We start from the raw sequence: 84,271 nt of genomic DNA, 5'->3' as shown, positions 1-84,271 counted from the left end.
CAGCGGGGAGAAGGTGCCGGCAGGCGGATGAGGGGGCTTGTAACAACCGAAACCCTATCGCCACTGGCACTACCCTATCGGCGCCGTCGCTGCCTCCAGCCATTTCAGCACATCGCCGCCGACCATCGGGCCTGTCTCCGACAGGACGTGAGCGTGATAGGCGTTGAGCCAGGCGAGTTCTTCCAGCGACAAGAGGCCAGGCACCACGAGGCGGCGGTCGAACGGCGCGAGGGTTAGCGTCTCGAATCCGTGCATGGCGATATCGCCGCCGGCGATGTCAGTGGCCGGCGTGACCAGGATCAGATTCTCCATGCGAATTCCGTACCCGCCGGGCCGGTAATAGCCGGGTTCGTTGGACAGGATCATGCCTTCCAGCAGCTTTTCGGTGCCGGTCTTGGCAATGCGCTGCGGCCCTTCATGGACGGAGAGGAAGGAACCGACGCCGTGGCCTGTGCCATGGGCGTAGTCGATCCCGGCTTTCCAATGGGCCATCCGGGCGATCGCGTCGATGTCGCAGCCGCGCGTGCCGGGGGGAAACCGCAGCATCGAAATGCCGATCATGCCCTTGAGCACGATCGTCGCGCGCTCGCGCATCTCCTCGCTCGGCGTGCCGATGGCTATCGTGCGCGTGATGTCGGTGGTCCCGTCCTGATACTGCGCGCCGGAATCGAGCAGGAAAAGCTCATCGGCGCCCAGCTTGCGGTTCGTCGCTTTCGAGACGCGGTAGTGGATGATGGCGCCGTTCGGGCCGGCCCCCGAGATCGTGTCGAAGGAGATGTCGCGCAGCGGCATCTGCGTTGCCTCGCCGGTGAGGCGGCGGCATTCCTCGAGCTTTGTCACGGCGGCGATCTCGTCGACGGAACCGACGGGTTGCGCGTCGAGCCATGCAAGGAACTTCACGACCGCCGCGCCGTCCCGGCGATGGGCAGCGCGAGTACCGGCGATCTCGGCGGCATTCTTGGTGGCGCGGGGGAGGCGGGCCGGGTCGGCAAGGGAGATCACCGTGCCGCCATTGTCTTCCACGATCGTCCGCAGCTTTTCGGCCGCGAGCCCCGAGTCGAGCGCGATCCTTGCTCCTCTGCGCGCCAGCGCGGCAAGTTCGGTTTCGAGCGCGCTGGGAGCCCGCAGGTCGGCGAGCTGGGTGAGATAGGCTTCCGGCTCGATCGGCAGCTTGCGCTTGTCCATGAAGAGAATATGCGGGTCTTCCGCGGCGATGACCGCGAAGCCGAGCGCGAGCGGCGTGTGCGGCACGTCGCTGCCGCGGATGTTGAAGGCCCAGGCGATGGAGGACGGATCGGTCAGTACCGTGTGGGTGGCGCCCTCGTCGGCAAGGGCTCCCGCCAGCCTGATGAGCTTCTCCCTGGCCAGTTCGCCGGCGAATTCGATGGGTTGAATCTCGACCGGCTGCAGCGGCGGTTTCGGCCGGTCGGTCCAGATGGCGTCGACCGGATTGCCGTCGACCGCGATCACCTCGGCTCCGCTCCTCTCCGCCGCCTCGCGCAAGGCCCGAGCATCGGAAATGGTGTGCAGCCATGGATCGAAACCGACCCGAGCCCCTTTGCCCAAATTATTCCTGATCCAGACATGCGGCGGCGTGTCGACGAGATTCTCCGGCGTGAAGACCGTCATATCGGCCTGGTGGCGGACCTGCAGCGTGTAGCGGCCGTCGACGAAGATCAGCGCGCGATCGATCAGCACCAGCGCCACGCCCGCCGAACCGGCGAAGCCGGTGAGCCAGCGCAGACGTTCCGAGCAAGGAGCGACATATTCCCCCTGATGTTCGTCGGCGCGTGGGACGATGAAACCGGTAAGGCCGAGATCGCCCAACTTCCCCCGCAGGAGGGCAACGCGCTCGGCGCCTTTTGTGGGATCGCCTTCGGATTCGAAGCTCTGGAACATGCTGCCGACTTTCAAGGATTCTCCGGATCGTGGACGGTAGCCCCCGCTTGCTAGGCTGGCAACGCTGCAATGTGGACAAGCCTGACGGCGCGGGTTTATGCTGCAGTGCGAAAATGCAATTTTGCAGTGCAAAATCAGATGGGTGCCATGCAATATCCGCTCTTCTGAAAAGGGTCAGCATTGCTTACCTAATGCAGCGTAAGCTTCAACCAGGAGAAGAGCAATGGCTGGTTTCGTACGCAATGCTGTGAACGCCTTCATCAGGGCCCGCGAGCGCCAGGCCGAACGCTATGTCAACGGCGCCCTGCTGATGCTCGATGACGAGACGCTCAAAGCCAACGGTTACAATCGCACCGAGCTGCGCAAGCGTCCGCATGCCACTTACGTGGTCTGATAGGTTCTTCCAGCAATGGCGCTTCATCGCTTGAGATGGAGCGTCACCCATCCCTCGCGGCCCAACGTGCGCACATGCCGGAACGCTTGCCCGACATAGGCGGCGATAACGGCATCGCGCTGGCGCTCGAGGATGCCCGACAGGATCAGTGAGCCGCCGGGCATGACATATCTGGCCATTTCCGGCGCCAGCCGCATCAGCGGCCGCGCCAATATGTTGGCGACGATCAGATCGAAGGGCGCGCGCCGCGCAAAGATCGGGTGGTGAAACCCCGGCGCTGTCGCCGCCTCGACATAGGCCGAAACGCTGTTCAGCCGCACATTCTCCAGGGCAACCCTCGTGGCGATCGGGTCGATATCGGTCGCAAGCACCGGTATATGGGCCAGCTTTGCCAGAGCGATGGCCAGCACCGCGCTGCCCGTCCCGAGATCCAGCGCGTTCCGCGGCCTTTCGCGCCGCACCACCTGATCGATCATATCGAGACAGCCGGACGTCGTGCCGTGATGGCCGGTGCCGAAAGCGAGCCCGGCCTCTATTTCGATGGCGAGGTCGCCGATACGGCGTTTGTCCCTGTCATGCGAGCCGTGGACAAAAAAACGGCCCGCCCGCACCGGCTTCAAGCCTTCCAGTGAACGCGCCACCCAATCGACGTCGGGTAAAACCTCCCGTTCGATCGCGATGCCGCCCGCTGCCTCGCGCATGCGCTGAGCGACGAGATCGGCGTCGTCCTCGGTATAGAGGGAGACCTCGTGGATGTCCCTGTCTTCGTCCAACTCGACGACTGCGAGCGGATAACCCTCCTCTTCGAAGGCAAATTCGAGCGCCGCATAGATGCGGTTCGCTTCATCGCGGCTTGCGGTGACGTAGAGACGGGTCTGGGGCATCGAGGAGGGGTTTCCCGGGCGGAAGCGAGCAGGGGGCATCAACACCGTTCCGAACGCCGGTGCAAGGGGGCAACGAAGTGTCGGGGCGTCAGCCTTCCCTGGCGAGGCGCTTCAGCTTGGCGAGCGCAGTATCGGAGTTTTCTTCATAGGCAATCGTGCCGAAGAAATCTCCCGATCGATTGAGCATAAGCACGGAAGCCGAATGGTCCATGGTGTAATCGCCGTCGCCCGTATCGACCTTACGGGAATATATGCCGAAGGATTTGGTCATCGCCGCCACCTTGTCGGCGGCGCCGGTGATGCCGACGATCCTGTCGGAGACGTTGCCGACATATGTCTTCATCACTTCCGGCGTGTCGCGTTCGGGATCGACGGAAACGAAATAGGCGCGGATATCCTTGCCTTCGTCGCCGAGCTTCTTCAGCCATCCGTCCATCTCGACGAGCGTGGTCGGGCAGACTTCCGGGCAGTGGGTGAAGCCGAAGAAGACGACGGAGGGCTGGCCGCGGAAGGCCGCTTCGGTGATTTCCGCGCCGTTCTGGTCGACCAGGGTGAAGGGCGCGCCAAAGGGCCGGCCGACATTCGGCGTGCGATACCACTGGTACGTCATGAAGCCGACCACGGCTGTCATCAAGACGAGTATTCCGGCGAGAATGAATCGCATCATCGAGCGGGTTCCAGGGCAGTAGGGATTGGCACGAGCGTCGGAAACACGGGCGTCAGAAACACCATGCCAGGCCGGTCTCGGCCATGGCCATAAAGATCGCGGCGCCTTTGTCGACCCAGGAGGCAAAGGCAATGCCGCTTGCCGCCGCGAGCACGGCGAGGCCCAGCGCAAGCTTTGCCAGCGCCGAAGCAGGGATATGGGATGCAATCTTCATGGGCGATAAGATAGCGCCCCGGAGGGCCTCGCAAAAGATGCCAACTTGCCGCTGAAACGTTCCCTGCTTGCAACGGCGGCTGCTTCGTCCCAAGTGATTGCCTGAGAAGTTCCCGAACGCAGGAGAACACGATGCGCCGTCTCTTCCTTGGTATCGCCTCGGCATGCGCCTTCGGCGCGGCTGCGCCGGCCCTGGCCCAGCAGGTGGGCGAGATCGGCGTCGACTGGCTGGGCAACGACATTATCGTGGAAGCCATCAAGGATCCCGGCATCGAGGGAGTGACCTGCCACGTATCCTATTTCGAGCGCGGCATGGTCGACCGCCTGCAAAAGGGCAATTGGTTCGAAGATCCCTCCGACACCGCGATCTCCTGCCGGCAGACCGGACCCATCACCATTCACGAGATCAATCTGAGCCGGGAGGGGGAAGAAGTGTTCAAGCAGGGCATCAGCCTGATCTGGAAGAAGCAGGTGGTGAACCGCATCTACGACAAAGCCAATGATACGCTGATCTATCTCGCCCATTCGCGGCAGGTTCAGGACGGTTCGGCCAAGATGTCGATGTCGACCATCCCGCTCTATGGTCAGGAAGTGGTCTGGGCGAAGGGCAAGCCGCAATAAGCCAGCAACCGCGGAGCTTGTATGGCGGCACTGAGCGGCGTAAAGCGCGGCCATGACAGCCGACCTGCGCTTCACAGATCCCGAACCGCGAATTCACCCGACGGCGGAACTCAAGTCGTGCCGTCTCGGCCGCTATGCCGCGGTCGGCGAGCGCGTCATCCTGCGCGAAGTCACCGTCGGCGATTATTCCTACTTCGAACGGCACGCCGAGGCGATCTATACGTCTATCGGCAAGTTCTGCTCGATCGCCGCCAATACGCGCATCAACGCGCTCGAACATCCGCTGGAGCGGCCGACCACCCACAAGCTCAGCTACAGGCCTAACGAGTATTTCCGCTATCTCGGCGTCGACCAGGAATTTCGCGAGCGACGCAGGCAAAAAAGGGTCGTCATCGGCCACGATGTCTGGATCGGGCATGGCGCCGTGATCCTGCCGGGGATCACCATCGGCAATGGCGCGGTGATCGGCGCAAATGCGGTGGTGAGCCGCGACGTCGGTGCCTACGAGATCGTCGCCGGCGTACCGGCGAAGCGGCTGCGGCGACGGTTTTCGCGGGAAATCGCCGAACGTCTCGAAGAGCTCGCCTGGTGGGATTGGCCGGGCGAACGCCTGTTCGAGGCGGTTCCCGACATGCAGACGCTTTCGATCGAGGACTTCCTGGACCGGTGGGAAAGCTGACCGAGAGAGCGCGATTGCCCGAATGGCGTTGAACGGCCCAGGGGGAACCGATGCATTGCGAACACGTTTCCGGTCGGGTTCAACTTGGAAGGCCAGCTCGCTGTTTTCAGGCGAGGGCGGCCGCGTTTTCGAGGTCCTCATGTCGCTTGAAGCGCTTTTTACCAAAGTCGCCAATCGGGTTGCTCATGCCGCGGGCATGCCGACCACCTTCATTCTCTGCTGCGCAGTCATTGTCGTGTGGGCCGTTTCCGGCCCGCTCTTCGGCTTTTCCGACACATGGCAACTGATCATCAATACGGGCACGACCATTGTCACCTTCCTCATGGTGTTCCTGATTCAGAATACGCAGAATCGAGACGGAGCCGCGATCCAGGCCAAGCTCGACGAACTGATCCGCGTCTCGCGAGGCCACAATTACTTCATCGGGATCGAGCACCTCACGGAAAGCGAGGTCGAGGAATTCCGCAAGAAATGCGAGGCGGCTGCACGGCAGCACGATGAACGCGAAACGAACAAGAGGCGGGCTCGTCCGAAAATGGCCGCCAAGGCATGACGCCACCCCCTCGTCCGGCCCTTCGGGCCACCTTCTCCCACAAGGGGAGAAGGGAAGACCGGCCGCAACACCGATGCCAATCGCCAGCGTTGTGATTTGGCAGAGCGCTTATGCAAAGCTCCCCCTTCTCCCCTTGTGGGAGAAGGTGGCCTCGCGAAGCGAGGTCGGATGAGGGGGAGGCTACGCGCCTATCGTTTCAAGAACTCGGCGAAGGCGTCCTTGTAATCCGGATGCCAGCGCGAAAGCGCCGGGCGGTTTTCGATGATGTCGCCGATCGCCCAGGCCATGCGCCGCTCGTCCGTGGCCCTGTCGGTCTCGTTGTCGGGGCAGAGGATGTAGAAGTCGCCTCGTGCCAAGCTCTCCAGCATGAAGCCCGCCACCTGGTCCGGCGTCCACGCGCCCGCCGGTTTCTCCGTCGCACCCTCGGTCATTCCGGTGAAGGTGAAGCCGGGAATAAGCAGATGTGCGGAGAGCTTCCCGCCCGCCTCGTTGCGCAAGGCGTGTGCCAGGCCTTCCGTATAGGTCTTCACCGCAGCCTTGGACACGTTGTAGGCGAGATTTCCGGGTGGCGTGGTGATGCCCTGCTTGGACCCGGTGTTGACGATCATGCCCGGCTTTCCTCCGGCGAGCATGCGCGGGGCGAAGGCCTGGACACCGTTGAACACTCCCCAGAAGTTGTCCGAAAGGAGCGCGTGCCAGCCGTCGGGATTCTCCCAAGGCTTGCCCGGATTATTCCCGACACCGGCATTGTTCATGACAAAGGACGGATCGCCGAACTGGGCGTGGGCTTGGTCAGCCAGCCTGGCGACGTCTTCCGGGTCGGAGACATCGCAAGCAACGGCGATCACGTCCTCGGGGCCGCCGAGCGCGACGTCGACCAGTTCCTTGAGGGCGTGTTGAAGAGCAGGGCCTTCACGGTCGGCGATGACGACCCTGAGCCCCATGCCGGCCAGCTTCCTGGCCACTGCATAACCGATGCCGCTCGCCGCACCGGTGATCACGGCCACGTTGCCGTAGGCGAGGGCTGGAATTGAGGTGTCGGTCACGCGGCGCTCCTGTGTCCCAATCCATGGAGTGCTGCCGCCTGTCGAACGGAGCGGACCTCCCGGCCGAGGATCACACGCTTTTCACGAACCCGTCCAGCACCTTCTTCTGTCCAGCCTTGTCGAAATCGATGGTGAGCTTGTTACCGTCGATCGCCGCGACGTTGCCGTTGCCGAATTTCAGGTGGAAGACCCGGTCGCCCACCTTGAACGGGGAAGGACTGTCAGCCACGGATTTCGCCACCAGTTCGCCTTCGATGGTGCGGCCCTTCACCGAGCCGCGCCCCGCGCCGTAACCGGAATCGACCTCGCCGTAACCGATACGCTCGGCCTGATGGCCGGAGCGCGTGCCCCAGTTGCGATCGGTCGCCTCGGTGCGGTTTTGCTGCGCACGCTGCCAGCCGGGCGTTGCGTAGGTGTTGGAGAAGGCGCCTCCACCGACATTGTCGAAGCGCGACGCGCCGTAGGGGGTCTGCCGGCCGGCATTGTGGCGGCCGGCATTGCTGTAGCCGATGCCATAGCCGCCATAGGAATTGCCGGATTCGGCCACCTCGACATGCGCCTCCGGCAATTCGTCTAGGAAGCGCGACGGGATAGTCGATTGCCAGAGCCCATGGATGCGACGGTTGGAGACGAACCAGATGTGCAGGTTTTTCTTGGCTCGGGTGAGGCCGACATAGGCGAGACGCCGTTCCTCCTCCAGCCCGGAGCGCCCGCCCTCGTCCAGCGCGCGCTGGTGCGGGAACAGTCCTTCTTCCCAGCCCGGCAGAAATACGGTCTCGAACTCCAGGCCCTTCGCCGAATGCAGCGTCATGATGGAGACGGCATCGAGCTCCTCGTTTTGCTCGGCATCCATGACGAGCGCCACATGCTCGAGGAAGGAGCGCAACGATTCATACTCGTCCATGGAGCGGATGAGCTCCTTGAGGTTCTCGAGCCTGCCCGGGGCCTCGGCCGAGCGGTCGTTCTTCCACATCTCCGTATAGCCGGACTCCTCGAGGATCATCTCGGCCAGCTCGGTATGCGGCGTGGTGTCCAGCCGGTCCTGCCAGCGGGCGAAATTGGCGGCGACCTCGCGCAGGGCAGTGCGCGGCTTGGGCTTCAGTTCGTCGCTCTCGGCCAGCCGCGCGGCTGCCTCCAGCATCGGCACGCCCAGCATGCGGCCGGTATCGTGGAGCTGGCGGATGGCGGCCTCGCCGAGGCCGCGCTTCGGCACGTTGACGATCCGCTCGAAAGCGAGGTCGTCGGCTGGCTGGGCAACGACCCGGAAATAGGCGAGCGCATCACGGATCTCCTGGCGCTCGTAGAAGCGCGGGCCGCCGATGACGCGGTAGTTCAGGCCGAGCGTGACGAAACGATCTTCGAATTCGCGCATCTGGAAGGATGCCCGCACGAGGATCGCCATGTCGTTCAGCGGGTGCTTGTCGCGCTGGAGCCGTTCGATCTCGTCACCGATCGCGCGCGCTTCCTCTTCGGAATCCCAGGCGGCATGCACGATCACCTTGGCGTCTTCCGGATCGACGCGGTCCGTGAACAAGGTCTTGCCCAGTCGTCCCTCATTGTGGGTGATCAGGTGCGAGGCGGCTCCGAGGATGTGGGCCGTGGAACGGTAGTTGCGCTCCAGCCTGATCACGGTGGCGCCCGGAAAATCCTTCTCGAAGCGCAGGATGTTGTCGACCTCTGCCCCGCGCCAGCCATAGATGGACTGGTCGTCGTCACCGACGCAGCAGATGTTTATTCTATTCTCGCTCACGCCTCGCATGTGCTCGGGCTGCCGGTCGACCGCTTGGTTGGAGGCAGTCGGATTTCGGCCCGCCTGCGGGCGCTGGGCGAGCAGCCGCAGCCACATATATTGCGCCGTATTCGTGTCCTGGTACTCGTCTACCAGGATGTAGCGGAATTTCCTGTGATATTCCTTCAGCACGTCGGGGTGCTGGCGGAAGATGCGGATTGGGTGGCACAGGAGATCGCCGAAATCGCAGGCGTTCAGCGTCTGTAACCGGTCCTGGTAAGCCTTGAAGAGCTGGCGGCCCTTGCCGTTGGCGAAGGCGCGAGCGTCGCCCTCGGGGATATCCGCCGGCCCGTAACCCTTGTTCTTCCATCCGTCGATCATCTGCGCGAAGGTGCGGGCCGGCCAGCGCTTGTCGTCCAGCCCCTCGGCCTGGATCAGCTGCTTGATCAGGCGGATCTGGTCGTCCGTGTCGAGAATTGTGAAGTCGGATCTCAGCCCGGCAAGCTCGGCATGGCGGCGCAGGAGTTTCACGCCGATCGAGTGGAACGTGCCGAGCCACGGCATGCCTTCGATTGCTTCGCCCACCAGCATGCCGATCCGCTGCTTCATCTCGCGGGCGGCCTTGTTGGTGAAGGTGACCGCCAGGATCTGCGAAGGGAAGGCTTTCCCCGTCGCGAGGATATGGGCGATGCGGGTCGTCAGCACGCGCGTCTTGCCGGTGCCAGCCCCGGCCAGGACGAGAACCGGGCCTTCGGTCGTCTCCACGGCCAGCCGCTGCTCGGGATTGAGCCCTTTGAGATAGTCCGGCATGCCCCCCTGCCGCGCCGCCATGGCGCGCGCGGCGATGTTGCCGCCCTCGGGGCGCGGCGGAGCGGGAGCGCGGGACGGAACGCCGTGACTGGGCGTATCCTCCTCGTCGAAGAAGGGGAGATCGTCTGGAAAACTAGGCATCCTGCCGAATGTAGTGATTCGGAGCGGAAAGGCCAGAAGGCTGATGCCGGTACCGCCTTTTTGGGCATTTCGACGCTGCGGAACCATCGTTTGTCACCGTCGTTTTGTGACTGCCCCGATTTGGACGGCAACCGCGGGTTGATTGAATTCCAGGATGCGGACACGCGGTGCGATCCGCGAGCTGCAAAGATATCGGCGGCGACATCTTCTGGGGAGCGCTGCCGTGGTCATCACAGTCCTGGTCTTCACTGCAATCGGTTTCGCGCTCGGCGCCGGCGGCATCTGGCTCGCCGTGCTCGGCGGCAGCTGGTACTACGTTCTGGCGGGGGTCGGCTTCCTGATCACCGCCCTTCTTCTGTGGCGCCGGCAAGGTGAAGCCCTTTGGGTCTATGCGCTTGTCCTGCTGGGGACATTAGCCTGGGCGGTTTGGGAAGTCGGATTCGACTGGTGGCAGCTCGGCCCCCGGGGCGGCGTCATAGTGCTCCTGGCCCTGTGGCTGCTGACACCCTGGGTGAGGCGGAAACTCCGGGGTTCGGGCGGCGCTTTGGGATTGGCAGCCGCCGTCGTCATTTCCATCGGAGTCGCCATCTATTCGATGGTCAACGATCCGCAAGGGCTCGCCGGCGAACTCAGCACGGAGCAGGTGACTGCCAATCCCGATCTCGGCGGCAACATGCCGCCCGGTGAATGGCACTTCTACGGCCGCACGCCTTTCGGCCAGCGCTATTCCCCGCTCAGCCAGATCACGCCGGAAAATGTCGGCCGGCTGGAACTCGCCTGGAGCTATCGCACGGGGGACGTGAGAGGGCCGGAGGATGTGCCGGAGACTACCTATCAAGTGACCCCGCTCAAGATCGATGACACACTCTACATCTGCACTGCCCACAGTCTCGCCATCGCGCTCGAGGCCGAGACAGGGAAGGAAAAATGGCGCTTCGATCCAAAGGTCGGGCTCGACAGGGACCGTCAACACCAGACCTGCCGTGGCGTCGCCTACTTCGCCGATCCCGACATCGCCGAAGGACAGCCTTGCGCCGAGCGTATCTATCTCCCGACTTCCGACGCGCGCCTCATCGCACTCGATGCGAAGACCGGGAGCATCTGCTCCAGCTTTGCCGATGGCGGCACGCTGAATCTGCTCGCGAACATGCCTTTCCCGAAATCGGGATACTACTACTCCACCTCGGCGCCGCTGATCGCGCGCGGGCTGATCATCGTAGGTGGGGCGGTCAACGACAATTTCTCGATCGAGGCGCCCTCCGGCGTCATTCGAGCCTATGACGTCCGCACGGGCGCGCTGGTCTGGAACTGGGATTCCGGCAACCCCGAGCGCACGACGCCGCTCGGTCCCGGCGAGACCTATACGCACAACTCACCGAACATGTGGTCGACGGCGAGCGCCGACGAGAATCTCGGACTGGTCTACGTCCCCCTCGGCAACCAGACGCCCGATCAGCTCGGCGCCGGTCGCAGCGAGAATGTCGAAAAATATTCCTCATCGATTACGGCGCTCGACCTCGGGACGGGACAGGTGCGCTGGGTGCGCCAGACCGTCCATCACGACCTTTGGGACATGGACGTGCCGGCCCAGCCATCCCTTGTCGATATCACCACGGCCAATGGTGTCGTTCCGGCTTTGGTCGCCCCTACGAAGCAGGGTGATATCTATGTGCTCGACCGGCGCACCGGCGAGCCGATCATCCCGGTGAAGGAGGTGCCGGCCCCCGCGGGCGCCATCGAGGGCGAAACGACGGCTCCCACGCAGCCCGTCTCCCAGCTCTCCTTCGAACCGACGCCGCTGACCGGAGCGGACATGTGGGGCATCACCATGTTCGACCAGCTGGCTTGCCGCATCGAGCTGCTGTCTCTGCGCTATGAAGGCCGCTATACGCCGCCCTCGCTCGAAGGCACGCTCGTCTATCCCGGCAATTTCGGGGTCTTCAACTGGGGCGGCGTGGCTGTCGATCCGGTCCGGCAGGTCATGTTCGGTATGCCGACCTATCTTGCGTTTACGTCGCAACTCATCCCGCGAGACCAGGTGCCGCCGCCGGGCGACGAAGCCGCCAGCGAACAGGGGCTGAACCGCAATGAGGGCGCCCCCTATGCCGTTGTGATGGGGCCGTTCCTCTCCCCGCTCGGCATACCGTGCCAGGCTCCTCCATGGGGCTACGTCGCGGGAGCGGATCTCAGGACGAGCGAGATCGCCTACAAGCACCGGAACGGTACGGTGCGCGACATGACGCCCTTGCCGCTGCTGTTCAAGGTCGGGGTACCGGGAATCGGCGGCCCCGTGATCACCGCAGGCGGCGTCGTTTTCCTCGGAGCGACGGTCGACGATTATCTGCGCGCCTACGATCTTACGACGGGCAGGGAGATCTGGCGGGCGAGGCTACCTGCCGGAGGGCAGTCGACACCGATGTCCTTCGAAGGTTCGGACGGTCGCCAATATGTGGTGATCGTCGCGGGCGGTCACGGCTCGATCGGCACCAGGGCCGGCGATTACGTGATGGCCTTCGCCCTGCCGCGATAGTGCCCGCCGCTCTGTCCTGCTGTAGTTGAGATGGGGCGTACGACAGGTCCCCCTCTCCGTCTCGGCTTCGCCGAGCCACCTCTCCCCCGCGCTCAGCGCAGGGGAGAGGAAGGGCGCCACCCTTGCGGCCGGCAATTCCTCTTCCCCACGAATTGGGGGAGAGGTGGCTCGGCGAAGCCGAGACGGAGAGGGGGAAAATGTCGGGCAGGACAAAACCGATCAGCGAACCACCGATGCGAGTGCTGCTTGCGAGCGGGACGTTCCGTCGATGATCACCTGGCCGATGCCGCGCGAGCAGGGTTCGATCCGGGCCTCGACGTGATAGATTTCCCGCAGAAGTGACGGGGTGATGATCTCAGCCGATCTGCCGCAGGCGACCATGCGTCCGCCGGCAATGACCATCGTCTGATCGCAGAAGCGCAAGGCATGGTTGAGGTCGTGCAAGGCGATCATGACGACGATGCGGCGCCGCTGGGCGATGTGCCTGACATAGGCGAGCACCTCCATTTGCCGGGACAGGTCGAGCGCCGAGGTCGGTTCGTCCATCAACAGGACGTCAGGTTCGCGGACGAGCGTCTGGGCCAAGCTCACGAGCTGCATCTGACCGCCGGAAAGCTCGCCGATATTCCTGAAGGAGAGATCGGATATGTTCAGCGCGACCAAGGTCTCGTCGACGATTTCGAGGTCTGCGTCGCCGACCGACCATCCCGAACCCTGCTTGCGCGCAAGCAGCACCGACTCGTAGACGGTGAGCACGGCGTTGGCGGAGCTGTGCTGAGGCATGTAGCACACGCCGTTCTTTCCCTGCCGCAAGCCCTCGACATTCACCGTTCCCGGCCCCGGGACGAGATCGGCGATGCGCTTGAACAAGGTCGATTTTCCCGCTGCGTTCGGGCCGATCACGGCGACAACGTCGCCGCCCGTGAAGGCTGGAGTCGTCACGCCCTCGAGCCGCAGTTTCCCGCCATAGCGCGCGCCGAGATCTTCAAGCCGGATGGTTGTCATGCGCGCCGCGCGCTCGACAGGATCAGGGAGAAGAAGAAGGGAATGCCGACCAGCGAGGTGACGATGCCGATCGGGAAGATCGTGCCTGGAATGAGAGCCTTGCTGACCACGGAACTGGCGGACAGGATCAGAGCGCCGCAAAGGGCGGAGGCGGGCAGGAAGAAGCGCTGGTCCTCGCCGATCACCATACGCGCGATATGCGGTCCGACCAGCCCGATAAAACCGATGGTGCCGACGAAGGCGACCGGTATGGCGGCGAGAAGACTGACCAGCAGGAGCGTCTCCAGGCGTAGTCGGGCGACCTTCACGCCGAAGCTCGCCGCTCTGTCCTCGCCGAGCCTCAGTGCCGTCAGTGCCCAGCTACGCCGGGCAAAGATCGGCAGGACCGCTGCCAGCACCAGCGTGGTGGCCGCGAGCTTCGACCATGTCGCCTTTGTGAGGCTCCCCATCGTCCAGAAGACAACCGCCGAAAGGGCTTCGGTCGAAGCAAGGAATTGGACGAGCGCGAGCAGCGCATTGAAGGTGAAGACGAGAGCGATGCCCAAGAGTACGATCGTCTCCACGGTGATCCCGCGCCTGGCGCTCAGCATGTGGATGAGCAGCGCCGCAAGCATGGCCATCACGAAGGCGTTGATCGGGACGATATATTCGGTAGCCGCGGGAATCAGCGTTATGCCGAATGCAAGCGCCAGCGCCGCGCCGAAGCTCGCGGCAGCGGAGATGCCGAGTGTGAAAGGACTGGCGAGAGGGTTCGACAGGACGGTCTGCATCTGCGCCCCCGCAACGCTCAGAGCCGCTCCGACGACAACGGCCATCAAGGCCACCGGCATACGAAGCTCCCATAAGACCACGCGGACCTGCTGCGGCACGGCATCGGGTGCGATCAGGGCTCGAACGACCTGGTCGAGCGGATAGCCGGCCGGCCCCGCGGCCAGGTCGAGACAAAGGCAAGCGAGAAGAGCCACCGTCAAGCCGGCGAGAATGACCTGCCGCCGCCGGACCAGCCTCCGGTACTGCTCCCGCCCTTGTCCGGTCCCGATCGCGCCCGTCGAGAATGCCCGGAGATTCATTACAGCCTCGTGCCTCGCCATGGATAATGCGGGCGGTATACGAAACAAGACAACTATGCTCAAGATATTCAGAAGCGTCCGGTCCCATCAGGGGAGTTCCTGCCCAATCGGGCAGCTTCGCCTCCGGATGGACCGCGCCGGCAACAAGGCACAAGCCCTTAGGGCTTTGGTTCGGCCTTGGCGATGCGCCGGTCGGAGAAATTGAGCCGGCCGGCGGCGATCGCATGGGCGATCCTGTCGAGTGCCTCGTCTCCCGCCACCAGCGCGTCGAGCTCGGTCATCTGGTTCATGGCGATGAGCTGCAATATGTCGTGGCGCACCGTACCGTCGCTGTCGCGCGGCAGCGAAGCGACAGGCTGCAGGTGATCCGGCCGAACCGGCAACGTCAGGCTCTCCAGCTTTGAAAGCGGCGTGCCGGACTTCGCCTCGACGAACGCGTAGATGCCGACGCCCTTTTTGGGCAGGGGGAAGGTCGCGAGCGCTACGTTCTGGACGTTCGGATGGGCGAGCAGTGCCTCGAGGATGGCGGGCCCTTCGTTGTCGATGCGGTCGTGCGTGCCTTCTCCGTCCGACCAGCGGAAGATGCCGCGCGTCACCAGATTGTAGAGCTTCTTTCCCGTCGCCATCCAGATCCGGGAGGGCAGCGAGCGACGCGCCAGGAGACGCGCCTGGGCCGGCGTCAGCAGGGATGGTGCGAAGGCCCGCTTCTGCTTCAAGAGATGGCGCAGGTCTTCATAGGCCATGAGCCGGTAGAGCCTGCCGCGGCGGCGATGGAGCGAGGCGAGCTGGAAGTCGATGACCGCGGCCCGCCCATCCGGAGTCATCAACCAGTTCTGGGGTTTAGCGAGGTCGTTATGCGTGATGCCACGCCGACGCATGGCATGCAGAAGGCGGTGGGCGTCGCTGTACCAGATGGGATCCTTGGGGCGCGCGAGATGGAGCGGCGTGCCCTCGCTCCAATGACGGTAGAGCCCGTCCTTGTCGATCGAAATGAGCTGCGGCGTTCCCTCGATGCCTTTGACCTGCCGGAGCGCGGCGATCTCGCGACGAGCCAGCACCCAGCCCAGGGGGCGGGACCAGAAGGGCGCGGCGGTCACGACGCGCCGGATGACCTTTTCCTGCGGTGCGTCGGCAAAGTGGCCCTTACGCGTCTCGGAAAAGAGGTCGCGTTTCAGCACGGTTTCGGTCACGAATTCCGGCATATGTTTCCCTGGACAATCCTTCGGTGGCGAGCAGCCGACCGCCGGCTTCCTCGTCGTCGCCCGCGCTATTGCACGGGTGGGCGCCGTTGTCACCCTCCGCGATGACCGGCTATAAAGGCCCATCCCCGCGAGGAGGACAGGGGGATGGCCAAGGCGATCGACGGGATTTTGCTGTCCGTCATCGCGGCGTTGGCCCTGGCCCTTGTTCAGCGTGAGGTCGCTGACCGATCGCCGACCGCGATAGCATTCGCCGGTGGATAAGGGCCTGTACGCAGACAAGCCCCCTCTGTCCTGCGGAGCTTTCTGGAGCGCCCCTCATCCGACCGCGCTTGGCGCGGCCACCTTCTCCCACAAGGGGAGAAGGTGGAGTTTTGCACAAGCGCTCCCGCTGTCACGACAGTCAGGCGATGAGCTTCCTGCGGATTCTGAAGCGGGGCCGATCATCCTCCGTTGCGGCGATGTCGACGGCCCAGCTTTTCGCGGGGATTGGAGTGCCTGCCGCCGTCGTGTATGGCCCGACATTGAGGCGCCATGCGCCGTTGCCCAGGGAAACGGCGGTCGCCAGGACGGCTACTCCGTCGGAAAACAGGATCGAGCAATCCCGGCTTTCGTTTTCGACTGCCGAGAACGGCGCCTCGCGCACGACACCTTCATGGCCCGGATAGAGATGCGTGTGGCTGGCTTCGAAAACGAGCTCCATCAGAAGCCGTCCAACGCTTGGCTGACGATCGTGTAGGTGGTTTCGATATGTTCGCGGGCGAGACGCTCGGCCCTATCGGCGTCGCTCGCTTCGAGAGCTGAGAGAATGGCTTTGTGTTGCTCGTTCGCCCGCAGCGTCTGCTCCTTGTTGAAGAAGACCGGCAGCCGCAGGTTCCAATAGTGGAATTGGGTTCGCTCGTGCATCTCGACGAATATCGGATTGCCTGCCATCGCCACGATGGTTTCGTGGAAGTTCCGATCGAGCCGGTTCAATTCTGCCCGGCTGATGGTGTCCAGATCATCCATTCTCGCAACGAGGTCGTGCAGCCGCTTGATCATCTTGGCGTTGCCACGCTCGGCCGCGACCCGGGTCGCGTAGCTTTCGACGGAGATGCGCGCCTCGAATATGAAGCGGGCATTGGCCGGGTCCGTCGCCTCGATGATCCAGCCCCTGCGCTGGCGGCTCACCAAACCCTCGCCTTCGAGCCTCAGCAGGGCCTCGCGGACCGGTGTTCTGCCGACGCCGATCTCGCGCGAGATATCGTCTTCGACAAGCCGCGTGCCCGGCTTGATTTCCAGCGTAATGATCTTGGCACGCAGCAGGCGATGGACGTCGGCGGCCAGCAGTGCCGTCCCCGTCCGCTTGCTGGTGCTACCCAACTGACGCTCCATCTGTCTTCCCTTCGTTAGGCATGTAGCGCCAGAAACTGGCGGCTGCGTTCGTGGCGGGGGCTGGCAAAGAACTCTCCCGCCGGAGCGTCCTCCACCAGTTCCCCGCCGACCATGAAAAACACGCGATCGGCACAGCCTTTCGCGATGGCCATTTCATGGGTGGCGATGAGCATGGTCTGACCTTCTTCCGCCAGCGTCTTGATCGTTGCCACTACCTCTTGCGACAGTTCCGGGTCCAGTGCGCTGGTCGGCTCGTCGAAAAGAATCACCTTGGGGTCCATGGCCAGTGCCCTGGCTATGGCGATGCGCTGCTGCTGCCCCCCGGAGAGCTGGGCGGGGTAGGAATGGGCCTTATCGCCGAGCCCGACCTTCTCCAGCAGCCGTCGCGCCTTTTTGTCTGCCTCGGCCCGCGACGTCTTCAGGACGTAGATCGGGCCCGACATGATGTTCTGGAGCGCCGTCATGTGCCGGAAGAGATTGAAGCTCTGGAACACCATGCCGATCGAACGACGCTGCGCGCTCACCGCCGCGTCGCTCATCTGGCGCAGGACCGGTCCCGTTTCTTCGTAGCCAATGAGCTGGCCGTTGACGTAGATGCGGCCGCCATCGATTTCCTCAAGATGATTGATGCATCGAAGCAACGTCGATTTTCCCGATCCGGAGGGACCGAGCAGGGCGATGACCTCGCCGCTCCGAACGTGGAACGACACGTTCTTCAAGGCCTGGAAACTGCTGAAGGATTTTCGAAGCCCCGCGACCCGGATCGCGTCTTCCCTGTGGTTGCTCTGCATGATCGTCACCTTACCGGGAAGAGTTTTTCCAGCGTCGTCTGGATGGCTGTGACGACTGCAGTCATTGCGAGATACCAGAAGGCCGCTACGGCAAGCAGTTCCACGACTTGGAAATTCGCCGAATAGATGCCCTGCGTGATCCGCAGCAGCTCCAGGAAGCCGATCACCGAGGCAAGCGAAGTGGACTTGAGCAGCATGATGTACTGATTGCCGGTGGCGGGAATGATGATGCGCGCCGCCTGAGGGATGACGACGCGGCCGAGCATCTGAGGTTGTGTCATGCCGAGCGCGCGGGCGGCAGCCTGCTGTCCCTTGTCGACGGCAAGGATGCCGCCGCGGATGATTTCGCTCATGTAAGCGCCCTCGGCCAGGCCGAGCCCGACGACAGCCGCGATGAAGGGCGTGATGACGACGGGCATTGGGAGGTCGATCAGAACGGCGCCGGTGAACGGAACCGCCAGATAGAGCCTGGGGAACATGGTTGGGAACGCATTATACCAGAACAGGATCTGGATCAGCATCGGCGTCCCCCGGAAGAAATAGACGTAAGTGGCGGAGACCGAGGAAAGAATTGGATTGCCGGAGAGCCGCATCAACGCCGCGGTCAGTCCCACGACGAGGGCAAGCACCATGGATACGGTGCCGACGAGAATAGCGTTGCGAGCGCCTATGAGAATCTCGCCGCTCGTCAGGTATTGCAAGAATACATCGAGATCGATGATGCGCGCCCTGGCGCCGGCGATCGCGACAATGATCAGGATCAGCAGCACGGCCACGCCGAGGAGCCAGGCTCCCCAGCGTTTGCGGCGAATGATGCGAACTTCCGAAGGCTCGGCGATCAGTTCGGCTGACAAGACCCTTATTTCCTCTTGCTTGCGGGCAGGTTGACGCTGATCTCGGGCAACGCGCCGCCTTCCAGTCCCCATGTCGTGAGCAGCTTCTTGTAAGTGCCGTCGTCGAGCATTTCCTGAGCGGTTTTCTGTACGGCGTCGCGAAGGCCGGCATTGTCCTTGGAGAAGGCCCAGGACGTGATGTACGGCGTGAGGATGTAGTTTCCTCCGACGACCGCATAGCTGCCCGGCGCGTTCGTCACGAAATAGACGAGGGCAGGGAAGTCGCCGAGATACCCATCGACCCGGCCGAGATCGAGCTGGGCCTTGGCATCGGGAGCCGAGGGCAACTGGTCGACGGTGAACCTCGCCTTGCCCGCTGCTTCGCAATCGGCATTGGCTGCTTCCAGCGCCTTCATGATGGTGTTGCTGCCCAGCAGCATGGCGACCGTTCCGCCACAGAAATCGGTGATGGTCTTGTATTTCTCTTTGTCGGCGGCACGGACGAGAATGCTGCCGCCCGACATCATATAGTTGACAAAGTCGACCTTTTGCTCGCGCTCTTCAGTATCGCTGATGCCGCCGGAGGCCATGTCGAAGCGCTTGGATTCCAGCCCCGGGATGAGCGAGGAATACTCGCCGTGGATATATTCAAGCCTGAGGTCGAGACGCCTAGCGATTTCCGCGAGCAGGTCGGCGCTCACGCCCGTTACGGCGGTCTCGTTCGGCTTCTTGAATTCGACGGGCGGGAAGGTCTGTTGCGAGCCCACCGTCAGCGTGCCGCGATCGCGGATCTCCTGCGGCACCAGCTTCGCTGCCTCGGATGATTGTGCGATCGCCCCGGTTGCGCCGCATGCGAGCATGCCGGCAAGAAGGGCGGTCGCCACATGTTTCATTGTTCCCCTGCAAGTCCTCATTTGATCTCTCCCATTGTGGACCGTTTGCCTGGTTATTTTATTATCGGGTCGCCGCCGACTTCCCGGGGATCTTGGAGGGATTCGGGCGGTCGGCGTTCGGGCATTCGGCCGCGGCTTCATAGGTGTCGAGGACGGAGCGGATGTAGTCCTCGGGAAAACCGTGATCCTTCATGCCTTTCGGAATGTGGTCCCAGTAGTACAGCGGCGGACGCATCGGGGTGCCGGGATTGCTCATACGATAAGTCCAGCAATCATAGGCCTTGCCATCGTCGCCGATCACGGTGACCGTGCAGCGCTCGAAATCGTCGTACTCGTCCTTGAAGTGCGTATTTTCGTGCTCGAAGACGATGCCGCGGCAGGCCGTTCCCCAGGCGTCGGAGCATTTATTGTTGAAGTGGCACCAGCCGCGATCGGTGCGGTCGCTCGCGGCATGGAAAGTCAGCTTGTGGTTCGGCGCGACCGCATGGACCACCTTCCGTGCATTTGGCATGAAGCGGCGCAGCTCGGCATCGTCGAGCCAAGTGCAATATCCAAAATAGTACATCGGTATCCTCTTTCGTTCATGCCGGCTCGGAGACGAGACCGGCTTGCGAAACCGTCGCTTCATTAGAAGCTCAATTTCGTATACGAAGTCATATACGAAATTGCCTGGCGCGCAAGGGTAGGCTGCCCCTTTTCGGAAATTCAGCCGGTCCCGTCATGGCCGGGATCGTCACTTGGCTGCACATGCGGCATCCGCCGCTTTCGGGGAGTTCCGGACCTCGAGCACGACGCCGGCTCCATCTTGCGTATCGAAATAGCAAAATCCCGACCGGTCTTCCCGTCGTCCCCGGGCGACGACATCGAGCCCCAATGCGCGTCCCTCTGCCTCGGCGGCATCGCGATCAGGCACTTCGAAGCCGAGGTGGTAAACACCTTCGCCGCGCTGCTCGAGAAACCGGCGCTGCGGGGAATCCTGCGGCCCCGGCTGGCACAGTTGGATCTGGAGATTGTCGAGATCGACGCATTTGTAGCGCATCGCGTCCGACGCTTCTTTGTTCGGGACGTCGAATTCGAGATATCGGCCGCCCTTTGGGTAGTCGAACCACGGTCCGACGCCGAGGGATTGGTAATAGGCGACGGATCTCTCGAGATCATGGACGACGATGCAGATGTGATGAATTCGATTGAACAAGTTCAAGGCTGTTCGCTCCTGTGCGTTGGGGCAACGGAGGCATCTGCGGAGGCTGCCTTCCGCCACTTGCTGCCGCCTCTGCAGGCGCCGATCTGGCGTATATGATTTCATATACGAAGAAATGTACGGAAACAATCCGAGCGTTTGTCAGGATGATTGCCTCGTACAGGGCCCGGACATTGACCTCACCGAAGACTGGCACAATTTCCTGCTTCGAAACGAGGCGTAGGAGAGGAGGCCGAGATGACGGATCAAGTGACCAAGCCGACGATCGCGCGCATATGGCGAGGCAGAACCCGGCGCGACGTCGCCGATGCCTATGAGCCATATCTCTACGAAGTCGGCATCAAGCCGCTGATCGAGAAGGCGCTCGGCGTCCAGAATTTTCGCGAAGACCGCGAAGGCGAAACCGAATTCGTGACTATTTCCTATTGGGAAAGCGTCGAGGCGATGGCGCGTTTTACCGGCGGCGATCCCACGCAAATCCATCACCTGCCGAGAGATCACGAGTTCCTCATCGCGCTGCCGGAAGCGGTGCAGGTTCTCCACATCCTGGCGAGCCACGGGCAAACAGGGTGATGGCCTGGTTGCAATCGCGCCGTGCTTGCCAGGCGATGGGGTAATTCGTACTCTTTCGAGAGTGGTGGGGCTTTAGAGCCGGTACCACGCCGGACCCGGCTTATGCGGCTTGGGATCACACATCCGCTCTTGGCGCTGTTCCGCGGCGACAGGGCGTTCCGATAGGCCAGGCCGGTTCCTTGGTCAGACGCTTGCTCGATGCCGGGCAGGCGAGCGAGGATCGGATGGATACGTTACCCAATCGCGACAACAAGGAAGCCTTCGCCGCACATGGGAGGACGACAGGCCGGCTTACCGGCCTCTCGCCCATGACGGGCGCGGAATACATCGAGCAACTGCGCGACGGCCGGGAAGTCTACATCTACGGCGAGCAGGTCAAGGATGTGACCACCCATCCTGCTTTTCGCAACACGGCGCGCATGGTGGCGCGCCTCTATGATGCGCTTCACGACGAAAAGCTCAGGGATAAGATCCTCCTGCCCACCGACACCGGCAATGGCGGCGCGACCCACGCCTATTTCAAGGCCCCGAAGAGCATGGAGGATCTCCTCCAGGGTCGCAGCGCGATAGCGGAATTGGCGAAGCTGACCTATGGCTGGCTCGGTCGGGCTCCCGACTACAAGGCTTCCTTCCTCGCCACCTTGGGGGCCAACGCCGATTTTTACGATCCGTATCAGGAAAACGCCCGCGCCTGGTATCGTTTCAGCCAGGAGCGTGTTCCCTTCATAAACCATGCGATCATTCATCCGCCGGTCGACCGCGACCGGCCGCCGAACGAGGTGGCCGATGTCTGCGCGCATGTCGAGAAAGAGACCGACGCCGGCATCATCGTCTCCGGCGCGAAGGTGGTGGCGACCGGTTCGGTGCTGACCAACTACACTTTCGTGGCCCATCACGGGCTGATACCGCTGCAGGACAAGGATTTTGCCGTCGTCTTCATGGTGCCGACCAACGCTCCGGGCGTGAAGTTCCTATGCCGGACATCCTACGAAATGACCTCGACTGTGATGGGCAGCCCGTTCGACTATCCGCTGTCGAGCCGGCTGGACGAAAACGACGCCGTCTTCATCATGGACAAGGTGCTGGTCCCCTGGGAAAACGTGTTCGTCTATGCCGATGTCGAGAAGGCCAACAACTTCTTCCCGCGGACCGGCTTCCTGCCTCGCTTCGTGGTGCATGGCTGCACGCGCCTTGCGGTCAAGCTCGATTTCATCGCCGGGCTCCTGCTCAAGGCCGTCGAGGCGGCAGGCACCAAGGACTATCGCGGCGTTCAGGCCAATGTCGGGGAGGTGATCGCCTGGCGCAACCTGTTCTGGGCACTGTCCGACGCGATGGTGCGCGATCCCAAGCCGTGGATCGGCGACTATATCCTGCCCAACATGGATGCGGGTAACGCCTATCAGATCATCGCCACGATCGCCTATTCGAAGATCAAGTACATCATCGAGCAGACCGTCGCCTCGGGGCTCATCTATCTCAACAGCCACGCGCTGGACTTCAAAAACCCCGAGATACGTCCCTATCTCGACCGCTACCTGCGCGGGTCGAACGGCTACAAGGCGGAAGACAGGGTGAAGCTGATGAAGCTTCTCTGGGACACGCTTTCGACCGAATTCGGCGGCCGCCACGAGCTCTACGAGATCAACTATGGCGGCTCGACGGAGGAGATCCGCCGCTATTGCCTGTTCGGGGCGCAGGCCTCCGGCAACGCTGACAAGTTCAAGGGCTTCGCGGAGCAGTGCATGGCGGAATACGATCTCGACGGCTGGCGCGTTCCCGACCTGACGGATCCCGGCGCATTGAGCTATCATGCCGGTCGGGATGGATAGGGCGCCTCACCATGGCGATGGCCGACGATTGCAGGAGCCTCCTCGTATAGACCCTCGTGAATTCCGGCGCGTGATGGGCCAATTCGTCACCGGGGTGACGGTCATCACGACGACCCATGGCGGCGAGATCCGCGGAATGACGGCGAACGCCTTCATGTCGGGCTCGCTCGATCCGCCGTTATGCGTCGTTTCGATTGCAAAACGGGCGCATATGCACGAACTGGCGAGCCAGGCCGGGCGCTTCGTCGTCAACATCCTGGCTCATGATCAGGGCGACCTGGCGATCCATTTCGCGGGCCGGCCTCGGGCCGGTGCCGCCATCGAACTGAGCTGGATCGACGGCCTGCCGGCGCTTCGTGACGCACTGGCTCATATCGGCGCTCGCATCGTGGCCGAACATGAGTGCGGGGACCACACGCTATTCGTTGGGCACCTTTTCCACATGGATGCGATCGGTCACGGGCGGCCGCTGATCTATCACCGGAGCCGTTTTGGCGACCTGCTCCATACCAAGCAGGACCAGGTGATTCCGGTGCCCGAGTTCTGGTGACCTAGCGGCCGGTGCCTCACTTCGGCGTCATCCGATGCCGGCCCATCGGAAGCATGATCGGCCTGCTCGAGGTCGGGTCGGTGATGACGCGGCTTTCAAGCCCGAAGACCTGCCGCACGTTCTCCTCCGTCAATACATCTTCCGGCTTGCCGGCGACGTGCAACCGTCCTCCCGCCATGGCGACAAGGAAGTCTGCGTAGCGCGCAGCAAGGTTGAGGTCGTGAAGCACCATGACGATGGTGGTTCCGCGCGTGTGGTTGAGATCGGTCAGGAGATCCAGCACTTCGACCTGATGGCTGATGTCGAGAAACGTCGTGGGCTCGTCCAGCAGCAGGATCTCGGTCTCCTGCGCCAGCGCCATCGCGATCCACACTCGTTGGCGTTGCCCGCCCGAGAGCTCTTCCACGAGCCTGTCTGCGAGCTCGGCGGTCTTGGTGGCCGCGAGCGCGGCGGCAACGGCTTCGTCGTCCTTACGTGTCCAGCGTGAGAACATGCCGTGATGAGGATGTCTTCCACGGCCGACAAGATCGGCAACCGTGATGCCTTCCGGCGCAATCGGCGATTGAGGGAGCAGCCCCAATCTCCGCGCCAGTTCCCGAGGTGGTGTCCGGTGGATGGACTTGCCGTCGAGAAGCACATGTCCGTGGCGAGGCCAGATAAGGCGCGACATGGTGCGCAAAAGCGTGGACTTGCCGGAGGCATTGGCGCCGACGATCGCGGTGATCCTTCCAGGCGGCACTGCAAGATCGAGCCCGTCGAGAATGACGGTGTCGCCATAGCCGGCCGAAAGCCGGCTCGCGACAAGGGTATGAGCGGTCAAAGCGAGGCTCCGGTCCGGTTGGCGCGCACGATCAGGAAAATCAGATAGGGGGCACCCAGAGCGCCGGTGACCACGCCCACGGGATAGCGGGTCGGCAACAGAAATTGCCCGCAATAATCGCTCACCAGCACAAGAAGCGCCCCGATCAGTGCAGAGGGGATCAGCAGAGATCCGTTGTTCCCCACGATACGCGCCGCAATGGGCCCCGAGAGGAACGCGACAAAGGCGATCGGCCCCGTTACAGCTGTCGCAAAAGCGATCAGACCGACCGCCGCGACAATCACCATGATGCGGGTCCGGGCGATCCCGACGCCCAAGGCTGCGGCAGTGTCGTCTCCCAGCCTCAGCGTCTCGAGGTTTCGCGCGTGGCTCACCAACAGGCTGCCGAACACCGCAAGTCCCAGCACGAGCGGCAGCGCCTGATGAAGTTGCGCGCCGTTGACGCTGCCCGACAGCCAGCGCATCGCCTCGTGGAGATTCCACGCAGGAGCGTTGGAAAGAATGTAGGCGATGGTACTCTGCATCATGGCCGAAATGCCGATGCCGACGAGGATAAGCCGTGTTCCGGCAACGCCGTTCCTGAAGGACAGGACATAGATGAGCAGCGCCACGCCCAGACCGGCAACCACGGCAAAAACCGAAACGGCTGGTCCGTTCATCCGGAGCACGACGATGGCAAATACGGCCGCCGCGCTTGCGCCCAGGTTGATGCCGATAATATCCGGGCTGGCAAGGGGGTTGCGCAGCATGATCTGGAAGGCCGCGCCGCCCAACCCGAAGCTCAGCCCGGCGAGAACGGAGAGTACGGCTCGTGGCAGCCGTAGCTGGCCCACGATAAAGCTTGCGCCCGAAACCTGCTCGCCGCGCAGCACGCTGACAACCTCTTCCAGCGGCGTGAAGGATTGGCCCAGCGACAGGCTCAGGACGAAGGTCGCCGCCAGGAGCGCCAGCAATATGGCTATCACGACACCACGCCAGCGCGCGCGGCGGCGTCGGCTGTCAACGATGAAATCGACGGTGGCAGCAAGCGTCGTCACAATTCACGGACCCGATGGCGTCTGACGACCCAGATGAAGAACGGCGCACCCACAAGGGCTGTTACGATGCCGACGTCAATTTCGGCCGGCCGGGCGACGATCCGCCCGACGATATCGGCCGCGACCAGGAGGCATGCGCCGCCCAATGCGGAAAACGGCAGCAGCCACCGATGGTCGACCCCGACCAGCAATCGGCACAGATGCGGAACGACCAATCCCAGAAAATTGATCGGCCCGCAAATTGCGGTGGTTGCCCCGCACAGCAAAATCGCCCCGAGCGAGGTGATGGCGCGGGCCACGGCTGCGTTCTCGCCGAGTCCGGCCGCCAGTTCGTCGCCCAGAGCCAGCGAGTTCAACTTCCGCGCGGATAGCAGGCTGATGACAAAGCCCGCTGCAAGGAATGGCAGCACGTGGGAAATGCCGGCGAAGGTGGCTCCGCCCACGCCGCCTATCTGCCAGGAATGGAAGCCGCCGGCGATATCGTTTCGAGGGAGAACCACTGCGATCACTAGCGAGGAAAACGCGACCGAGGTGGCTGTTCCGGCAAGCGCCAATTTGAGGGGGGGTGCTCCGCCCCGGCCCATTGAACCGACAACATAGACGAAGACCGCCGAACATCCGGCTCCCAGAATGGCAGTCCAGACATAGGCATAAATGGACGCGATGTTGAACCAGGCGACACCGATGACGACGGCAAGCGACGCACCCATGTTCACCCCCAGAATGCCCGGGTCGGCAAGCGGATTGCGTGTCACGCCCTGCATGATCGCACCGGCAAGTCCGAGGGCCGCCCCGGCGGCAAGGGCGAGCAATGTTCGTGGAATCCGTACGGAAACAGCGGCCTGACCGGCACTGTCGACCTGTCCGCCGAGCGTAGCGACGACATCGGCCCAGATGACGCCGCGCGTCCCGATGCCCACTGACAGGAGGCACAGCAGTCCAAGCGCGGCGATCACCAGAGCCAGCCACAGTCCCCGCATATGACCCGACCTGCCGGAACGGGACAGTCGATCGGATGGTTCGACCTGCTCGGCTGTCATTCGGCGTTTTTGGCGGCCTTGGCGAGCAAGGCCACGTAATCCTTCAACACCCACGGGATCGAAAGGGGTGTCGGGTTTGCGGCCGTGCCCAGAGGATCCCTGCCCAAGGTGACAACCGCATCATTCGCGACGGCAGGCATTCTGGACGTGAGCGGGTTGGCCGCCAGCGCGTCGAGCAGTTCCTGCGTGCCGTAGGTCACGACGATGTCCACATCATCGAACGCGTCGATCAGCTCTGCGCTGATGGAGCCGGAGAACCGGCCAGGAGTGGAAGCCTCAACGACGCTTTTCGGTGATTTCAGGCCGAGTTCCGCGAAGAACTTCACGCGGGAGTCGTGAGTGGTGTAGAAGTTGACCGTACTCAGATCGGTGGCATCGAGATGGGTGATGAACATCGCAGATTTTCCCCGAAGCTCGGGATACCCGGCAACCGCCCCGGCAATTTTCGCCTCGATGTCCGCAATCAGCGCCTCGCCCTCGGTGGCCATGCCCAGCCCCGCGCTGTTGAGGCGTATCATTTCGCGCCAGTCGGTGGCCCAGGCGGCTTCGGGGTAAGCTACGACCGGAGCGATCTGGCTCAGCGTGTCATAGTCCGCCTGGCTCAGGCCGGAATAGGAAGCCAGGATCACGTCGGGATCGGTGGCGGCGACCGCCTCGAAATCAATGCCGTCGCCCTCGTCGAACAGTATCGGCCTGCCGGCATCGAGTTCGGTCAGCTTTTCGGCCACCCAGGGCAACAGCCCGTCGCCATCGTCATCCCCGAAATTGGCTGCCGCAAAGCCGACAGGCACGACCCCCAGGGCGAGTGGCACTTCGTGGTTCGCCCAGGCAACCGTCGCAACCCGTAACGGCTTTTCGGTGATGGTCGTCGTGCCAAGCGCATGCTTGATGACGACGGGATAAGACGTGCTTTCCCCGGCCCATGCGCTGCCGAATGCAATGATCGACAGGCATGTCGCGGCCAGCGGCAAGGACGAACGGAAAAACCGCAACAAGGATGGGACTCCATATTTAAGTTGAGTTCCATTCTCAGCTTCAACGGACTACGTCAACGCCGGTCAAGCCCTCTCCGCGGAAGAGAGGTGAAGTTTCCGTAGGTTTCTACAAGACCGTAGGAATGTACAATACTGGATAAGATTGCTCAAGTTATGGCGCCGCCAGGTGACGTCAGGCATCGCCGCGGTCGTTCCGGCAGCCCGCGAGAGACGGACTTTTGCTGGCATGGCTGCTTCTCATGAGGGGCTGGGGCAGGTGTCCACAGCCGACCCCTCCGGCGGCAGAAATCAACTACTGGGACTTGAACATGGATATCGAAATGAGGGGCGGCAGCAAGAGAGGGTTCGTCACTCGCTACCGGAATGCAGCACTTCTGGGTACGGCGATTGTCGCTTTCACGCCGACTTGCTTGCTGGCCCAGCAGGCTGGAAACTCCGGTTCCGTCACCGTTCTCGATGAGATCACCGTCGAGGGAGAAAGCGGCGATGACGATGCGAAGTCGATCGTTGCGACCCGGACGACAAGCGGCAGCAGGATGCCGACCGACATCATGGATACGCCCTCGTCGGTATCCGTGATCACGGCAAGGGAAATCCAGGAGCGCGGCGCGCGGGATGTCGAGCAGGTGCTGCAATACACCGCGGGCGTGACCACGGACTTTTACGGTTCGGACGACCGGTTCGACTATTTCAAGATCCGCGGTTTCGACGCCCTCATGTATCGCGACGGCCTGACTTTGGGCCGGCCTTTCGGTGGGGTTCGGGAAGAAGTCTTTGCCTATGAGCGCGTCGAGGTGCTGAAGGGCGGCAATTCCACCATCTTCGGCGTTTCCGATCCGGGCGGCGCCGTCAACTTTGTTACCAAGCGGCCGAGAAGCGAACGGTTCGGCGAAGCCTATGTCACCGGAGGCTCGTTCAGGACGAAGGAAGTCGGCATCGATTTCGGTGACAATATCACCAGCGACGATACGCTGTCCTATCGTCTGACAGGCAAGCTCAGGGATGCCGACGATGAGTATGACTTCTCGCGAGACGACGAGCAGTTTCTCATGGGTGGCCTGACATGGCGTCCGAGCGACGCCACCAGCCTGACTGTCGTCTACGACTATCTCAACCGCGACGGCGTGCCCGGCAGCGGCGGGCATCCGGTGGGCTCGGATTTCGACAGAAGCCGCTTCTTCGGGGAGCCGGACTTCAACTATCGCGGCACGAACCGGAACACCGTCAGCGCCATGTTCGACCATGACTTCGGCTCCGGCCTGAGCTTCAGTTCGAACGCGCGCTACAGCGACACCAATACCGATTTCGGCTATGCCTACATCGCCGGGACGCCGACGGATGGCTCGACCATCGCCAAGCGGGATTTCTTCGCCAACGACTACGCGAACGAGAATTTCATCGTCGATGCGCGCCTGCAATACGACGCGAATTTCGAGAATGTCGACAGCCGCACGCTTGTCGGCGTGGAATACAACGATTTATCGTCCAGTACCGACACCTATTGGGGGCCTGCACCAAGTATCGACTGGATGAATCCGGTCTTTACCGGCGCGCCCGGCTCGCTTCCGCTCATCACCAGCACGCGAACCGACCAGAAGACCAGGGCGGTCTACCTCCAGCAGGAACTGACCTTCGCGGAAAAACTGATTGCGACGGTTGGGTTGCGCAATGACTGGCTCGACACCAGGCAGACAAACGAGCTGATGGGGAAGGCTGCCAAAGGCGACGACAGCGAATTCACGAGCCGCGTTGGACTGACGTACAGGCTGACCGACGAGTTCGCGACCTATGCGAGCTATGCCCAGTCCGTCGCTCCACCGACGGTGGGGCTCGAGCCGGAGCGAGGCGAACAGTACGAGATCGGCATAAAATATAGTCCTGCCGATTTCCCCGCCTTGTTCAGCGCCGCCGTCTATGACCTGACCAAGAAAAACGTAACAGTCAATGTGCTGGACCCATTCCCGCGCCAGGTTGCGATCGGCGAGGTTCGGGTCCGCGGTCTGGATATCGAGGCGAAAGCGGAACTGACGAACAATTTCAACCTGATCGCCGCATATTCATATCTCGACGCAGAGATCGTCGAGGACGGAACGACCGGCAACGAGGGCAATCGGCCGGCTATGGTTCCCGAGCATATGGCTTCGCTCTGGGTCAACTACGAGCTCGAAGGCGATGGACGCCGTGGGGACATGACATTCGGCCTCGGCGGCCGATACATGGGCTCCTACTATTTCACCGACGCGAATATGGTGAGTGCGGGCAGCAGCGTCGTCTTCGATGCCGCCTTGAGCTATGAGGTCGTGGAAAATACCACGCTCGAGGTCAACGCCACCAACATCTTCGACACGAAATACGTGGCCAATGGCGGCTTCGGGGCGGATTTCTACAATCCCGGTCGCGCAATTTACGCAACGCTGCGCCGCACCTGGTGACGAAGCTGCATCACGTCAGGCATTTCGGGTGGAGCCTCTCTGTGCTGCCGGGCGTTTCGGCTAACGGCTATGACATTCACACATATCGAGAGACGCCTCGGATGGTGAAGTATGTCGCGCTTGAAGAGCGGGCGATTGTGGGTACCGGGTTGGGCGCTTCGTTCTGTATCGCCGGGCGGCCGGCCGCAATCAAACGGAATGGATCCTCGGGTCACCTCGCCTCGCTTCGCTCGGCTCCGGCCCGAGGATGACGACTGCAATGAGGGCCGCGCCAATCGCCAACGTTGCCGGTTGGCGGATAACGTCCCCGCCTCGTCATCCTTGGGCCCGAGCCGAGTGAAGCGAGGCGAGGAGACCCGAGGATCCATTCCGTTACGTGTGGGCAACCCACCCAACGGTGCAGAAGATGCCCGGCAGGACAGGGGTGCCGCGCCGCTCTGGCCTGTTGTTTCTACGCAATTCCGGCCGCAAACCACTACGCAGCTTTTCTGCAATTGTCCTAGCGCATCCGGCGCATGCGACGCCATGTGGCTGGCGTTTCCCCGGCGACATGACGAAAGGCCTTCGTCAGATGTGCCTGGTCCGAAAAACCGAGCTGGGCAGCAACGCTTGCCACAGACAAGTCGCTGTCCAGCAACAGGTTTTGTGCAAGAGTGATACGTTTTTCGAGTTGCCACTGCAGTGGCGTCTTGCCCGTCGTCTGCTTGAATACGTGGGAGAACCAGCTTTCAGACAAGTCGACTGTCGCCGCCATCTCGGCAACGCTCAGGCGGCAATCGCTGCGGGCGCTGACGCGCGAGATCAGCTTGTTCATCTGCGCTTGAGTAAGCCTGCCATCGGCGTGTTCGCCGTCGTGCTCGGGAATATCGAGAAGGGCCGTCACGATCCCACCTGCAAGACTTTCCGCGTAGACGGCGTGTTTCGTGGGATTTGACACTTCGTCGACCAGCAAGCCGGCCAGCGTCTCGATCGCCGCGACGTCCTGGACTTCCACCGGGCGGCGCAGAGCCGTTCGTGCTACCGATGTTCCGACGGACGGTGACAGGATTCTCAGCAGCCTGTCCTTGTGCAGATGCAGGTCCAGATGCGAAAAGCTGTGGGAAGACGTGAAATTCGTCCACAAAGGCACTCCGGCGGGCACATAGATCGCGCGCGTCATCGGGCGATCTTGCCGTGATCCTCCGTCTCGGTTGGTCATCCGTATATGGGACGATACGTCGTTGAAAAAAATCACGATACGTGGATCCGGAGACAGGTAGTAAGCCTTGGCCCCGGCTAGGCCTTCCGCTTCCCAGAAGACGCTCATCATGCCGTCGAGACCGCGCCATTTGACCGGTGCGACCGCCCGAATGCCTTCCGTATGGCAGGTCATTGAATGCAAATAGCTCAAGGCCGGAAGCCGTCGGTGTTCGATGGGAAGGACAACGTATCCTTCTGAAGATGCACTGGGAGCAAGCATCTCATCGCGGCCTGTTTCTCCTTCATGATGTCAAAGGTGGACATACGATCACGATCACGCCTTGGGATTCTAAACATGACTATAATGATCATGTTTGTGCGTCGGAGCAACCCTGGCCCTCCAATTCTGCCAACCTGCGTTCCAGGAAACGTCGTTCCGGCTCCTGTTTCGCGAGCGAAAGTGCCTTCCTGTAGTCCGCCCGCGCATCTTCGGCTCGACCGAGGCGGCGGGCGAGGTCGGCGCGCGCCGAGTAGGCGAGGTGATAATCGGCGAGATCGCCGCGGCCGAGGATCTCGTCTATGAGGGCGAGACCTGCTTCCGGCCCGTCGCGCATGGCCACCGCCACGGCGTGGTTGAGCTCGACCACCGGAGAGGGCGCCGCCTGCACAAGCAGATCGTAGAGCGACACGATGCGGGACCAATCCGTCGCCTCCTCGCGGGGAGCGCGCATATGCGTCGCGGCGATCGCTGCCTGGATCGCGTAGGGACCGAAGCTCGTCGACGAAAGCGCGCGCTCGGCGAGGGCGAGCCCTTCGGCTATCTGATCGCGATCCCAGAGCGAGCGATCCTGGTCGGCGAAGAGAACCAACTCGCCGGAAGGCGAGCTGCGCGCGGCGCGGCGCGATTCATGAAGCAGCATCATAGCGAGCAGGCCGATGGCTTCGCCGTCCGGCAGCAGTTCGACCAGCAGACGCCCGAGGCGGAGCGCTTCTCCCGACAGATCGTGCCGCGTGAGGTTCTCCCCCGACGAAGCGGAATAGCCTTCGTTGAAGACGAGATAGATCACGTGCAGCACCGGCTCCAGCCGTGCCGGCAGTTCATCCCGTCCCGGCACTTCGTAAGGAATGCGGGCGTCCCGGATTTTCGCCTTGGCGCGGACGATGCGCTGGGCGAGCGTCGGCGGCGCGGTCAGGAAGGCGTGGGCGATTTCCTCCGTCGTCAGCCCGCACACCTCACGCAGCGTGAGCGCCACCTGACCGTCGAGCGGCAGCGCGGGATGGCAGCAGGTGAAGATGAGGCGCAGACGATCGTCTTCGATGTCCTGAGCCTCCGGCGTTTCCTGGTCCATATCCTGTTCGATGCGCCTGGCCATCTCGTCCCGCGACGCGTCGAAGCGGGCTCGCCGGCGGAGCCGGTCGATCGCCTTGAAGCGGCCGGCCGAAATCAGCCAACTCCGCGGATTGGCCGGCAGCCCGTCTGTCGGCCACTGGCGGGCAGCGGCCACGAAGGCGTCGTGCAGGGCCTCTTCCGCCATATCGAAATCGCCGAGGAGGCGGATCAAGGTGGCGAGCACCCGGCGCGACTCCACTCGATAGACGGTTTCGACGGCCGCGCGCATTGACCCATCGTCGCGTTCCATGCCGCTCAGCTCACAGGTCCATGATCGGACGTATCTCGATGCTGCCAAGCTTGGCCAGGGGAATGCCCGAGGCGGCCTGGATCGCTTCGTTGAGATCGCGGGCTTCGATCAGGATGAAGCCGCCGAGGATCTCCTTCGTTTCGGCGAAGGGCCCGTCGGTGGTGGACAGCTTGCCATTCCTGACACGCACGGTCGTCGCGGAGGAGACGGGCTGCAGGGCATGCGCCAGGATCAGCTGGCCGCGGCTGTCCAGTTCCTGGTCATAGGCCAGGGATTCGCGGGTGAGCGCTGCATCTTCGCTCGGCGAGAGAGCCGACAGAGCCTGCGGCTCGAAATAGACAAGGCAGAGATACTTCATTTCGTCCTCCTGTGGTCGACACGCATTGGTCGCTTTCGAGGGCATCATCTCGACACCTCGCCGAAAATTATTGGCGGATAGCGGCCCGGCTGTCGATCCGGGAGCGGTCCTTCGACCATTCCGCGGACCATCGACGGAGGCACCAATGGACCTGCTGATATTGGCGAGCAGGCTACTCGCGCGGAAATACACTCTTCCCGGCACGCGCCGCAGCGTGCTCTCGCTGGGGGCTGCGTTCGTAGTCATCCTGGTGCTTGTCGCGGGGCTCGACATCGCGGCCAGAAATTGAAAGTCGGAATCCCCGGCCGGGAATCACGACACGCTTTCGCGAGTTTCGGCAAAATCCCCTTGATCGTGTCCTGAAGCAGCGCAAGAACACGCCGTCTGGCGATTCCGGAGATGGGTGATCCGGTGGGCGGGAAAGGCGGCATGAACAGCGTTTTTGCGGAAACCAAACGCGTATCATGGTTTTCGCGCCTCAAGAATTCGGCGCTCGGTCTCCTGGTCGGGCTTATGCTGATTGCGGGCATGGTCTGGCTGCTGTCCTGGAATGAAGGCCGCACCATTCGCGAAGCGCGCTCGCTGGCCGAAGGTGCCGGTCTCGTCGTGTCCGTCGATTCCGCTTCGATCGATCCGCGCAACGAAGGTAGGCTCGTTCATGTCACGGGACCCGTGACAACGGAGGCTCCGCTCTTCGATCCGATTTTCGGCGTGAGGGCGGATGGCGTTCGGCTCGTGCGCCAGGTGGAGATGTACCAGTGGCAGGAGGAGGCTCTCTCCCAAACCGTGACCAAGGCAGGTGGCGGCGAGGAGACGACCACAACCTACAGCTACTCCAAGGGCTGGTCGGATACTCCGCAAGATTCCAGTCGCTTCCAAGTGGTGGCCGGCCATGAAAACCCGGCCATGGAAATTCGCGGCCAGCGTTTTCGGCAGAGCGAAGCCAAGCTCGGGGCCTTCGACCTGGATGACACGATCCTTGACCGGATCGGAGGCGAGCAGCCCGTGGCTCTGACAAGGGAGCAGCTTACAGCGATCGGCGTGGCTTCCGGCGGTAAGCTCGCCAGCCTCGCCGAAAACGGCGCATATATTGGCCTGAACCCGACGGCTCCGGAGATTGGCGACTATCGAATCTCCTACGCGGTTGTGCCACTCGGCGCGGTGAGCGTGGTGGCAGGACAGGCAGGCAGCAGGCTCGGGCCGTATCGGACGACGATCGGCAACGAGATCCTGCTGGTGGAAAATGGTGCCGTGACCGCTGATCAGATGTTCGCGGCAGCGGAGGCCGGGAACACCGTGCTGCAATGGGGCTTGCGCGCTGCCGCACTGCTTTTCCTGTTTGTCGGCTTTACCTTTGTCGTGGCGCCGCTGGGCGTCCTGGCTGACGTGTTGCCACCGCTCGGGGCCGCGGTCAGGCTGGGATCCGGCCTGGTTGCTTTCGTGCTGACGACCGTAGCCGGGGCGTTGACCATTGCGATCGTCTGGTTCTGGTATCGGCCATTGCTGGCGCTCGGCGTGCTGGCATCGGCGGCTGCGATCGCTGCGATCTTGATCCAGATCGGGCGGCTGCGTGCGAGGAAGTCCAGGCGAGTGCCTGGCAAGCCCTAGGGACGCTGTCTCCCATTCACCGAGGCGTGATTGGATCGCTGAAGAGCAGGCGCTAGCTTTTCCCGGAAGCCAAACAGGGAGGTACGCCATGATCCCGGTCACCCAGGCGATGATCGACGCCTATGACGAATACACCCATCTGACGCTCGACCGGCGCGGCTTTATGGAGAAGCTGACGAAGCTCGCCGGGTCCGGCGCCGCGGCCGCGGCCATCGTGCCGCTGCTGGCTGCAAATTCTGCGCGGGCCGCTGTTGTCGCGGAGGACGATGAGCGGGTGAAAGGGGAGGAGGTCTCCTATCCCGGTGGCGCGGGTGAGATGAAAGGCTATCTTGTCCGTCCGGCCGACGCGACCGGCAAGCTCCCCGGCGTCATCGTCATCCACGAGAATCGCGGGCTCAATCCGCATATCCGGGACGTCACGCGGCGCATTGCGCTGGAAGGATTCCTGGCCCTCGCGCCCGACTTCCTGGCGCCCTATGGAGGGACGCCGACGGACGAGGACAAGGCGCGCGACATGTTCTCGACGCTCGATCCGGCGCGCACCATCGCCGATGCCGTCGCTTCCGTTGCGTTCCTCAAATCGAACGAGGGCGGCAACGGGAAAGTGGGAGCAGTCGGCTTCTGCTGGGGCGGCGGCATGGTCAACATGCTTGCCGTCAATGATCCGGATCTCGACGCGGCTGTCGCCTATTACGGTGCGCAGCCGAAGGACGCGGCAGCCATCGCGAAGATCAAGGCGCCGCTCCTCCTTCACTATGCCGGCCGCGACGAGCGCATCAATGCCGGCATCGAGGCCTACAAGAAGGAACTGGACGTCGCAGGCAAGGAATATCAGGTCTTTGTCTATGAGGATGTCCAGCACGCCTTCAACAACGATACGTCCGAAGCGCGCTACAACAAGGAAGCCGCCGACCTGGCCTGGGGCCGCACCGTCGCTTTCCTGAAAGAGAAACTCGCCTGACGGGGCGCCGGACAGAACATGAGCCCTCCCATAACTCGGATATTCGAGCCGCAGGGCGGAATCCCGAACAGCGATCTGCCGCTTTTGCTTTGGAAAGGCCGGTTTCCCGTTGAGTGCCGTGAAGGGGAGGCGGCGTGCGCTCTCTACCGGAAGAACGGCTGGGCCGGCACATGGGTCTATACGGTCTATCCGTTCTGGCACTTCCACACGCGCGGCCATGAGGTGCTGGGTTGTATCGCCGGGCAAGCCCGGATCGGCTTCGGCGGCGATGGGGGCATGGTCGCGGATATCGGGATCGGGGATGTGGCGATCATCCCCGCCGGCGTCGGCCACCGCAAGCTGGAGGCTTCGACAGATTTCCTGATGGCCGGCGGCTATCCGCCGGGTCAGGAAGGCAACATCGTGAGACCCGGAGACGTCGACCATGGCACCGCCGTGGCAGAGATCCGCAGGGTTCCGTTGCCCGAGACGGATCCGATAACCGGTCGGGCCGACGGCGTCGTCGCGCTCTGGGGTGGTTAATACCACGGGCGTTGATTCTTGGCCGGTGGCGAGGTGCCCCTCACTGTCCTGCCGGACATCTCTCCCCGCGAATCAGCGGGGAGAGAGACGCCGGCCGCTTGGGTTTCGCCAGTCGCCAACGGTGGCGATTGGCAAAAACGGAGATGACAAGCGGTCTTCTCCCAGTCCAAACACCTTCACGGGGAGAAGTGGCCGGCAGGCCGAGGCTTGGCCCGCCGCCTGATCGACTTGGGTTATTCGCCGAGCCAGCTCTTCACCCGATCAGGGTGGTCGGCGATATATTTGTCGACGGCCTGTTCATAGGAGGTCTCCTGGGCGTCGAACATGGCCGCCTCCAGCTCGGGGATCGGCAGCTGGATACGCGACAGAAGCTCGGCAACCCGAGGATTGTCTTCCTTGAATCCCTTGCGGGCGAGAACATCGATATGCTCTGCTTCGCCGAGCGAACCCTTGGGGTCATCGATGTAGCGAAGCTTGTACTTGCCGAACATCCAGTGCGGGCTCCAAGCCGTGGCGACGAACCACTTCTCCGCCCGCATGTCGCGATCGACCGTGGTCAGCATGCCGGCCTCGCTTGAAATCTGAAGTTTGTAGTCCAAGCCGTAATCCTTGATCGCCTGCTCGGAGAGGCGGGTAAGGCCGGCACCGGGGTCGATACCCTGGACGGCACCGCCGAGCTTTTGCTTGACCTCGTCCTTCTTCAGATCCTCGATCGAACTGATCTCGCTTTCCGGAATGTATTGCGGCACGACCCAACCCAGTTTGGCGCCCTCATAGACGGTACCGAGCGTTTCCACCTTGGATTCGACGCGCTTGAAATAATCGGCATGGGTCTCCGGCAGCCACGCCATCATCATGGCGTCGAGGTCGCCCCGGCTTACGCCCTGGTAGAGCGGGGCGACGTCGGTCTGCACGAGCTCGACCTTTTGCCCGAGCTTATCCTGGATGAGCTTGGCGGCGAGCTTGGTGACGAACTCGGCATCGGACCAAGCGGCCCAGCCCAATTTCACGGGCTTGCCTTCCTGAGCGAGTGCCGCGGTGACCATGCCGCCGGCCACAAGTGCCGCGAGGCCAATGCGTGTCAGTTTTCTGAACATATCTTCTCCTTCTTGCTGAGCTTTTGCTGCCAAGTGGAGGCACTCGGCGGCGCACAACGGGGATTGAGCGCACCCTTGGGCGTCCGAACGGACGTCGGCGCTAAGCTGCGGCGGAACGACTGCCGTTGTCAGTCGCAACGTCTGCGGAGGCAGATGCCTGCGAACGTCCGCCGGCTTTGCGGTGGGCAAGGAAGTTCAGGAATCCCGAACTGCCCTTGCCGAAACTCTGCGTGATCCTGTCGAGCACGACGGCCAGAATGACGACGGCCAAACCGCCCTCGAAACCGGCGCCCACGTCGAGGCGCTGGATGCCGGTCAACACATGATTTCCAAGCCCGCCGGCGCCGATCATCGAGGCGACGACGACCATCGACAGCGACAGCATGATGGTCTGGTTCACGCCGGCCATGATGGAGGCCATGGCATTCGGCAGTTGTACCTTGAATAGAAGCTGTGAAGGCGTGCAGCCGAAGGCGAGGCCCGCCTCGACGAACTCGGAATGCACCTGGCGAATGCCGAGATTGGTCAGGCGCACCACCGGTGGCATCGCGAATATGACCGTGGCAATGGTGCCCGGTACCGCACCGAGGCCAAAGAACATCGCCGCGGGGATCAGATAGACAAAGGCCGGCATCGTCTGCATGAGGTCGAGCACCGGCCGAAACAGGCTTGCGGTTCTTTCGGAGCGCGCCATTGCGATACCCGCGGGGATGCCGAAGGCAACCGCGATGATCGTCGCCGACAGGACCAGGGAGAGCGTTTCCATGGTGCCTTGCCACAGGCCCATATGGTTGACTAGGGCAAGGGAGATCAGGGCGAAGACGCCGAACCTCCAGCCTACTCTCCATAGCGACAAAAGCGTCAGCAGGGCGATGCCGGCAACCGGCGGTATGCCCACCAGCAACCCCTGGATGCTGCCCGTTACAAGGCCGATCGCCGCAGCGATTGCATCCAGCGCCGGCGTGAAGTTGTCGAGGATGTAATTGACGGTGATCTCGGCGCCGTGGCCGAGACTGAAATCGAAATCCATGATTCTTCCCTTCGGTTCGGCTCAACCGGCGCGATCGAGCGTTTCCAGAAGTGACGACTTGCTTATGGAGCCCACATAGCGGCCCGTCTCATCCACGACGGGAACGGGCCAGCGGCTCTCAGCCACGCGACCCAGCACATTCGACACGGATTCGCCGGCAGGGATCGGGTCCACCTCCCGTAGGAAGGCGTTGCGATAAGGCTCCGAATCCTTGCTCTTGACCTTCTCGATCAGCGCATCCTGGCTGACCATGCCATGATATTTCCTGTCGCGACCGACAATGATGGCGACATTGCGCCCCGATTGCTCCATCTGCTCCAGCGCGGCGGCCACTGAAACGCCCTGCCGGTCGACGATCGTGAGCTGCGACTTGCGCGCTATGTCCCCGGCCTTGAAGACTTGCGAAACGTCGACGTTGCGGAAGAAGGAGCGCACATAGTCGTTTGCCGGCCTGGAGACGATCTCGTCGGGCGAGCCGACCTGCACGACCTTGCCATGCTGCATGATGCAGATACGGTCGCCGATGCGCATGGCCTCGTCGAGATCGTGGCTGACGAAAATGACCGTGCGGCTATGCTCGGCCTGGAGACGCATCAGTTCGTCCTGCATTTCGGTGCGGATGAGCGGATCGAGCGCGGAAAAGGCTTCGTCCATGAGCAGGATAGTCGGCTCGCTGGCAAGCGCCCGCGCCAGGCCGACGCGCTGTTTCATGCCGCCGGAAAGCTCGTCGGGTCTGCTCTGTGCATAGGATTTCAAGCCAACGGCATCGAGCGCGGCAAGCGCCTTCTCGGTGCGCTCGCCTTCGCCCACGCCGGCAACCTCCAATCCGAAGGCGGCGTTGTTGAGCACATTGCGGTTGGGCAGCAGCGCAAACGACTGAAACACCATGCTCATGTCGCGCCGGCGCAGCTCGATCAACTCGCGTTTGGACATTCTGGTGATGTCTCGGCCATTGATCTCGATGACACCCGAGGTGGGCTCGATCAGGCGATTGAGAAGGCGCAGGAGCGTCGACTTGCCGGAACCCGACAGCCCCATGATGACGAAGATCTCGCCATCCATGATCTCGAAGCTTGCATCGTCGACACCGATGGCACAACCGGTGGACGCATGGATTTCGGATTTGCTCTTGCCCATGCGCGCCATTTCCAGCGCGCGGCCGGGATCGTCTCCAAAAATCTTGTAGACGTTCTTCAGTCTAACCTTGGCGCCGGTCGAATCGGTTAAGGTTGTCTGGTTTGCTTTTTCTGGCATACAAAATAACGTGACCCGCCTCTACAGGCGGATAGTCTCTCCTTGATCTCATACGGATGACATTGCACCCTTGGCTCGATACGAGCCGGATTATCTGATTGCGGGGCCGCAATCGGAATGATAATCCGCAACTTGACTCGTTATATAAGGAAGTGGGGAGCGTGTGTCTACCCGTCTATCACGAGTGTACAACGCAAGGTTATATTCATCGACCTTCAAACGGCGGGCGTCCCTGGGCGGGTGCGTATCCGGGCGCCTTTGGCGGCGCGCCTTAAAAATCCTTCAAGAAAGCGGAACTAGAACGGTTTCGGTGCGGGCTTGTGGACCGCAACGCCAGCGGCCACGAGCGCGATGCCGATCACGTCGGTGAAGCCGGGTATCTGTCGAAGCACCACGATGCCTATCAACGTTGCGCTGAGCGGCAGGAGCGACAGCATCAGTGCGAAGCTCGCGCGCGGCAAGCGAGCCATGGCGATCTGGTCGCAGACATAGGGGATCACCGAGGAGCATATGCCGACGCCGATCGCCGCTCCGAGCAACTGCGGCGACGAAAAAGCGGCCATGGCCTCGGTGAAGCCGATAGGCAGAACGAAGATCAAGGCAATCGCCATGGCCGCCCCGAGATTGGCGATGCCGGTCGCAGCGCCCCGCCTGGCGAGGCGATGGCCGATAACCACGTAGCAGACGAAGAGCAGACCATTGAGCAGAGCCCAGAACAGGCCAATGGGGTCGCTCGACCAACGGATGTCGATGAGCAGGAACGTGCCCGCCATCGCCACGACGAGGGCCAGAAGATTGCGTCGGCTGCGCAGCCCGACAAGCGCCAGACCGATCGTGCCGACGAATTCGATCGCGGCAACCAGCGACAGCGGCAAACGCTCCAAGGCCAGGTAGAAGGAGCAGTTCATCAAGGCCAGGCACGCCCCGAAAGCGATCAGCAGCCAGCGTGTTCGGCCGTCGCTCTTCGCCATGATCTGCCAAGGCCGGGTGATCGGTGCGAAGGCCACGGCGGCGGTGGCAATGCGCAGCCATGCCACGCCGAGCACGCCGACAGAGGGAAAGAGCAGGACGGCGAAGGCGGGGCCGAGATAGTGAAAGACCGCGCTCACCGCAAACCATAGATGCGGTGGGGCCGATTGCGCGATCCGCGCAAATCCTGTGGCTGTAGCCTGCATGTGTCCTCCTGCGATTTTCAGTATCGCAGGCGGGATGGCCGGATGATATGATCGAAGGATAAGATGATGGCGCAATTTTGCAACCAACAGGGAGGCCAAAGGCATGAATCGCCTTCGAAACGAAGGTTCGGATCTCGACGCCGTCGACCTGAGAATCCTGCGTCTCCTCGCACAGGATGCTCGCACAAGCGTCGCCGAAATCGCGCGAGCCGTGCGGATGTCGGCTCCGAGCGTGTCCGAGCGGATCAGGCGTCTTCAGGAGAGCGGCACCATCGAGGGCTACACGATCTGCATCAATCCGGCCGCTCTTGGTCTGCCCCTGTCGGCCTGGCTGAGGATCAGGCCCGTGCCGGGGGAGCTGGCGCGCGTGACGGAAATCGTAAAGACAATTCCCGAGATCGTGAGCTGCGATCGGGTGACGGGCGAGGATTGCTTCATCGCCAAGGTCAATGTGCGGTCGGTCGCCGATCTCGAAAGGGTGATCGACCGCATCATCCCCTATGCGATGACAAACACGGCCATCGTCCAGTCTTCACCCGTCGCGCCGCGATTGCCGGATGTCGAGGCGTGACAGGTCCCCCTCTCCGTCTCGGCTTCGCCGAGCCACCTCTCCCCCGCTTCATGGGGAAGAGGAAAGGCGCCGAGCGTGCGGCCGGCGGTTCCTCTCCCTCACGATAGTGGGGGAGAGGTGGCTCGGCGAAGCCGAGACGGAGAGGGGGCCTACCAAGCAACGAGGAAGGACATTCCCGATGTGTGAGTGTTCTAGCCGAGGGCAGGGGTCTCGTGCGGATTCGCGACGGGCCGCGACCCGCCGCGTGCTTCCAGAGGCTCTATTCGATGACGCGTCCTTCGCCCACCTCGGCCGCCGAAGGATCCAGCCCGTAGGACTCCAGCACCTTGGCGATGGCACCCTCGGCGCGATAAGCCTCGATCGAGCTGTTCATCGCCGAGACCAGTGCCTCATTGCTCTTCGACAAAAGGAAGGAGGTCTGTGAGGGGTTGACGGTCGCCGTGATGCGCTCGTCCGGCTGCAGGAGCTTCACCTTCACATCGGTGCCGGCATTCAGCACAACCGCGGCTCCGAACCCTTCCAGCGCGGCATCGAGCCGACCGGCCTGCAGGTCCTGGGCGAGGTTCAGCGAGGACGGATAGGTGGTCGAGCCCTCATAAAGGTCTTCCATCTGCATCACCCAGTCGTAACCCTCGACCGTGCCGATTTTCTTCCCGACCAGGGCGTCGACGGTGTCGTAGCCCTCGACGGACGCGACGGAAAGCTGGTCGAGATAAACCGGCACCGACAGCGAAGTGACCTTGTCGCGGGCGGCGGTGCGATAGAAGCCGCCCAATGCTATGTCGGCGCGCCCGCTCTGCACGGCCGAGACAGCGGCGGGATAGTTGAGAATGTCATAGGTGATTTCGAGACAGTTCTCCGTGGCGAAACGGGTGACGAGTTCGCCGTCGATGCCGCTGATCTTGCCGTCCTTCTCGAGCGAATAGGGCGGCGTGTTGGTGAGAGCCACGGTGAGTTTGCCGGCCTTCAGCGGCTGGAACTCGTGAGCGGGCTTGCAGTCCTGGGCATTGGCGGCGCTGAGGCCGAGCGCCGTGCTGAGTGCTGCGCTGAAAAGGAAGGTCTTGATAGCCGACATTTATTCCTCCGATAGGATTGTTGTGAGGTGGTGGATCATTTGAGGTGAAGGCTCAGGCGGCGCTCGGCGAAGGCCACGAGCCAGCCGAAGGGAATGGTGACAGCGAGATACATGAGCCCCGCCAGCGTCAGCACGTCCAGATAGAGGTAGGTGGCCGCGCCCACGCGGTAGCTGCGAGCCAGAAGCTCGGGAATGGCGATCGTGAATGTCAGCGACGTGAGCTGGAAGATCAGGATGGCGAAGCCCATGAGCGCGGGCACGGCGTAGAGCACCCCTTGCGGGATGACGACATAGCGCAGGATGTCGGCATGGGTCATGCCCAGTGCCTGTCCTGCCTCGACCTCGCGGTGCGGTACGGCATTGAGTCCGGCCCGCAGGATTTCGCTGGTATAGGCGCCGGTGGTCAGCGCCAATGCGACGACGCCCGAAGTGAAGGCCCCGGCGCTGATCCCCGCGGAGGGCAGCCCGTAATACACCATCTGCAGCACGACCAATGCCGGCGCGCCGCGCCCGATCTCGACCATGGCGATGGCCAGATAGCGCAGGAGGCGCTGCTTGGCCGACGAGGCAAGCGCCAGAACCAGGCCGAGCGGAAGGCCGAAGAGGAGAGCCAGACCGGTGAGTTGGAGCGAGACCTTGAGGCCTTTCCAGAGCTGTGGGGTCCAGTCGATCCAGTTGGAGAGCATTTCCATCACTTCGAGACCCTCCGACGCATCTGGGCATCCATGCGGCGCGAGAAATAGGCGACGGGAATGGAAAGCAGGATGTAGAGGAGGGCAGCCATGATGAAAGGCATGAACCCGCCGCCCGCGGCCTGGGCCTCCTGAGAGGCGAACAGCATGACGTCGCGCACGCCGATGGCGGAGGCGACCGTGGTGTCTTTCAGAAGCGAAACCAGATAGGTGGCCATGCCGGGGATGGAGACGCGGAAGACCTGCGGCGCCAAGACGAAGCGCAGGGTATCGAGGCGTGTGAAGCCCAGCGCCACCGAGGCCTCCTCCTGGGACTTCGATAGCGCCAGGAAGCCGCCGCGATAGATTTCGCACAGATAAGCGGCCGAGACGAGGCCGAGCCCGAGCGTCGCGGCCTGGAAGGCGGTCAGCGTGACGAAGCCGTTGCCGATCCCGAAGAAGATGATGAAAAGCCAGACGATCGGCGGGATGCCTCTCAGAATGTCGACATAGACGCGGGCGACGAGGCGCAGAAGCATGGAGCGCGAGCGGCGCATGAGCACCAGCGGGACGGCGAGGATCGCGCCGATCAGGAAGGCGCTTATCGTCACGCCGAAAGTGGCTGGCAGCCCTCTCAGGATGGATAGGAGCAGATCGATCATTGGCGGTCGAGAATGGCGCGGAAGAACTGCCGGGTGCGCTCGGAAGAGGGGTTGCGGATGACTTCGTCCGGCGTGCCTTGCTCGATGATCGCGCCGTTGGCCATGACGATGACGCGGTCGGCCACCTCCGCGGCGAAGGCGATCTCATGCGTGACGACGATCATGGTCATCCCGTCGCGAGCCAACTCGCGCATGACGGCCAAGACTTCCAGGCCAAGTTCCGGATCCAGCGCGGATGTGGGCTCGTCGAAGAGCATGACCTGCGGATCGAGAGCAAGGGCCCGGGCGATCGCGATGCGCTGCTGTTGGCCGCCGGAGAGGCGCGACGGATAGGAATGTGCCTTGTCGGCGAGCTTCACGCGGTCGAGCAACTGAGCCGTACGAGCGTTTGCCTCTGCCTTGGAACGTCCGAGCACACGCATCTGCGGCAGCGAAATATTGCGCTCCACCGTCATATGCGGAAACAGATTGAAGGATTGAAACACCATGCCGGTGGCGCGACGCAGCTTCAGCAGGTCTGCCGCTGTCAGCGTTTTAGAAACGTCGAACCTGAAATCGCCAACCGACAATTCTCCGGAGTGGGGCGTCTCGAGCATGTTGATCGTGCGCAACAACGTGCTCTTGCCCGCGCCGCTCGGCCCGACGATCGCGATCACTTCGCCGCGCTTGATGTCGAGATCGACGTCCTTCACGGCGTGGAAGCCGGTGTATCGGACATTGATGTCCTTGAGACGAACAATGTAGTCTGGATCGGTCAAACGCATTTCCCTTCGATCGCTTTGTGCTCGACCCGAAGGCCGAACTCTGCTCGATGCCACCTGGCTTTTCTCGTTAGTTAGTGCGGCTCAGGTAGCTGGCCCCAAAATTGCGAGCAGTGTTCGGCTACGTCGGGGAGACGGGACGATTTCGGTCACTGGTCGGACGCAGTGTCTCGGTTCCTGGAGCCGAGACGGGCGCGCCATGCAGTGCCCAATCGGCGGCCACCTGGCCAATGACCGGTGATAGCTGTATGCCGTAGCCTCCAGCGCCGGCGGCAGTCACGAGCGTGGGCTCGGACATGTCGATCGGCCCGACGAAGGGGCGGTGATCGGCGGTCACGGGATAGAGCCCGGCCCAGCCACGGCCGAGGCTGGCACCCGGCAGGTCCGGCACCCGCTCGAGCAGCATTTCGGCGAGATCCACCTTGGAGTCCTCATCACATTGATCGTTGTATGCATCGGGGTTCTCGGGTTCCCGCGATTTGACCTTGTGCACTTCGGCGATCAGTTCGGTCGACTTCTCATGCCGGAAGTTCAGCCCCGTCCCTTCGCCGTTCACGAGGTCCATCACCATGGGCATGACGTAGTCGAGAGGACGGTCGAGATGGATCGAGATGGCCTCGTGCCGTTCCGGATGGACCCACAATTCCTGGCCGAACATGGCCGCCACCTGTCTGGCCCAGGCGCCTGCGGCGTTGACGACGATGTCGCAGCCGATCGCGCCCTTCGTGGTTTCGAGCAGATAGCCGCCGGCGACGCGCTTCACGCCCAGGACCTTGCACGCCTGCCGCACGGCAGCACCCTTTGCACGCACCTCTTCAGCCAGGAAGTTGCACAGCTCGTAGGGATCGATGAAACCGTCGTCCGGCCCGAAGATGCCTCCGGCCAGGCCATCGGCGCTCATGTGCGGAACGAGCTGGGTCAGTTCGTGGGCCCGATAGACTCGCGAGCGAAAGCCCGCTTCGGCCTGCATCCTTACCGACTGTTCGAAAAGGGCCATCTGGGCTTCGGTCCGTGCCAGGCGGAGATAGCCGATATGGTTGAACTTGAAGCCCTTGCTTTCCCAGTCGCGAAATTGGCGGATGGCGTGGGTGCGCAGCATGATGTCGAACGGATCGGTGAATTGCGTGCCCACCACGCCGACGGAACGTCCGCTGGAACCGGAGGCAAGACCATTGGCCTCGAGCACCGTGACGCGTGCGCCTTGGGCGCACAGGTTGCTGGCGGTCGCCATACCGAGCGTGCCGGCGCCGATAATGGCGACGTGGGGAGAGGAAGTCATTTCAATCTCGTTTCGTTCGGGGGAGGGGCCGCGCGTCACGCGCGTTCCGCGACCTCGGCCAAGGTGTCGTCGATCGCAGCCAGAATGTTACCGGCATCCTCCTCCGTCATCGTGGTGGAGAGGGCGAACAGGCCATAGCTGGCGGCGAGGATGCCGCGCCTGAGGCATCCCTTATGGAAGATATCGAGCATCTTGCGCTCTCTGGCGCCGGGATAGACCGAGCGATAGTCAGTCACCGGATTGGACGTGAAGTGCACCTTGAACAGAGAGCCGAGACCCACGCACATGCCGGTAACGCCATGCTTCTCCATGGCGCCATTGATGCCGGCGCGCAGGAGGTCGCCGATCTTGTCGAGATGCGCGAAGCTCTCCCGGGTCAATGCCTTCATCGACGCGAGGCCGGCGAGCATGGTGACGGGATTCGCGGTGAAGGTACCCCCATGCGGGAGAGCGGGCTTGCCCCTGCTCGGATCGAAGACGGCCATCACGTCGGCCCGGCCCGCGACGGCGCCGACCGGGAAACCTCCGCCGATGATCTTGCCCAGCACGGTCAGATCGGGCCTGATGTTCCACAGACCCTGCGCGCCCTCATAGCCTAGCCGGAAGGAGATCACCTCGTCGAAGATGACGAGCGCGCCGGCGCCATGGGCGACCTCGACCGCGGCTTCGAGATAATCGCGGCGGGCAGGGATTAGGCCCGCCCGGTTCGGCATCGGGTCGATCAGAACGCCGGCTATCTCGTCTCCGTGCGCCTTGAAGACGGCCTGAAGTGCTTCGGTATCGTTGAAGGGCACGACCAGGACATCATCGAGGACACCCTTCGGCGTGCCCTTGGCATAGGCGGTCGAAGCGGGCATGTCGCCCCAGTTCGACGGCGAGCTGTCGAGGCTGACCTCGGAATAGTCATAGGAGCCGTGATAGGCGCCTTCGATCTTCACGATCTTGGGACGACCCGTGAAGGCGCGCGCAGCCTTGATCGCCATCATGACGCCTTCGGTGCCCGAATTCGCGAAGCGGATCTGGTCGACCGACGGCAGGCGTTCGACCAGCAGTTCGGCCAGCTCGATCTCACTCAGGGTCGGTGCCCCGAAAGCGCTGCCCAGTGGCAATTGCGCGGTTACCGCCGCGGTCACGGCCGGATGGTTGTAGCCGTGGATCATCGACGTGAAATTGTTGATGCAATCATAGTAGAGGTTGCCGTCGACATCCCACATACGGCAGCCCTGTCCTCTTTCCGCGTAGATCGGATGAGGCTCCATATAAACCGTGGTGCGCGTGTTGCCGCCTGGCATGACGAGCTTTGCGCGTTCGTAAAGTGCAGCGGAATTGGTGTAACTGGACATGAAAGGACTCTGTCGCCCGGGCGAAGACAAGCTGGTGATGGATGGAAGGGGCATCATGCCTGTCGAGGCCGCACGAAGCGGCCTCGACAGGCAGCGCGGTCATTTCGTCATGATGGTGTGGCTCTGCTCGCGCATGAATTGCGGCAGGAAGTAGGTGCCGAGGCCGCCCTTGCCGCTCACGCCGGTGCCTTTCCAGCCGCAGAAAGGCTGCGCGCCTGGCCAGGCACCCGTGGTCGCGCCGCTGGCGCGGTTCGCGTAGAGCACGCCGGCCTGCGCATGGTCCAGGAAGTAACGCAGCTCTGTATCATCTTCAGTGAAAATGCCTGCGGCCAGGCCATAGGCAATGTCATTGCCTTCCCTGAGCGCCTCTTCGAGGCCGTCGACGCCGCGCAGGACCACGAAGGGCATGAACAATTCGTCCTTGGTCAGGCGCGAGGGGGCGGGCATCTCCACGAGCGCGCCTTGGAAATAGTTCTCTCCCAAGGCTCCTTCGAGGCGTGTTCCGCCGTAATGCACAGTGCCCTCGGTAGTGGCCTGGGCCATGGCCTCGGTAAACCGGGCCACCGTCGCGGCATTGTAAAGCGGGCCCATGAAGGTCTCTGCCTTGCGCGGATCGCCGACTACCAGCTTCGCCGCGAAATCCTTGAAGTGACGGATGAACTCTTCCTTCACGGCGTTGTCGACATAGACCACCGAGCAAGCCGAGCACTTCTGCCCCTGAAGGCCAAAGGCCGAACGCACCACGCCTTGGGCCGCACGTTCAATGTCGGCTTTTCCGGTCACGTAAGCCGGGTTCTTGCCGCCCATCTCGGCCACGACCGGCTTCATGTGAGGCTGTGTGGCCATGTGGCGGAAGATGCCCATCCCGGTCTTGTGCGAACCGGTGAAAGCCACGCCGTCGATGCCTTCATCCGTCGCGAGCAGGCGGCCGACTTCGCCGTCGCCCAGCACGATACTGAACACACCGTCCGGCAGACCTGCCTTCTTCAACGTTTCGGCGATGAGAAGGCCGGTGAGCGCGCATTCCGGGGAAGGCTTGTAGACAACGGTATTACCGGTGATCAGCGCGCCGGTGATCATTCCGATCGAAAGGGCAAGGGGGAAGTTGAACGGCGCGATCACGGCGAAGACGCCATAGGGCTTCAGAACGCTGACGGCGGTCTCGTTCTCGATCAGCTCGTTCATCGGACGCCTGTATCCGGCGTTGCTACGCAACTCGCCCGGATAGTAATCCAGCATGTCGACGGCTTCTTCGGCTTCGCCGATCGCTTCCATACGGGACTTACCCACCTCGTAGAGGGCGGCGAGGCCGAGGGTGTATTTTTCTTCGGCGAGAACCTGCTTCCAACGCTCGGCAAATGCCAGGCGCTCTTCGAGCGACGCGAAATTCCAGCTTTTGGCTGCCTTGCGGGCCGCGGCGACTGCCGCTTTCACATCGGCCGCATTGGAGCGCGGGAATTTGCCCAGGGAAAGTGCGGGGCTGATTGGGCTCGCGATGCTGACTGCCGCTTCCGAAGCGAATGGGGTGCTCCAGGTCTTCGTCAGCGTCCTGGCTTCGAAATCGGGAATGAGGGTGTCGAGGTGAGCGTGCACCGGCCCAAAATCGACTCCGATGTTCGAATAGGTCACTCGCGGTAAGGTCATGTTTAATCTCGTCCCGATAATCGATATTAATCTCTATAATCGGCACAAATTAGACCGTGTCAATCGCATTTTGCCGGCTGAGGGCGGGATGCCTGGGGATGCCGGCATGCTTATGAACGCACGGAGGCCCCGCGCTGGGCGCGAGGCCTCGACCGGACACTCGGCGGATATCGGGACTAATCGGCCTTGTCGGTGAGCTTGAGCAGCCTCGTCAGCCGTGCCGCCGTCTGCGCCACCGCTTCGCGGTTCCTGTCGAAGTCTTCCTCAACGACCCCGCGATGAGGCCCTGTAAGACCAAGGGCATAGGTGATCCTGCCGCCGGCTTTCCCGATCGGAAAAGCGATGGTGCTCAGACCGGCGACATGTTCCTCCAGTTCCGTCGCATAACCTCGCGCGCGGGTTTGGCGCAGCTCGGCGAGGAGTGCATCCACGTCGGTCTTGGTGTTGGAGGTGAACTGCGACAAATTGCCCGTCAGGATGCGCCGTGCCTCTTCTTCGTCCTGATAGGCGAGCAGCACCTTGGCCGTAGCCGTGGCATTGAGCGGCATGATGGTGCCGGGTGCGATGTAGATTCGCACGAGCGTATCGGGAGCAGTGCAGGTGACGGAGCGCACCTCGTCGCCTGCCAGTTTCGAGATGAACGCCGATTGTCCGGTCTCAGCGGTCAGCAGTTCCAGCGGCCGCCGTGCCAGTGGCTCGATCCACTCGGTGTTCGAGGAGCTGTGCACCAGTTGGAGGATGCGATCGCCCAGCCTGTAGGTGCGATTGCGGGCATTGCTTGCCGTGATCAGACCTCCGTCGAGCAGGGCATGGAGCAGCCGGTTCACCGTAGCCTTGGGCAGGTCGAGAGCGACCTCGATTTCAGCGGCGGTCAGCCCCTGGGAGAAGGGGGCGATCATCTCGAGGATGGAGATGTACCGTTCCAAAGGGCTGTCTTTTGGAGATTGATTGAGCATGTCTTCTTTCGTGATTCGTGCCTGCTGACGCACCATGGCTTGGCGGCTGCCGTCGTCGAGACATGATCAAATTGACCGTGCAGTGCAAGCCGCTAGCGCGTGTCGGTGGCGCTTGGATAGCGTTTGCCGCGCAATTTGGCCGCCACTACGCTGCTTTTGGGGCAGAACCGCTGTCCTTGCCGGTGGATCGCGAATTGCCCAAAGGGCAGCAGGAGGGTTCTGGTCCTCGGAAGGGTATAGACGACCCTTTGCGATGCACGAACCCGCTTCGCGGGAGGGCGCGGGTGCAAGGCCGATAGTAACCTTGGGCTTTGAGCGACGACCGGCGCCGGGCCGACAACATCCCGCGGAGGCGCAACGACGCGGCCTGTCCGCACCCAACTCGCGACATCCGGCCGAAACCCCCGCCTGCGCCGACATCAGCGGTAGGTCGAAATCCCCATAGCCACCCGCCTGTGGCCCCCTGCATGGGAGGCTTTCGTACGCCCGACAGCACCCGAAACCCTTCACGATGTCGGTCTGACAGTTTCTGGCTACCGATCTTCAACAGCAGACAATCATGTCGGCATACAGCGATCCGTGTCGGATGCATCTATTCACCGTGTGCCCAAGACGCTCGAGTTAGGGACTGCCCTGCCTTTATCGTCAGCAAGGATAGCCGCTGAATTTAACGACCGTTCATCGGCTACCCTTGCTGGGCGCGTCGTCGCCGAGGAATTGCTGCAGTCGAGGCACGACGAAATCGAGGAAGACACGCACGCGTTGTGGCATTCGCGGCCCTCCCAGAAAGACGGCGTGTATCTCTTCCTCGTCGGATTCGATCGCGTCGGCGAGCACTTCCACAAGGCGGCCGGCGGCAAGATCGGCCCGCACATGATAGTCGCCCATGCGCGCAAGCCCCACGCCGGCGAGCGCCATGCGCCGCACGGTCTCGCCATTGTTGGCAAGCAGTGAGCCGTTGACCATGCGATCGACGATCCGCCCGCTTTCCTTCAGGGGCCAGACCGGTGCAGCGCGGCGGAAGTTGAAGCCCAGGCAATTGTGCCGGGAGAGATCCTCGACCTCTCGCGGCGTCCCGCAGCGGCCGAGATAGGCGGGCGAAGCCACGATCTTGCGGCGAGCCACCCCGATGCGGCGCGCGACCATGCCTGAATCGGGGAGAGGTCCCACCCGGAAAGCGATGTCGGTGCGGTCGAGATAAAGATCAACGATCTCATCCGAGAGCGACAGGTCGACGACGATGTTGGGATAAGTGCGCCAGAACTCGGGCAAGAGCGGCTCCAGACCCAGCACCCCGAACGCGACCGACACGTTGACCCGGACTCTGCCGCCAGCCGCCGCGGCCCCATGCGACAGCTCCCGCTCGATCAGATCGAGGTCCTGAAGCAGCGCCTGGCTGCGCTCATAATAGATTTGTCCTTCTGTGGTCAGCGACAAACGCCTCGTGGAACGCTCGACGAGGCGCACCCCCAACCGTGCCTCCACGCGCGAGATCAGCTTGCTGACCGTCGACGGCGTCATGCGCAGCAGCCGCGCCGCTTCGGAAAAACTTCCCGTCTCCACCACGCGCATGAATACCTGCATCTCGCCCGTCCGGTTATCCATGATCGCCTCGTTTATGATTTCGTTTCACAGATGATGTGGAAATCGGGCTGATTATCAAGGTTACGTCACCGCATTATTTGGTGGCGCATGACAAACACATCCGCTCTCGATCTCATCTACGTCCCAGGACGTATGACCCTCGGCATCGAACTGCCGCTCGACAATGACTGGTCGCCGGCCGGCGAAGCTCGCCGCGCTGCCTCTGGTCGCCCGCGTGGCGTTCCGGACCTTAGCGCCCAGACCGATCTGGTCCGCAAGGCAGAGGATCTCGGCTTCTCCGCCGTATGGATGCGCGATGTTCCTATCTTCGATCAGGTCAATATGGGCGACGCCGGCTCAGTGCATGACGTCTTCGTCCTGCTCGGCTATCTGGCGGGCATCACCCGGCGCATGGCGCTCGGCACGGCCGCCGTCGTGCTGCCGATCCGCCATCCGATGATGACGGCCAAGGCGGCAGCTTCCGTCGACGTGCTGTCAGGCGGCCGGCTGATCCTGGGTGTCGCCTCCGGCGACCGTCCCGTCGAGTACCCGCTTCTGGGGCTCGATTTCGAAAAGCGGGGCGAAACATTCAGGCAGGCGGTGGATTATTTCCGCGCAGCTTGGCAGCCCGGTGGTTTACCGGTCGACGGCGAACGCGTTCCGCAGCTCGATCTTCTGCCCCGCCCGATACAGCCGACCATTCCACTCGTCGTAGCCGGTCAGGCTCGTCAGGAGGATTCCTGGCTCGCGGCGCATATGGACGGCCGCTTCGTCTATCCCAGCGGCGTCCACCGCCTTCGTTCCCAGGCCGCAGGCTGGGCGGAGGCCACGGCGGACCGCGCGGCCTTCATCAGCGCGTTCCATCTCGACCTCGACAGTGACGCCTTCGCGCCACTCGCGCCGATCCGCTTCGGCGCACGGGGAGGACGCCGTGCCGTCCTTGCGCATTTCCAGGCGCTGGCCGATGCGGGCGTCGACCATCTCGCCATCAATATTCGGCAGTCGCAGCGCGCGCCGGCCGAAGTTCTCGATGAAATCGCGTCCGACATCATGCCGGCGCTCAACCTGTCCAGCGCGGTCAAGGCCGCTTGACCAATCCAGAAGGAGTTTTTTCCGATGCAAAATGTCACCGCCCATGGCGCGACGATTCCCGCTCTCGGCTTCGGCGTGTTCCGCATGTCCGACGCGGAGGTGGAGCGCGTCATCCCAGCCGCGCTCGAGGGCGGCTTCCGCCATTTCGATACCGCGCAGATCTACCAAAACGAGGCCGCGCTCGGCCGGGCGCTTCAGGCCGCCGGTGCTCGCCGCGAGGATTTGTTCCTGACCACCAAGGTCTGGGTCGATAACTACAGCCCCGGCAGATTCTCGGCCTCGGTCAACGAGAGCCTCGACAAGTTGAAAGTCGACCGGGTCGACCTTCTTCTCCTGCACTGGCCGGCCGACAAGGTGCCAGTCGCGACGCAGATCGAGATGCTGGATGCCGTGAAGGCAGCCGGCAAGACCCGGTTCATCGGCGTCTCCAACCAGAACATCGCGCAGATGCGGGAATCCATCGAGCGCGCCAAGGCGCCGATCGTCACCAACCAGGTAGAACTGCATCCCTATCTTCCCCAGCGCGCACTTGTCGCTGCCGCAAGGGACAGCGGCGTCGCCATCACCGCCTACTACAGCATGGCCGACGGCGCCGTGCCGAAGGACCCGATCCTGCAGCAGATCGGCGCGAAATACGGCAAGAGCGCCGCGCAGGTCGGTCTGCGCTGGCTGGTCCAGCAGGGCTATGTCGCCCTTTCCAAAACGGCGAACCCAGCACGCGTCGCGGAAAACATCGCGATCTTCGATTTCGCCCTCGACGAGGCCGACATGGCCGCCATCGCCGAGCTTGCGCGCCCGGATGGCCGGCTTGTCAGCCCTCCCGGCCTCGCTCCGGCCTGGGACGCTTAAGGAGAGCAACCATCATGAATGCCCATGTCTCGACGGCCGCTCCGACGGCCGAAACATCCTCACCCGCCCGCGGGGCGCTGCTCGCTCTTGCGATCGGCGCTTTCGGTATCGGCACGACCGAGTTCTCACCGATGGGGCTTTTGCCGGTCATCGCCCAAGGGGTCGACGTGTCGATCCCGACCGCTGGGCTCCTCATCAGCGCCTATGCGATCGGCGTGATGGTCGGCGCGCCGATCATGACGCTGGCCTTCAGCCGCTTCGGCAAGCGTACGGCGCTGATCCTTCTGATGGCTATCTTCGCCGTCGGCAACCTGATGTCGGCGGTGGCGCCGGGCTACTTCACGCTGCTCCTTGCCCGGCTGGTCACAAGCCTCAACCATGGCGCCTTCTTCGGCCTGGGCGCGGTGGTGGCCGCAAGCGTCGTGCCCAAGGAGAAGCAGGCAAGCGCGGTGGCCGCCATGTTCATGGGGCTGACGATCGCCAATATCGGCGGCGTTCCGGCCGCCACATGGGTCGGCCAGCAGATCGGCTGGCGCATGGCCTTCGCCGGAACGGCACTTATTGGCATCGTTGCCATCACGGCGCTGTGGATGGCCCTTCCAAAGGGCGAACGTGGGGCGATGCCCAACGTGAAGCGCGAACTCGCCGTGCTCACCAGACCCGCGGTGCTGCTTGCCATGGCGACAACCGTTATGGGGGCGGGGGCGATGTTCACGTTGTATACCTATGTCGCGCCCATTCTCGAGACGCTGACCGGCGCATCCGACAGCTTCGTCACCTTCGGGCTGGCACTGATAGGTGTCGGTTTTACCATCGGCAACTGGCTGGGCGGCCGGCTGGCTGACTGGTCGCTCGATGGTGCGACCAAGATATTCCTTGGTGCGCTTGCCGCGATCATGCTTGTCCTTCCGCTGGCCTTCGGCAGTCATGCGGGAGCGGCCATCGGTCTCCTCGTCTGGGGCGCCGCGGCTTTCGCCATCGTTCCGCCGGTGCAGATGCGCGTGATGCAAGCCGCGTCGGAAGCCCCCGGTCTGGCGTCCTCCATCAACGTCGGAGCCTTCAATCTCGGCAACGCGCTGGGTGCTGCCATCGGCGCAGGGGTCATCAGCCTTGGCCTCGGCTATGCGGCCGTTCCCGTCGCGGGCGGCGTGCTCGCGGCCGCCGGTTTGGTGCTGGTCTGGCTCGGTAGCCGGAAGAGCAGGGCGCTGCGGCCCTGTGAAGCGTAACGCAAGAAGAGGGAACCCGAATATGAATACGACACTCTTTCCCATGGCGGGGCGGCGCTTCGAGGTCGACTATGGTGGTCTCGTCGCGGAGAATGCCTATGCCGAAGACGGCCGGTCGCTGACCTATGCCATCACCAGCGGCGCCTTGGCGGGAAATACCGCGACTGTGAGCTTCGAGTGGCGGCGTCTCGAGGGCGGTGCCTTCGCCATCTCCTGGCAGGAGGCGGACGGCGCGACCGTCGTTCACATCGACGACTTCGACGCCGGCCGGTCACTCGCCTTTTTCACCACGGCAGACCGGCAGTTTCATCGTCTCGAAGGGCCTCTGCATCCCCTGGATGGCGGCCAGGGCTAAGGAGGAGGCCAAAGGGCCAAACACTGCGGCGGAAGCCGGACAATTGCCGCCGAACGACCCACTCGGCGCGCCGAAAACATACGCCGCTCACGCTTCAATCAGGACGTTGATTGAAGCGTCCAACTGAGACCCGATCATCTCTAAGGAGACGCGTCCACCATGACCGGCTGGGACGCGCAACGCGACGTGCGGCCGACGATATCCAGCGCGCGACACAGTCATCGGGCGCGAACCGCGGAACCACCGCGACCGATTCTGCGACCCCACTGGAAAGCGGAGCGTCCTTAACTCGTTCCCGGATGTTCGTGACGGGCCTCAAGTGGCTAAGCTGGAGACGTGCTTTCGGCCATTGCCTTAGAGGCTACCTCTGACGCAAATTTCTCGAAAAACTCCCCGGCCAGTTTCCGGGCTGTAGCATCAATAAGTCGCGACCCCAATTGTGCCAGTTTACCGCCTATGTCCGCTTTCGCCGTATAGACTAGGATTGTTCCGCGTTCGTCGTCTCTGAGATGGACATCGGCACCGCCCTTGGCAAAGCCTGCAACACCACCTTGGCCTTCCCCTATAATCGAATATCCCTGCATAGGGACGATGTTGCTAAAAGTCACTTTGCCCGTGAATGTTGCTTTGATTGGCCCAATCCGCAGAGCCGATTTAGCTGTCAAGGAGTCGTCTTCCAGTTTTTCCAGAAATGTGCATCCGGGTATACAGTCTTTCAGGATAGCAATATCGTTCAATGCACTCCAGACGACCTCTCTTGGAGCCGGGATGAGTTGTTCACCAGTCATATCCATTGCTTTTACCTCGGAGAATACTAGTAGGATTATTCAGTCCTATTTTGCGCGGTGTCACACAACAATTGCCAAATGGCACAGGGAGTCAGCGGTAGGCGTGCTGGTTGAACGCCAAAGGTCGATAACGCGTCTGCGACGGCATTCCCGATGACGGCGGCAACCGGCGCGATGGCATCTTCGCCAACGCCCTTTACGCCCATGGGATTGCGTCCGGTGCGGGTCAGATCGAGACAAATGGCTCGTATGTTAGGATAGTCTGTTGACGTTGGCAGGAGGTAATCTGCCAACGAGCCGGTGAGAAACTGCGCATTCTCATCATAGGAAAGTTGCTCCAGAAAGACCCCTCCGAGCCCTTGCACGATTGCCCCAATTTTCTGGCCATGGACCAGAAGCGGGTTGATCATCTTTCCCACGTCCTCGACGGCGACGTAATCGATAACCTCCACATGACCCGTTCGTATGTCTACCGCCACATGTGCGGCATGCGTTCCGTATCCGTATGGCTTGAGCTTTGTCCCGAACGTACCGTCGGCCTCGATGGTGTTGGGCAATTGACGAGCCAGGTCGACAATGGAGAGCGGGTCCTGGGCTGGAGCCGTAAACATCTCATTTCCATATTGGACATTGGCGATATCGCAGCCCAACAACCTTGCTGCTTCCACCCTAAGGAGGGACTTGAGGTTCTCGGCAGCATCGGCAATGGCATTCCCACCCATAATTATCGAACGCGAATGGAAAGACCCAAACCCCTCGTCAAGCAGGGTTGTCGATCCGTGATATATACCCACGCGCTCGATCGAAACTTCAAGCGCGTCTGCGCAGATCTGTGAGAGTCCTGTTTCTATCCCTTGACCAAGGGCAGACGAACCTATGAAAACTGATACCCGGCTATCTTGTTCAAGCCGGATGCGACAATTTTCCTTTGGTCCGGCCCCACTGCTATCGATAAAGCTGCCGAAGCCTATCCCGTGATACCGGCCGTCGACTTCGCGACCACGCAAGTGGGCCTTTTCTTCCCATCCTATTTCCGAGGCACAGCGGCGTAAGACGGCGAGATGGTCGCCGTGGTCGTACGACGCGTCCTGCTCATAAGGAACAAGCTTCCCCGTCGGGTATGGGAGTTGATCTGGTTTCAACAAATTCTGGCGTCGAAAAGCAACGGGGTCGATCCCAAGATCTCGTGCTGCGATATCGAACAGCCGTTCTCGAGCAAAACAGGACTCGAAGCGGCCGGGGCCGCGGTAGCTCCCTGACGGCGTCTTGTTGGTCGCCACCGAAAGAACGTCGATACTTAAGGCTGGAATATCATAGGGCCCAGGCATGAATTGAGCGGCGCGGGATGCGAGAATTCCACCGGTCGTCCCTACATATGCCCCGAGATCAGCGACGACCTTGCCACGCAAACCCAGGACCTTGCCTTGCGCGTCGCACGCGATTTCGAGTTCACAGTCGAATTCCCTCGAGTGGTTCGTCGCCATCAAATGTTCGCGTCGGTCTTCGGCCCATTTGACAGGTTTTTGCAAGTGACGCGCCGCAAAGGGTATTAGAAAATCTTCTGGGTAGAATTCTCCGCGAACGCCAAACCCGCCGCCAACGTCCAATTCGATCAGATCCACGCGATTGTCGGGGAGACCCAGCATTTCGGCGAGAACATGCCGATTGAAGAATGGAACCTTTGCAGCGCCCCAAACCGACATGCGACAATTGCTTTCATCCCAATCCGCGACCAAGCCGCGCATCTCCATGGGAACGGCAGTGTGCCGTTGGACGTAGAACGTTTCCCTTCTCTTGTAGAATGCACCGGAAAAGACATCAGCTACGTTTCCGCGGTCTATATTGTATTGAAACGCTATGTTTGAGCTCAACTCCTCAAGCATCAAAGCGTCTCCACGAACGCTGTCGCGTGAAGAGGCAATCGGTGGCAGTTCGTCAATCTCAATCTGTATGAGCTCAGACGCATCCTCGGCGATAGCTTGGCTCTCAGCTATGACCACTGCAACGGGCTCGCCCACATAGCGAACTTTATCCTTCGCGATTACAGGCTGCTGAAAGGGGGTCGCCTCTTTAAACGCTGCGATACGGAAAGGAATGCGTGGTATTTCGGGGCCGAGATCTTTGGCGCTCAAAACTGCATATACACCATCCAGTGCTTGCGCTGCTGAGGCATCTATACTCATCAGCCGCCCATGTGCGACCGGACTGCGAACGACCACTGCAAACGTCATATTCGGCCTGTGGAAGTCATCAACAAACAGGCCATTGCCGGTCAAAAGACGAAAATCTTCGACACGTGGCAGCGGCTGGCCAACATAGCGACTATTTTTCAACTGCATCAGTGATCTCGGCTGGCTGCGGACAAGCGATCCCGGGCTTTTGCGATGGCCGTCACGATTGGAATGTATCCGGTGCAGCGACAAATATGACCTGAGAGAACCTCACGGATGCGGTCATTGCTGGCTTCTGGCTCAGCGCTAAGGAGTGATTGGGCAGTCATGAGAATGCCAGGGGTGCAAAATCCGCATTGCAAAGCGTGGTTGTTCCGAAACTCATCCTGGATTACCCCAAGGCAATCGTCAGTTGCCAAACCTTCGACGGTCTCCACCAGACGATCCTCAGCTTGCACAGCCAGTACCAGGCAGGATCTTACTGCTTCGCCATCGATCATGACGGTGCATGCGCCACAGACACCGTGTTCACAGCCGACATGAGTGCCGGTAAGCGAAAGGTCATGACGTAGGCAGTCAGCGAGACTTCGCCGTGGTTCAACGGACACGCGAACGTCTCGTCCGTTGACATTCAGATTAATGTCGATGGGCTGTGTCAACGGGCTCCTCCTCTTTTGTCGAAGGCGTCCACAAGGGCACGTTCAACAAGGACGCCTAAAATTGCGCGGCGATAATCGGATGACGCCTGGAGGTCCGAGGGGGGATCAATCACATCCAGTTTGGTCGCTGCGGCGCCAATCGCTGCAAACGTTTCTGGAGTGGGCAACGCTCCATCCAATATCGATTGCAACGGTGCGAGGATAACGGGACGATCATCTATCCCGAACGCCACTATTCGTGGCTCAGCAATCCGACCCTCGTTGAGTTGAAAATGCAACGCAACCCCGGCAAGTGCGAAATCTCCGGTGCGTCGGGCGAACTCTTTAAAGGACCAGTATCTGGTTGAGGGCCATGCAGGGAGATGGACGCCGGTGATAATTTCGTCTTCCGCCAAGTCAGTCGTCAGCATTCCGTGAAAAAAGCTGTCCGCAGGAATCAGCCTTGACCCGCCGACACCTTGAACTTGGATCTGGCCCTCATGAATGAGGACGAGAGCAGGAAATTCGGCCGCAGGGTCAGCGTGTGCCAGGCTGCCCCCGATCGTCCCGCGATTGCGAATTTGATAATGGGCGATGTGCTCTACGCCCGCCACAAGCAAAGGATAGCGACTACGAAGCTGGAGATCCCTCTCGATGTCGACCCAGCGTAACCTGGCACCCAGGGCAACTCCGTGTTCGCTGAAAGTTGTGTTGTTTAGATCAGGTACGCGACAAATATCGACCAGTGCACTTGGCGCGAGCAGGCGAAAAGCCAGCATTGGCAAAAGGCTCTGTCCGCCAGCAATGATCTTGGCGTCGCCACCATAATCCTCAAGCAGCTTTATAACGGACTCTATAGTATCTGGGCGGTGATACTCGAACGGAGCAGGCTTCAATCTTTTGATCTTTCGAGGGTCGTGTTCTGTCAAAGCTCGCGAACAAAGCCGCGATGCATTAAATTAACCGAAAGCGGGCAGCTCAGGAGGCTCGCCAAACGCTGGCATTTGTACCTCCTGAGCCTCATGACGAAATCGTTACTTTTGCAGCAATGCGTTGGTGTAGAACTCGGAAATAGGCCTCTGGGCAGCCGGGCTTCCCTCATCAAGAAGCTTGAGGGCGTCGGCAATCGACTTCTCATTGACCCATCCGACTGGGTTTTCACCGGAAGCGGGGATGGAGGCAGAAGTGGCTTCGATCTGCTTGTGAACGACAGCGTCAGCGGGGCCTTTCGGCCAGACAGCCTTCAAGGCAGCGACCGCTGCCTGGGGCTCAGATCGTGTTTGTTCGATTGCAATCGCTGTGGAAGCAAGGAACTTCTTCAAAACGTCCGGTTTGTTCGCGATCCCGTTGTCGCTTGCCACCACGGCCATGCCAGGCACAATCAGGCCATACTGGACTTGGTCGAGCACCGAGAAAGTGGTACCAGTTTTCGCTTCAAGAATGGGCAGGTCGTTAGTCTTATAGGCGGCAATCACGTCGATCTGATTGGTCAAGAATTGGGAGACGCGAGCCTGGACATCGATCTGAATTTTCTTGATTTTGCTGCAGTCGACGCCATTAACTTCGCAAAATACGTCAAGATAAGTTGTTCCCGTTTCGCCGATGGGAGCGGCGATTGTCTTACCTTCGAGATCTTTGGGTGTGTTAAGGGGCTTCTCTGGATGCGACACCAGAACAGTCGGCGCGGCGGGCTGGTAAAGCGCTACGATCTTGATCGGCATGCCCTTCTGAATTGCGGATATTGCGAATATCCCCGGAAGAACGATCAGGTCATCCTGACCTTGAATAAGCGATCCGAGCGCGGCTTGCGAGCTCGCGCCTTCACCAAAATTGGTCGCAAGGCCGGCCTGAGAATAGACTCCTTTTTCCTGGCCTAGATAGAAGAAGCCGTACTCGCCTTTCAGTTTGTAACTGAAGCGGATGTTAACGTCCTCTGCCGCGAACGAATGGCTCGAACTGAACATCGAAGTAAGGCCAATAATCCCGGCCGCGATGAGACGCTTCGCTTTCGACATGCACTTGCTCCCTTTGGTTTGCTATCTGCTATGGATCGTCAGTATGCAGTTCCCGGAACAGGGCGATTTTTTATCCCACTTCTTGATCGCACTATGTGATCACACCTGACTGCTGTCAAGTACAGATGCCCTGGAGCATGAGGGCAGCTTTTCTATGAAGCTTCCGGTTGAGAACATACCCGGAACTTCTGCCTATTTGATGGTGGGCGCGGCAGACTTATCGGCTTTCAGAGCTTCGTAGGGGTGGGAACAAGAGCTGCTCAAATTGTACGCAGCCTTTATCAGCGTAAGCGTTGTTCTGAGGCCACCTTCCTGGATGGCGGCTGATCTGTGAGTTTTCCGATTCTGTTCTGGGATCATCGGCTTGTGTCTGGACTTGCCCTTACGCTTGAGCCTGAGCGGCAGTTTTATCAGCAACTCCCCGACGACCCGATTACGCTGAAGGCGATGGTGCTGGCGCACGAGGCCGAGAACGCGCGGCTGTTGGAGAAGCTGAAGGCTTCGCCCAAGCTCTTTGCCGACGAGAAGCAGAAGTTCGACGCACCGAGCTCGGGCGACCCGCTGGCTCCTGCTGCTCACCGACGAAAATGCAATTATCCCGCGATGCCGTGCTGCTCGTCGGATTTCGACAAGAGGCTCAGTTCGGCGCGCAGACGATCGGGGTCGGATAGCGACACTTCTACCTCCGCGTGAAGATGCTGCCAGATCGGTAGCGCCGCGACCAGAACGGATCGGCCGTCCGGTGTCAGGCGCAGCCGCCTGGCGCGTCTGTCCTTCGGGTCGGCTGCCGTCTCGACGAGGCCTCGACGCTCCAGCGGCTTGAGGTTCGCCGTGAGCGTCGTCCTGTCCAGCGCCAGCAGTGCCGCCACGCTGCCGAGGCCCGGCGGTTCCGGTCGGTTGAGCGACATGAGGAGGGAAAATTGCCCGCTGGTGATGCCGACGGGCTTCAGCGCGACGTCGAAGCGGCGTGCGAGAGCTCGCGCTGCCTGCTGTGCGTGCAGGCATAGGCAGGCATGACGCACATGAAGTGTGGTCTCGAAGATAAGGGTGCCAGACTGATGCATCTGAAAGGTTGACATCCGTAGGGTATTTACGTTGATATCAACGTATATGGAAAGACGTCAATCACCAATCCCAACCGAAGGCAAGGAAGAGACCATGAAGATTGTGACCAGCTTGAGCTTTCAGGGCCAATGCCGCGAAGCATTCGAGTTCTACGCCAAGGTCCTGGGCGGGAAGATCACCGCCGCGATGCCCTACAGCGATGCGCCTCCGGACATGCCGATCAGCGACGAAAAGTACAAGAACTGGCTCATGCACTGCTGGCTCGAAGTCGGCGACCAGGCGCTGATGGGAGCCGACATGGACGTCGGATGGGCGCCTAACATCGACAAGCCCAAAAACGGCTTCGACGTCACACTGCACACCGAGGACAAGACCGAGGGTCAGCGCTGGTTCGACCAATTGTCCGAAGGGGGCAGGGCGATCATGCCGTTTAGCGAGACCTTCTGGTCGCCGGGCTTCGGCTCTCTGGTCGACAAGTTCGGCGTCCCGTGGATGATCAACGTCATACCGTCTGCCGACTGGAGGCCGCAGCAAGGCTGATCCATGTGACGCTCTATCAAGGCTCGATTGCCGGAGTGGCTTCGAAGCCCGCGCGCGTCCTGTACCATGGGTGTTGATCTTTGACCGGTCGCAAGTGGCCCCTCACTGTCCTGCCGGACATCTCTCCCCCTTCCAAAAAACGGGGAGAGAGACGACGGCCGCCTGGGTTTCGCCAGTCGCGACGGCGGGCGATTGGCGACAGCGAAGACGGCATCGGTCTTCTCCCCGTCCTAACACCAAGACGGGGAGAGGGTGCCGGCAGGCGGATGAGGGCTTGCCCCGGGGCCGATCGATCCTCATAGCCGCTGGTGCTACTTCCAGCCTCTGCGCCTCGATCGCGCGCGCTTGAGGATGCGTCGCCAGCGCAGCATCTCGATCGGGATCGGCTGCCTGATGCTGGCTATGCGGTATATCTCGTTGTCGACATTCTTCAGCGTCCGCCAGAAGTCATAGTCCGTCAGGCGCGGATCGGACGCCAGTCGTTCGGCCTCCGCTTGAATATCCGTCGTCACCGTCATGCCTCAAGTCAGCCGCCCCCGGCCCGAACGCAATGAAGCGATGCTGACATCATGTCGCCCATCAGCATCCGGGGATCAACCGGGTTGCGGGCTTCTTCCACTTTAAAACATTGTTAAGGTTAACAGTGAGCCGGTTTCCGCTTGATCCCGATCGAACGACCGGCGCGCGCCGGCGCCGGCAGGGCCGAATGCGCTCGATGCATCGCTTCGACCCGCGCCAGCGCGTCCGGGGGAAAGGGAACGACCTTCGGGCCTTCCATGTCGACATGCAGCGACAGCGTCTCGCATGTCGCGGCAAGCCAGCCGTCGGCATGGCGAAGCTCCTTGTAGGCACGAAGCCGCTTGTCGTCGTGGTCCAGGAGCTGGAAAGTCGCGGTCACCCGGTCGGCCAAATGCAGTTCCCGCACATAGCAGACATGCACTTCCGCGGTGTAGATGGTCAGTTTCCGGGTGCGCGCATATTCCGCACCGAGGCCCAAGAGATCGAAGGCGCCGTCCGTGCAGCGGTCGAACAGCACGTTGTAATAGGCCATGTTCATATGGCCGTTGTAGTCGATCCATTCCTTCTCCACTTCCATGACATGGGAAACGAAGGGTGTGGGAAGCGGCATTTCGGCTCCTCTTGGGTTTGCGCAAACGATCGGGCTGGACTTTCCAGGGATAGGCGACTAGCCCCGTAGTAAATAGACACTCGGACCGTCGATGGTCCAATCGCGGAGGAATCATGGCCCTGAGCGACCTGACCACAGTCGCACGCAACGAGGCGGGGATCGAGACCGTGCTCGGCATCCTCAAGCAGCGTCTGGGAGACCGTTTCCAGACCGGCAAGTCGCTGCGCGAACAGCACGGCCATACCACGACCTATATTCCGACCCAGGCGCCGGACGGCGTTGCCTTTCCCCAATCGGTTGAAGAGGTCCAGGACATCGTGTGCGCCTGTGCCGACCATCGGGTTCCAGTCATCCCCTTTGGAGTGGGCACGTCTCTCGAAGGCCACGTCAATGCGCCGGGCGGCGGCATTTCGATCGACACTTCGGGGCTGAACCGTATCCTTGCCGTCAATGCCGAGGATCTCGACTGCATCGTCGAACCGGGTGTGACGCGCGAGGCGCTCAACCAGCATCTGCGCGACACCGGACTGTTCTTCCCGATAGACCCGGGCGCCAACGCCACGCTGGGCGGCATGGCGGCTACGCGTGCCTCGGGCACCAACGCGGTGCGCTACGGCACGATGCGCGAGAACGTGCTCGGCCTGACCGCGGTGATGGCTGACGGAAGTGTGGTGACGACCGGCGGCCGCGCGAAGAAATCGTCCGCCGGCTACGACCTGACACGTCTGATCGTCGGGTCCGAAGGCACGCTCGGCGTCATCACTTCGCTCACTCTCAAGCTCTACGGCATTCCCCAAGCGGTATCCGGAGGGGTGTGCCCGTTCCCGAGCGTGGAGGATGCCTGCAAGGCGGTGATCACGACCATCCAGATGGGCATACCGGTGGCGCGGATCGAAGTGGTCAACGCACTGCAGATGCGGGCGATGAAGGCCTATTCGAAGCTCGATTATCCGGAGAGCCCCTGTCTTTTCGTCGAGTTCCACGGCAGCGACGCCGGGGTCGCGGAGCAGGCCGGGAGCTTCGGCGAAATTGCCGCCGAATACGGGGGCGGGCCGTTCCTGTGGACCAGCGTCGCGGAAGAGCGGGCCAAGCTTTGGAAAGCGCGGCACGACGCCTATTGGTCTTCCCTCACGTTGAGGCCAGGCGCCAAGGGGTTGTCGACGGATGTCTGCGTGCCGATCTCCAGGCTTGCCGAATGCATCGCCGAGACGGAGGCCGACATCGCCGCCTCGGGATTGATCGCGCCGATCGTCGGACATGTGGGCGACGGCAATTTCCACGTTCTGGTGCTGATGGATGTGAACGATCCCGGCGAGATCGCCCAGGCCGAAGCCTTCGTCTCGCGGCTCAACATGCGGGCGATCGCGATGGAGGGCACGTGCACCGGCGAGCACGGCATCGGCCAGGGCAAGATGCCCTATCTCGAACGCGAGCATGGGCACGGCGTCGACATCATGCGCAGCATCAAGCGTGCGCTCGATCCCGACGACATTATGAACCCGGGCAAGATCTTCGCGATGCTGGCCTGACCCGCTCGCCTTGACCCTTCCGGCTTTTAGCCGGAAACTCTCGTGAGTGAGCTGCCGGCTTCGACTGCCGGCGATAGGATCGGGAGGACAAGATGGCGATTTCCCGCAAGGAGGAAGCACGTGCGCTGGACGCCGACGAACGCGAGCTCGTCGACAAGTCGCACCAGCCCGAAATCCAGAACCTGTCGGACAAGGACCTGACAGGCCTGGTCAAACATCTGCGGGAACGGCGCGACAAGGCCCAGACCATCGCCCATCAGCGGCGGCGCGAAATGCGTGGCAAGGGAAAGGCGCGAGGGGCCACCCCCTCCAAGGCGGACGGTGGGTCGCAGCTCAAGCTCGCGGTGCTCGCGATGGCGATGCGGCGCACCAATGGCGAGGTCGAACGACGGCGGCAACTGGCGGCCCAGATGGAACTGGCCGAGAATGCGCGCAGGGCCCTGGCCATGAAAGAGACGGCGTCGAGGAACGGGACTGACTTCAATACCCGCCACGCGCATCAAGGCATGCGCGCGGTGGCGAATGAGAAGGCGAAAAACCTGGTGCGGCCCATGGAGGCGGGTCGGCAGCGCAAGGCCGGGAAGGTGGCGCAGGCCAAGCGCGACGCAGTCTGACGCCTGCCCACACGCCATATTGCGGAAGCCCGAGCTATCGATTCACCGCTCGGTTGCGCCTTTTCCCGCGAGGATGTTGCCGCGGAGTTTGGCGATGCGGGACGTTCGCGTTTCGGATTTCTTCAACGAGTTGAGGATGATCGCATAGCTTTTCCGCCGCCCTGGCGTCAGATCGTGAAAAGCTTCTGCAAGTTCAGGATCGGAATCCAGCGCCTCGATCAACTCATCAGGCAGTTCGATTTCGCTTTCCTCTTTCGGCGGCTTGATGCCCGCCTCCGCATAACCCATCGCCTCGTCCAAATAGGAAAGGATGATCGGCTCCAACTTCGCCACTTGTGCATTATCCACAAAACGGATCATGTCGGGATGCCGCGTATTCGGCCCCTGCTTCTCGAGCACGCCTTCGGGGTCCTTCATCAGTGCCGCATTGAAAAAACTTAGGCGGAAGTCGCCGCGAAGGGCGCCGATTATCACGATATTGCGACCCTTATGCATATAACACGGGTGCGCCCATTTCACCGTCTCAACCAGCCCTGAACCGAGGCAGATTCGGCGAAGTTCGTTCAGGCCATCAGTCCATTGCCGCGTCGAGCAATCTGGTGTGTCAAAACGCTCGCAGCGCCCGCAGCCTTTCGTGAAGTAGTCTTCGATTTCGGTGATCACCTGCTTCGCCCAAAAATCCCTTTGTAACTTTGGCCGCATCCAGAATGTCAAGCTAAACCTCGGCGCGGCCTCGAAACCGCCACGCCACACATCCGGATTGATGGTGCAGGGAACTGGGCATGCGCCGAAATTGCCTCTTTATCGACATGCCGATGGGGTTAGAGTGTAATCCCGTCCTGGGGTTCCACGGTTCACGCGGCAGGCGATAGCGAGAGAAGGTGCTGGCGCGACTTTTTGTGTTTATCGGCGGCCTTGTCGTCCTGGCGCTCACCCTGGCGCTGGTAGGGCCGTATTTTATCAACTGGACGTCTTACCGGGCGAGTTTCGAGCGCGAGGCGAGCGCCATGCTCGGCCGCAAGGTCACCGTGCGGGGCGATGTGAGTGCCCGGCTGCTGCCATTCCCGTCCGTCTCCTTTTCCGACATCTCCGTAGCTGGCGGACCGGCCGGCGAGCCGGCCATGACGGTCGAGACCTTCTCCATGGATGCCGAGCTCGCCCCGTTCATGCAGGGCGAATTCCTGATCTTCGACATGCGCCTGGTGCGTCCGCGGATGACGATCGGCATCGGCGAAAATGGCGCGATAGACTGGGCCGTGCGGCCTTCCTCGCCATTCGACGCCACGCAGATCGCACTGGAGAAGCTGACGGTAACCGACGGTCAAGTGACGATCCGCCACGGTTTCGGCGGGCGCGATCATGTGCTTTCGAAGATCAACGCCGAAGTTTCGGCACGCTCGGTGGCCGGCCCCTGGCGTGCCGACGGAACGCTTCGCCTCGATGGGATGGACACCGCCGTCACGGTTTCGACGGGAAGGGTCGACGAGACCGGGACGCTGCGGCTGCGCATCAAGGCGGATCCTGCCGTCTATCCCTTGGCCATTGAAGCCGATGGCGACATTCGGCTGAAGGATGGGGCGGGCCTCTATGCCGGCAGCTTCCGGGTCGACGCAAGGGCAGCCGGCAGGAACGAGCCGCGGGGCGCGGCCAAACCCTCGTCCGGACAGGAGCCGCGGCAGGGCGTGCCGGTGGCGGGTGCGCCTTCTCCTTATCGGCTGAACGGCAAGTTCGCGCTCGACCATCGCCGGCTCGAATTCCAGACACTCCGATTCGAGACCGGACCTCTCGACAATCCTTATACGGCGGACGGAAGCGGCATCATTGAACTGGGCGCCGAACCGCATTTTGCGATTCAGGCGGATGGTGCGCAATTGCGCTTCGACGAGAATGTCGCCGAGGCCGAAAAGGTGAGCGCCCTCACGCTCGAAAGCCGGCTCGCCGCGCTGGAGCAGGTGCTCGCCGACCTTCCCAAGCCGACCATCCCCGGATCGGTGGATGTCAGGTTGCCCGCGGTGGTCGCCGGGGATACGACCGTGCGCGACGTCATCATTTCGGCCGAGCCGGCTGCGGAAGGCTGGAACATGAAGTCGCTTGCCGCGACGCTTCCGGGCCGCACGACGCTCGAAGCAAACGGGCTTCTGCGCACGCAGGACGGACTGGGCTTTCAGGGATCGCTCCTGCTGGCGGTCGGCCAGCCCTCCGGATTCGCGGCATGGCTGTCGCGCGATGTCGACGACGCGATTCGCCGTTTGCCCGCTGCCGGCTTCAAGGCGAAAGTCGACCTGACCCGGCAACGCCAATTCTTCGACGATCTCGAACTCGTCCTCGGCAACGCGAAATTCAACGGCGCGGTGGACAGCCGACATCCTGCCGATGCCAACCCGACCATGGCGATCAAGCTCGACGGAGACGCACTCGACGTCGACGGCCTGACGGCCTTCGCCTCCCTCTTTGTCAGCGGCCAGGGCATGACGCAACTCGCCCAGCGCGACCTCGATCTCTCGGTCAAGGCCGGTCCCGTCTCCGTGGCGGGGCTGGAGGCGGAAACGGTCGACACGTCGCTGCGCCTGCGCGGCAGCCAGATCGAGATCGACCGTCTGTCGATCGGCGGATTGGAAGGCGCCACCGTCAGCGCCACGGGAACGTTGCGCGACCTGCCGGAGAAACCATCGGGCAAGCTCGATGCTTCGATCGTCGCGGTCGATCTTGCGCCGCTCGCCAAACGCTTTGCGAAACAATTTCCGGACAATGCGCTGCTGGCCGCCCTGGCGACGCGGGCGGAAGCTTATGCTGGCCTGTTCGAGGACACCCGCATCGATGTCGTCGGAAGCGCCGACGCCACGTCCGGCCTGATCATCAACGCGAACGGAACTGCTGGCGCCAGCACATTTTCCCTGTCGGGCTCCGGAAGTGCGCCGCTCGATCCCGCCACTCCGATTTCGATTTCCTTCTCGGCCGCGAATGAGAATGCCGAAGCGCTGATGGCGCTCTACGGGCTGCCTGTCCTGCCGCTCGGCGCCGTCGGGTCGGCAGACACCAAGCTTACGGCCAAGGGAACGCTGGGCGGAGGACTCGATGCGGCGCTCGAATTCACCGCCGAACATCTCACGGCCTCCTACTCCGGAACGCTCCGACAAGCGGAAGGTCTTCTGGAAGGCGAGGGGAAGGTGGCGCTCGATGCCGATGATATCGAGCCTTGGCTGATGACGAGCGGCATGGCCATGCCCGGCATGGGGCTCGGCCTTCCCATTGCCCTTGCCGCGGATGCATCCTTCGGCGAAGGATCGCTCGCGCTTTCCGGCCTGAACGGTTCGGTTGGCGAGGCGCGGCTCGGCGGGGACGTCAATGCCACGATGAAAGATGGTGTGCCCCATCTTGCCGGGGCCCTCACGATTGAAACGCTCGATCTGTGGCCGGTCGCGGCGATGGTGCTGGGTGAGGAGTCCCTCCAAGGCGAAGGGAACTGGCCCGACACGCCTTTCAGGAACAGGGGGGCGGCGCCCTTCAGCGCCGATCTCGAACTCTCCGCCGGCTCGATCGCAGCCGGCACATTCGGCACGGCCGAGAACGTAACGGCCGCGATGCGCCTCGATGGCGAGGGGCTGCACATTTCCGACTTCCAGGGCTCGGCCTTCGGCGGCACGCTGACCGGCCTCGCGGAACTGAAGAACAATGGCGGTACAGGCCTCTTTTCCGGCCAATTGAAGCTCGCTGGCGCCGATCTCGGCGTGTTGCTCGAAGGGAGCGGTATCACCGGGCATGGCGATGTCGCCGCCAGCCTGTCGGCGAGCGGCAAGTCGGCGGAGGCCATGGTGGCGGCGCTCTCCGGCTCGGGCTCGGTCGTCTTCGGAGGGACGAGCGTTCCTGGCATCAATCCGAATGCCTTCCCGTCGCTGCTTGCGAGAGCCGATGCGGTGGGGCGGGATATCGACGCCGGCAAAGTCGAGGCCTTCGCTCCGGCCATTATCGGCGATGGGACGTTCGCGGCCGCGAGCGGCGAGGCTGCATTCACCGTGGCGGGCGGCGTGCTGAGGGCGCCGCCGCTGACGCTGACGGCACCGGCGGCCAAGTTGACGGCCGAACTCAAGGCCGACCTCAACAGTGGAGTCGTGGCGGTGGCTGGCGAAATCGCTTACGCAGCGGGCAACGAGGCGCTCGCCGGCTCCGAGCCCGCCATACGCTATTCCGTGGAAGGGCCGCTCGGCGCGACGCGGAAGCATTTCGACACGGAGCCGCTGACCCAGTTCCTGACTCAGCGCGCCCTGGAGATCGAACAGGCGCGTGTCGAAGCCATGCAGGCCGCGCTTCTGGAGCGGCAGCGCCTGCGGCGCGAAGTCCGCTATTACGCCGCTCTCCAGGCGGAACGCGATCGGCTCGTCGAAGAGCAGCGGCGGGGCGCCGAGGAAGCGCGGCATCGGGCCGAGCAGGAGAGGGCGAAAGCCGAGACAGAGGCTAGAGCCGCAGCGGAAGCCAAGGCACGGGCCGAGGCTGAAGCGAAGGCCAAGGCCGTTGCCGAAGCCAAGGCGAAAGCAGAGGAGGAAGCGCGCCAGAGGGCCTTCGAGGAGAGAGCCGCGGAAGCCATCAGGCTGGTCGAGCGGGAGCGTGCGCGCGCCGAAGCCGAAGCCCGCAAGCCTGAAGTGGAACGCGCGCCCTTGCCGGCCCCCGGCGATAGTGGGGTGGGCCAACGTTTCGACCCGTCCTCGATCGACACCTTCCTGCGGTCCCTGGAGGAGACCCAGTAGGATCGGTCCGGTGGCATGGTCGAACGCGCATTGTTAAAAGCGACGAGGCTACTCGGTTGATTTGGCTACTACTCGAATAAGAGTCGGGAAGTGCCTTTCGTTGCGATCAGTTTTCTGCGAGCGTCTCGGATCCGCTCCGCCTGCTGCTTGGAATACGGTCCCAACGGCCGTGTTTTTTTGTCTCCCCGGCGAACTTGGCAGTACCAGTTGGAGCCGTTCGCGAAGATTTCCACCGAAGTCGGCGTCTCGTCTGGCTCTTTCCCGGCGATCTCATTGATGAACTTGACGATCGTCGAATAATTTTGGGCGCGCGCAACAGTACGAACATCGCTGTTTATGTCGAGTTCCTGATGCACAGGGGGCATTGGTCGGCTCCTTTCGATCTTGGCTGGCAGATCTGCTCCACCGCTGTTTATTGGGCAGGTTTTCGCGAGACCTCAGTCCGGCGAGCTTCGCCAGCAGCGCTTTCCTGCTCCATGGCCACCTCGGCCTCAAGGCTTTCCACATCCCGGAAAATCGAGGCGACCGCCAACGTTTGTCCGTTGCGCTTGAAACGCAGCAGGCAATCTTTGGCGGCAATATCGCCGTCTATCGCGATTTCGTCCCATTGCTCGGCATGGCCCACATAATTGATCGGGATGTCATAGTGCTGGCTCCAGAAAAACGGCACGTCGGCGAACTTCACGCCATGCCCCAGCATATTGAGCGCCGCGGTTCGCCCTTGCCTCTCGGCAACCACCCAATGCTCGACCCGAATGTTCTCGCCACTGTAAGGATCGGGCCACCGCGCGATATCGCCCGCCGCGAAAATCCCCGGCACGCTTGTTTCAAGAAAGGCGTTCACGGCGACACCGCGGTCAAGGGTCAGGCCCGCGGTTTCTGCAAGCCCGGTCCGGGGCCGTACACCGATGCCGGCAACGACGAAATCGGCCGCCAAGGTGCCGCCGCTGCCGAGTTTCAGCTTCCTGCCCTCGATACTGCTCGCGCTCTCGCCGAGATGGAAAACGACACCGTTCTCCTCATGGAGGCCGCGGAGGAAGTCCCCCATTTGCGGACCCAGGATACGTTCCATGGGCCGTTTCTCGGGCGCCACGACATGGACTTCTATCTCACGGGCTCGTAGGGCCGCGGCGACCTCCAGACCGATGAAGCTGGCGCCCAATACCACGGCGCGACGCGCTGTCGTGGCGCGTTCGATAATCGCCCTGCAATCTGCGAGCGAACGCAGTACATGAACGTGCGGTTGGTCTGCGCCGGGAACAGTCAGCCGAACGGGCTCGGCTCCTGTCGCCAGCAACAGCCTGTCGTAAGGAATCTGGGTCCCATCGGTCAGGGCGACCTCACCAGAACGCCTATCGATGTGTCCGACGCTCGTCTTGAGACGCAGATCGATGCCGTTCCTCGAATAGAAGCTCTCTTTGCGGAGTGGAACCCAATCCTCCGGCGCCTTGCCCGCGAGGTAGTCCTTGGAGAGATTGGGGCGGTCAACGGGCGGAGCTTCGTCGTCGCTGAGCATGACGATGCTGCCTTGAAATTGCTCGCGTCTCAGCATCTCGGCCGCGGCGAAGCCGGCGGCGCCGCCGCCGATTATGACGACTTTCTCAGGACGGCCAGCCGAAGGAGGGCGCCTCTTCGGCTCAGGACGTTTGAGCTTCTCCCCAACGAATATCTTTCCTTCTCGCTGTTCCACCGACCAGCACGCGAGCGAATTGAAGGCGGGCGGGCGCAGCGCCTCACCCGTGCGCAGATCGAAGCACGCGTGATGCCAAGGGCAGCGAACCGTGTCGCCGACGACAAGGCCGTCTGCAAGCGGCCCGCCGTAATGTGTGCATGTCGCGCCGACGGCAAACACCTCGGACCCGCGGCGTACCAGCAGCACCTGTTCATCTCCGCAATGGCCGACCAACTTGCCATCCCCGGAAATTTCGGCGAGCGCAATTCCCCTAGTCAGATCCGGCCCGTTCGCCTTGCTATGATCTTCGGACATCCTTTCTCCTCGGCGATTCAAAACCGCCTTCCGATAAAGAAGCAGGAACCCGTCGGGCCTGCCGCCCGGCTATACAGGTTTCGGGAGGTGCCCCACGGTTTCCGACAAGAACCTGCGGCAATTGGAGAGGCTAACCGGGCAAGGCTGGGCGAAGCCGCACAAACCTGCCTAGCGTGCCTTCAGGTCCTCGGCACCTCTCGTCTGGAGCCGTTGTAGCTTGGTTGCTTCGGCCCGGCAGTCACTATCCACGCTGCAGTTTCCTGGGAATTCGTATGGTATGCAAACGAATTTAATCGCCAGTTGCATGCAATATTTATGATAGTTGATCGAAGGCGCCTCGTCTTCGGATCTTGCAGAATGGCGCTGACGCCCCTGACGCCCGTTGACGATCTATCGCCGCTTCGCCCATTCGAGCACATGGATGCGCAGCGCCGAAGAAAGATTGGCGTCGCGCGGTCGCAGAGCATCGACTTCCGCCACGAGCGCGGCGAGCGTCATTCCACGCGCAGCGGCAATCGCCGTCAGCTCGTCGTAAAAAGGCTGCTCGAGCGAATAGCTGGTGCGATGGCCGCGGATGGTGACGGATCGCTTGCGGACGAGGCTCACCGTTCCGAACCGTCGTCCCCACCGTCACGACGGTGACCTTCGACAAAGGCTGTCGCCTTCTCGGCAAGCGTTTGCGCATGCCGACGCTCGGCTTTCGAACGGCCGTGAATGGCGCGGTTTTGCTCGGCTATCCGCTCTTTCTCGGCGCGTGCCTTTTTCTTGCGGGCCTGGCGGAGATTGACGATCTCGGCCATCGTTCGCTACCCCAGCGCTACTTCTTGCGGAATGCGTCGAGCGACACGACGTCGGCGCTCTTTGTCGTTGTCTCCGCCTGTTCCGTCTCCGCAGCCTTGCCGGCTTCTTTCTTGCGGGATTCGGACTTCTTCGGCGAGGCCGCCTTCGCCGGCTCGGGCGCCTTCGTCGCAGCCTCTTCCTCCTCCGCCGCAGGTCTCGGCAGAAGTTCGGGCTTCACGTCGAACTCCAGCTCGAAATTGACCGAGGGATCATAAAAGCCGCGAACCGCGGAAAAAGGTATCTCGAGCTTTTCCGGGATGTCGGAAAAGGAAAGGCCGACCTCGAACCCCGTCTCGCTTACCTTCAAGTCCCAATATTGGAACTGGAGCACGATCGTCATCTGCTCGGGGTAGCGCTCGCGCAGCCGGGAGGAAATGCGCACGCCGGGCGCCCCGGTCAGGAAGGTGATGAAGAAATGGTGATTGCCGGGGAGACCGGTACGCGCGACCTCCGCCAGGACTTTGCGCATCACACCGCGCAGCGCCTCCTGGGCAAGAATATCGTAGCGGATATGGTCTTCGGCCATCGTCACCCGGCTTCCATGAATCGAACCGCCTACCTGTAATCAAGCGCAAGGCTGCCGTAAACCGGATATAGCGCTAGCTTTCGGAGAGTTCAGCCCCGCGGGCCTGCAGGATTCCCGCTTTTGCCCTCGGGTTGCTGCTTGCGGCCGAAAGCGCGCAGGAAGGTGGTCACCGCATTGGAAGAAGCCTTTTGCAGGTCTTCCTCCGAAGGTTTGTCTCCAAAGGTGAAGGACATCTGAAGGTCGGCATTGTTGAGCGCCAGAAATTGCCGCGCCGCAAGGTCCGGATCGTCGATCTCGAGGAAGCCGGCATGGGCGAGGCGGGCGAAACGGGCTGCAAGGGCGGCCAAGATCCTGCCCGGACCATTCTCCCGCCACGTCGCGAAGAGCTCGGGGCAACGCTCGCCTTCGCTCTGGAGCAGCTTGCGCAGGAACAGGCCGTCGCGGTTGCACAGGCAGTTCTTGTTGAACCGCACGCCGAAGGCGGTCAGTTCGGCATGGAGGTCCTGGGGATGGTCGGGAAAGGTGGCCAGCGTCTCGAAAACGCTGACATTGGTGCGGTCCGTCACTTCCTTGACCACTGCGGTGAACAGCTTCTCCTTGTCACCATGGTGGTTGTATACGGTCTGCCGGGAAACACCCGCTTCGGCAGCAATCAGATCGATGTTCGAGCCGCCGAACCCCTCCTGGCAAAAGACTCTCGCAGCGGCCTCGATGATGGACTCGCGTTTGGCGGAATGGCTGCGCGGCGGGCCGACAATGTCAGGAGAGATGACGGAAACCATGGAAATCTATATACGCCTGATTGACGATTTGGACAACCATGTCTAAAAATGTTGATCTAACTCTACAAATCCGGCTGGCGGAGGAGCGGACGGGTGGTGGAGGTGAATTCCGGCCGGTAGCCCCAGCCGGCGACACGATCCGAAAGAACCCACACCATGTCCCCACGATTCCTCCGCCTCGCGGTTGTGCTCGGCCTTTTGTCGGCCATCGGCCCCTTTGCCATCGACATGTATCTGCCGGCGCTTCCATCCATCGGCGTGGATCTCGGCGCGACCACCAGCGCCGTTCAGTTGAGCCTGCTCGCTTTCTTCCTGTCCATGGGGCTCGCCCAGATCTTCGTGGGACCGCTTTCCGACATGTTCGGGCGGAAGGCGCCTCTTTATCTGAGTCTCTTGCTCTTCGCACTCGGCGGCGTCGGTTCGGCGCTGGCGCCCACCATCGAATGGCTGATCGTCGCCCGCTTCGTGCAAGGCTTGGGTGCGGCGGCCGGCATGGTGGTGCCGCGCGCCATCGTGCGCGATCTCCATACCGGCAACGAAGCGGCCCGTCTCATGTCGCTGCTGATGCTCGTCTTCAGCGTCTCGCCCATCCTGGCGCCGCTGGGCGGCAGCATCGTCATCGAGACGTTCGGCTGGCGCGCCGTCTTCTGGTTCGTTACCGGTGCGGCGCTCGTCGCCATTGTCATGCTCGCCCTTACTTTGAAGGAAACACGTCCGGCGTCGGCCCGGCTGGAAAGCAGTATCGGCGGAGCACTGGCGGGCTATCGATTCCTGATGAGCGACCGCAACTTCCTTGGCCTGACCTTCATCGGCGCCTTCGGCATTTCCAGCTTCTTCGTCTATCTGGCCAGTTCGTCCTTTATCCTGATCGATCGTTACGGCCTGACGCCGGCGCAATACAGCATCGCCTTCTCGGTCAACGCGGTGGCCTTCATCGGAATGTCCCAACTGACCGGCATCCTCGCCGATCGTTTCGGACTGAGGCGGGTCGTTCGCTTGGCTGTGACGGGATACACGACGACGATGGTCGTGCTCTTCGGCTTGACCGTCACCGGCGTGGACCGGCTGGACGTGCTGGCGGGGCTGCTTTTCGTCGGCTACGGCTTTCTCGGTCTCGTGATCCCGACAACCGCCGTATTGGCGCTGGAGGACCATGGCGCGATCGCCGGCACGGCCTCTGCTTTGATGGGCACGTTGCAATTCGCTACGGGCGCGGCCGCCATGGCCGTCGTCGGGATATTCTTCGACGGCACCACCCTGCCGATGGTGGCGGGCATCGCCATCGCCGCTGTGATCGCCTTCGTGCTGACACAGGCGACGCTCGCCCGCGTCCCTGTGGCGGTGAGGACCCCGGCGGAATAGGCGCGACGCTTCGAGCGATGGGCGAGCAACTCAGCGTCGTTGCTCGCCCGTCTGCCATCAGGCCAGCCCAGCGGTTTCGAGCACGAAACGACGCCGTTCCTCAATGTCCGCGCGCGGCACCTCGATAAGCTCGTAATCGCAGTCGGCGTAAGCCTGCGCCACCGCATCGAATGTCCGCTTGGCTTCCTCCAGCGTCTGCTTGCGCTCGCTGTCCTGGGCGAAGATCTCCGGCCAGGGCGGCAACAGGAAAACCTTCCGATTATAGAGGCAACGCCGCGCGGCCGTCTGCACATGGGCCGGCACCTCGAGGCCGGAAAGCCTCATATAGCCGATAATGTCGGGAACGCCGCGGTCGAAGAAATGGTTGCCCTCGTTCCTGGCGGCAATTCCGTAGGAGCGCATCTCCCAGGACAGCATCATCTCCGAGAAGAGTGCCGGGTTTTCCCAGGGGAGGGCAGGGCCGCCGATCAGGACCTGGTCTTTGATGATGGCGCGCCCAGCTTCGGTCGAGCCGGCAAAGCCTGCATCGCCGAGCGCTGCAATCAGCGTGCTTTTGCCGGAGCCTGGGCCGCCGGTCAGGACGAAGAAACGCTGGTGGTCGTTGGGCATCGAAAATGGTCCTCGGTTGGGATGGCGCACGGACATGGTCGCAACGGCCCGCGAACGGCAAATGCCGATCGCGCAGCGCGAAGCGACTGCGGTCCGAGACTGAACATGGTGGAAGGGGGAGAAGTGGAGGCTTCTGTTGCCAGGTGCCTCCGAACCCCGCCTAGACCTGCGACGGCCTAGGGCTTTGATTGAAGCTATCGCACCGCATTAAGCAGCGAGACGTGCTTCCGCATAGTTGTCGTTGGCAACTATAAGGTTAGCCCGATAACGGTGGTACAATGCCGGGCAAAAGTCCGATCTTTACACCCTCGTCGATCCTATTTCGCCCCCATCAAAAGCCGCCCTATCAGGCGGTTTTTGGTGGAGGCGCCGGGTACCGCCCCCGGGTCCGAATGGCTTATTTCATCGGCCGTTTATCGCCATAGTCAGTCAAGCTGACGGGCCGAATATAAGTATGCCGCATTGAAATTGGAAGACCCGGAACGAAGCCTGTGCACCGCAAAAAATCACACGGCTGGCCCAGCCGCTTCGATCAGCTTTCTGCCTTGTAGTTCTCGGCTTCTTCCTTGATCTTGGTCCAGTCGTTACCATGACGCCGCAGCAGCGTTTTTGCCTGTTTGGGCGAGAGGTCCGTCGTTTCCGCCAGATGTTGGACTTCGAGCTCTTGCCCTCGTTCCAACAGCCCGGAGCGTTTGCTCTTTTTCTCTGTCTTCTCGTTGGCCATGCCTGCATCCTCCAGTCAGGTGTAGAACGCGCCGGCAAAGGCTCCGTTCCCGGATGGCCGGTATGAAGATATGAAGAGGCGCAGCCGTGACATTGCTTGCCTCCTCATACCAGGCGATGTAAGCGCTGAATGGGGGAGCCGTCAGCGGCCGAGAGTGTAGAATTCGTCGTTCGGGCGCATGTTTCCTACATTTGCGATGCGATTGGACATTCCGAAGAATGCCGCGATCGCGGCAATGTCCCAGGCATCCTCTTGGTCAAAGTCATGTTCCCTCAGCGTGGCGAAATCGTCCTCGCCGACCGCGTATGCTTCAAAGGCGACCTTCATCGCGAAATCCAGCATGGCCTTCTGGCGCGCCGTAATGTCTGCTTTCCGGTAATTGATGGCGACCTGGTCTGCGATTAGAGGGTTCTTCGCCCGGATGCGCAGGATGGCGCCGTGGGCAATGACGCAATACTGGCACTGGTTGGCATTGCTGGTTGCGACCACGATCATCTCGCGCTCGGCCTTGGTGAGGTTTCCCTGCTTGTCCATCAGGGCGTCATGGTAGGCGAAGAAGGCGCGGAACTCCTCGGGCCTGCGAGCGAGAATCAGGAAGACGTTGGGTATGAAACCGGATTTCTCCTGCACGGCGAGCAGCCGGTCGCGAATGTCCGACGGAATCTCCGATAATGCGGGGACGGGGAAGCGGCTGATTGGGGCCTGTTCAGGGGTAGGCATGAGATGGAACTCCGATGAGGCTTGGACGCTCTGCAAGCGTAGCTTGGTTCGACGCCATGAGACAGCTTCTTGTCGCCCTTCCTCTCCCGCTCCTGCGGTCTCCTGCGAGGGGAGACACGGCCACCCGCCATGGTCCTTGCTTGTTTCCTCCGCTAAGATCGGCCGACCAAGCGAATCGAAGCACGACCATGCGCCAGTACCTCGACCTCCTCCAGCACGTTCTCGAAACCGGTGTCGATCGGGGGGACCGCACGGGCACGGGCACGCGCTCTGTGTTCGGCTACCAGATGCGTTTCGAACTGCGCCGCGGCTTTCCCGTAACGACGACCAAGAAGCTGCATCTGAAGTCGATCATTCACGAACTGTTGTGGTTTCTGGCCGGTGACACGAACATCAAATATCTGAACGACAACGGAGTCACCATCTGGGACGAGTGGGCCGACGAGAATGGCGACCTCGGCCCGGTCTACGGCGCGCAGTGGCGGTCCTGGCCCGCGCCCGACGGCCGCTCGATCGACCAGATCGCCAGCCTCCTCCTGCAGATCCGCAAGAATCCGAATTCCCGACGCCTGATCGTCTCGGCCTGGAACCCCGCCGAGGTCGAGGCGATGGCCCTGCCGCCCTGCCACTGCCTTTTCCAGTTCTATGTCTCGGAGGGCCGGCTTTCCTGTCAGCTGTATCAGCGTTCGGCCGACATCTTTCTGGGCGTGCCGTTCAACATAGCATCCTATGCGCTGCTTACGATGATGATCGCGCAGGTGACCGGGTTGGAGCCGGGCGAGTTCATTCATACGCTGGGCGATGCCCATCTCTACCACAATCATTTCGATCAGGCCCGGGAGCAATTGGCGCGGTCGCCGAAGCCCTTGCCAACGCTGTGGATCAATCCCGCGATTACGGACCTTTTCGCTTTCCGATACGAGGATTTCCGGCTGGAGAACTACGTGGCCGACCCCTCGATCCGCGCTCCGATCGCAGTCTGATGAAATCAGCCGGCGCGCTACACCGACGCCCACCGGCGATACCCGGCCGTGCAAGGGAGGAAACATGTTTCGCTTCCTCGTGAGCGCTCTGGTTCTCTGTGGGGCGTCTCAGGCTCGCGCCAACGATTCAATTGCCGAGCTCGGCACGAACGGGCTCATCCTGTCGCGCAGCGACATCATCTCGATGGAAAGCGAGGACCTGTTCATCTCGGCCGACCGGGTCGAGGTCGACTACGTCTTTCGCAATAGCTCGGACGAGGATGTCGAGACGATCGTGGCCTTTCCGATGCCGGATCTGGCCGGCAATCCCTTCTCGGTTCCGGCCATACCCGACGAGAGTCGAGACAATTTCCTGGACTTCACGGTGACTGTGGACGGCAAGGCGGTGGTGCCTGCACTCGAGCAACGCGCCTTTTCGGTCGGACTTGACGTGACGGACGAGTTGAAGGCCCGCAACGTGCCGCTTTATCCCTTCGGCGACGCGGTGCTGGCGGCTCTTGCCGCGTTGCCGCAGGATGTCGCCGACCAGTGGCGGGAGCGCGGCATGCTGGTCATCGACGAGTATGACGACGGAACCGGCTGGAAGCGGGTGCACACGCCCTATTGGCAACTGAAGTCGACCTATTGGTGGCGGTCGGTCTTTCCGGCCGGGGGTGCGGTTCATGTCACCCATCGCTACAAGCCGAGCGTCGGCGGATCGGTCGGCGTCGGTTTCGTAGAAGAGGGTCGGTTGAAAGGCGACAGCTACGAACAGTACAGGTTAAAATATTGTTTCGACAGGAACTTTGAAGCCGCTGTTCTGAAGTCGGCCAAGGGCGCGCCCGGCGGTTATCCAGCCCTTTCCGAGAACCGGATCTCTTACATATTGACCACAGGTGGCAATTGGGCGACGGGCACCATTGGCAAGTTCAAGCTGACTGTGGACAAAGGGAGCCCGCGAAATCTCGTCAGTTTCTGCGGCCGCAACGTCGTGAAAACCGGACCAACCACCTTCGAGATGACAGCCAGCGACTTCTATCCCGAGAAGGATCTGGAAATCCTGATACTTGTGCCGCCGAGCGAAGAGCCCCAGGCCCCCGGCGCGCAGCGGCAGTAACGGAAGCGCGAGAATGAGAATTGCCCTCTATGTCGCCATTGCAGCAAACGGCGTTATCGGGCGTGACAACGGGCTCCCTTGGCGATTATCCAGCGACTTGAAGCGCTTCAAGGCCCATACGATGGGCAAGCCTATCGTGATGGGGCGGAAAACCTGGCTCAGCTTTCCCCGTCGTCCGCTGCCGGGGCGCGTCAATATCGTTGTGACGCGAAACCGGGATTTCGAGGCCGAAGGAGCCGAAGTGGTCGGCTCTCTCGCCGAAGCGCTCACCGTTGCCGATGAGCGGGCTCGCCACTTGCCGGGATGCGACGAAATCTGCATCCTTGGGGGAGGCGAGATATACCGGCAGGCCATGCCGCTTGCCGACAGGCTCTACGTGACGCATGTGCTGGCCGATGTCGACGGCGACACCACTTTCCCGCCGATCGATCCGATGATCTGGACGAAGGTGCATTCGGAAGACCATCCGGCCGGGGAAAAGGACAGCCATGCGACACGCTATGCCGTTTACGACAGGCGAGAAAGCGTGCATTGAGTGAGAAGCTTCATACATTTGAAGTGGAATCTTAACGCGCGTATTGTCGTTCCGTTGAAAGCGGCGTGGCGCACCCCTATAGAAGGCTGAGGAATTCGGGCGCTCGGTAACAGCGTCCAGTGTTTCGAGACCGAAAGGACTTTCATGCCCTGGAATAATCAGAGCGGCGGTGGCGGCGGCCCGTGGGGCGGCGGCAACAGTGGCGGCCCATGGGGGCAGGGCCCCCGCGGACCGAGTGGCCCGCAAGGTTCGCCGCCTGATCTCGAAGACATCATCCGCCGTGGGCAGGATCGATTGAAGCGAGCATTGCCGGGCGGCGGAGGAATGAGCCCTGCCTTGCTGGGATTGATCGGCATAGGGCTGGTCGCGCTGTGGCTCTTCCAGTCGATCTATACCGTCCAGCCTGACGAACTCGCCGTCGAACTGCGCTTTGGCAAGCCCAAGGAAGAACTCTCCGAGCCAGGCCTGCACTTCCACTGGTGGCCGATCGAGACGGTAGAGAAGGCCAACACCGCGGAGAAACTGATCAATATCGGCGATCCCCGTGGCTCCGGCACCTCCGGATTGATGCTGTCGGGCGACCAGAACATCGTCGATGTGAAGTTTTCGATCGCCTACCAGGTCGCCGATCCAGAGGCCTATCTGTTCAACGTAGCCGATCCTGACGACATGGTCCGCCAGGTCGGCGAGAGCGCCATGCGCGAGTCCGTCGGCCGCCGGCCGGCCCAGGATATTTTCCGCGACGACCGCCAGGGCATCGCCGAGAACGTCCGGGAGATCGTGCAGACCACGCTCGACTCATATGGCGCGGGTCTCAACATAAACGCCATCTCCATCGAGGACGCGGCGCCGCCCAGGGAAGTGGCCGACGCTTTCGACGAAGTGCAGCGTGCCGAACAGGACGAAGACAAGTTCGTCGAAGAATCCAACCGCTATTCCAACGAACAGCTCGGCATGGCGCGCGGTAACGCCGCGCAGATCCGGGAAGAGGCGGCGGCCTACAAGAACCGCATCGTGCAGGAGGCGCAAGGCGAGGCGCAACGCTTCATCTCCGTCTACGACGAATACGCCAAGGCTCCGGACGTGACACGCAAGCGTCTGTTCCTGGAGACCATGGAAGAAGTGCTGAAAGGATCCAACAAGGTGATCGTCGACGAGAGCAACGGTCAGGGGGTGATACCCTATCTGCCGTTGCCCGAACTGCAGAAGCGCGCGACGGGAGAAAATAAGTGATGTCGAACCGTCTTCCCGTCATCGGCATCATCGTCGCCGTTATCCTGTTCCTTGCCTATTCGTCGATCTTCGTCGTCAACGAGCGCCAGCAGGCCATCGTGCTGCGTTTCGGCGAGATCGTCGACGTGAAAAGCGAGCCTGGCATCTACTTCAAGGCACCGTTCGGCTTCTTCGAGGCCGACAACGTCCAGATCATCGAGGACCGTGTGATGCGCTTCGATCTGGACAATATCCGCGTCCAGGTTTCCGGCGGCAAGTTCTACGAGGTCGATGCGTTTGTCGCCTACCGCATCTCCGATCCCCGGCGGTTCCGCGCGGCCGTGTCCGGCCAGGTCCTGCTCGCGGAGCAGCGCCTGAGGACGCGTCTCGATGCCGCCCTGCGCCGGGTCTATGGTTTGCGCGGCTTCGAGGCGGCGCTGTCGGAGGAGCGGGCCTCCATGATGCGTGAGGTTCGTGACCAGCTTCGGCCCGATGCGACCTCGCTCGGCCTCGAGGTGGAGGATGTCCGCATCCGCCGGACCGACCTGACGGCCGAGGTTTCCCAGCAGACCTTCGAGCGCATGAAGGCCGAACGCCTCGCTGAGGCGGAAAGGCTGAGGGCGCGTGGCCGCGAGGCGGCGCAGCGTATTCGTGCTCGCGCCGACCGCGAAGTGGTGGAAATCGTCGCCGAGGCTCGCAGGGAATCGGAAATTCTGCGAGGCCAGGGCGAGGCCGAGCGCAACGCCATCTTCGCCGGAGCCTTCCAGCGCGACCCGGAATTCTTCGAATTCTACCGCTCGATGAATGCCTATATTCAAGCGCTGAACCCGAACGACACGACCATGGTGCTGTCGCCCAATTCGGAGTTCTTCCGTTTCTTCGGGAACGCCCAGGGCAACACGCAGCCCGGCGCCCCGGCGACGAACGGAACGCCGTCCACCGCCAGCACCGACGGGCAGACCACCGGCGCCAACCGATAGGTGGCAATCCATGGCGGACTTCCTGGCCGCGATAGGCCTGGTCCTCGTCGTCGAGGGACTGGTCTATGGCGGCTTTCCTGGACTTGCCCGGAAGTTGGCGGCGGAAGTGCTGGCGACACCGGAGAACGTCCTGAGAATGGGCGGGCTCGTCGCGATCGCGGCCGGCGTGGGGATCGTCTGGCTGGTACGCGGCTAAAGCATGTCGCCACCGGACTGGATGCTGGAGCATCGAACACCCTTCGCTAACGCAGGATTTATCCTTTCGCGATAGCCAAGGCCCCAAACACGCCCTATTTTTTATCATGATGATTTCGGCCCCGCGAAGGGGCCGAGTCATTTCTCCACGCCAAACCGGGAGGCCTCCATGAACCGAAATCCGCTTGCGCCCGGACTGCGCAAGACAATGGTGGCCGCTGCCGCTGCATTGCTGGTAGGTGCCGCCGCCGTGCCTTCATCCGTGGGCGTCGCCCATGCGCGCGGCCCCGAATCAGTGGCCGACCTCGCCGAGGGCTTGGTCGAGGCCGTGGTGAACATTTCGACGTCGCAGACGGTCAAAGGCTCGGAAGGCGAAGGCGCCGTGCCGATGCCGGAGGTCCCGGAAGGCTCACCCTTCCAGGAGTTCTTCGACGACTATTTCAACAACCGGCAGGGCCAGGACCAGGGCCCGCGGAAAGTCCAGTCGCTAGGCTCCGGTTTCGTCGTCGACGCCGATCAGGGCATCGTGGTCACGAACAATCACGTTATCGCCGATGCCGACGAGATCGAGGTCAACTTTTCCGACGGCTCGAAACTCAAGGCCGAACTCGTCGGCAAGGACACCAAGACCGATCTCGCGGTGTTGAAGGTCGATCCCAAGCTCAAGAAGCTCAAGGCGGTCAATTTTGGCGATTCGGACAAGATGCGCATCGGCGACTGGGTGATGGCGATCGGCAACCCCTTCGGCCTCGGGGGAACGGTGACGCTGGGCATCGTCTCGGCGCGCGATCGGGACATCAATACCGGCCCCTACGACGATTTCATCCAGACCGATGCGGCGATCAACCGGGGTAATTCCGGCGGGCCGCTATTCAATATGGAGGGTGAGGTCGTCGGCATCAACACGGCGATCATTTCACCGACGGGCGGTTCGATCGGTCTCGGCTTCTCGATCCCGTCCAGGCTGGCGGTCGGTGTCATCGATCAGCTCCGTCAATTCGGCGAAACGCGCCGAGGCTGGCTCGGCGTTCGTATCCAGCCCGTCACCGACGAGATCGCCGAAAGTCTCGGCATGAAGTCGGCGAAGGGCGCCCTGGTCGCAGGCGTCATCAAGGGCGGCCCTGTCGACAATGGCGTGGTTCAGCCGGGCGACGTCATCACCAAGTTCGACGGGCGCGACGTGAACGACATGCGCGATCTGCCGCGGGTCGTCGCGGAGACCCCCGTGGGCAAGGCGGTCGACGTGGTCATCGTGCGCAAGGGCGTCGAGCAGACCGTGAAGGTGACACTCGGGCGCCTCGAAGACGGCGAGAAGCTGGCCGAGACCGAGCAAGGCAAGCCTTCCGACACGGCTCTTACTTCCACCGATGTTCTCGGCATGAAAATCGCCGAGCTCAATGACGACGCGCGCTCGAATTTCGAGATCGCTCCGGACGTGTCGGGCGTCGTCGTTACGGAGGTGGCCCCAGGCTCCGCTGCGGCCGAGCGCGGCATCGTGGCGGGAGAGGTGATCACCGAAATTGCCCAGGAATCGGTCTCCTCGCCTCAGCAGGTACTTGATCGCATCAAGTCGCTGAAGGAGCAGGGACGCAAGAATGCGCTTCTGATGCTCGCCTCGAAGAGCGGCGAGCTGCGCTTCGTGACCATTCGGATGGATTGAGCGCGAGGAAAACCTCTCATCCGGCCCTTCGGGCCACCTTCTCCCACAAGGGGAGAAGTTTGGCATGACCGCTCCTGGCAATCGCAAATTGACATCGGCGTTGCGGCAGGGATTCCCTTCTCCCCTTGT

84 protein-coding genes and 1 other RNA gene are annotated in these 84,271 nt (G+C 62.1%); 30 read left to right on the top strand and 55 right to left on the bottom strand.

The window, feature by feature from the left end; all coding sequences use genetic code 11:
* Positions 1-69: 69 nt before the first annotated feature.
* A complete protein-coding gene (locus tag ACCO56_RS31345) occupies positions 70-1,899 on the bottom strand; it encodes an aminopeptidase P family protein (protein WP_433644886.1) in 1,830 nt (609 codons plus the stop codon).
* A gap of 223 nt (positions 1,900-2,122) precedes the next feature.
* Here ACCO56_RS31345 and ACCO56_RS31340 point away from each other — a divergent pair, with 223 nt between their 5' ends.
* The gene (locus tag ACCO56_RS31340; protein WP_433644884.1) at positions 2,123-2,293 is read left to right on the top strand and encodes a hypothetical protein; all 171 of its coding nucleotides are present in this window, start codon (positions 2,123-2,125) and stop codon (positions 2,291-2,293) included.
* A 23-nt stretch (positions 2,294-2,316) separates the two neighbouring features.
* Here ACCO56_RS31340 and ACCO56_RS31335 read toward each other — a convergent pair whose 3' ends face one another.
* The 3 genes from ACCO56_RS31335 to ACCO56_RS31325 all read right to left on the bottom strand — a co-directional run bounded on the left by ACCO56_RS31335 (position 2,317) and on the right by ACCO56_RS31325 (position 4,058).
* Complete coding sequence (locus ACCO56_RS31335) at positions 2,317-3,177, bottom strand: 50S ribosomal protein L11 methyltransferase (RefSeq protein WP_433644883.1); 861 nt, start codon at positions 3,175-3,177, stop codon at positions 2,317-2,319.
* 88 nt (positions 3,178-3,265) lie between these two features.
* Positions 3,266-3,844 carry an SCO family protein gene (locus ACCO56_RS31330; RefSeq protein WP_433644882.1) on the bottom strand — a complete coding sequence of 193 codons (579 nt, stop codon included), beginning with the start codon at positions 3,842-3,844 and terminating at the stop codon, positions 3,266-3,268.
* A 52-nt stretch (positions 3,845-3,896) separates the two neighbouring features.
* A complete protein-coding gene (locus ACCO56_RS31325) occupies positions 3,897-4,058 on the bottom strand; it encodes a hypothetical protein (protein WP_433644881.1) in 162 nt (53 codons plus the stop codon).
* A 131-nt stretch (positions 4,059-4,189) separates the two neighbouring features.
* Between ACCO56_RS31325 and ACCO56_RS31320 the strand changes: the two genes are divergently transcribed.
* The 3 genes from ACCO56_RS31320 (at position 4,190) to ACCO56_RS31310 (ending at position 5,910) form a co-directional block, all read left to right on the top strand.
* Positions 4,190-4,678, top strand: a complete 489-nt coding sequence (locus ACCO56_RS31320) for a CreA family protein (protein ID WP_433644880.1) — start codon at positions 4,190-4,192, stop codon at positions 4,676-4,678.
* A gap of 52 nt (positions 4,679-4,730) precedes the next feature.
* Positions 4,731-5,357, top strand: a complete 627-nt coding sequence (locus tag ACCO56_RS31315) for a DapH/DapD/GlmU-related protein (protein ID WP_433644879.1) — start codon at positions 4,731-4,733, stop codon at positions 5,355-5,357.
* A 139-nt stretch (positions 5,358-5,496) separates the two neighbouring features.
* Positions 5,497-5,910: a low affinity iron permease family protein gene (locus ACCO56_RS31310; RefSeq protein ID WP_433644878.1), complete on the top strand. Its 414-nt coding sequence runs from the start codon at positions 5,497-5,499 to the stop codon at positions 5,908-5,910.
* Between the two features lie 188 nt (positions 5,911-6,098).
* Here ACCO56_RS31310 and ACCO56_RS31305 read toward each other — a convergent pair whose 3' ends face one another.
* Together ACCO56_RS31305 and ACCO56_RS31300 are read right to left on the bottom strand one after the other, a co-directional pair.
* Entirely contained in the window at positions 6,099-6,956 is an 858-nt protein-coding gene (locus tag ACCO56_RS31305) for an SDR family NAD(P)-dependent oxidoreductase (protein ID WP_433644877.1), read from the bottom strand.
* 70 nt (positions 6,957-7,026) lie between these two features.
* Positions 7,027-9,636, bottom strand: coding sequence for an ATP-dependent helicase (locus ACCO56_RS31300; protein WP_433644876.1), 2,610 nt, complete (start codon positions 9,634-9,636; stop codon positions 7,027-7,029).
* Positions 9,637-9,790: 154 nt separating this feature from the next.
* Between ACCO56_RS31300 and ACCO56_RS31295 the strand changes: the two genes are divergently transcribed.
* Positions 9,791-12,166 (top strand): glucose/quinate/shikimate family membrane-bound PQQ-dependent dehydrogenase, encoded by a 2,376-nt coding sequence (locus ACCO56_RS31295; protein ID WP_433644875.1) that lies wholly within the window; start codon positions 9,791-9,793, stop codon positions 12,164-12,166.
* A gap of 219 nt (positions 12,167-12,385) precedes the next feature.
* Here ACCO56_RS31295 and ACCO56_RS31290 read toward each other — a convergent pair whose 3' ends face one another.
* The 10 genes from ACCO56_RS31290 to ACCO56_RS31245 all read right to left on the bottom strand — a co-directional run bounded on the left by ACCO56_RS31290 (position 12,386) and on the right by ACCO56_RS31245 (position 20,532).
* A complete protein-coding gene (locus ACCO56_RS31290) occupies positions 12,386-13,171 on the bottom strand; it encodes an ABC transporter ATP-binding protein (RefSeq protein WP_433644874.1) in 786 nt (261 codons plus the stop codon).
* The gene (locus ACCO56_RS31285) at positions 13,168-14,241 is read right to left on the bottom strand and encodes a FecCD family ABC transporter permease (RefSeq protein WP_433644873.1); all 1,074 of its coding nucleotides are present in this window, start codon (positions 14,239-14,241) and stop codon (positions 13,168-13,170) included. Before ACCO56_RS31285 ends, ACCO56_RS31290 begins: the two co-directional genes overlap by 4 nt.
* Before the next feature lie 158 nt (positions 14,242-14,399).
* Complete coding sequence (locus ACCO56_RS31280) at positions 14,400-15,443, bottom strand: serine/threonine protein kinase (RefSeq protein ID WP_433644872.1); 1,044 nt, start codon at positions 15,441-15,443, stop codon at positions 14,400-14,402.
* A gap of 400 nt (positions 15,444-15,843) precedes the next feature.
* The gene (locus tag ACCO56_RS31275; protein ID WP_433644871.1) at positions 15,844-16,143 is read right to left on the bottom strand and encodes a hypothetical protein; all 300 of its coding nucleotides are present in this window, start codon (positions 16,141-16,143) and stop codon (positions 15,844-15,846) included.
* Positions 16,143-16,814 (bottom strand): GntR family transcriptional regulator, encoded by a 672-nt coding sequence (locus ACCO56_RS31270; protein ID WP_433644870.1) that lies wholly within the window; start codon positions 16,812-16,814, stop codon positions 16,143-16,145. The genes ACCO56_RS31275 and ACCO56_RS31270 overlap by 1 nt, the downstream gene beginning before the upstream one ends.
* A 14-nt stretch (positions 16,815-16,828) precedes the next feature.
* Positions 16,829-17,605, bottom strand: coding sequence for an amino acid ABC transporter ATP-binding protein (locus ACCO56_RS31265; protein WP_433644869.1), 777 nt, complete (start codon positions 17,603-17,605; stop codon positions 16,829-16,831).
* 5 nt (positions 17,606-17,610) lie between these two features.
* Entirely contained in the window at positions 17,611-18,459 is an 849-nt protein-coding gene (locus tag ACCO56_RS31260) for an amino acid ABC transporter permease (protein WP_433644868.1), read from the bottom strand.
* 5 nt (positions 18,460-18,464) lie between these two features.
* A complete protein-coding gene (locus ACCO56_RS31255; RefSeq protein ID WP_433644867.1) occupies positions 18,465-19,331 on the bottom strand; it encodes an ABC transporter substrate-binding protein in 867 nt (288 codons plus the stop codon).
* 61 nt (positions 19,332-19,392) lie between these two features.
* A complete protein-coding gene (locus tag ACCO56_RS31250) occupies positions 19,393-19,896 on the bottom strand; it encodes a gamma-glutamylcyclotransferase family protein (protein WP_433644866.1) in 504 nt (167 codons plus the stop codon).
* A gap of 168 nt (positions 19,897-20,064) precedes the next feature.
* Positions 20,065-20,532, bottom strand: coding sequence for a VOC family protein (locus tag ACCO56_RS31245; RefSeq protein WP_433644865.1), 468 nt, complete (start codon positions 20,530-20,532; stop codon positions 20,065-20,067).
* A gap of 237 nt (positions 20,533-20,769) precedes the next feature.
* On the opposite strand from ACCO56_RS31245, the gene ACCO56_RS31240 reads away from it, so the two are divergent.
* The 3 genes from ACCO56_RS31240 to ACCO56_RS31230 all read left to right on the top strand — a co-directional run bounded on the left by ACCO56_RS31240 (position 20,770) and on the right by ACCO56_RS31230 (position 23,484).
* Positions 20,770-21,105 (top strand): antibiotic biosynthesis monooxygenase family protein, encoded by a 336-nt coding sequence (locus ACCO56_RS31240; RefSeq protein WP_433644864.1) that lies wholly within the window; start codon positions 20,770-20,772, stop codon positions 21,103-21,105.
* A gap of 179 nt (positions 21,106-21,284) precedes the next feature.
* Positions 21,285-22,934 carry a 4-hydroxyphenylacetate 3-hydroxylase N-terminal domain-containing protein gene (locus ACCO56_RS31235; protein WP_433644863.1) on the top strand — a complete coding sequence of 550 codons (1,650 nt, stop codon included), beginning with the start codon at positions 21,285-21,287 and terminating at the stop codon, positions 22,932-22,934.
* Between the two features lie 73 nt (positions 22,935-23,007).
* Positions 23,008-23,484, top strand: a complete 477-nt coding sequence (locus ACCO56_RS31230; RefSeq protein WP_433644885.1) for a flavin reductase family protein — start codon at positions 23,008-23,010, stop codon at positions 23,482-23,484.
* Between the two features lie 16 nt (positions 23,485-23,500).
* On the opposite strand, the gene ACCO56_RS31225 is transcribed toward ACCO56_RS31230, so the two are convergent.
* Genes ACCO56_RS31225 through ACCO56_RS31210 form a run of 4 tightly spaced genes read right to left on the bottom strand, consistent with a single transcriptional unit; the run spans position 23,501 to position 27,376 of the window.
* Positions 23,501-24,304 (bottom strand): ABC transporter ATP-binding protein, encoded by an 804-nt coding sequence (locus ACCO56_RS31225; RefSeq protein WP_433644862.1) that lies wholly within the window; start codon positions 24,302-24,304, stop codon positions 23,501-23,503.
* Positions 24,301-25,341 (bottom strand): FecCD family ABC transporter permease, encoded by a 1,041-nt coding sequence (locus tag ACCO56_RS31220; RefSeq protein WP_433644861.1) that lies wholly within the window; start codon positions 25,339-25,341, stop codon positions 24,301-24,303. Before ACCO56_RS31220 ends, ACCO56_RS31225 begins: the two co-directional genes overlap by 4 nt.
* Positions 25,338-26,381: a FecCD family ABC transporter permease gene (locus ACCO56_RS31215; protein ID WP_433644860.1), complete on the bottom strand. Its 1,044-nt coding sequence runs from the start codon at positions 26,379-26,381 to the stop codon at positions 25,338-25,340. The genes ACCO56_RS31220 and ACCO56_RS31215 overlap by 4 nt, the downstream gene beginning before the upstream one ends.
* Entirely contained in the window at positions 26,378-27,376 is a 999-nt protein-coding gene (locus tag ACCO56_RS31210; protein ID WP_433644859.1) for an iron-siderophore ABC transporter substrate-binding protein, read from the bottom strand. Before ACCO56_RS31210 ends, ACCO56_RS31215 begins: the two co-directional genes overlap by 4 nt.
* A 308-nt stretch (positions 27,377-27,684) precedes the next feature.
* Here ACCO56_RS31210 and ACCO56_RS31205 point away from each other — a divergent pair, with 308 nt between their 5' ends.
* On the top strand, positions 27,685-29,808 hold the full coding sequence (locus ACCO56_RS31205; protein ID WP_433644858.1) for a TonB-dependent siderophore receptor: 2,124 nt from the start codon (positions 27,685-27,687) through the stop codon (positions 29,806-29,808).
* A gap of 499 nt (positions 29,809-30,307) precedes the next feature.
* Here the strand turns inward: ACCO56_RS31205 and ACCO56_RS31200 are convergent, their stop codons facing one another.
* The 3 genes from ACCO56_RS31200 to ACCO56_RS31190 form a co-directional block, all read right to left on the bottom strand.
* On the bottom strand, positions 30,308-31,198 hold the full coding sequence (locus ACCO56_RS31200) for a helix-turn-helix domain-containing protein (RefSeq protein WP_433644857.1): 891 nt from the start codon (positions 31,196-31,198) through the stop codon (positions 30,308-30,310).
* Positions 31,199-31,355: 157 nt separating this feature from the next.
* Complete coding sequence (locus tag ACCO56_RS31195; RefSeq protein WP_433644856.1) at positions 31,356-32,606, bottom strand: RNA polymerase sigma factor; 1,251 nt, start codon at positions 32,604-32,606, stop codon at positions 31,356-31,358.
* A gap of 31 nt (positions 32,607-32,637) precedes the next feature.
* Positions 32,638-32,985 (bottom strand): YciI family protein, encoded by a 348-nt coding sequence (locus ACCO56_RS31190; protein WP_433644855.1) that lies wholly within the window; start codon positions 32,983-32,985, stop codon positions 32,638-32,640.
* A 145-nt stretch (positions 32,986-33,130) separates the two neighbouring features.
* Between ACCO56_RS31190 and ACCO56_RS31185 the strand changes: the two genes are divergently transcribed.
* The 4 genes from ACCO56_RS31185 (at position 33,131) to ACCO56_RS31170 (ending at position 36,076) form a co-directional block, all read left to right on the top strand.
* Positions 33,131-33,274, top strand: coding sequence for a hypothetical protein (locus tag ACCO56_RS31185; protein ID WP_433644854.1), 144 nt, complete (start codon positions 33,131-33,133; stop codon positions 33,272-33,274).
* Between the two features lie 140 nt (positions 33,275-33,414).
* On the top strand, positions 33,415-34,593 hold the full coding sequence (locus ACCO56_RS31180; protein ID WP_433644853.1) for a TMEM43 family protein: 1,179 nt from the start codon (positions 33,415-33,417) through the stop codon (positions 34,591-34,593).
* A gap of 88 nt (positions 34,594-34,681) precedes the next feature.
* Positions 34,682-35,554: a dienelactone hydrolase family protein gene (locus ACCO56_RS31175; RefSeq protein WP_433644852.1), complete on the top strand. Its 873-nt coding sequence runs from the start codon at positions 34,682-34,684 to the stop codon at positions 35,552-35,554.
* A gap of 18 nt (positions 35,555-35,572) precedes the next feature.
* Positions 35,573-36,076, top strand: a complete 504-nt coding sequence (locus ACCO56_RS31170) for a hypothetical protein (RefSeq protein ID WP_433644851.1) — start codon at positions 35,573-35,575, stop codon at positions 36,074-36,076.
* A 233-nt stretch (positions 36,077-36,309) separates the two neighbouring features.
* Here the strand turns inward: ACCO56_RS31170 and ACCO56_RS31165 are convergent, their stop codons facing one another.
* The 4 genes from ACCO56_RS31165 to ACCO56_RS31150 all read right to left on the bottom strand — a co-directional run bounded on the left by ACCO56_RS31165 (position 36,310) and on the right by ACCO56_RS31150 (position 40,632).
* Positions 36,310-37,173 (bottom strand): glycine betaine ABC transporter substrate-binding protein, encoded by an 864-nt coding sequence (locus ACCO56_RS31165; RefSeq protein ID WP_433644850.1) that lies wholly within the window; start codon positions 37,171-37,173, stop codon positions 36,310-36,312.
* 100 nt (positions 37,174-37,273) lie between these two features.
* Complete coding sequence (locus ACCO56_RS31160; protein ID WP_433644849.1) at positions 37,274-38,203, bottom strand: ABC transporter permease; 930 nt, start codon at positions 38,201-38,203, stop codon at positions 37,274-37,276.
* 21 nt (positions 38,204-38,224) lie between these two features.
* A complete protein-coding gene (gene proV, locus ACCO56_RS31155; RefSeq protein ID WP_433644848.1) occupies positions 38,225-39,457 on the bottom strand; it encodes a glycine betaine/L-proline ABC transporter ATP-binding protein ProV in 1,233 nt (410 codons plus the stop codon).
* Between the two features lie 296 nt (positions 39,458-39,753).
* Positions 39,754-40,632, bottom strand: coding sequence for an EamA family transporter (locus tag ACCO56_RS31150; protein ID WP_433644847.1), 879 nt, complete (start codon positions 40,630-40,632; stop codon positions 39,754-39,756).
* 103 nt (positions 40,633-40,735) lie between these two features.
* Between ACCO56_RS31150 and ACCO56_RS31145 the strand changes: the two genes are divergently transcribed.
* Positions 40,736-41,203, top strand: coding sequence for an Lrp/AsnC family transcriptional regulator (locus ACCO56_RS31145; RefSeq protein WP_433644846.1), 468 nt, complete (start codon positions 40,736-40,738; stop codon positions 41,201-41,203).
* A gap of 259 nt (positions 41,204-41,462) precedes the next feature.
* On the opposite strand, the gene ACCO56_RS31140 is transcribed toward ACCO56_RS31145, so the two are convergent.
* The 9 genes from ACCO56_RS31140 to ACCO56_RS31100 form a co-directional block, all read right to left on the bottom strand.
* Positions 41,463-42,278 carry a substrate-binding periplasmic protein gene (locus ACCO56_RS31140; protein ID WP_433644845.1) on the bottom strand — a complete coding sequence of 272 codons (816 nt, stop codon included), beginning with the start codon at positions 42,276-42,278 and terminating at the stop codon, positions 41,463-41,465.
* Between the two features lie 35 nt (positions 42,279-42,313).
* Positions 42,314-42,970, bottom strand: a complete 657-nt coding sequence (locus tag ACCO56_RS31135) for an amino acid ABC transporter permease (RefSeq protein ID WP_433644844.1) — start codon at positions 42,968-42,970, stop codon at positions 42,314-42,316.
* Positions 42,970-43,611, bottom strand: a complete 642-nt coding sequence (locus ACCO56_RS31130) for an amino acid ABC transporter permease (RefSeq protein WP_433644843.1) — start codon at positions 43,609-43,611, stop codon at positions 42,970-42,972. Before ACCO56_RS31130 ends, ACCO56_RS31135 begins: the two co-directional genes overlap by 1 nt.
* On the bottom strand, positions 43,608-44,375 hold the full coding sequence (locus ACCO56_RS31125; RefSeq protein WP_433644842.1) for an amino acid ABC transporter ATP-binding protein: 768 nt from the start codon (positions 44,373-44,375) through the stop codon (positions 43,608-43,610). Before ACCO56_RS31125 ends, ACCO56_RS31130 begins: the two co-directional genes overlap by 4 nt.
* Positions 44,376-44,493: 118 nt before the next feature.
* Entirely contained in the window at positions 44,494-45,651 is a 1,158-nt protein-coding gene (locus ACCO56_RS31120; protein ID WP_433644841.1) for an NAD(P)/FAD-dependent oxidoreductase, read from the bottom strand.
* Positions 45,652-45,686: 35 nt separating this feature from the next.
* Positions 45,687-46,994, bottom strand: coding sequence for an aspartate aminotransferase family protein (locus ACCO56_RS31115; protein WP_433644840.1), 1,308 nt, complete (start codon positions 46,992-46,994; stop codon positions 45,687-45,689).
* Between the two features lie 99 nt (positions 46,995-47,093).
* Positions 47,094-48,638 (bottom strand): aldehyde dehydrogenase family protein, encoded by a 1,545-nt coding sequence (locus ACCO56_RS31110; protein ID WP_433644839.1) that lies wholly within the window; start codon positions 48,636-48,638, stop codon positions 47,094-47,096.
* Between the two features lie 176 nt (positions 48,639-48,814).
* Positions 48,815-49,594 carry an IclR family transcriptional regulator gene (locus ACCO56_RS31105; protein ID WP_433644838.1) on the bottom strand — a complete coding sequence of 260 codons (780 nt, stop codon included), beginning with the start codon at positions 49,592-49,594 and terminating at the stop codon, positions 48,815-48,817.
* Positions 49,595-50,272: 678 nt separating this feature from the next.
* On the bottom strand, positions 50,273-51,199 hold the full coding sequence (locus tag ACCO56_RS31100; protein WP_433644837.1) for a LysR family transcriptional regulator: 927 nt from the start codon (positions 51,197-51,199) through the stop codon (positions 50,273-50,275).
* Positions 51,200-51,286: 87 nt separating this feature from the next.
* Here ACCO56_RS31100 and ACCO56_RS31095 point away from each other — a divergent pair, with 87 nt between their 5' ends.
* The 4 genes from ACCO56_RS31095 to ACCO56_RS31080 are packed head-to-tail and all read left to right on the top strand — an operon-like array spanning position 51,287 to position 54,700.
* Positions 51,287-52,270: a TIGR03571 family LLM class oxidoreductase gene (locus tag ACCO56_RS31095; protein ID WP_433644836.1), complete on the top strand. Its 984-nt coding sequence runs from the start codon at positions 51,287-51,289 to the stop codon at positions 52,268-52,270.
* A 24-nt stretch (positions 52,271-52,294) separates the two neighbouring features.
* Positions 52,295-53,119 (top strand): aldo/keto reductase, encoded by an 825-nt coding sequence (locus ACCO56_RS31090; protein ID WP_433644835.1) that lies wholly within the window; start codon positions 52,295-52,297, stop codon positions 53,117-53,119.
* Between the two features lie 14 nt (positions 53,120-53,133).
* Complete coding sequence (locus ACCO56_RS31085) at positions 53,134-54,345, top strand: MFS transporter (RefSeq protein WP_433644834.1); 1,212 nt, start codon at positions 53,134-53,136, stop codon at positions 54,343-54,345.
* Between the two features lie 22 nt (positions 54,346-54,367).
* A complete protein-coding gene (locus tag ACCO56_RS31080) occupies positions 54,368-54,700 on the top strand; it encodes a MoaF-related domain-containing protein (protein ID WP_433644833.1) in 333 nt (110 codons plus the stop codon).
* Positions 54,701-55,023: 323 nt separating this feature from the next.
* Here the strand turns inward: ACCO56_RS31080 and ACCO56_RS31075 are convergent, their stop codons facing one another.
* The 6 genes from ACCO56_RS31075 to ACCO56_RS31050 all read right to left on the bottom strand — a co-directional run bounded on the left by ACCO56_RS31075 (position 55,024) and on the right by ACCO56_RS31050 (position 61,376).
* Positions 55,024-55,494: an SRPBCC family protein gene (locus tag ACCO56_RS31075; RefSeq protein ID WP_433644832.1), complete on the bottom strand. Its 471-nt coding sequence runs from the start codon at positions 55,492-55,494 to the stop codon at positions 55,024-55,026.
* 29 nt (positions 55,495-55,523) lie between these two features.
* Positions 55,524-57,827: a xanthine dehydrogenase family protein molybdopterin-binding subunit gene (locus tag ACCO56_RS31070; RefSeq protein ID WP_433644831.1), complete on the bottom strand. Its 2,304-nt coding sequence runs from the start codon at positions 57,825-57,827 to the stop codon at positions 55,524-55,526.
* A complete protein-coding gene (locus ACCO56_RS31065; RefSeq protein ID WP_433644830.1) occupies positions 57,827-58,318 on the bottom strand; it encodes a (2Fe-2S)-binding protein in 492 nt (163 codons plus the stop codon). The genes ACCO56_RS31070 and ACCO56_RS31065 overlap by 1 nt, the downstream gene beginning before the upstream one ends.
* Positions 58,315-59,193, bottom strand: coding sequence for an FAD binding domain-containing protein (locus ACCO56_RS31060; RefSeq protein ID WP_433644829.1), 879 nt, complete (start codon positions 59,191-59,193; stop codon positions 58,315-58,317). The genes ACCO56_RS31065 and ACCO56_RS31060 overlap by 4 nt, the downstream gene beginning before the upstream one ends.
* Before the next feature lie 138 nt (positions 59,194-59,331).
* Positions 59,332-60,312 (bottom strand): ABC transporter substrate-binding protein, encoded by a 981-nt coding sequence (locus ACCO56_RS31055; protein ID WP_433644828.1) that lies wholly within the window; start codon positions 60,310-60,312, stop codon positions 59,332-59,334.
* A 593-nt stretch (positions 60,313-60,905) separates the two neighbouring features.
* Positions 60,906-61,376, bottom strand: a complete 471-nt coding sequence (locus ACCO56_RS31050) for a MarR family winged helix-turn-helix transcriptional regulator (protein ID WP_433644827.1) — start codon at positions 61,374-61,376, stop codon at positions 60,906-60,908.
* A gap of 94 nt (positions 61,377-61,470) precedes the next feature.
* Between ACCO56_RS31050 and ACCO56_RS31045 the strand changes: the two genes are divergently transcribed.
* Entirely contained in the window at positions 61,471-61,917 is a 447-nt protein-coding gene (locus ACCO56_RS31045; RefSeq protein WP_433644826.1) for a VOC family protein, read from the top strand.
* A gap of 311 nt (positions 61,918-62,228) precedes the next feature.
* On the opposite strand, the gene ACCO56_RS31040 is transcribed toward ACCO56_RS31045, so the two are convergent.
* Both ACCO56_RS31040 and ACCO56_RS31035 read right to left on the bottom strand, forming a co-directional pair.
* Positions 62,229-62,435 carry a hypothetical protein gene (locus ACCO56_RS31040; RefSeq protein WP_433644825.1) on the bottom strand — a complete coding sequence of 69 codons (207 nt, stop codon included), beginning with the start codon at positions 62,433-62,435 and terminating at the stop codon, positions 62,229-62,231.
* A gap of 119 nt (positions 62,436-62,554) precedes the next feature.
* Complete coding sequence (locus tag ACCO56_RS31035; protein WP_433644824.1) at positions 62,555-63,046, bottom strand: thioesterase family protein; 492 nt, start codon at positions 63,044-63,046, stop codon at positions 62,555-62,557.
* A 113-nt stretch (positions 63,047-63,159) separates the two neighbouring features.
* Here ACCO56_RS31035 and ACCO56_RS31030 point away from each other — a divergent pair, with 113 nt between their 5' ends.
* Both ACCO56_RS31030 and ACCO56_RS31025 read left to right on the top strand, forming a co-directional pair.
* Positions 63,160-64,575 (top strand): FAD-binding oxidoreductase, encoded by a 1,416-nt coding sequence (locus tag ACCO56_RS31030; protein WP_433644823.1) that lies wholly within the window; start codon positions 63,160-63,162, stop codon positions 64,573-64,575.
* A 92-nt stretch (positions 64,576-64,667) separates the two neighbouring features.
* Positions 64,668-65,189 carry a hypothetical protein gene (locus ACCO56_RS31025; protein WP_433644822.1) on the top strand — a complete coding sequence of 174 codons (522 nt, stop codon included), beginning with the start codon at positions 64,668-64,670 and terminating at the stop codon, positions 65,187-65,189.
* 42 nt (positions 65,190-65,231) lie between these two features.
* Here ACCO56_RS31025 and ACCO56_RS31020 read toward each other — a convergent pair whose 3' ends face one another.
* Positions 65,232-65,852: a YdeI/OmpD-associated family protein gene (locus ACCO56_RS31020; RefSeq protein ID WP_433644821.1), complete on the bottom strand. Its 621-nt coding sequence runs from the start codon at positions 65,850-65,852 to the stop codon at positions 65,232-65,234.
* 218 nt (positions 65,853-66,070) lie between these two features.
* On the opposite strand from ACCO56_RS31020, the gene ACCO56_RS31015 reads away from it, so the two are divergent.
* Positions 66,071-69,931 carry an AsmA family protein gene (locus ACCO56_RS31015; RefSeq protein WP_433644820.1) on the top strand — a complete coding sequence of 1,287 codons (3,861 nt, stop codon included), beginning with the start codon at positions 66,071-66,073 and terminating at the stop codon, positions 69,929-69,931.
* Positions 69,932-69,999: 68 nt separating this feature from the next.
* Here ACCO56_RS31015 and ACCO56_RS31010 read toward each other — a convergent pair whose 3' ends face one another.
* The 6 genes from ACCO56_RS31010 to ACCO56_RS30985 form a co-directional block, all read right to left on the bottom strand.
* Positions 70,000-70,296, bottom strand: coding sequence for a hypothetical protein (locus tag ACCO56_RS31010; protein ID WP_433644819.1), 297 nt, complete (start codon positions 70,294-70,296; stop codon positions 70,000-70,002).
* A gap of 47 nt (positions 70,297-70,343) precedes the next feature.
* On the bottom strand, positions 70,344-71,918 hold the full coding sequence (locus ACCO56_RS31005; RefSeq protein ID WP_433644818.1) for an FAD-dependent oxidoreductase: 1,575 nt from the start codon (positions 71,916-71,918) through the stop codon (positions 70,344-70,346).
* Between the two features lie 390 nt (positions 71,919-72,308).
* Positions 72,309-72,524, bottom strand: a complete 216-nt coding sequence (locus ACCO56_RS31000) for a ribbon-helix-helix domain-containing protein (protein ID WP_433644817.1) — start codon at positions 72,522-72,524, stop codon at positions 72,309-72,311.
* Entirely contained in the window at positions 72,521-72,718 is a 198-nt protein-coding gene (locus tag ACCO56_RS30995; protein WP_433644816.1) for a DUF4169 family protein, read from the bottom strand. The genes ACCO56_RS31000 and ACCO56_RS30995 overlap by 4 nt, the downstream gene beginning before the upstream one ends.
* Positions 72,719-72,735: 17 nt before the next feature.
* Positions 72,736-73,284, bottom strand: coding sequence for an SspB family protein (locus ACCO56_RS30990; RefSeq protein ID WP_433644815.1), 549 nt, complete (start codon positions 73,282-73,284; stop codon positions 72,736-72,738).
* Between the two features lie 89 nt (positions 73,285-73,373).
* Positions 73,374-74,066: a TetR/AcrR family transcriptional regulator gene (locus ACCO56_RS30985; protein ID WP_433644814.1), complete on the bottom strand. Its 693-nt coding sequence runs from the start codon at positions 74,064-74,066 to the stop codon at positions 73,374-73,376.
* Positions 74,067-74,222: 156 nt separating this feature from the next.
* On the opposite strand from ACCO56_RS30985, the gene ACCO56_RS30980 reads away from it, so the two are divergent.
* Entirely contained in the window at positions 74,223-75,428 is a 1,206-nt protein-coding gene (locus ACCO56_RS30980) for a multidrug effflux MFS transporter (RefSeq protein ID WP_433644813.1), read from the top strand.
* A gap of 57 nt (positions 75,429-75,485) precedes the next feature.
* Here the strand turns inward: ACCO56_RS30980 and ACCO56_RS30975 are convergent, their stop codons facing one another.
* From ACCO56_RS30975 to ACCO56_RS30960, 4 genes are all read right to left on the bottom strand, one after another.
* Positions 75,486-76,037 (bottom strand): AAA family ATPase, encoded by a 552-nt coding sequence (locus ACCO56_RS30975; protein WP_433644812.1) that lies wholly within the window; start codon positions 76,035-76,037, stop codon positions 75,486-75,488.
* A gap of 122 nt (positions 76,038-76,159) precedes the next feature.
* Positions 76,160-76,515: a transfer-messenger RNA gene (ssrA, locus tag ACCO56_RS30970) on the bottom strand.
* A gap of 54 nt (positions 76,516-76,569) precedes the next feature.
* Positions 76,570-76,761: a hypothetical protein gene (locus tag ACCO56_RS30965; protein WP_433644811.1), complete on the bottom strand. Its 192-nt coding sequence runs from the start codon at positions 76,759-76,761 to the stop codon at positions 76,570-76,572.
* Between the two features lie 141 nt (positions 76,762-76,902).
* Positions 76,903-77,481: a peroxidase-related enzyme gene (locus ACCO56_RS30960; protein ID WP_433644810.1), complete on the bottom strand. Its 579-nt coding sequence runs from the start codon at positions 77,479-77,481 to the stop codon at positions 76,903-76,905.
* 188 nt (positions 77,482-77,669) lie between these two features.
* Between ACCO56_RS30960 and ACCO56_RS30955 the strand changes: the two genes are divergently transcribed.
* From ACCO56_RS30955 to ACCO56_RS30925, 7 genes are all read left to right on the top strand, one after another.
* On the top strand, positions 77,670-78,464 hold the full coding sequence (locus ACCO56_RS30955; protein ID WP_433644809.1) for a thymidylate synthase: 795 nt from the start codon (positions 77,670-77,672) through the stop codon (positions 78,462-78,464).
* Positions 78,465-78,528: 64 nt separating this feature from the next.
* Positions 78,529-79,560 carry a DUF4424 domain-containing protein gene (locus tag ACCO56_RS30950; protein ID WP_433644808.1) on the top strand — a complete coding sequence of 344 codons (1,032 nt, stop codon included), beginning with the start codon at positions 78,529-78,531 and terminating at the stop codon, positions 79,558-79,560.
* 13 nt (positions 79,561-79,573) lie between these two features.
* Entirely contained in the window at positions 79,574-80,095 is a 522-nt protein-coding gene (locus tag ACCO56_RS30945) for a dihydrofolate reductase (protein WP_433644807.1), read from the top strand.
* A gap of 144 nt (positions 80,096-80,239) precedes the next feature.
* Positions 80,240-81,328: an FtsH protease activity modulator HflK gene (gene hflK / locus ACCO56_RS30940; protein ID WP_433644806.1), complete on the top strand. Its 1,089-nt coding sequence runs from the start codon at positions 80,240-80,242 to the stop codon at positions 81,326-81,328.
* Positions 81,328-82,287 (top strand): protease modulator HflC, encoded by a 960-nt coding sequence (hflC, locus tag ACCO56_RS30935; protein ID WP_433644805.1) that lies wholly within the window; start codon positions 81,328-81,330, stop codon positions 82,285-82,287. Before hflK ends, hflC begins: the two co-directional genes overlap by 1 nt.
* Positions 82,288-82,297: 10 nt before the next feature.
* The gene (locus ACCO56_RS30930; RefSeq protein ID WP_433644804.1) at positions 82,298-82,483 is read left to right on the top strand and encodes a DUF2065 domain-containing protein; all 186 of its coding nucleotides are present in this window, start codon (positions 82,298-82,300) and stop codon (positions 82,481-82,483) included.
* 168 nt (positions 82,484-82,651) lie between these two features.
* Entirely contained in the window at positions 82,652-84,142 is a 1,491-nt protein-coding gene (locus ACCO56_RS30925; protein ID WP_433644803.1) for a DegQ family serine endoprotease, read from the top strand.
* Positions 84,143-84,271 lie beyond the last annotated feature (129 nt).

It is taken from the genome of Mesorhizobium sp. 1B3, assembly GCF_050958605.1.
GTDB lineage: Bacteria > Pseudomonadota > Alphaproteobacteria > Rhizobiales > Rhizobiaceae.
The sequence above is the reverse complement of the archived record's forward strand: the minus strand, read 5'-3'. Positions and strand labels throughout refer to the sequence as shown.

Coding starts and splice junctions, on each gene's coding strand:
- ACCO56_RS31345 (WP_433644886.1), bottom strand. CDS start 1,899: ATGTTCCAGAGCTTCGAATCCGAAGGCGATCCCACAAAAGGCGCCGAG.
- ACCO56_RS31340 (WP_433644884.1), top strand. CDS start 2,123: ATGGCTGGTTTCGTACGCAATGCTGTGAACGCCTTCATCAGGGCCCGC.
- ACCO56_RS31335 (WP_433644883.1), bottom strand. CDS start 3,177: ATGCCCCAGACCCGTCTCTACGTCACCGCAAGCCGCGATGAAGCGAAC.
- ACCO56_RS31330 (WP_433644882.1), bottom strand. CDS start 3,844: ATGATGCGATTCATTCTCGCCGGAATACTCGTCTTGATGACAGCCGTG.
- ACCO56_RS31325 (WP_433644881.1), bottom strand. CDS start 4,058: ATGAAGATTGCATCCCATATCCCTGCTTCGGCGCTGGCAAAGCTTGCG.
- ACCO56_RS31320 (WP_433644880.1), top strand. CDS start 4,190: ATGCGCCGTCTCTTCCTTGGTATCGCCTCGGCATGCGCCTTCGGCGCG.
- ACCO56_RS31315 (WP_433644879.1), top strand. CDS start 4,731: ATGACAGCCGACCTGCGCTTCACAGATCCCGAACCGCGAATTCACCCG.
- ACCO56_RS31310 (WP_433644878.1), top strand. CDS start 5,497: ATGTCGCTTGAAGCGCTTTTTACCAAAGTCGCCAATCGGGTTGCTCAT.
- ACCO56_RS31300 (WP_433644876.1), bottom strand. CDS start 9,636: ATGCCTAGTTTTCCAGACGATCTCCCCTTCTTCGACGAGGAGGATACG.
- ACCO56_RS31295 (WP_433644875.1), top strand. CDS start 9,791: ATGCGGACACGCGGTGCGATCCGCGAGCTGCAAAGATATCGGCGGCGA.
- ACCO56_RS31290 (WP_433644874.1), bottom strand. CDS start 13,171: ATGACAACCATCCGGCTTGAAGATCTCGGCGCGCGCTATGGCGGGAAA.
- ACCO56_RS31285 (WP_433644873.1), bottom strand. CDS start 14,241: ATGAATCTCCGGGCATTCTCGACGGGCGCGATCGGGACCGGACAAGGG.
- ACCO56_RS31280 (WP_433644872.1), bottom strand. CDS start 15,443: ATGCCGGAATTCGTGACCGAAACCGTGCTGAAACGCGACCTCTTTTCC.
- ACCO56_RS31275 (WP_433644871.1), bottom strand. CDS start 16,143: ATGGAGCTCGTTTTCGAAGCCAGCCACACGCATCTCTATCCGGGCCAT.
- ACCO56_RS31270 (WP_433644870.1), bottom strand. CDS start 16,814: ATGGAGCGTCAGTTGGGTAGCACCAGCAAGCGGACGGGGACGGCACTG.
- ACCO56_RS31265 (WP_433644869.1), bottom strand. CDS start 17,605: ATGCAGAGCAACCACAGGGAAGACGCGATCCGGGTCGCGGGGCTTCGA.
- ACCO56_RS31255 (WP_433644867.1), bottom strand. CDS start 19,331: ATGAAACATGTGGCGACCGCCCTTCTTGCCGGCATGCTCGCATGCGGC.
- ACCO56_RS31250 (WP_433644866.1), bottom strand. CDS start 19,896: ATGTACTATTTTGGATATTGCACTTGGCTCGACGATGCCGAGCTGCGC.
- ACCO56_RS31240 (WP_433644864.1), top strand. CDS start 20,770: ATGACGGATCAAGTGACCAAGCCGACGATCGCGCGCATATGGCGAGGC.
- ACCO56_RS31230 (WP_433644885.1), top strand. CDS start 23,008: ATGGGCCAATTCGTCACCGGGGTGACGGTCATCACGACGACCCATGGC.
- ACCO56_RS31215 (WP_433644860.1), bottom strand. CDS start 26,381: ATGACAGCCGAGCAGGTCGAACCATCCGATCGACTGTCCCGTTCCGGC.
- ACCO56_RS31205 (WP_433644858.1), top strand. CDS start 27,685: ATGGATATCGAAATGAGGGGCGGCAGCAAGAGAGGGTTCGTCACTCGC.
- ACCO56_RS31195 (WP_433644856.1), bottom strand. CDS start 32,606: ATGCGCGCGGCCGTCGAAACCGTCTATCGAGTGGAGTCGCGCCGGGTG.
- ACCO56_RS31190 (WP_433644855.1), bottom strand. CDS start 32,985: ATGAAGTATCTCTGCCTTGTCTATTTCGAGCCGCAGGCTCTGTCGGCT.
- ACCO56_RS31185 (WP_433644854.1), top strand. CDS start 33,131: ATGGACCTGCTGATATTGGCGAGCAGGCTACTCGCGCGGAAATACACT.
- ACCO56_RS31180 (WP_433644853.1), top strand. CDS start 33,415: ATGAACAGCGTTTTTGCGGAAACCAAACGCGTATCATGGTTTTCGCGC.
- ACCO56_RS31175 (WP_433644852.1), top strand. CDS start 34,682: ATGATCCCGGTCACCCAGGCGATGATCGACGCCTATGACGAATACACC.
- ACCO56_RS31170 (WP_433644851.1), top strand. CDS start 35,573: ATGAGCCCTCCCATAACTCGGATATTCGAGCCGCAGGGCGGAATCCCG.
- ACCO56_RS31165 (WP_433644850.1), bottom strand. CDS start 37,173: ATGTTCAGAAAACTGACACGCATTGGCCTCGCGGCACTTGTGGCCGGC.
- ACCO56_RS31160 (WP_433644849.1), bottom strand. CDS start 38,203: ATGGATTTCGATTTCAGTCTCGGCCACGGCGCCGAGATCACCGTCAAT.
- proV (WP_433644848.1), bottom strand. CDS start 39,457: ATGCCAGAAAAAGCAAACCAGACAACCTTAACCGATTCGACCGGCGCC.
- ACCO56_RS31150 (WP_433644847.1), bottom strand. CDS start 40,632: ATGCAGGCTACAGCCACAGGATTTGCGCGGATCGCGCAATCGGCCCCA.
- ACCO56_RS31145 (WP_433644846.1), top strand. CDS start 40,736: ATGAATCGCCTTCGAAACGAAGGTTCGGATCTCGACGCCGTCGACCTG.
- ACCO56_RS31140 (WP_433644845.1), bottom strand. CDS start 42,278: ATGTCGGCTATCAAGACCTTCCTTTTCAGCGCAGCACTCAGCACGGCG.
- ACCO56_RS31135 (WP_433644844.1), bottom strand. CDS start 42,970: ATGGAAATGCTCTCCAACTGGATCGACTGGACCCCACAGCTCTGGAAA.
- ACCO56_RS31130 (WP_433644843.1), bottom strand. CDS start 43,611: ATGATCGATCTGCTCCTATCCATCCTGAGAGGGCTGCCAGCCACTTTC.
- ACCO56_RS31125 (WP_433644842.1), bottom strand. CDS start 44,375: ATGCGTTTGACCGATCCAGACTACATTGTTCGTCTCAAGGACATCAAT.
- ACCO56_RS31120 (WP_433644841.1), bottom strand. CDS start 45,651: ATGACTTCCTCTCCCCACGTCGCCATTATCGGCGCCGGCACGCTCGGT.
- ACCO56_RS31115 (WP_433644840.1), bottom strand. CDS start 46,994: ATGTCCAGTTACACCAATTCCGCTGCACTTTACGAACGCGCAAAGCTC.
- ACCO56_RS31110 (WP_433644839.1), bottom strand. CDS start 48,638: ATGACCTTACCGCGAGTGACCTATTCGAACATCGGAGTCGATTTTGGG.
- ACCO56_RS31105 (WP_433644838.1), bottom strand. CDS start 49,594: ATGCTCAATCAATCTCCAAAAGACAGCCCTTTGGAACGGTACATCTCC.
- ACCO56_RS31100 (WP_433644837.1), bottom strand. CDS start 51,199: ATGGATAACCGGACGGGCGAGATGCAGGTATTCATGCGCGTGGTGGAG.
- ACCO56_RS31095 (WP_433644836.1), top strand. CDS start 51,287: ATGACAAACACATCCGCTCTCGATCTCATCTACGTCCCAGGACGTATG.
- ACCO56_RS31090 (WP_433644835.1), top strand. CDS start 52,295: ATGCAAAATGTCACCGCCCATGGCGCGACGATTCCCGCTCTCGGCTTC.
- ACCO56_RS31085 (WP_433644834.1), top strand. CDS start 53,134: ATGAATGCCCATGTCTCGACGGCCGCTCCGACGGCCGAAACATCCTCA.
- ACCO56_RS31080 (WP_433644833.1), top strand. CDS start 54,368: ATGAATACGACACTCTTTCCCATGGCGGGGCGGCGCTTCGAGGTCGAC.
- ACCO56_RS31075 (WP_433644832.1), bottom strand. CDS start 55,494: ATGGATATGACTGGTGAACAACTCATCCCGGCTCCAAGAGAGGTCGTC.
- ACCO56_RS31070 (WP_433644831.1), bottom strand. CDS start 57,827: ATGCAGTTGAAAAATAGTCGCTATGTTGGCCAGCCGCTGCCACGTGTC.
- ACCO56_RS31055 (WP_433644828.1), bottom strand. CDS start 60,312: ATGTCGAAAGCGAAGCGTCTCATCGCGGCCGGGATTATTGGCCTTACT.
- ACCO56_RS31050 (WP_433644827.1), bottom strand. CDS start 61,376: ATGCATCAGTCTGGCACCCTTATCTTCGAGACCACACTTCATGTGCGT.
- ACCO56_RS31045 (WP_433644826.1), top strand. CDS start 61,471: ATGAAGATTGTGACCAGCTTGAGCTTTCAGGGCCAATGCCGCGAAGCA.
- ACCO56_RS31040 (WP_433644825.1), bottom strand. CDS start 62,435: ATGACGGTGACGACGGATATTCAAGCGGAGGCCGAACGACTGGCGTCC.
- ACCO56_RS31035 (WP_433644824.1), bottom strand. CDS start 63,046: ATGCCGCTTCCCACACCCTTCGTTTCCCATGTCATGGAAGTGGAGAAG.
- ACCO56_RS31030 (WP_433644823.1), top strand. CDS start 63,160: ATGGCCCTGAGCGACCTGACCACAGTCGCACGCAACGAGGCGGGGATC.
- ACCO56_RS31025 (WP_433644822.1), top strand. CDS start 64,668: ATGGCGATTTCCCGCAAGGAGGAAGCACGTGCGCTGGACGCCGACGAA.
- ACCO56_RS31010 (WP_433644819.1), bottom strand. CDS start 70,296: ATGCCCCCTGTGCATCAGGAACTCGACATAAACAGCGATGTTCGTACT.
- ACCO56_RS31005 (WP_433644818.1), bottom strand. CDS start 71,918: ATGTCCGAAGATCATAGCAAGGCGAACGGGCCGGATCTGACTAGGGGA.
- ACCO56_RS30995 (WP_433644816.1), bottom strand. CDS start 72,718: ATGGCCGAGATCGTCAATCTCCGCCAGGCCCGCAAGAAAAAGGCACGC.
- ACCO56_RS30990 (WP_433644815.1), bottom strand. CDS start 73,284: ATGGCCGAAGACCATATCCGCTACGATATTCTTGCCCAGGAGGCGCTG.
- ACCO56_RS30985 (WP_433644814.1), bottom strand. CDS start 74,066: ATGGTTTCCGTCATCTCTCCTGACATTGTCGGCCCGCCGCGCAGCCAT.
- ACCO56_RS30980 (WP_433644813.1), top strand. CDS start 74,223: ATGTCCCCACGATTCCTCCGCCTCGCGGTTGTGCTCGGCCTTTTGTCG.
- ACCO56_RS30975 (WP_433644812.1), bottom strand. CDS start 76,037: ATGCCCAACGACCACCAGCGTTTCTTCGTCCTGACCGGCGGCCCAGGC.
- ACCO56_RS30965 (WP_433644811.1), bottom strand. CDS start 76,761: ATGGCCAACGAGAAGACAGAGAAAAAGAGCAAACGCTCCGGGCTGTTG.
- ACCO56_RS30960 (WP_433644810.1), bottom strand. CDS start 77,481: ATGCCTACCCCTGAACAGGCCCCAATCAGCCGCTTCCCCGTCCCCGCA.
- ACCO56_RS30955 (WP_433644809.1), top strand. CDS start 77,670: ATGCGCCAGTACCTCGACCTCCTCCAGCACGTTCTCGAAACCGGTGTC.
- ACCO56_RS30950 (WP_433644808.1), top strand. CDS start 78,529: ATGTTTCGCTTCCTCGTGAGCGCTCTGGTTCTCTGTGGGGCGTCTCAG.
- ACCO56_RS30945 (WP_433644807.1), top strand. CDS start 79,574: ATGAGAATTGCCCTCTATGTCGCCATTGCAGCAAACGGCGTTATCGGG.
- hflK (WP_433644806.1), top strand. CDS start 80,240: ATGCCCTGGAATAATCAGAGCGGCGGTGGCGGCGGCCCGTGGGGCGGC.
- hflC (WP_433644805.1), top strand. CDS start 81,328: ATGTCGAACCGTCTTCCCGTCATCGGCATCATCGTCGCCGTTATCCTG.
- ACCO56_RS30930 (WP_433644804.1), top strand. CDS start 82,298: ATGGCGGACTTCCTGGCCGCGATAGGCCTGGTCCTCGTCGTCGAGGGA.
- ACCO56_RS30925 (WP_433644803.1), top strand. CDS start 82,652: ATGAACCGAAATCCGCTTGCGCCCGGACTGCGCAAGACAATGGTGGCC.